This is a genomic window from Rhizobium sp. 01L419 (assembly GCF_056400025.1).
Genome location: NZ_JBFTSM010000006.1, coordinates 229,144 through 336,561 on the forward strand (window position 1 = coordinate 229,144; position 107,418 = coordinate 336,561).

The 107,418-nt window shown below is 58.8% G+C and carries 106 protein-coding genes and 2 pseudogenes (1 of these 108 only partly in view); 59 read left to right on the top strand and 49 right to left on the bottom strand.

What is annotated here, in order from left to right; translation table 11 throughout:
* From rhaM to AC1DUP_RS14470, 6 genes are all read right to left on the bottom strand, one after another.
* Positions 1–81: the beginning of an L-rhamnose mutarotase gene (rhaM, locus tag AC1DUP_RS14445; protein WP_113307856.1), read on the bottom strand. 240 nt of this gene lie to the left of the window's left edge; the window shows 81 of its 321 coding nt (coding positions 1–81); it begins with the start codon at positions 79–81; its stop codon lies off the left edge, out of view.
* Entirely contained in the window at positions 78–1,088 is a 1,011-nt protein-coding gene (locus tag AC1DUP_RS14450; RefSeq protein ID WP_113508258.1) for an ABC transporter permease, read from the bottom strand. The genes rhaM and AC1DUP_RS14450 overlap by 4 nt, the downstream gene beginning before the upstream one ends.
* Positions 1,085–2,074 (bottom strand): ABC transporter permease, encoded by a 990-nt coding sequence (locus AC1DUP_RS14455; protein WP_113301811.1) that lies wholly within the window; start codon positions 2,072–2,074, stop codon positions 1,085–1,087. The genes AC1DUP_RS14450 and AC1DUP_RS14455 overlap by 4 nt, the downstream gene beginning before the upstream one ends.
* Before the next feature lie 10 nt (positions 2,075–2,084).
* Positions 2,085–3,620 carry a sugar ABC transporter ATP-binding protein gene (locus AC1DUP_RS14460; protein WP_477832965.1) on the bottom strand — a complete coding sequence of 512 codons (1,536 nt, stop codon included), beginning with the start codon at positions 3,618–3,620 and terminating at the stop codon, positions 2,085–2,087.
* A gap of 72 nt (positions 3,621–3,692) precedes the next feature.
* Positions 3,693–4,688 carry a rhamnose ABC transporter substrate-binding protein gene (gene rhaS / locus AC1DUP_RS14465; RefSeq protein ID WP_477832966.1) on the bottom strand — a complete coding sequence of 332 codons (996 nt, stop codon included), beginning with the start codon at positions 4,686–4,688 and terminating at the stop codon, positions 3,693–3,695.
* Between the two features lie 47 nt (positions 4,689–4,735).
* Positions 4,736–5,548: a DeoR/GlpR family DNA-binding transcription regulator gene (locus AC1DUP_RS14470; RefSeq protein ID WP_477832967.1), complete on the bottom strand. Its 813-nt coding sequence runs from the start codon at positions 5,546–5,548 to the stop codon at positions 4,736–4,738.
* Between the two features lie 195 nt (positions 5,549–5,743).
* On the opposite strand from AC1DUP_RS14470, the gene AC1DUP_RS14475 reads away from it, so the two are divergent.
* On the top strand, positions 5,744–7,840 hold the full coding sequence (locus AC1DUP_RS14475; protein ID WP_113508259.1) for a bifunctional rhamnulose-1-phosphate aldolase/short-chain dehydrogenase: 2,097 nt from the start codon (positions 5,744–5,746) through the stop codon (positions 7,838–7,840).
* A gap of 63 nt (positions 7,841–7,903) precedes the next feature.
* Complete coding sequence (rhaI, locus tag AC1DUP_RS14480; RefSeq protein ID WP_477832968.1) at positions 7,904–9,196, top strand: L-rhamnose catabolism isomerase; 1,293 nt, start codon at positions 7,904–7,906, stop codon at positions 9,194–9,196.
* A 24-nt stretch (positions 9,197–9,220) separates the two neighbouring features.
* Here rhaI and AC1DUP_RS14485 read toward each other — a convergent pair whose 3' ends face one another.
* From AC1DUP_RS14485 to AC1DUP_RS14500, 4 genes are read right to left on the bottom strand one after another with little or no spacing between them, the layout of a single operon-like run.
* Positions 9,221–9,679, bottom strand: a complete 459-nt coding sequence (locus AC1DUP_RS14485; protein WP_113301670.1) for a carboxymuconolactone decarboxylase family protein — start codon at positions 9,677–9,679, stop codon at positions 9,221–9,223.
* 2 nt (positions 9,680–9,681) lie between these two features.
* Positions 9,682–9,987, bottom strand: a complete 306-nt coding sequence (locus AC1DUP_RS14490; protein WP_477832969.1) for a hypothetical protein — start codon at positions 9,985–9,987, stop codon at positions 9,682–9,684.
* Between the two features lie 46 nt (positions 9,988–10,033).
* Entirely contained in the window at positions 10,034–10,723 is a 690-nt protein-coding gene (locus AC1DUP_RS14495; protein WP_115036979.1) for a RibD family protein, read from the bottom strand.
* A 35-nt stretch (positions 10,724–10,758) separates the two neighbouring features.
* Positions 10,759–11,421, bottom strand: coding sequence for an HAD family hydrolase (locus AC1DUP_RS14500; RefSeq protein ID WP_477832970.1), 663 nt, complete (start codon positions 11,419–11,421; stop codon positions 10,759–10,761).
* A gap of 164 nt (positions 11,422–11,585) precedes the next feature.
* Between AC1DUP_RS14500 and AC1DUP_RS14505 the strand changes: the two genes are divergently transcribed.
* Positions 11,586–12,455: a sigma-70 family RNA polymerase sigma factor gene (locus AC1DUP_RS14505; RefSeq protein ID WP_477832971.1), complete on the top strand. Its 870-nt coding sequence runs from the start codon at positions 11,586–11,588 to the stop codon at positions 12,453–12,455.
* A gap of 176 nt (positions 12,456–12,631) precedes the next feature.
* Here the strand turns inward: AC1DUP_RS14505 and AC1DUP_RS14510 are convergent, their stop codons facing one another.
* Complete coding sequence (locus AC1DUP_RS14510) at positions 12,632–12,829, bottom strand: hypothetical protein (protein ID WP_477832972.1); 198 nt, start codon at positions 12,827–12,829, stop codon at positions 12,632–12,634.
* Positions 12,830–12,946: 117 nt separating this feature from the next.
* Here AC1DUP_RS14510 and AC1DUP_RS14515 point away from each other — a divergent pair, with 117 nt between their 5' ends.
* Genes AC1DUP_RS14515 through AC1DUP_RS14540 form a run of 6 tightly spaced genes read left to right on the top strand, consistent with a single transcriptional unit; the run spans position 12,947 to position 17,988 of the window.
* Positions 12,947–13,570 (top strand): c-type cytochrome, encoded by a 624-nt coding sequence (locus AC1DUP_RS14515; protein ID WP_477833034.1) that lies wholly within the window; start codon positions 12,947–12,949, stop codon positions 13,568–13,570.
* A gap of 8 nt (positions 13,571–13,578) precedes the next feature.
* Positions 13,579–14,832 carry a c-type cytochrome gene (locus AC1DUP_RS14520; protein WP_477832973.1) on the top strand — a complete coding sequence of 418 codons (1,254 nt, stop codon included), beginning with the start codon at positions 13,579–13,581 and terminating at the stop codon, positions 14,830–14,832.
* A 7-nt stretch (positions 14,833–14,839) separates the two neighbouring features.
* Complete coding sequence (locus tag AC1DUP_RS14525) at positions 14,840–15,007, top strand: hypothetical protein (RefSeq protein ID WP_477832974.1); 168 nt, start codon at positions 14,840–14,842, stop codon at positions 15,005–15,007.
* On the top strand, positions 15,007–15,564 hold the full coding sequence (locus AC1DUP_RS14530; RefSeq protein ID WP_113301674.1) for a cupredoxin domain-containing protein: 558 nt from the start codon (positions 15,007–15,009) through the stop codon (positions 15,562–15,564). The genes AC1DUP_RS14525 and AC1DUP_RS14530 overlap by 1 nt, the downstream gene beginning before the upstream one ends.
* Positions 15,554–17,176: a b(o/a)3-type cytochrome-c oxidase subunit 1 gene (locus AC1DUP_RS14535; RefSeq protein WP_477832975.1), complete on the top strand. Its 1,623-nt coding sequence runs from the start codon at positions 15,554–15,556 to the stop codon at positions 17,174–17,176. Before AC1DUP_RS14530 ends, AC1DUP_RS14535 begins: the two co-directional genes overlap by 11 nt.
* On the top strand, positions 17,176–17,988 hold the full coding sequence (locus AC1DUP_RS14540) for a c-type cytochrome (RefSeq protein ID WP_477832976.1): 813 nt from the start codon (positions 17,176–17,178) through the stop codon (positions 17,986–17,988). The genes AC1DUP_RS14535 and AC1DUP_RS14540 overlap by 1 nt, the downstream gene beginning before the upstream one ends.
* 68 nt (positions 17,989–18,056) lie before the next feature.
* On the opposite strand, the gene AC1DUP_RS14545 is transcribed toward AC1DUP_RS14540, so the two are convergent.
* Positions 18,057–18,905 (bottom strand): IclR family transcriptional regulator, encoded by an 849-nt coding sequence (locus tag AC1DUP_RS14545; protein WP_113307846.1) that lies wholly within the window; start codon positions 18,903–18,905, stop codon positions 18,057–18,059.
* A gap of 608 nt (positions 18,906–19,513) precedes the next feature.
* Positions 19,514–19,729: a hypothetical protein gene (locus AC1DUP_RS14550; RefSeq protein WP_113307845.1), complete on the bottom strand. Its 216-nt coding sequence runs from the start codon at positions 19,727–19,729 to the stop codon at positions 19,514–19,516.
* Between the two features lie 129 nt (positions 19,730–19,858).
* On the opposite strand from AC1DUP_RS14550, the gene AC1DUP_RS14555 reads away from it, so the two are divergent.
* Positions 19,859–20,482, top strand: a complete 624-nt coding sequence (locus AC1DUP_RS14555; protein ID WP_477832977.1) for a TetR/AcrR family transcriptional regulator — start codon at positions 19,859–19,861, stop codon at positions 20,480–20,482.
* Between the two features lie 86 nt (positions 20,483–20,568).
* A complete protein-coding gene (locus AC1DUP_RS14560; RefSeq protein ID WP_113301680.1) occupies positions 20,569–20,754 on the top strand; it encodes a hypothetical protein in 186 nt (61 codons plus the stop codon).
* Between the two features lie 96 nt (positions 20,755–20,850).
* Here the strand turns inward: AC1DUP_RS14560 and AC1DUP_RS14565 are convergent, their stop codons facing one another.
* Both AC1DUP_RS14565 and AC1DUP_RS14570 read right to left on the bottom strand, forming a co-directional pair.
* Complete coding sequence (locus AC1DUP_RS14565) at positions 20,851–21,291, bottom strand: DUF1810 domain-containing protein (RefSeq protein WP_113301681.1); 441 nt, start codon at positions 21,289–21,291, stop codon at positions 20,851–20,853.
* Between the two features lie 74 nt (positions 21,292–21,365).
* Entirely contained in the window at positions 21,366–21,659 is a 294-nt protein-coding gene (locus tag AC1DUP_RS14570) for a hypothetical protein (protein WP_113301763.1), read from the bottom strand.
* Positions 21,660–21,932: 273 nt separating this feature from the next.
* Here AC1DUP_RS14570 and AC1DUP_RS14575 point away from each other — a divergent pair, with 273 nt between their 5' ends.
* Positions 21,933–23,303 carry an amidase gene (locus AC1DUP_RS14575; protein WP_477832978.1) on the top strand — a complete coding sequence of 457 codons (1,371 nt, stop codon included), beginning with the start codon at positions 21,933–21,935 and terminating at the stop codon, positions 23,301–23,303.
* 70 nt (positions 23,304–23,373) lie between these two features.
* A complete protein-coding gene (locus AC1DUP_RS14580) occupies positions 23,374–24,234 on the top strand; it encodes a TIM barrel protein (RefSeq protein WP_113307843.1) in 861 nt (286 codons plus the stop codon).
* Here AC1DUP_RS14580 and AC1DUP_RS14585 read toward each other — a convergent pair.
* Entirely contained in the window at positions 24,231–25,121 is an 891-nt protein-coding gene (locus tag AC1DUP_RS14585; RefSeq protein WP_115036983.1) for a helix-turn-helix domain-containing protein, read from the bottom strand. The genes AC1DUP_RS14580 and AC1DUP_RS14585 overlap by 4 nt on opposite strands.
* A gap of 116 nt (positions 25,122–25,237) precedes the next feature.
* Here AC1DUP_RS14585 and pobA point away from each other — a divergent pair, with 116 nt between their 5' ends.
* From pobA to AC1DUP_RS14615, 6 genes and pseudogenes are all read left to right on the top strand, one after another.
* Positions 25,238–26,410 (top strand): 4-hydroxybenzoate 3-monooxygenase, encoded by a 1,173-nt coding sequence (gene pobA, locus AC1DUP_RS14590; protein ID WP_477832979.1) that lies wholly within the window; start codon positions 25,238–25,240, stop codon positions 26,408–26,410.
* A 69-nt stretch (positions 26,411–26,479) separates the two neighbouring features.
* Positions 26,480–27,652, top strand: a complete 1,173-nt coding sequence (locus AC1DUP_RS14595; RefSeq protein WP_477832980.1) for an ABC transporter substrate-binding protein — start codon at positions 26,480–26,482, stop codon at positions 27,650–27,652.
* A gap of 94 nt (positions 27,653–27,746) precedes the next feature.
* Positions 27,747–28,610 carry a branched-chain amino acid ABC transporter permease gene (locus AC1DUP_RS14600; RefSeq protein WP_113301686.1) on the top strand — a complete coding sequence of 288 codons (864 nt, stop codon included), beginning with the start codon at positions 27,747–27,749 and terminating at the stop codon, positions 28,608–28,610.
* Positions 28,607–29,611 (top strand): branched-chain amino acid ABC transporter permease, encoded by a 1,005-nt coding sequence (locus AC1DUP_RS14605; protein WP_477832981.1) that lies wholly within the window; start codon positions 28,607–28,609, stop codon positions 29,609–29,611. Before AC1DUP_RS14600 ends, AC1DUP_RS14605 begins: the two co-directional genes overlap by 4 nt.
* Positions 29,608–30,372: an ABC transporter ATP-binding protein gene (locus AC1DUP_RS14610; protein ID WP_477832982.1), complete on the top strand. Its 765-nt coding sequence runs from the start codon at positions 29,608–29,610 to the stop codon at positions 30,370–30,372. Before AC1DUP_RS14605 ends, AC1DUP_RS14610 begins: the two co-directional genes overlap by 4 nt.
* Positions 30,353–31,066 (top strand): annotated as a pseudogene (locus AC1DUP_RS14615) (ABC transporter ATP-binding protein); the annotation flags it as partial. The gene AC1DUP_RS14610 and the pseudogene AC1DUP_RS14615, both read left to right, overlap by 20 nt.
* Before the next feature lie 10 nt (positions 31,067–31,076).
* Here AC1DUP_RS14615 and AC1DUP_RS14620 read toward each other — a convergent pair.
* On the bottom strand, positions 31,077–31,766 hold the full coding sequence (locus AC1DUP_RS14620) for a GntR family transcriptional regulator (protein ID WP_477832983.1): 690 nt from the start codon (positions 31,764–31,766) through the stop codon (positions 31,077–31,079).
* 280 nt (positions 31,767–32,046) lie between these two features.
* Between AC1DUP_RS14620 and AC1DUP_RS14625 the strand changes: the two genes are divergently transcribed.
* Genes AC1DUP_RS14625 through AC1DUP_RS14635 form a run of 3 tightly spaced genes read left to right on the top strand, consistent with a single transcriptional unit; the run spans position 32,047 to position 35,494 of the window.
* Positions 32,047–33,174, top strand: coding sequence for a tartrate dehydrogenase (locus tag AC1DUP_RS14625; RefSeq protein ID WP_113301690.1), 1,128 nt, complete (start codon positions 32,047–32,049; stop codon positions 33,172–33,174).
* A gap of 36 nt (positions 33,175–33,210) precedes the next feature.
* Entirely contained in the window at positions 33,211–34,689 is a 1,479-nt protein-coding gene (locus AC1DUP_RS14630) for an NAD-dependent succinate-semialdehyde dehydrogenase (RefSeq protein WP_477832984.1), read from the top strand.
* 10 nt (positions 34,690–34,699) lie between these two features.
* Positions 34,700–35,494, top strand: coding sequence for an HpcH/HpaI aldolase family protein (locus AC1DUP_RS14635; RefSeq protein ID WP_477832985.1), 795 nt, complete (start codon positions 34,700–34,702; stop codon positions 35,492–35,494).
* 93 nt (positions 35,495–35,587) lie between these two features.
* Here AC1DUP_RS14635 and AC1DUP_RS14640 read toward each other — a convergent pair whose 3' ends face one another.
* From AC1DUP_RS14640 to AC1DUP_RS14665, 6 genes are all read right to left on the bottom strand, one after another.
* Positions 35,588–36,313: an SDR family oxidoreductase gene (locus AC1DUP_RS14640; protein ID WP_113301693.1), complete on the bottom strand. Its 726-nt coding sequence runs from the start codon at positions 36,311–36,313 to the stop codon at positions 35,588–35,590.
* 12 nt (positions 36,314–36,325) lie between these two features.
* The gene (locus AC1DUP_RS14645) at positions 36,326–37,387 is read right to left on the bottom strand and encodes an ABC transporter ATP-binding protein (protein ID WP_477832986.1); all 1,062 of its coding nucleotides are present in this window, start codon (positions 37,385–37,387) and stop codon (positions 36,326–36,328) included.
* Positions 37,388–37,448: 61 nt separating this feature from the next.
* Positions 37,449–37,655, bottom strand: coding sequence for a DUF2160 family membrane protein (locus AC1DUP_RS14650; protein WP_113307832.1), 207 nt, complete (start codon positions 37,653–37,655; stop codon positions 37,449–37,451).
* Positions 37,656–37,659: 4 nt separating this feature from the next.
* Complete coding sequence (locus tag AC1DUP_RS14655; protein WP_113301696.1) at positions 37,660–38,496, bottom strand: carbohydrate ABC transporter permease; 837 nt, start codon at positions 38,494–38,496, stop codon at positions 37,660–37,662.
* A 4-nt stretch (positions 38,497–38,500) separates the two neighbouring features.
* On the bottom strand, positions 38,501–39,376 hold the full coding sequence (locus AC1DUP_RS14660; RefSeq protein WP_113307831.1) for a carbohydrate ABC transporter permease: 876 nt from the start codon (positions 39,374–39,376) through the stop codon (positions 38,501–38,503).
* A 94-nt stretch (positions 39,377–39,470) separates the two neighbouring features.
* The gene (locus AC1DUP_RS14665; protein ID WP_113301697.1) at positions 39,471–40,904 is read right to left on the bottom strand and encodes an extracellular solute-binding protein; all 1,434 of its coding nucleotides are present in this window, start codon (positions 40,902–40,904) and stop codon (positions 39,471–39,473) included.
* Positions 40,905–41,199: 295 nt separating this feature from the next.
* Here AC1DUP_RS14665 and AC1DUP_RS14670 point away from each other — a divergent pair, with 295 nt between their 5' ends.
* From AC1DUP_RS14670 to AC1DUP_RS14695, 6 genes are all read left to right on the top strand, one after another.
* Positions 41,200–42,084 carry a sugar phosphate isomerase/epimerase family protein gene (locus AC1DUP_RS14670; protein ID WP_477832987.1) on the top strand — a complete coding sequence of 295 codons (885 nt, stop codon included), beginning with the start codon at positions 41,200–41,202 and terminating at the stop codon, positions 42,082–42,084.
* A 64-nt stretch (positions 42,085–42,148) separates the two neighbouring features.
* The gene (locus AC1DUP_RS14675; protein WP_115037008.1) at positions 42,149–43,363 is read left to right on the top strand and encodes an ROK family protein; all 1,215 of its coding nucleotides are present in this window, start codon (positions 42,149–42,151) and stop codon (positions 43,361–43,363) included.
* A 26-nt stretch (positions 43,364–43,389) separates the two neighbouring features.
* Positions 43,390–44,367 (top strand): tagatose kinase, encoded by a 978-nt coding sequence (locus AC1DUP_RS14680; RefSeq protein ID WP_477832988.1) that lies wholly within the window; start codon positions 43,390–43,392, stop codon positions 44,365–44,367.
* Positions 44,367–45,641: a D-tagatose-bisphosphate aldolase, class II, non-catalytic subunit gene (locus AC1DUP_RS14685; protein WP_477832989.1), complete on the top strand. Its 1,275-nt coding sequence runs from the start codon at positions 44,367–44,369 to the stop codon at positions 45,639–45,641. Before AC1DUP_RS14680 ends, AC1DUP_RS14685 begins: the two co-directional genes overlap by 1 nt.
* Positions 45,642–45,665: 24 nt before the next feature.
* Entirely contained in the window at positions 45,666–46,391 is a 726-nt protein-coding gene (locus AC1DUP_RS14690; protein ID WP_477832990.1) for an SDR family oxidoreductase, read from the top strand.
* Between the two features lie 11 nt (positions 46,392–46,402).
* A complete protein-coding gene (locus tag AC1DUP_RS14695; RefSeq protein WP_113301703.1) occupies positions 46,403–47,176 on the top strand; it encodes an SDR family oxidoreductase in 774 nt (257 codons plus the stop codon).
* Positions 47,177–47,265: 89 nt separating this feature from the next.
* Here AC1DUP_RS14695 and AC1DUP_RS14700 read toward each other — a convergent pair whose 3' ends face one another.
* On the bottom strand, positions 47,266–47,751 hold the full coding sequence (locus AC1DUP_RS14700; RefSeq protein ID WP_113301704.1) for a MarR family winged helix-turn-helix transcriptional regulator: 486 nt from the start codon (positions 47,749–47,751) through the stop codon (positions 47,266–47,268).
* Positions 47,752–47,801: 50 nt separating this feature from the next.
* On the opposite strand from AC1DUP_RS14700, the gene AC1DUP_RS14705 reads away from it, so the two are divergent.
* The 6 genes from AC1DUP_RS14705 to AC1DUP_RS14730 all read left to right on the top strand — a co-directional run bounded on the left by AC1DUP_RS14705 (position 47,802) and on the right by AC1DUP_RS14730 (position 55,328).
* Complete coding sequence (locus AC1DUP_RS14705; protein ID WP_477832991.1) at positions 47,802–49,316, top strand: FAD-dependent oxidoreductase; 1,515 nt, start codon at positions 47,802–47,804, stop codon at positions 49,314–49,316.
* A 191-nt stretch (positions 49,317–49,507) separates the two neighbouring features.
* Entirely contained in the window at positions 49,508–51,061 is a 1,554-nt protein-coding gene (locus tag AC1DUP_RS14710) for an ABC transporter substrate-binding protein (protein ID WP_477832992.1), read from the top strand.
* A 67-nt stretch (positions 51,062–51,128) separates the two neighbouring features.
* Positions 51,129–52,901 carry an ABC transporter ATP-binding protein gene (locus tag AC1DUP_RS14715; protein ID WP_477832993.1) on the top strand — a complete coding sequence of 591 codons (1,773 nt, stop codon included), beginning with the start codon at positions 51,129–51,131 and terminating at the stop codon, positions 52,899–52,901.
* On the top strand, positions 52,898–53,752 hold the full coding sequence (locus AC1DUP_RS14720) for an ABC transporter permease (protein WP_477832994.1): 855 nt from the start codon (positions 52,898–52,900) through the stop codon (positions 53,750–53,752). The genes AC1DUP_RS14715 and AC1DUP_RS14720 overlap by 4 nt, the downstream gene beginning before the upstream one ends.
* Positions 53,753–53,755: 3 nt before the next feature.
* Positions 53,756–54,745 carry an ABC transporter permease gene (locus tag AC1DUP_RS14725; protein ID WP_113301708.1) on the top strand — a complete coding sequence of 330 codons (990 nt, stop codon included), beginning with the start codon at positions 53,756–53,758 and terminating at the stop codon, positions 54,743–54,745.
* A 115-nt stretch (positions 54,746–54,860) separates the two neighbouring features.
* Positions 54,861–55,328 (top strand): helix-turn-helix domain-containing protein, encoded by a 468-nt coding sequence (locus tag AC1DUP_RS14730; protein ID WP_113301709.1) that lies wholly within the window; start codon positions 54,861–54,863, stop codon positions 55,326–55,328.
* Positions 55,329–55,409: 81 nt separating this feature from the next.
* On the opposite strand, the gene AC1DUP_RS14735 is transcribed toward AC1DUP_RS14730, so the two are convergent.
* From AC1DUP_RS14735 to AC1DUP_RS14745, 3 genes are all read right to left on the bottom strand, one after another.
* A complete protein-coding gene (locus AC1DUP_RS14735) occupies positions 55,410–57,689 on the bottom strand; it encodes a PAS domain-containing protein (RefSeq protein ID WP_477832995.1) in 2,280 nt (759 codons plus the stop codon).
* A gap of 53 nt (positions 57,690–57,742) precedes the next feature.
* A complete protein-coding gene (locus tag AC1DUP_RS14740; protein ID WP_477832996.1) occupies positions 57,743–58,393 on the bottom strand; it encodes a response regulator transcription factor in 651 nt (216 codons plus the stop codon).
* 202 nt (positions 58,394–58,595) lie between these two features.
* A complete protein-coding gene (locus AC1DUP_RS14745) occupies positions 58,596–58,808 on the bottom strand; it encodes a hypothetical protein (RefSeq protein WP_113508290.1) in 213 nt (70 codons plus the stop codon).
* A gap of 483 nt (positions 58,809–59,291) precedes the next feature.
* On the opposite strand from AC1DUP_RS14745, the gene AC1DUP_RS14750 reads away from it, so the two are divergent.
* Both AC1DUP_RS14750 and AC1DUP_RS14755 read left to right on the top strand, forming a co-directional pair.
* Positions 59,292–59,939, top strand: coding sequence for a response regulator transcription factor (locus AC1DUP_RS14750; protein ID WP_113301767.1), 648 nt, complete (start codon positions 59,292–59,294; stop codon positions 59,937–59,939).
* A gap of 51 nt (positions 59,940–59,990) precedes the next feature.
* Positions 59,991–60,377 carry a response regulator gene (locus AC1DUP_RS14755; RefSeq protein WP_115037023.1) on the top strand — a complete coding sequence of 129 codons (387 nt, stop codon included), beginning with the start codon at positions 59,991–59,993 and terminating at the stop codon, positions 60,375–60,377.
* A 108-nt stretch (positions 60,378–60,485) separates the two neighbouring features.
* On the opposite strand, the gene AC1DUP_RS14760 is transcribed toward AC1DUP_RS14755, so the two are convergent.
* Both AC1DUP_RS14760 and AC1DUP_RS14765 read right to left on the bottom strand, forming a co-directional pair.
* Positions 60,486–62,021 (bottom strand): PAS domain-containing sensor histidine kinase, encoded by a 1,536-nt coding sequence (locus AC1DUP_RS14760; RefSeq protein WP_477832997.1) that lies wholly within the window; start codon positions 62,019–62,021, stop codon positions 60,486–60,488.
* A 136-nt stretch (positions 62,022–62,157) separates the two neighbouring features.
* Positions 62,158–62,304 carry a hypothetical protein gene (locus AC1DUP_RS14765; RefSeq protein ID WP_477832998.1) on the bottom strand — a complete coding sequence of 49 codons (147 nt, stop codon included), beginning with the start codon at positions 62,302–62,304 and terminating at the stop codon, positions 62,158–62,160.
* A gap of 94 nt (positions 62,305–62,398) precedes the next feature.
* Here AC1DUP_RS14765 and AC1DUP_RS14770 point away from each other — a divergent pair, with 94 nt between their 5' ends.
* The 5 genes from AC1DUP_RS14770 to AC1DUP_RS14790 all read left to right on the top strand — a co-directional run bounded on the left by AC1DUP_RS14770 (position 62,399) and on the right by AC1DUP_RS14790 (position 66,179).
* Positions 62,399–63,145 (top strand): SDR family NAD(P)-dependent oxidoreductase, encoded by a 747-nt coding sequence (locus tag AC1DUP_RS14770; RefSeq protein ID WP_477832999.1) that lies wholly within the window; start codon positions 62,399–62,401, stop codon positions 63,143–63,145.
* 386 nt (positions 63,146–63,531) lie between these two features.
* The gene (locus AC1DUP_RS14775) at positions 63,532–64,311 is read left to right on the top strand and encodes an alpha/beta fold hydrolase (RefSeq protein ID WP_115037029.1); all 780 of its coding nucleotides are present in this window, start codon (positions 63,532–63,534) and stop codon (positions 64,309–64,311) included.
* A gap of 156 nt (positions 64,312–64,467) precedes the next feature.
* On the top strand, positions 64,468–65,154 hold the full coding sequence (locus AC1DUP_RS14780) for a response regulator transcription factor (protein ID WP_477833000.1): 687 nt from the start codon (positions 64,468–64,470) through the stop codon (positions 65,152–65,154).
* Between the two features lie 59 nt (positions 65,155–65,213).
* The gene (locus AC1DUP_RS14785; protein WP_477833001.1) at positions 65,214–65,459 is read left to right on the top strand and encodes a hypothetical protein; all 246 of its coding nucleotides are present in this window, start codon (positions 65,214–65,216) and stop codon (positions 65,457–65,459) included.
* A gap of 279 nt (positions 65,460–65,738) precedes the next feature.
* Complete coding sequence (locus tag AC1DUP_RS14790) at positions 65,739–66,179, top strand: hypothetical protein (protein ID WP_113301718.1); 441 nt, start codon at positions 65,739–65,741, stop codon at positions 66,177–66,179.
* 108 nt (positions 66,180–66,287) lie between these two features.
* On the opposite strand, the gene AC1DUP_RS14795 is transcribed toward AC1DUP_RS14790, so the two are convergent.
* Positions 66,288–67,043: an SDR family oxidoreductase gene (locus AC1DUP_RS14795; RefSeq protein ID WP_477833002.1), complete on the bottom strand. Its 756-nt coding sequence runs from the start codon at positions 67,041–67,043 to the stop codon at positions 66,288–66,290.
* 739 nt (positions 67,044–67,782) lie between these two features.
* Between AC1DUP_RS14795 and AC1DUP_RS14800 the strand changes: the two genes are divergently transcribed.
* Entirely contained in the window at positions 67,783–68,421 is a 639-nt protein-coding gene (locus AC1DUP_RS14800; RefSeq protein ID WP_477833003.1) for a response regulator transcription factor, read from the top strand.
* Between the two features lie 360 nt (positions 68,422–68,781).
* Complete coding sequence (locus tag AC1DUP_RS14805; protein WP_113307095.1) at positions 68,782–69,543, top strand: SDR family oxidoreductase; 762 nt, start codon at positions 68,782–68,784, stop codon at positions 69,541–69,543.
* A gap of 133 nt (positions 69,544–69,676) precedes the next feature.
* Here the strand turns inward: AC1DUP_RS14805 and AC1DUP_RS14810 are convergent, their stop codons facing one another.
* On the bottom strand, positions 69,677–70,513 hold the full coding sequence (locus AC1DUP_RS14810; RefSeq protein ID WP_477833004.1) for an alpha/beta fold hydrolase: 837 nt from the start codon (positions 70,511–70,513) through the stop codon (positions 69,677–69,679).
* A gap of 506 nt (positions 70,514–71,019) precedes the next feature.
* Here AC1DUP_RS14810 and AC1DUP_RS14815 point away from each other — a divergent pair.
* Positions 71,020–71,748 (top strand): winged helix-turn-helix domain-containing protein, encoded by a 729-nt coding sequence (locus tag AC1DUP_RS14815; protein WP_477833005.1) that lies wholly within the window; start codon positions 71,020–71,022, stop codon positions 71,746–71,748.
* Positions 71,749–71,770: 22 nt separating this feature from the next.
* Here AC1DUP_RS14815 and AC1DUP_RS14820 read toward each other — a convergent pair whose 3' ends face one another.
* Positions 71,771–72,952: an adenylate/guanylate cyclase domain-containing protein gene (locus AC1DUP_RS14820; RefSeq protein ID WP_477833006.1), complete on the bottom strand. Its 1,182-nt coding sequence runs from the start codon at positions 72,950–72,952 to the stop codon at positions 71,771–71,773.
* 142 nt (positions 72,953–73,094) lie between these two features.
* A complete protein-coding gene (locus AC1DUP_RS14825) occupies positions 73,095–73,664 on the bottom strand; it encodes a response regulator transcription factor (protein WP_477833007.1) in 570 nt (189 codons plus the stop codon).
* A gap of 558 nt (positions 73,665–74,222) precedes the next feature.
* Here AC1DUP_RS14825 and AC1DUP_RS14830 point away from each other — a divergent pair.
* The 9 genes from AC1DUP_RS14830 to AC1DUP_RS14870 all read left to right on the top strand — a co-directional run bounded on the left by AC1DUP_RS14830 (position 74,223) and on the right by AC1DUP_RS14870 (position 80,791).
* The gene (locus tag AC1DUP_RS14830; protein WP_113508300.1) at positions 74,223–75,707 is read left to right on the top strand and encodes a mechanosensitive ion channel family protein; all 1,485 of its coding nucleotides are present in this window, start codon (positions 74,223–74,225) and stop codon (positions 75,705–75,707) included.
* Between the two features lie 69 nt (positions 75,708–75,776).
* Positions 75,777–76,673: a LysR family transcriptional regulator gene (locus AC1DUP_RS14835; RefSeq protein ID WP_113508301.1), complete on the top strand. Its 897-nt coding sequence runs from the start codon at positions 75,777–75,779 to the stop codon at positions 76,671–76,673.
* Between the two features lie 256 nt (positions 76,674–76,929).
* A complete protein-coding gene (locus tag AC1DUP_RS14840; protein WP_113301726.1) occupies positions 76,930–77,409 on the top strand; it encodes a carboxymuconolactone decarboxylase family protein in 480 nt (159 codons plus the stop codon).
* 138 nt (positions 77,410–77,547) lie between these two features.
* Positions 77,548–77,838 carry a dehydrogenase gene (locus tag AC1DUP_RS14845; RefSeq protein ID WP_477833008.1) on the top strand — a complete coding sequence of 97 codons (291 nt, stop codon included), beginning with the start codon at positions 77,548–77,550 and terminating at the stop codon, positions 77,836–77,838.
* Positions 77,835–78,143, top strand: a complete 309-nt coding sequence (locus AC1DUP_RS14850) for a hypothetical protein (RefSeq protein ID WP_477833009.1) — start codon at positions 77,835–77,837, stop codon at positions 78,141–78,143. Before AC1DUP_RS14845 ends, AC1DUP_RS14850 begins: the two co-directional genes overlap by 4 nt.
* A 37-nt stretch (positions 78,144–78,180) precedes the next feature.
* On the top strand, positions 78,181–78,495 hold the full coding sequence (locus AC1DUP_RS14855; protein ID WP_477833010.1) for a hypothetical protein: 315 nt from the start codon (positions 78,181–78,183) through the stop codon (positions 78,493–78,495).
* Between the two features lie 104 nt (positions 78,496–78,599).
* Positions 78,600–79,253, top strand: coding sequence for a putative Ig domain-containing protein (locus tag AC1DUP_RS14860; protein WP_477833011.1), 654 nt, complete (start codon positions 78,600–78,602; stop codon positions 79,251–79,253).
* A 243-nt stretch (positions 79,254–79,496) separates the two neighbouring features.
* Positions 79,497–80,276, top strand: a complete 780-nt coding sequence (locus AC1DUP_RS14865; protein ID WP_477833012.1) for a hypothetical protein — start codon at positions 79,497–79,499, stop codon at positions 80,274–80,276.
* Positions 80,277–80,386: 110 nt separating this feature from the next.
* Positions 80,387–80,791: a hypothetical protein gene (locus AC1DUP_RS14870; protein WP_477833013.1), complete on the top strand. Its 405-nt coding sequence runs from the start codon at positions 80,387–80,389 to the stop codon at positions 80,789–80,791.
* A gap of 426 nt (positions 80,792–81,217) precedes the next feature.
* Here AC1DUP_RS14870 and AC1DUP_RS14875 read toward each other — a convergent pair whose 3' ends face one another.
* Positions 81,218–82,312 carry an acyltransferase family protein gene (locus AC1DUP_RS14875; protein ID WP_477833014.1) on the bottom strand — a complete coding sequence of 365 codons (1,095 nt, stop codon included), beginning with the start codon at positions 82,310–82,312 and terminating at the stop codon, positions 81,218–81,220.
* Positions 82,313–82,493: 181 nt separating this feature from the next.
* Entirely contained in the window at positions 82,494–82,757 is a 264-nt protein-coding gene (locus tag AC1DUP_RS14880) for a hypothetical protein (RefSeq protein ID WP_477833015.1), read from the bottom strand.
* A gap of 137 nt (positions 82,758–82,894) precedes the next feature.
* Between AC1DUP_RS14880 and AC1DUP_RS14885 the strand changes: the two genes are divergently transcribed.
* Both AC1DUP_RS14885 and AC1DUP_RS14890 read left to right on the top strand, forming a co-directional pair.
* Positions 82,895–83,137: a hypothetical protein gene (locus AC1DUP_RS14885; protein ID WP_477833016.1), complete on the top strand. Its 243-nt coding sequence runs from the start codon at positions 82,895–82,897 to the stop codon at positions 83,135–83,137.
* A 152-nt stretch (positions 83,138–83,289) separates the two neighbouring features.
* The gene (locus tag AC1DUP_RS14890) at positions 83,290–83,643 is read left to right on the top strand and encodes a hypothetical protein (protein WP_477833017.1); all 354 of its coding nucleotides are present in this window, start codon (positions 83,290–83,292) and stop codon (positions 83,641–83,643) included.
* Positions 83,644–83,991: 348 nt separating this feature from the next.
* Here the strand turns inward: AC1DUP_RS14890 and AC1DUP_RS14895 are convergent, their stop codons facing one another.
* The 13 genes from AC1DUP_RS14895 to AC1DUP_RS14955 form a co-directional block, all read right to left on the bottom strand.
* Positions 83,992–85,017, bottom strand: coding sequence for an IS110 family RNA-guided transposase (locus AC1DUP_RS14895; protein ID WP_115038689.1), 1,026 nt, complete (start codon positions 85,015–85,017; stop codon positions 83,992–83,994).
* A gap of 450 nt (positions 85,018–85,467) precedes the next feature.
* Positions 85,468–85,767 (bottom strand): hypothetical protein, encoded by a 300-nt coding sequence (locus tag AC1DUP_RS14900; protein WP_477833018.1) that lies wholly within the window; start codon positions 85,765–85,767, stop codon positions 85,468–85,470.
* Positions 85,764–86,270 carry a hypothetical protein gene (locus tag AC1DUP_RS14905; protein ID WP_477833019.1) on the bottom strand — a complete coding sequence of 169 codons (507 nt, stop codon included), beginning with the start codon at positions 86,268–86,270 and terminating at the stop codon, positions 85,764–85,766. Before AC1DUP_RS14905 ends, AC1DUP_RS14900 begins: the two co-directional genes overlap by 4 nt.
* A gap of 104 nt (positions 86,271–86,374) precedes the next feature.
* Positions 86,375–87,850 (bottom strand): HlyD family type I secretion periplasmic adaptor subunit, encoded by a 1,476-nt coding sequence (locus AC1DUP_RS14910; RefSeq protein WP_477833020.1) that lies wholly within the window; start codon positions 87,848–87,850, stop codon positions 86,375–86,377.
* Positions 87,847–89,970 (bottom strand): type I secretion system permease/ATPase, encoded by a 2,124-nt coding sequence (locus tag AC1DUP_RS14915; protein ID WP_477833035.1) that lies wholly within the window; start codon positions 89,968–89,970, stop codon positions 87,847–87,849. The genes AC1DUP_RS14910 and AC1DUP_RS14915 overlap by 4 nt, the downstream gene beginning before the upstream one ends.
* Before the next feature lie 153 nt (positions 89,971–90,123).
* A complete protein-coding gene (locus tag AC1DUP_RS14920; protein WP_477833021.1) occupies positions 90,124–96,384 on the bottom strand; it encodes a beta strand repeat-containing protein in 6,261 nt (2,086 codons plus the stop codon).
* Between the two features lie 1,263 nt (positions 96,385–97,647).
* Complete coding sequence (locus AC1DUP_RS14925; protein WP_477833022.1) at positions 97,648–98,316, bottom strand: hypothetical protein; 669 nt, start codon at positions 98,314–98,316, stop codon at positions 97,648–97,650.
* A 245-nt stretch (positions 98,317–98,561) separates the two neighbouring features.
* A complete protein-coding gene (locus AC1DUP_RS14930) occupies positions 98,562–99,647 on the bottom strand; it encodes a tyrosine-type recombinase/integrase (RefSeq protein WP_477833023.1) in 1,086 nt (361 codons plus the stop codon).
* Positions 99,644–100,189 (bottom strand): hypothetical protein, encoded by a 546-nt coding sequence (locus AC1DUP_RS14935; RefSeq protein ID WP_477833024.1) that lies wholly within the window; start codon positions 100,187–100,189, stop codon positions 99,644–99,646. Before AC1DUP_RS14935 ends, AC1DUP_RS14930 begins: the two co-directional genes overlap by 4 nt.
* Positions 100,186–100,476, bottom strand: coding sequence for a hypothetical protein (locus AC1DUP_RS14940; RefSeq protein WP_477833025.1), 291 nt, complete (start codon positions 100,474–100,476; stop codon positions 100,186–100,188). Before AC1DUP_RS14940 ends, AC1DUP_RS14935 begins: the two co-directional genes overlap by 4 nt.
* Positions 100,477–100,911: 435 nt before the next feature.
* Positions 100,912–101,202, bottom strand: coding sequence for a CopG family transcriptional regulator (locus tag AC1DUP_RS14945; protein WP_477833026.1), 291 nt, complete (start codon positions 101,200–101,202; stop codon positions 100,912–100,914).
* A gap of 5 nt (positions 101,203–101,207) precedes the next feature.
* Positions 101,208–101,447 carry a hypothetical protein gene (locus AC1DUP_RS14950; RefSeq protein ID WP_477833027.1) on the bottom strand — a complete coding sequence of 80 codons (240 nt, stop codon included), beginning with the start codon at positions 101,445–101,447 and terminating at the stop codon, positions 101,208–101,210.
* Positions 101,448–101,457: 10 nt separating this feature from the next.
* Positions 101,458–101,691, bottom strand: coding sequence for a helix-turn-helix domain-containing protein (locus AC1DUP_RS14955; RefSeq protein WP_477833028.1), 234 nt, complete (start codon positions 101,689–101,691; stop codon positions 101,458–101,460).
* A 418-nt stretch (positions 101,692–102,109) separates the two neighbouring features.
* Here AC1DUP_RS14955 and AC1DUP_RS14960 point away from each other — a divergent pair, with 418 nt between their 5' ends.
* The 4 genes and pseudogenes from AC1DUP_RS14960 (at position 102,110) to AC1DUP_RS14975 (ending at position 107,242) form a co-directional block, all read left to right on the top strand.
* Positions 102,110–102,418 carry an HNH endonuclease gene (locus AC1DUP_RS14960; RefSeq protein WP_477833029.1) on the top strand — a complete coding sequence of 103 codons (309 nt, stop codon included), beginning with the start codon at positions 102,110–102,112 and terminating at the stop codon, positions 102,416–102,418.
* A gap of 400 nt (positions 102,419–102,818) precedes the next feature.
* Positions 102,819–103,600: pseudogene (locus AC1DUP_RS14965) on the top strand (IS5 family transposase).
* Positions 103,601–104,991: 1,391 nt separating this feature from the next.
* Positions 104,992–105,189 carry a hypothetical protein gene (locus AC1DUP_RS14970; RefSeq protein ID WP_041936667.1) on the top strand — a complete coding sequence of 66 codons (198 nt, stop codon included), beginning with the start codon at positions 104,992–104,994 and terminating at the stop codon, positions 105,187–105,189.
* Entirely contained in the window at positions 105,179–107,242 is a 2,064-nt protein-coding gene (locus AC1DUP_RS14975) for a recombinase family protein (protein ID WP_477833030.1), read from the top strand. Before AC1DUP_RS14970 ends, AC1DUP_RS14975 begins: the two co-directional genes overlap by 11 nt.
* Positions 107,243–107,253: 11 nt before the next feature.
* Here AC1DUP_RS14975 and AC1DUP_RS14980 read toward each other — a convergent pair.
* A partial coding sequence (locus AC1DUP_RS14980; protein WP_477833036.1) for an integrase core domain-containing protein occupies positions 107,254–107,418 on the bottom strand: 165 nt, incomplete at its 5' end.

Here is a 107,418-nt window from a genome sequence, read left to right on the forward strand (position 1 = left end):
GATCTCGTCATGCCGCTTCCTATATTCGGCCTCCATGCCGGGATTGAGCTTCATCTTGAAGGCGTGTTTTTCCAGGGTCATTTGGCGCTCATGGCTTTGATGCGGCGGGCGATGATCGGGATCGCGATGGTGATGATCAGAAGCAGGCCAATGAAAATCGACATGACGATGCCGGGCACGTTCAACAGGCCGAGGCCGAAGGTAACTAGGCCCATGACAAAGGCTGCAATGACAACGCCGCCGATCGTGCCGGAACCGCCGAGGATCGAGATGCCGCCGAGCACGACCATGGTAACGACTTCGAGTTCCCAGCCCTGCGCGATCGACGGGCGGGTTGAGCCGAGGCGCGAGGTCAGGCAGACGGCAGCGATGCCGCTCATCACGCCGGTCAGCAGGAAGAGGATGAATTTCACGCGCTCGACCGGAATGCCGGAGAAGCGGGCGGCGAAATCATTGTTGCCGATCGTATAGACCTGCCGGCCGAAATTCGTCGCATGCAGCAGGATGGCGAAAAGGATCGCCAGAACGATGAACAGCACAAATTCGAAGGAGAAGACCCAGACGACGTAACCCTGGCCGAAATAGGCGAAATCCGCCGGATATTTTCCGTAAGCCTGGTCGCCGAGCACGATGTAGGAGATGCCGCGGAACAGGCTCATCGTGCCGATAGTGACGACGATCGACGGCAACTTCAGCACCGAGACGAGGAAGCCGTTGAACATGCCGCAGAGAAGCCCGGTGCCGATGCCGATCAGCACGAGGCCCGGTGTGCCAACACCGGCCTGCGCCGCCGCACCCATCGCCGTCGAGGCAAGCGCGATGATGGCGGCAACCGACAGGTCGATCTCGCCGGCGATAACGAGCAGCGCCATCGCAAAGGCGATCATCGCCTTTTCAGTGAAGTTGAAGGTCGCGTCCGAGAGGTTCCAGGCATCAAGGAAATAAGGCGAGGCCAGAGAATTGAAAATGAAAATAAGGACGGCGACTCCAAAGAGCAGCACTTCCCAGCTCGACATGATGCGTTTGAAGGGTGTGCCGAGCCGATCGGGAATGACGCGCTTTTCTGGATTGGCGGAAACCATGCTCATGCTGCGACCTCCGCTGCGGCGCGGTCACGCAGGATGATGCGGCCGCGATTGCGCTCGCGCCGTGCGTTGAAGACGACGGCAAGAATGATGACGGTTCCGGAAATCGCCATCTGCGTGAACGGAGAGATGCCGATGACAGGCAGTGCATTCTTGATGACGCCGAGGAAGAGTGCGCCGAGTACCGTTCCGGCGACCGAGCCGACGCCGCCGGCAATCGAGATGCCGCCGATGACGCAGGCTGCGACGCTGTCGAGCTCGAAGCCATTGGCGATATCGACATAGGCGACCGCATAGCGAGAGACCCAGAGATAGCTTGAGAGGCCGGCGAGCGCGCCTGAGAGAACAAAGGCAAGGAATTTCGTCTTGCCCGTATCGATGCCGGCGTAGACAGCAGCGGTCGAGTTGCCGCCTGTTGCATAGGCCGAACGGCCGAACTGGCTGTAACGCAGCAGCATGTACATCAGCGCAACGATGATGATCGCCACCCAGCTCAGCACCGGCAGGCCGAGGATCGGCGTGCGGGGAACGGAAAGGAAGGTCGGCGTCATCTGGTGCGCATTCACCCAGGCACCGCCCGACAGCACGAATGCCATGCCGCGATAGATGGTGAGCGTGCCGAGCGTCACGACGATCGGCGGGATTTCGAGGCGCCAGACCAGGAAGCCGTTGATCGAACCGAGTGCTGCGCCAATCACGACCGCCGCAAGGATGAGCACGATGAGCGGCAGGCCCGGAAAGGCAGCATTCATCATTGCGATCGCCATGCCGGTAAAGGCGAGATTGGCGGCAACTGAAAGGTCGATCGATTTCGTCAGAATGACTGTCATCTGCGCAAGCGCCAGGATGATAAGGATCGCCGTGTCGTTGAAGATGCCGGCGAGATTGTCCGGCGTTGCGAAATCGGCAGCACGCGTCGAGAAGACGGCGATCATCACCACGATGATGGCGAAGAGCAGGGTTTCGCGTTTTCTGATCAGTCTCATCATGCTCGTCACCTCATGCATTTCCGGTCGCCGCGCGCACCAGCGCTTCCGGCGAAAGCTGATCGCGCTCGTAGAGCCCCGCCGACAGGCCTTCCTTCATGACAAGCACGCGGTCCGACATGCCGATGATTTCGGGCAGTTCGGAGGAGATCATGATGATGGAAAGACCCTCGGCCGCAAGTTCGCTGATGAAGCCGTGGACCGCGGCCTTTGAGCCGATATCGATGCCTTTGGTCGGCTCATCGAGGATGATGACCTTTGGCATGGTGGCAAGCCATTTGCCGATGACGACTTTCTGCTGGTTGCCGCCCGACAGAGTACCGACAGGCACGGAGAGGGCAGCGGCGCGCAGATCGAGCCGCTCTGCATATTTGCGGGCGAGCGCGAATTCGTCTGCCGCCTGCAGGAAGCCCTTGCGCGAGGTGCGCGTCAAAGAGGGCAGCGTCATGTTCTGATAGATCGGCATCGGCAGCGCCAGGCCGTGGCGGCCGCGCTCTTCCGGCACGTAGACGATACCGGCGCGGATGGCGTCCTGTGGTGAATTGATCGAAATCTCCCGGCCTTCGAGAACAAGCCTGCCGGAAAGCGGCTTGGTGATACCGAAGAGAGATTGCGCAAGCTCCGAGCGTCCGGCGCCGATCAGTCCATAAATGCCGAGGATCTCACCCTTGCGGAGCGTCAGCGAAATATCGCGGAATTCGGTGCGATGACAGTATTTCTCGACCTCGAGAACCGGGCCGCCAATCGCCACATCGATCTTCGGGAAGGCGTTTTCGACATCACGGCCGACCATCATACGGACGATTTCGTCCTGTGGCGTTTCCTTCAGCTTTCCGTGGCCGACATCGCGGCCGTCGCGGAAGACGACGTAATTGTCGGCGATCTCATAGAGCTCGTCGAATTTGTGGCTGATGAAGAGAATGGCCTTGCCGCTTGCCTTGAGGCCTTCGACGATGCGGAAGAGATCGTCGATTTCCTTGCGCGAGAGCGCGGCGGTCGGTTCGTCCATGATGACGATGCGGGCCTCGATCGACAAGGCGCGGGCGATCGCCACGAGATGGCGCTGCGCAATCGAGAGGTCCTTCAGGCGGATCGTCGGATCGATATTGCTTTCAAGCGAGGTCAGCAGCGTCCTGGCGCGGCTGTTCATCTCGCTCCAGTCGATGGTGCGCCAGCGGGTGCGTGGCGCGTGACCAAGGAAGATATTTTCGGCGACCGAAAGCTCGTCGAAGAGCACGGTCTCCTGATGAATGGCGGTCACGCCGGCATCGATGGCGGCCTGCGCCGTCGCAAAGTACACCGGTTTGCCATCGACGACAATCTCGCCCTCGTTCGGGCGATAGATGCCAGTCAGGATCTTGACGAGCGTCGACTTGCCGGCGCCGTTTTCGCCGATCAGTGCCGTCACCTTGCCGGGATAGAGCGCGATGCTGACATTATCGAGCGCCTTCACGCCCGGAAAGATCTGCGAGATACCGCGCATTTCCAGAATGGCGGCAGCGTCATCGGCTTTTTGGTCCGCGACGGGATGTTGAAGGGCAGGGGTCATCAGCAAGCTTACCACCATCGAAAGAGAAGCCCGGCGGCAAAGCCGCCGGGTGTCTGTTCTGAATGCCTGAAATCAGAAGACCTTAGAGAACTGGTCGATGTTCGAGGCATTGTAGACGAAGGGGTCGGCCATAGCGGCTTCGCCATTGTCGCCGATCTTGATCTTGCCCATACGGCCGGCTTCGATTTCGCTGCCCGGCTTGCCATCGGTATCACCCTTTGCCAGGTGATAGGCGATCTGCGTTGCGGAATAGCCGAGGTCGATCGGGTTCCAGATGGCGAATTCCTTCGTCGCACCAGACTTGATCGCGCCAGCCATTTCGGAAGGCAGGCCGAGACCGGTGACGTAAACCTTGCCCACCAGACCCTTGTCTTCAACGACCTTGGAAGCAGCCAGAACGCCGACCGTCGTCGGAGCGACGATGACCTTGACGTTCGGGTTGGACTTCAGAAGACCTTCGGCTTCACGATAGGACTTGTCCGAGAGGTCGTCGCCGTAAACCGTGGTCACGAGGTTGAGGCCCGCGAAGTCCTTGAGCTGCTTCTTCATCTGGTCGATCCAGATGTTCTGGTTCGTCGAGGTCGTCGTTGCCGACAGGATGGCGAAGTCGCCCTTGCCGCCGTCAAGATGATCCTTGACGAGCGTCAGGCACATCTTGCCGATCAGCTCGTTGGACGACGGGTTGAGCTGCAGGATGCGGCCTTCCGGAGCAACGCCGGAATCCCAGGAGATGACCTTGATGCCGCGCTGGGCAGCCTTTTTCAGAGCCGGAACGACAGCGTCCGGATCGTTTGCCGAGATGGCGATGGCATCGACGCCCTGAGCGATCAGCGAGTTGATGACTTCGATCTGGCCTTCGGCCGTCGTGCTCGTCGGGCCGGTGTAGATCACTTCTACGCCGCCGAGTTCCTTGGCCGCTTCCTGAGCGCCCTTGTTGGCGGCGTCGAAGAAGCCGTTGCCGAGCGACTTTACGACGAGGCCGATCTTGATGTCCTTGGCGCTTGCGGCGCCGGCCATCATGGCGACGGCAAACGCCACGCCGATCGCAAGTGTCTTTGCAAGTTTCATGTCATGTCCTCCCACTGAGTTTTAGACTTCCACACCTCGCCGACGCCTCATGCGACCGACGAGGAATCCTCCTTCACTGCCTGCGCCATCGAGCTCGCAACAACGAGCCGGACGCCTGCATTCTCGACCATACGGGCCGCCTCATCGGCGATGCCGTCATCGGTTATGATTGTTGAAACACGGTCGAGCGCGCACAGAATGAGGCTCGACCGGCGATTGAACTTGCTGGAATCGGCCATGACGACCAGTTCGTCGGCCTGATGCATCAGCTTCTGTTCGCTCTGGATGATCAGCGCATCCGCCTCCATGATGCCGAGCGGTCCGACGCCCTGTGCGCCGATGAACATGCGCCGTGCATAGAAATTGCGGATCGCATCGTTGTCGAAAGGCGACAGGATCAGGCTCTGCTCGCGATAGATCGCGCCACCCGGAACTGTCACAGTGTTTTTCGAATGCTTCACCAGATGCTCGGCAATGGCGAAGGAATTGGTCATGACCTGCATGCGATGACCGGCCATATAGTGAACCATCTGGAAGGTCGTTGTGCCGCCGTTGATGATAATCGCGTCGCCGGCCTCGCACAGATCCACCGCTGCGCGCGCAATTGCGCGCTTTTTATCGATGTTGACTGATTCTGACACTCTGAACGGGCGGCCGGCAAGATTGCCGAGCTGCGGCGGGTGCACTGCTTCTGCACCACCGCGAACGCGCCGTATCTTGCCCTGCACATGAAGAGCCGCGATGTCACGCCTGATTGTCGCCTCGGAAGCGTCCGTCAGTTCAGAAATATCCTGAATCGTGACGACGGACTTCTCCTGAACAGCGCTCATAATGATGCGATGGCGTTCGCGTTCGTGCATTGGGCTCCTCCCGTGTCATATTTATTTCTTATCCGTTAAAAGCTGTCAATCAGAAACGATCATAATTTTTCATACTGCGATGCAACATAATCGAATTTGATCGTTTTCGATTGACAAGCTGCATTTCGATGCGCGATACCGAGACCGAAACGAGCGCTCACCGGAGTGCTCTGGAAGCCTTAATGGGAGGATGATATGGCGGCAAAGGTTCGACTTCTCGACAACCGGTGGGATGATGCTTACGCGGCGGGACTCGATGAACCCGGCAAGCTTCTTTATCGCTCGAATCTGCTCGGCGCCGACAAGCGCATCACCAATTATGGTGGCGGCAATACATCTGCCAAGGTCATGGAAACCGATCCCCTGACCGGCGACAAGGTCCAGGTTCTCTGGGTCAAGGGTTCGGGCGGCGATGTAGGCACGATCAAGCTTGATGGTTTTGCCACGCTTTATCAGGACAAGCTAGAAGCGCTGAAGGGCATCTACAAGGGCGTCGAGGATGAAGACCGCATGGTTGGCTTCCTGCCCCATTGCACCTTCAACCTGAATGCCCGCGCGGCTTCCATTGACACGCCGCTGCATGGTTTCGTGCCTTATACGCATGTCGACCACATGCATCCGGACGCAATCATCGCGATTGCCGCTTCCAAGAATTCGAAGGAATTGACCAAGCAGGTCTTCGGTAACGACATCGGCTGGCTGCCCTGGCGCCGTCCGGGCTTCCAGCTCGGTCTCGATCTTGAAGCCTTCGTCAAGGCGAACCCTGGCGCCAAGGGTGTCGTGCTGGAAAGCCATGGCCTGTTTACATGGGCGAATGATGCCAAGGCTTGCTACGAGCTGACGCTCGATATCATCAACAAGGCAATCGAGTGGTTTGCCGGCCAGACCGAAGGCAAGACGATCTTCGATGGCGCAGTCGTCGAAAGCCTGCCGGTCGCCGAGCGTCGCGCCATCGCCGCCCGCCTGATGCCGGAAATCCGCGGCCGCATCGGCAAGCAGGAGCGCAAGCTCGGTCATTTCGACGATCAGGATGCCGTGCTCGAATTCGTCAATTCCAAGAGCCTGCGCCCTCTCGGTGCGCTCGGCACCAGCTGCCCCGACCACTTCCTGCGCACCAAGATCCGCCCGCTGATTGTCGATTTCGATCCGGCCAAGCCCGATGTCGATGCGATCGTCGCCGGTCTCGACAAGTCGCTCGAAGACTACCGCGCCGACTATGCCCGCTATTACAACAGCTGCAAGCACAACAATTCGCCGGCTATGCGCGACGCCAATCCGGTGATCTTCCTGGTGCCTGGTGTCGGCATGTTGTCCTTTGCCCGTGACAAGGCGACGGCTCGCATCGCCAGCGAATTCTACGTCAACGCCATCAACGTGATGCGCGGTTCCTCGACCGTATCCGAATATCAGGGCCTGCCGGAGCAGGAAGCCTTCGATATCGAATACTGGCTGCTGGAAGAGGCCAAACTGCAGCGCATGCCGAAGCCGAAGAGCCTTGCCGGCAAGGTTGCCTTCGTCACCGGCGGCGCCGGCGGCATCGGCCGGGCGACGGCTGCCCGTCTCGTCGGCGAGGGTGCCTGCGTGGTGCTTGCCGATATCGATCAGGCAGCACTTGAAGCGACGGAAGCAGAATTCGTCAAGAAATATGGTGCCGACGCGGTTCGCGCCGTCAAGCTCGACGTGACCAAGGAAGATGCCGTTATCGCTTCCTTCGCCGAATCCTGCACCGAATTCGGCGGCATCGATATCCTCGTTTCGAATGCGGGCATCGCTTCTTCGGCACCGATCGAATTGACCGAGCTTTCGACGTGGAACCGCAATATCGACATTCTGGCGACCGGCTATTTCCTCGTCTCTCGTGAAGCCTTCCGGCTGTTCCGCCGCCAGGCCCTCGGCGGCAACGTCGTCTTCATCGCGTCGAAGAACGGCCTTGCCGCTTCGCCGAATGCTGCCGCCTATTGCACGGCGAAGGCTGCCGAAATTCATCTTGCCCGTTGCCTGGCGCTGGAAGGTGCGGACGCAGGCATCCGCGTCAACACCGTCAATCCCGACGCCGTCCTGCGCGGCTCGAAGATCTGGAGCGGCGAATGGCGCGAGCAGCGTGCGGCTTCTTCCAAGATTGAAGTGGATGATCTCGAAGAACATTACCGCAAGCGTTCGATGCTCAAGCTCAACGTGTTCCCGGAAGACATCGCCGAAGCCGTCTATTTCCTGGCGTCCGATCTTTCTGCCAAGTCGACCGGCAATATCATCAATGTCGATGCGGGCAACGTTCAGAGCTTCCCGCGCTAAGCCCAACTTTTGCGGCGGGTGTCATACCCGCCGCTTCTCACGCTAAAGTACCGGGAGGAACTCATGGCCGAGTTTAAGATCGCGCAGGATCTGATTGCGCAGGAAAACGACAAGCGCGCATCTGCGCTCAAATCCGATTATGAAGCGCTCGGCGCCAATCTTGCTCGCCGTGGCATCGATATTGATGCGGTGACCAGAAGGGTGTCGGAATTCTTCGTGGCCGTGCCGTCCTGGGGTGTCGGCACGGGCGGTACACGCTTTGCCCGTTTTCCCGGCACCGGCGAACCGCGCGGCATCTTCGACAAGCTCGATGATTGCTCGGTTATCAACGAGTTGACGCGCGCGACCCCGAATGTTTCGCTGCACATTCCATGGGACAAGACGGACGCCAAGGAATTGAAGGCCAAGGGCGAAGCGCTCGGGCTCGGCTTCGATGCAATGAATTCCAATACGTTTTCCGACGCACCGGGACAGGCGCAGTCCTATAAGTACGGTTCGCTCAGCCACACCGATGCGGCAACACGCGCCCAGGCGGTCGAGCACAATCTCGAATGTATCGAGATCGGCAAGGCAATCGGCTCCAAGGCGCTGACGGTCTGGATTGGCGATGGTTCGAACTTCCCCGGCCAGAGCAATTTCACCAAGGCATTCGAGCGTTATCTCGCCTCCATGGCGGATATCTACAAGGCGCTGCCGGACGACTGGAAGCTGTTTTCCGAACACAAGATGTACGAGCCGGCCTTCTATTCGACGATCGTCCAGGACTGGGGCACCAACTATCTGATTGCCCAGACGCTCGGCCCCAAGGCCCAGTGCCTGGTCGACCTCGGTCATCATGCGCCGAATACGAATATCGAGATGATCGTCGCCCGCCTGATTCAGTTCGGCAAGCTTGGCGGTTTCCATTTCAACGATTCCAAATATGGCGATGATGATCTCGATGCCGGTTCCATCGAGCCTTACCGTTTGTTCCTCGTCTTCAACGAGCTTGTCGATGCCGAGCAGCGCGGCGTCAACGACTTCAATCCCGCTCATATGATCGACCAGTCGCACAACGTGACCGACCCGATCGAAAGCCTGATCAACAGCGCCAACGAAATCCGCCGCGCTTACGCGCAGGCCCTGCTCGTCGACCGCAAGGCGCTCGCCGGCTTCCAGGACGATAACGACGCGCTGATGGCGACGGAGACGCTGAAGCGTGCCTACCGTGCCGATGTCGAGCCGATCCTTGCCGAAGCCCGCCGGCGCAAGGGCGGTGCGATCGATCCGATCGCTACCTACCGCGCCAGCGGCTACCGCAGGCAAGTCGCCGCCGAGCGTCCCGCCTCGGTTGCCGGCGGCGGTGGTATTATCTGATCTGAACGAAATGGAAGCCGTGGATCACGGCTTCCATCTCCCCGCAATCTGCCGGGTGGCGACGTTCAGGCGGTTCCAGACATTGATATTGGCGATTGCGATGACGAGCGCCGCAAGGCTCTTGCCATCGTAATGGCGCGTGCATTCGTCCCAGATCTCATCCGATACCGGGTCGGCGCGGTCGCTGAGACGGGTGAGGGCCTCTGTCAACGCGAGGGCGGCGCGTTCGGCATCGCTGTAATAAGGCGCCTCGCGCCAGCCAGCGACGGCAAAGAGCCGTTCGTCGGTCTCCCCGTGTTTGCGGGCAATGCGCCAATGCCCGTCGATGCAAACGCTGCAGCCGTTGATCTGGCTGGCGCGCAGATAGACGATTTCCAGGAATCCCGGCGCAAGTCCGGCCGCAACAGGCATTTTGCCGAGGGCATTCAGGGCCTGCATGGCTTCCGGGATGACGAGGGCTGGATTTCCCATTCTCTCTTGCATGTTCAATCTCCTGATAACGTATTCCGTTTGACGCAGAGCCGGCCGGTTGCCGGCTTTCGGTCGTCATGGAGTTGACGCATCAGGATAAGGCAATGTGACTGAGGCAGGAAAAAATGGACGTCTCCGGATTCCGGGAACGACCGCACCATCTGGTCGATATCCTGTGGCTTGCCCCACGCTTCGACGGCAAGCGGGTTATCAGGCACGTTGCCGGTTCCACGACGCAGCCGACCGCTGAAACGACACGAAATCCCGGTCCCGGCGGCTCCTGCACCGGCGATGATGATATCCGGATCGGCGGTGCTCATGGGGCAGGACATAGCGCTTCGCAGCCGCGGCCATCCGTCATGCGCGTCAGGCGTGGACTTTATAGCGCAGGGCGACGGCGCCGTTGTCTTTCGTTTCTGCCGATATCAGCGATAGCCGGGTCTTGCCCGCCAATCCGCCGTCGAAAGTAACGACGGGTTGGCCGCCACTGCCATCCAGGGCCGGAGCGACGAGCAGATAAAACTCATCGATGAGCCCGGCGGCAAAGAAGGCGCCGTTGATCGCGGCTCCGCCTTCGAGCAGCAGCTTGCGAATGCCGAGTTCCTGCTCCAGTACACCGAGTGCTGCAGACAGGTCGATCTCGGGGGATGGCGAGACGATGTAGGAGATGCCGTCGGCTGCGAGCTCGGCAAGATGCGTGTCCGGCACGTCGCTGCCGAGAATGACAACGACATGGTCGCCATCGATGTCAGGCCGCGTGAAATGCAGTTTGCCAGAGGTGTCGAGGGCGATCGCGTAGTTGGTTGCCTCGCGATCGGCAAAATGGTTTGGCCGTTCTGCTGAACCCGCTGCTTGCGGCGGATGCGGCTCTCCCTTCGCCATTTCGGCCATAGTGACGCGGCCAACGATCCAGGCATCACCCTGCAGATCTTCATGGGCTTTCTGATAGAGCGCCGTCCATTCCCTGCGGCCGCCATCGGGGCTTTCTGTCCATTTGCTCGGATGCAGGCCGCCATCGAGCGACGACATCATCAGACAGACGATTTCCGGTTTCATGGGCGAGTCCTTTCCGGCGGTGTGCGGCAGGCCGATCAGAACTTGATCGAAAGGTGACCGCTGTCAGAAATGAGAACGGAAGCGTCGCCATAATGTTCGATTTCCGGATAGCCCTGCAGCGAATGCTTGTGGCCGGCCGCGGTGATGACCATGATATCGGCGCCCGCCGCCGTTCCTGCCTTCACGCCAGCTTCGACGTCTTCGAAGACCAGGCATTCATGCGTTGCAAAACCGAGCTTTTCGGCGCCGAGTATATAGCATTGCGGGTCGGGCTTGCCGATGGTCACATCTTCGGCAGTCACAATAGCCTGGGGCATGGGGAGCCCGGCTGCCTCAAGCCGACGCTCCGCAAGGCGACGCGGGGAGGAAGTGACGATCGTCCACCGGTTCGGCGGCAGGGACGCCAGGAAATCGGCAGCACCCGGAAGTGCGACGACGCCTTCGACATCGCGGATTTCGTCCTCGGTAATCTGTGCCGCTTCCGCCTCTGCATCGACACCCGGAAGGTTCAGCCGCCTGATCGTGTCGATGCCGCGCGATCCATGCATGATTGGCAGGAATTTTTCCACATCCAGCCCGTGCCGTTCGGCCCAGCGTCCCCATACGCGCTCTGCCGACGCAATCGAGCTCAGGATCGTGCCGTCCATGTCGAAGAGGAAGGCGGCATATTGTTTGGAACTGTTAAATCGGGGGGACATGGAAAACACCATAGGGAGGGATCAGCCTACCATCAGCCAATGAAAAACGCGGCAGGTCAAGTCATGAGCCAAACTTCGCGGGGACTTGATACGATGGCGCACCTGTCACATCGTCCGGTTTCCGTTCGTCATGGCCTTTGATGCAACAGGATTGGAGTGGATTGATGGACGAGAATAAATGGCTGGCCGGTGAGTTCGAGGCGAACCGCGGGCAGCTGCGGGCCGTCGCTTTCCGCATGCTCGGCTCCCGCGCAGAAGCTGAGGATGCGGTGCAGGAGGCGTGGCTGCGCCTGACAAGGTCGGATAGGGGCAGCGTCGATAATCTTGGCGGCTGGCTGACGACGGTCGTGGCACGCATCTGCCTGGATATGCTCCGTTCGCGCAAGACGCGACGCGAAGAGCCGCTCGACCTGCCGGCGCATGGTGCGATCGCGGATATCGCCAGCAATCCGGAGCACGAAGCAGCCTTTGCCGATTCGGTCGGCATCGCCCTGCTCGTCGTGCTGCAAACTCTCTCGCCTGCCGAACGCGTCGCCTTCGTTCTGCATGACATGTTCGAACTGCCCTTCGAGGAGATCGCTGCGGTGATCGGGCGAAGCGCTGCCGCTGCCCGGCAGCTTGCCAGCCGCGCTCGGCGCAGGGTGCAGGGGCAGCCGGAAACGCCTGATATCGATCTCGCGCATAAGCGCAGCATAGCCGAAGCCTTCCTCATCGCCTCCCGCAATGGCGATCTGGAGGGGCTGATTGCGGTCCTCGCGCCGGATGCCGTCTTCCGACCGGATACGGCTGCGACCCGTCTGGGTAATGTGGTGCCGCTTCGCGGCGCTGGTGTCATCGCCGAAAGCTTCAAGGGGCGGGCGACATCGGCGAAAGTCGCCCTTGTCGATGAGGAAGTCCGCCTCGTCGTCTTCATCGAGGGCGAGTTGCGCGTCGTGCTGGCGCTGAGCTTTGACGGCGACAGGATCTCGGCGATCGATGCTATCGCCGACCAGAATCATCTGCGTGATATCGGTTATTCGGTTTTCGAAGGCTGAGCGATCATAAGCGGTGAGTTTCTTCAGACAGGTGGCTTCCGATCAGGTCGCCTGCCGGCACCCTGCAGCGACGCACGAAGATCCAGTGCCCACAACCAAGGACTATAAAAGCCTTGTCTGGCAACACTGCCATGAGGCGGCCCTAACTCAAAAAGGAGGATTGCTAGGCCGCAAAACTAGGTCAGCACTTCGACCGCACTAGCATCCATCAAAATCGCTAATATCAAGCGCTTCGCCGCACTTTCTTGACTTTTGTCAAGGCGGGAGCCTTCGAATGCAGCTACTGATTCAACGCGGATCGGGCGCAGTTTCACGCCTCTCACCGATGTAATTTCTTTCGGGGTACGATCCCCATCAAGATTTTTCACTGTCACGTGATTGTGCTTCGGAGAAACGTAGTGCGCATACGAGAAATCTTCCTGGCATTCTGTCTTTTCTTCCTGGGCGCAAGCCTGGCGTCTGCCCAGGAAGCCAAAGCCTACCCAGCCGATATGTCGGAGCGCGTTCAAGCCTGCACGCCGTGCCATGGCGTGGAAGGGAAAGGCACGAACGACCCCTATTTCCCCCGGCTCGCCGGCAAGCCGGCCGGGTATCTCTTCAATCAGTTGGAAGCCTTCAAGTCGGGCAGGCGCAAATACCCGCCGATGAACTATTTGCTCGCATATCTGACGGACGATTATCTGCGGCAGTTCGCAGAATATTTCGCCGATCAGCGGCCGGCGCTGCCCGAACAATCGCCCCCCGATGTCAGCCAGGCGGTGCTCGATCACGGCCATGCGCTCGTCACGCAGGGCGACGTCGACCGATCGATCCCGGCTTGCGTGAGCTGTCATGGCGGCGCTCTGACGGGGCAGTCGCCTGGCATTCCAGGCCTTCTCGGACTACGGGCGAGTTACATCAGCGCTCAGCTCGGTGGATGGCGTTATGGAACGCGCACGGCAATCGCGCCTGATTGCATGCAGATTGTCGCGGGACATCTCACGGAAGATGACGTGCGTGCCGTCGCAGCCTATCTCGCCAATCAGCCGCAGCCCGCCGATCCCGCACCGTCTTCTGCCGGATCCTATTCCTTGCCCTTCGCATGTGGCAGCCAGCCGGAGGGCAACAAGCCATGAGCGCGCATATGAGAATTCTGCCAGCCCTTGTTCTGTCGTCGATGGTGGCGCTTGTGGCAGCCCTTTCGCCCGTCGCAGCACAGTCTCCACAGCCGAACAACTCCTCCGATGTCGTCAAAAAGGGCGAATATCTCGCCCGCGCCGGGGACTGTGTCGCCTGCCATACGGCACCGGAGGGAAAGCTCTTCTCGGGCGGACGCGCCATGCCGACGCCGTTTGGCACCATCTATACGTCGAACATCACGCCGGACGGGACGGGTATTGGCGCGTGGTCCGCTGACGACTTCTACAACACGATGCACCACGGCCGTTTCCCCGACGGGGGGCTGCTCTATCCAGCCATGCCGTTCGGGTCCTATACCAAGGTGACCCGCGAAGACAGTGATGCGATCTTCGCCTATCTCAAGTCAATCCCGCCTGTCCATCAACCAAACCGTCCGCACGAGCTCGACTTTCCCTACAATAATCGCTCCCTCATTCTCGGATGGAGAACGCTCTTTTTCAAGGAAGGCGAATTCACGCAGGACCCTAAGCAGTCCGAGGAATGGAACCGGGGCGCCTACCTGGTGGAAGGCCTTGGACATTGCGGCATGTGCCATAGCCCGATCAATGCGCTCGGAGGAAGTCGCGAGTCGGAAGCTTTTCAGGGCGGGCTGATACCGATGCAGGACTGGTATGCGCCGTCGCTGACGTCCAACAAGGAGGCGGGGCTGGGCGACTGGTCGATCGAAGAGATTTCCGACCTCCTGCAGAAAGGCGTCTCGACGCGTGGCGCCGTCTATGGCCCGATGGCGGAGGTGGTCTTCAACAGTCTCCAGTATATGACGGATGAGGACATCCGGGCGATGGCCGTTTATCTGAAGAGCATCGCGCAGGATGAGCCTGCGCCGCCTCGGACATCCGTCAGAACGCAGGAGGCAAGTCTTCTCATCAGTCTCGGGAAGGCGGTTTACGACAAGCAATGTGCGAGCTGTCATGGCGCGGGCGGCGAAGGCAGACCGCCGCACTATCCGCCACTGGCCGGCAATCAGTCGATCCAGATGGAATCGGCAGTGAACGGGATACGTATGGTGCTCAACGGCGGCTATCCGCCTGCGACCGAAAAGAACCCCATGCCGCACGGAATGCCGCCATTTGCCGTGACGCTGTCGGACGACGAGGTTGCCGCCGTGGTGTCCTACATCAGGACCGCTTGGGGCAATCGCGGCACGCCGGTCAGCGCGTCCGAGGCGAACAAACTTCGTTCCGCTCCACTCCAATGAGGACGTCATGATCAATTCGGAAGATCCTTCAGATGCTCCCGACGACGCCCTCGTCGAGAGGATCGTTGCCGAGGGACCGCATGGTGCCGTCGTCGTCGCGGGGATAGCGACTGCGATCGTCGTTCTTATGTGGTTGCTTTTCTATCTGCTCGTATTCGTGCCCAGGAGCGGCTGATGACCGATATGCATAATCAGGCAGCGGCGGTCTCAGAGCGCGTCGAGCGACGCTGGGCAACCGTTGCGGTCCTTATCATCGTCTTTCTGGCGGGGATGGCAGCTTTCGCAGGCATCCACAACGCCACGATGCCGCAGACGACCGTCGAGACAATCGATCCCACCACGATCCACCTGGCGGGCGAATTCATCGAATCCAATCTCGGCAGCGCCGTCGAATCCGACGGCTCCGTGACGGTGCGCGCGATCGGGCAGCAATATTCCTTCTCGCCGCCCTGCATCGTGGTGCCGGCTGAGACACCGCTCACGTTTCGGGCCACCAGCGCCGACGTCGTGCACGGTTTCCTCATTCAGGGCACCAATATCAATACGATGCTCGTGCCGGGCTACGTGTCGATCCAGAAGGCGAGCTTTGCAGCGCCCGGCGACCATCTGATGCCCTGCCAGGAGTTTTGCAGCGTCGGCCACGAAGGCATGTGGGCAAGGGTGAAGGTCGTGGACAAACAGCAGTTCCTTTCGGAAATGGCAGACAAGAGGAGGCTTTCCTGTGCTCCATAATCGCAGGCTGATTATCGCGCACTTCTGGCTCGCCTTTGCCGTCTTCGGCGTGGCTCTGCTGCTCGGTGCCTGGCAGATGTATGTCCGCAGCCCGCTTTCTCCCTGGGTCAACAATCCGGAATGGTATTACCGCTCGCTGACGGCGCACGGCACCGTCATGGGCTACGTGTTCCCGACCCTGTTGGCGATGGCCTTCGGATATGCGATCAGCGAGTCTTCCCTGAAGCAAAATCTCATCGGCGTGCGCTGGGCGTGGGCGGGATTCTGGCTGATCGCCGTCGGCTCTGTGGTCGCGATGATCCCGGTTGCGCTCGGGATGGCGTCCGTTCTCTACACCTTTTACCCGCCACTGATCGGTAGCCCCTTCTACTACCTCGGTGTCGTGATGGTCGTCGTCGGATCCTGGATTTGGGTGGCGCTGATGTCCGTCAATCTGGGGATCTGGAAGAAGGCCAATCCCGGCGCCCCGGTGCCGCTGCCGATGTTTGCCAATGTTGCCGGATCGTATCTTTGGGGCTGGACCGCCGTCGGGGCGGCGCTCGAACTTCTGTTGCAGATCCTTCCGGTAGCGCTCGGCTTCAGGTCGACGATCGATGCTGGCCTTGCCCGCGTGTTCTTCTCATGGACATTGCATGCGATCGTCTACTTCTGGCTGATGCCCACCTATATCGCCTATTACACGATCGTTCCGCGGTCGATCGGCGGGCGGATCTACAGCGATACGATGGCTCGGATTTCATTCATCCTGTTCCTGGTTGTGGCTATGCCGATCGGCATCCACCACGCTTTTGCCGATCCGCAGGTTGGAGCTGGCTTCAAATTCATCCACTCCGCCTTCACCGCTCTTGTCGCACTTCCGACACTACTTACCGTATTTACCATCTGCGCTTCGGTGGAGATTGCAGCCCGCGCACGAGGCGGCAAGGGCATATTCGGCTGGCTGAAGGTGCTGCCGTGGCGCAATCCGATGATGCTGGCGGTGACATTCTCTTTCATCATGCTCGGCTTCGGCGGTGCGGGCGGCCTCATCAACATGAGTTACCAGCTGGATGCCTCGATCCACAACACGCAGTGGATTACCGGGCATTTCCATCTCATCTTCGGCGGCGCGATCGTTATCATGTACTTTGCCATCGCCTATGATCTCTGGCCCCATCTGACCGGCCGCCCGCTCGTCAGCCTCGGGCTTGTCAGGCTGCAGCTCTGGCTCTGGTTCGTCGGAATGATCGTGACGACATTTCCCTGGCACTATGTCGGCATCCTTGGCATGCCGCGGCGAATGTCGTTCTTCGACTACACGGACCCGGCGCTTGCCAACGAGGCGTTGTCAGTCGTGTTCTCTGCCTTCGGCGGCTTCATTCTCGTTGCTTCCGGCCTCCTGTTCATCGCCATTCTGGTCCGGACGCAGTTTGCAGTACCGCGGCAACCCGAGGAATATCGCTTCGCAATCGCCGTTCATCCGCCCACCAGGGTGCCAGCGGCGCTCAACAGCTACCGTCTCTGGATCGCCCTGATGGTCGGGCTGACCATCACGAACTACGGCTATCCAATCCTGCAGCTTGCCGTGCGGGACGATACGTCCGTACCGGCGGTCTATGTCGGAGAACGATGATGGCAGGTGACAAGCTGATCAGGTTCCGCAACAGGTGGACGGTCATGAGCGTGACCCTTACGGTCGTCATTTTCGTTATCGCAGCGGGTCTTGGTTTCGTGCTTCTGCCGCGTCTTGAGGCAAGAGAGCAGGTGGCCAGCATCTGGGATTCGATCTGCCGGGCCGCCGGATTACCTCAGCCAGGAGCGCCTTCCGAGACGGTCAAGCCAGACTACAAGACGTCGCTGGTCAAGGTCGCGACGGCGGTGCCGAGAAAGCGGGACAACGAGGCAATCGGGCGCGGAGCAACGCTGGCTCAACAGTGTGCGATCTGTCACGGCCCGACAGGTATCAGCCGTGCGGATTCTCCCAACCTCGCGGGGCAGTATGCGAGCGTCATCTACAAGCAGCTTCGCGACTTCAAGGACGGCGTGCGTGTCAACGCCGTCATGAGCCCGTTTGCCGTAAAGTTGACCGAGCAGGACATGCAGGATCTGGCTGCCTACTATTCCTACCTGCCGCGGCTTCCGGGCTTCCATCCATCGGGCAGCAATCCGGTGCCGAGGATCGTCGCCAGCGGCGCGCCGACACGCGGCGTTGCGCCTTGCGGTTCGTGTCACGGCGGTATCGAGAACAAGCTCGGCAGTCCCTGGCTCGAAGGCCAGTCGGAATTGTACTTGAAGACGCAGCTCATGGCCTTTGTATCCGGGTCGCGGCAGAACGACATCAGCAGCCAAATGCGCAATGTCGCCCGCGCGATGACGCCGGAAGAGATCGATGAGGCAGCGAAGTACTATGCGAACAAGGAGCCGCCCTTCGCCGCGGCGGAATGACGTCGTTCGCTTCGCCGCCGCCTGCCAGGGTCAGGAAGCAGGGGCGCACGTCCGTTTGAGGCAACCGCTCAGTGACCGCGCCAGCCCATCAGCTTTTCGATGCGTTCGGCGGAGCTGCGCACATGCGCGGTGTAGTGGCTTTCGTCCGAAAATGCCTTCTGCTCCGGCAGAACGATGGAAATGGTGGCAATGCACTGGCCCTCACGATCGCAGATCGGTGAGGCGATGCAGGCGACCGCATAATCGGATTCACCCGCCTGGATCGACAGGCGCGATTCGAAGGCCTTGCCCGCCGATTCGGACAAAGTCGCTGCGTCGATTTCGGCGCGCCCTGTCGGCGAAGAGCGGGCGCAGCGCTTGAAGAGCTCGATGCGCTCGTCTTCCTGTAGATGGCCGACCAGAAGGCGACCGGACGCCGTCCAGTTGAGGGGCACGCGGGTACCGACACGCGAGGCGACCTGGAAATGGCTGGGGCCATCGGCCATGGCGAGAACCAGCATGAAATCACCGTCACGACCGCAAACCTGAACGGTTTCGCCAGCCTGACGGCAAAGGTCGTGCATTTCGTGCGTAGCCACACTCATGAAGTCCAGCGAGCGGGCATAGGCAAGGCCGTAATGGTAGAGCCGCGAGCCGAGCCAGATGGAGCCGTCGGACTGGCGCGTCAGCATGTTCTTTTCGACCAGATCGTCGACGATGACATAGACGGTCGAAAGCGGCGCCTTCACAGCCTTGGCGATGGCATAGACACCGGCCGGCGATCCCGTCTCGTAAAGGTGGTCGATCACCTGCAGCGCGCGGTCGATACCGCTGACGCGGGCGCGGCGGGCGCCCTTGGTGCCAGCCTCTTCAGCGGGACCTTCATCTTCGGAGTGGATTGCGGGCGATGTCTTTCCGTCCAATTCAACGTACCTCATATTACCATGCCAACCTGTTACATTACTATGGCATAGCTGCTTGCGAAGCAAATCCCAAAATCTTCGGAGATAAAATCTCCGGCCGGTCATCGCGATGCCGTTTGCCAACGCAGCCAGCCGCACGTGGCCGAGCGTTGAAATTGCTGGATCGGGAAGGGACTGAAGGATTTTCTGTCGAGTGTTGAAGGCGCCGCGGGGGTCTGCGAGCCTCTTGCCATCCCCCGACGTGGAGCAGTTCTCAGCGCGGGACCGGAACAACAAGCCGCAGCCCGAGTTCTTGTCCCATCAGAGCAGATACCGGCTGATCGGATGCGGGCTATGTCTCCGGCCGGGCATTGCGGTCAGCGGTGGCAAGCCGGTGCTTTTTGCGGCTTGCCGAAGCCACCGCCGGTGGCGCCGTTATGAGGACGGCGTCCCCGGCGGCGAGCGTCGCATCGTCTTGGGAGAGATTTCAGAATTGATTGTTCCAGAACACTACAGGAGCACTGGCGACATGGAACGCAACGATTGCACGTCGCAAGGGCTGCCGCCTGTTTATAGCGGCAGCCCGTCTGGGAACAGGGCTTATCCCCAGTGCCGATCGGGGCCTTATGGTGCCAGCGGTCAGATCAGCCGAAGCAGGGCATCGCCGGCAGATTGGCGCGGCTGGCAAAGGACCCGATCATATCGCTCGCCGTGGAGGGACGCGGCTCGCGTTTACGGGCAGCCACCTCAAGGAGTTGCTTGAAATCTTCAAGCTTTACGCCGTCGGCGCGGAGCACCATGGCGATCAGCGGGTCGCGAAGGGCTTCTGAAATGGTCAAATCTTCTCTGGTCTTTCTCATGGTACGGTCCTCCTTTCGTGGGCGGTCGCCCGTGTTCCACTCCTGCTGCCAAACGCTCCGGCGTTGACTTCTGCGGAGAGTGGTGTTACCGGTAAGTAACAATGCATTTGTTACCGATCGGTCACATCGATGTCAAGGACTCTGTCCGCGAAAAAATCAGAAAAATTGAACGAAACCTCCGCAGCCGCTTCAGACGATCGAATCCCTCCGAGGGAGCGTATAGTTTCGACCGCTTCGGAGCTTTTCCGTGAACGCGGCATTCGCGGCATCGGCGTCGATGCCATCGCGGATGCGGCTGCTACCAACAAGATGACGCTCTACCGCCATTTCGGCTCCAAGGATGAGCTGGTCTGCGAGACGTTGCGCCGCGCCTCCGATAAGGCCGAGAAGATCTGGCGCGATCTCGAAGCCGCCCATCCCGGCGATGCTCGCGGTCAGCTGCTTGCCTGGGTCGAAGATCGGGCTCACTGTTTGAACGGCGAGCCCGCAGGTTGCGATCTCGCCAATGCGGCCATCGAACTCAAGGGCGAGGGCCATCCGGCGCACGAACTGATCGAGCGCCACAAGGCCATGCAACGCAACCGGCTTGCGGCCCTGTGCCTGGCGGCCGGCGCACGTGAGCCGGAGCTTCTTGCCGACACGCTGACACTGCTGCTTGAAGGCGCGCGGGTTACCCGCCAAGCCATGGCGGATGGCGGCTGTTCCTGCCATTTCGAAAAAGCTTGCAACGTGGCGATTTCAGCCTTCGGCTGACTTGCGGCTGCCAAGGAACCCAGGCTGGGGAACCTTGGGGTTCCGCGGCCGTTTTCTGCTGATCTGCGAGCAATCTGGAGGCAGAGATGAATCACGCTTATCTCCGGCGTCTATATGCCAGACGTGCCGAGCTCGAAGCCAAGCTCGAATTATATGATGCACGCTACTGCTTCGGCGAAGAGGAAGTGGACGACGGCACGGAAAACGAATTGAAACAGCGCATCGAGGAAATCTCCGACGAGATTACGGCGCTGGAGCATTCGCGGGGCTAGAGCAAGTCGCCTAAAGTGTGCAGCGGTTTTGCGATGCCGACATGCTGAAAACAGGGACTTAAAGCGTCGGGAGCGAGACAGAAAGATCGCGGCGCTTTAGGTGTTGCCGGCGCTAAGTATGGAAATTGTCCGTTCGTCGAATTTTCCATCGTAGAAATGGTCGATCGCTTTGTGAAACGGCGAGCCGTGATCGCTGACCGCAGCAAACAGGGTCATAGACGAGCGCAGCTTCAAATCATCAGGGGAGCCCATGATATCATGGGCGCTGCGGGCATCGATGGAAAGGATTGCCTCGACGCAACGCAACAGGCGGCTGCCGAGGATTGGATCGGCGAGATAGGATGACGCTTCCTCGGCAGAGCGGATGGCATATTTCTCCGCCATGGAAGATGTCCCGAGACCGGCGATCTGGGGGAAAATGAACCACATCCAGTGGGACCGCTTGCGACCGGCTTTCAGCTCTGCAAGAGCCTGTTCGTATATGCCGTTCTGTGCTTCGATGAAGCGGTGGAGGTCGTAATCTACGTCACCGGCCATGGCTCTTTTCCGTTCCTATGCTTCTCATGCACGTCAGACGAAAGATTTCCATGCCCGGCGAAAATCGCTGGCTCTTAGCAGACCTTGTCTGCGTAGGGGCTCGTTTCACGGCAGTGGCCGTAGCGCTGATGGTGCGACACCAGACTATCACCCGGAGGAGTAACCTCTTCAATGGCTGAAGTGGTCATCGGATCGGTCGCTGTCGTTTGTGCCGATGGTGCCGTGAAGCCTACAAAGCTCAGCAGTACCAGGGCGCCGACGACCACGATCCGCTCCAGGACCGACAGCTTCTGTGCGCTGACGTGGTCGGCGTAGTCGCGTTCAGCTTCGCCGTAGCTCACGTCCTCCTTCACATGCTGGTGCACCATATCCTGGTGACCGGAGGTCCAAGTTTCAGATTGTATCATTTCAAGTCTCCTGCAATGCACCGGGATACGGCTTGGGAAGGCAAGCTAATGGCGCGCCTATCCGCTTCCCGCGTGCAGCACCGCATGTGTGTCTTAATTGCGGTAAATTGAAGAGGGCTAAATCAAACTCAGTGTTCACAAAATCGTACCAATCATCGTGAAAAGCTGTGCAAGGGCTGGTCGCGCGAAATGATAGGCGGTAAATCCTATTTGTTTTCCACAGGACTCTCCTTCATGGCCCTTTCTTTCGGTGCGATGTCGATCGCTCAGCTTTCTCTTCTCATCCAGGGCGGCAAAGCCGATCCTGTGGCTATTGCCGAGGCGCTTTTCGACCGGATCGATCAATACGCCGACAGGGCTGTCTTCACGGTCCTGTTGCGTGAGCGGGCGATGCAGGAAGCACACGCGTCTTCGAAGCGCGTTCGCGACGGACGTTCCCTCGGCGTCCTCGACGGCATTCCAATCGCCTGGAAGGATCTCTTCGACATTGAGGGCATGGCAACCACGGCGGGTTCGGTTGTTCTGGCGGGTAATGCGCCTGCCAAACAGGATGCCGCCATCGTCACGACCTTGAAGAATGCCGGGATGGTGGCCATCGGCCGCACCAATATGAGCGAATTCGCCTTTTCCGGCCTCGGCATCAATCCGCATTACGGCACGCCGGAAAATCCCTCCAGCAAGGATGAGCCACGTATCCCCGGCGGTTCGTCCTCCGGCGCCGGCGTGGCTGTTGCCGCAGGCCTGGTGCCGGTTGCAATGGGCACGGATACCGGCGGCTCGGTGCGTATTCCGGCCGCCCTGAACGGTATTGTCGGCTACAAGGCCACCCGCGGGCGCTATGCCATGGAAGGCGTCTACCCGCTTTCGACGAGCCTCGACTCGCTTGGCCCCCTCTGCCGGTCCGTGCAGGACGCCGTCTGGATCGACGCTGCCATGCGTGGACTGACGGCGTCCGCCATCACTCGGCAGCCCCTGCGGGGCGTGGAGATCGTCATCCCCGGGAATGTCGTGTTCGACGGCCTGGGTTCCGGCGTGGCCGAAGCCTTTGAAGGTGGTGTCGCGCGCCTGCGTGCCGCAGGTGCCCATATCAGTCCGATCGAAATCCCGGCTTTCGATGAGATCCTGGCACTGATGGCAAAATATGGTTCTCTCGTCACTGCGGAAGCTTTCGCTCTCCATCGCGAACGGCTGGCGGGACAGGAGGCCGCACGCATGGACCATCGCGTCGTCATGCGCACGCGCCTGGGCGAGAAAACCAGCATGCCTGACTATATCGCCATTCTTGCTGCGCGTGCCCGGATGATCGCCGATGTCGAACGGTTGGTCGGTAACCGCTTGATCGCCTTTCCTTCGGTCGCCCATGTGGCGCCGCCGATCGCAGCGCTGGAGCGCGACGATGAGCTTTTCATTGCGACGAACGGCAAGACGCTACGCAATACTGCGCTCGGTAATTTCCTGGACTGGTGCGGCGTCTCCATTCCCTGCGGCCGCGGCGAGGCGGATATGCCGGTCGGTTTCCTGTTGTCGGCACCGGCAAACCGTGACGAAGCGCTGCTTGCCGTTTCGCTTTCGGCCGAAGCGGTCATCCGCGATGACCGGATCTAGGTGATTGCGGGCTTGATGCCGCCCGCCATTCTTGCCAATGTCCTCCCGAGGAAATGGGAGGAGATGAAAGATGCAGGCTTTGCAGAACGGCCGGTTTGCGGTGTCCACGTGGTCGCTTCACCGGATGCTGGGTGCAACCTACCCCTATAGCCCCGATCCGCAGAAAAGCGCGGCGCGCCAGGAGCCTTACGGGCCGGGCACGGTCAGCCTGCTCGAAGTGCCGCGCATGCTCGCCGAGCGTGGGCTTGGCCGGCTGGAGGTCTGCTCCTTCCATTTGCCGAGCCTTGACGCCTCCTACCTTGGTGAAATGCGCGATGCGCTGAAGGCGTCCGAAATTCTTTTCCAGACGCTGCTTGTCGAAGACGGCGATCCCAGCAACGCCGAGACGGCAGAACGCGACATAGACTGGATTGCCGGCTGGATCGGTATCGCAAAGGCTCTCGGTGCCGAGCGCATCCGCGTTATCGCCGGCAAGCAGGCGCCTGTTGAGGAAAACCTTGCGCGCTCCGCGCAGCATCTGAAATGGCTGGCGGGACAGGCGGAGGGAAGCGGCGTGCGCGTCGTTACCGAAAACTGGTTTGCCCTTTTGCCGTCGCCGAAGGAAATGAACTGGCTGCTGGACGAGATCGGCGGCAAGGTGGGTCTGAATGGTGACCTCGGAAATTGGGCGGCACCCGGAAAATACGAAGGCCTTGCGGATATCATGCGGCGTGCGGAAATCTGCCATGCCAAAGCCAACTATGATGCTTCCGGCATCGATGCTGCAGATTATCGCCATTGCCTGGAGATGTGCGAGAAGGCCGGTTATGCAGGACCCTACACGCTGATCTATGACTCGCCGTTCTTTGCGGACGAGTGGGATGGCATTCTCCTGCAGAAGCGCTTCATCGAGGAATTCCTGCAGGACGCGCCGGCGCGCCGCACGGCTTAGGCTCGTTCAAGCCTGTTCTTTTCCCGCTTGCGCCAATCCTTGGGCGTCTCGCCCGCATGTTTGAGGAAAAAGCGGGAGAAATAGGCCGGGTCGGCAAAGCCCAGCCGATAGCTGACCTCCTGCATGCTCGCGAGTGTGAATACGAGTTCACGTTTGGCCTCGTCGATGAGCTTGCTGGCGATCAGCTCGTGGACCGTCCTTCCCGTCATCAAGCGGACGATGCGGTTGAGGTGCGTCGGTGAAACGCCGACTTCCCTGGCGTAGAAGGAAGCCGGCTTGTGGGAGCGGAAGTGCTGCTGGATGAGGCCATTCAATTGCTCCATCCGCCGCTCGTTTTCATCGGCCGGGAACTGGCTGGCAACCTCCTGGTAGGAAATCCTCACCGTCAGTCTGAGCGCGATATCGACATAGGAGGCGAGAAGCTCACTGCGGCCGCTGCGATTGTTGCGATATTCTTCGCCCAGCCGCTTGAGGCTCTGCATGAGATAGGCGGCGTCGGGATCTTCCGGATCGAGCGGGGTGAGGTGCGGCACAGCAAGCCACTCGCCGAGCCTGCTGCGGTCGCCCGGAAGATGGCTGAGATTGGCGCTCAGCATTGTGATGACGAGGCCGTCGATATCCCGCGAGAAACGAAAGCCGTGGTCTAGGCCCGGAGGAACTGTGACGACTGCCGGTGGCTGGATCGCGTGGCTCCGCTCTCCGAAGACTGCATCGCCGGCGCCGGCATCGATGTACAATATCTGAAAGAAACTTGCATGCCGGTGCGGCTTGATCTCCCAATGGTGCAGGCTGCTGCGTGAGGGAATCGTTTCGCAATGCAGCCAAAAATCAGGTTCATTGCCTGATGTTTCCCCATAGAGCTCATAGGTCGGCACATGCGTCATCATGAGTTTCCTTCCATTCTAATGTTCGATTTGTGCAATTTTTAGGTGGGAAAGTCCATTGTTGCTTCGGGCGCGACGCGGCAGAATTGTCAAAACGCAAAATTGCAGGGAGGAAGCAATTGCGCACCCAGATCGCCATCATCGGCTCGGGACCTTCGGGTCTGCTGCTCGGCCAGCTTCTGACGGAAGCCGGCATCGATAATGTCATTCTCGATCGGGTGGGCAAGGACTACATTCTCGGCCGCGTTCGCGCCGGTGTGCTGGAAGAGGGCACTGTCGGCCTCCTGGATGAGGCGCGATCGGCTTCCCGTCTGCATGCCGAAGGCCTGCCGCACGACGGCTTTTCATTGGCATTTGACGGGCGCGATCACCGCATCGACCTTTACGAACTCACCGGCGGCAAGCGCGTCACCGTCTACGGCCAGACCGAGGTAACGCGCGACCTGATGGTTACGCGCGAGGCAAGCGGCGCCCTGACGGTCTATGACGCTGCCAATGCAACGCCGCACGACTTCGACAGCAGCTCGCCTTACGTGACCTATGAGAAGGATGGCGTCACCCATCGTATCGACTGCGATTTCATCGCCGGCTGCGACGGTTTTCACGGGGCGAGCCGCAAGGCGGTTCCGGAAAAGGCGATCAGGACCTTCGAAAAAGTCTATCCCTTTGGCTGGCTTGGCCTGCTTGCCGATGTCGCCCCTGTCAATCACGAGCTCATCTATGCCAATCACCCGCGCGGCTTTGCGCTCTGTTCCATGCGGTCAGCGACCCGCAGCCGCTATTACATCCAGTGTTCCCTCGATGAGAAGGTCGATGACTGGAGCGACGACCGCTTCTGGGATGAATTGCGCCGCCGCCTGCCGACGCATCACGCCCAAGCGCTGAAGACTGCGCCGTCCTTCGAAAAGTCGATCGCGCCGCTGCGCTCCTTCGTGGCCGAACCCATGCGCTTCGACCGACTGTTCCTTGTCGGCGATGCTGCCCATATCGTGCCGCCGACCGGTGCCAAGGGGCTGAATCTTGCCGTGAGCGACGTGCATTATCTGTTCGAAGGCTTGAGGGAATTCTATGACGCTCGCTCGAGCGCCGGCATCGACGCCTACTCGCAGAAAGCGCTCGCACGGGTCTGGAAGGCGGTGCGTTTTTCCTGGTGGATGACGACGATGATGCATCGTTTCCCGGATACCGGCGATTTCGACCAGAAGATCCAGGAGGCCGAACTCGACTATCTCACCGATTCCCGCGCCGCTTCGACGGCACTTGCGGAAAACTACGTCGGATTGCCGTTCTGACGGGATGATTTAAGACCGGTGCCGATACCATGGAGGGCGGCACCTTTGACAAAGGGAGGAACTGCAACAATGAAGAAGCTGGTTATCGCCGCCGTCGCGGCTATGGTCCTTGGCGGGACCGCGTATGCCGACACGATCAAGGTCGGCGTGATCGGGCCGTTTTCCGGTCCGTTTGCCCTCCAGGGCAAGAATTTCAAAGCCGGTATCGATGCCTATATGGCGCTGAACGGCAACAAGGTCGGCAATGACACGGTCGAAATCGTCTACCGGGACGTGCCGCAGGCCGATCCGGCCCAGTCCAAGGCGCTGGCGCAGGAGCTGATCGTCAAGGAAAAGGTCCAGTATCTCGCTGGCTTCTACTTCACGCCAGATGCGATGGCGGTGACGCCGATCCTGAAGCAAGGCAACGTGCCGATGGTCATCATGAACGCCGCCACCTCGGTGATCGTCACTAAAAGCCCGCTTGTCGTGCGCACATCCTTCACCACCTGGCAGACCTCGACGCCGATCGCCAAGGTCGCCTTTGATGCCGGCGTCAAGAAGGTGATCTCCGTCGTCAGCGATTATGGTCCGGGGATCGATGCCGAAAACGCCTTCAAGGCGGGCTTTGAGAAGGCTGGCGGGCAGGTGGTTGAGGCGATCCGCATGCCGCTCGCGACCAATGACTTCAGCCCGATCATGCAGCGCATCAAGGATTCAGGCGCACAGGGCGTTTTCGCCTTCCTGCCGTCGGGTCCGACGACGCTTGGATTCGTCAAGGCTTACAATGAAAACGGCCTCAAAGCTGCCGGCGTCAAGTTCTTTGCGCCCGGCGACCTGACGCAGGAGTCCGACCTGCCAGCGCTCGGCGATGCGGCCCTCGGCATCCAGACGACCTTTCACTACGCGGTGTCGCATGACTCTCCGGAAAACAAGACGTTCGTCGAAGCGGCCTCCAAGGCGATCGGCAACAAGGCGGAGCTCTCCTTCCCGGCCGTCAGTGCTTATGACGGCATGTATGTCATCTACAAGATGATCGAGGCGACAGGCGGCAAGCAGGATGCGCAGAAGGCCGTCGATGCGGTGAAGGGCCTTTCCTGGGTAAGCCCGCGCGGCCCGGTTTCCATCGATCCGGAAAGCCGCCACATCACGCAGAACATCTATCTGCGCGAAGTCGCCAAGGGCGATGACGGGACCTACATCAACAAGGAAGTCCAGACCTTCGAAAAACAGGGTGATCCGGGCCTTGCGGCCGCAAAGTAAAGGTCACTCTTGTCGAAAGAGACATGCGACGGACCCGGCGGAGATCTTCCGCCGGCTTCCGGCAGGGTCCGCCGCATTAACGCAGGGTCGTTCCATGCAGACAGTCTTCAGCATAGCCGTGGATGCATTTGCCTATGGCATGGTGCTTTTCGTCATATCGATCGGCCTTTCGGTGACGATGGGGCTGATGCGCGTCGTCAACCTGGCGCATGGCGCCTTCGCGATGATCGGTGGCTATGTGGCCTCCTATGTCGCCCGCGATCTGGGCCTCGGTTATGCGGTCGCAATCATCACTGCAGTTGCCATGACCATTCTCATCGCCATTCCGATCGAGCGTTTCCTCTATCGGCGCATCTATGGTGCGCCGGAACTGACGCAGGTGCTGATGACGATCGGCATCACCTTCTGTGTCATCGGTATTGCCAACTATCTCATGGGGCCGACGCTGAAGACCATTCCGCTTGCCGAGGCTTTGCAGGGATCAGCCGATCTGGGCTTCCGCACCATTCCCGTTCACCGGCTCTTTGCCATCGTCTGTGGTCTGGCTGTCGCCCTCGGCCTCTGGTTCGTGATCGACCGGACAAGCTTCGGTGTGAAGCTGCGCGCCTCGGTCGATAATGCGCCCATGGCGGCCGCCCTCGGCGTGCGCACCGAGATCATCTATGCCGTCAGCTTCGGCGTTGCGGTTGGCCTCGCTGCGCTCGGCGGTGTCGTCGGCGCCGAGCTTCTGCCGGTCGAGCCCTATTATGCGTTGCGCTACATGGTGACGTTCCTCGTCGTCGTCTCGGTCGGCGGTGCGGGCTCTATCCCCGGGGCGCTGATCGCCTGCCTGCTGCTCGGGGCGATCGATACGACAGGACGTTATCTCATGCCGGAATTCGGCGAATTCTTCTTTTATCTCGCTGTCATCGCCATCATCTGCATCTTTCCCCGCGGCCTTGCCGGGAGGGCGAAATGACGCTCGCCATGCACGACAAGGAAATCCTGATCCAGCGCCGGCGCAGTGCGCTCAACCGTGATCTTGCCGGTCTTGCTGTTATCGTTGTTGCCGCTGTCATCGGATACTTCGCCTTTCCGGACAATCTGGCGCTGCTGACGCGCATTATCGGCATCGCCCTCCTGGTGCTGTCGCTCGATCTCGTCACCGGCTATGCCGGCATTGCGACCCTCGGCCATGCTGCGCTCTTCGGCTCTGGTGCCTATGCGGCCGGCATTCTTTCGGCCCATTACGGCATCAACGATCCGCTGTTGATGACGGTCGCCGGCATTTTGGGCGGAGCGATCGCAGGCCTCATCTGCGGCGCCGTCATCCTTCGCGCTCACGGCTTGCCGCAACTCGTCCTGTCGATTGCGCTCATCAACCTCTTCCACGAATTCGCCAACAAGGCGTCGTCCTGGACCGGTGGCAGCGACGGCCTATCCGGCATTTCGCCCGATCCGATCTTCGGCATGTTCGAATTCGATCTCTATGGCCGTACTGCCTACGGCTTCGGTGTCGCTCTGCTCTTGATCGTCTTCATGCTGCTGCGGCTTCTCGTGCGCTCGCCCTTCGGCATGCTTTGCCGCGGCATCAAGGAGGATCCGTTGCGCATCCGTGCCATCGGCGCATCGCCGAAGGCGGCCCTTGCAAAGATGTATGTGCTCTCGGGTGCGGTCGCCGGTGTCGGCGGTGCCTTGAACGCGATCTCCACCCAGGTCGTCGGCCTCGACAGCCTGTCCTTTACCCAATCGGCTGAAGCGCTGGTCATGCTGGTGCTGGGCGGCACGGGGTCGCTCTTCGGCGCGCTTTCAGGCACTGTCATTTTCATGCTGTTCGAAGACTATGTTTCCGCGGCCAATCCCTTTCACTGGTTGACGATGATCGGCGCCCTGTTGATAGCGGTCGTGCTTTTCGCACCCAAGGGCCTTTATGGCACGGCTGCAACCTTGATTGCCCGCGGCAAGGAGCCACGCCCATGAGCGCAGTTTTCGAAGTCGCCCATCTGAAGAAAGCCTTCGGCGGCCTGGCTGTGACCAATGACGTGTCGCTTTCCATGTCATCAGGCGATCGCATCGCCCTGATCGGCCCGAACGGCGCCGGCAAGACGACCTTCGTCAATCTGGTTACCGGCAATCTGCCGCCCGACTCCGGCGAGGTGCGGCTAGCAGGTGAGGCGGTGACGAGAGTGGACGCCATCGGTCGCGTGAGGCGTGGGCTCGTTCGCTCGTTCCAGGTCACGCGCTTGTTCCAGGATATGACTCCATCCGAACATGTCGCGCTTGCCGTCCTGCGCCGGAAAGGACGAACCGGTCGCCTCATTGGCAATTTTTTGGCCATGCCTGATGTCATGGCAGAGGTCGATGAGCTGCTGGACAAGCTCGGCCTCGGACCGCTGATGCATCGCAAGGTCGCCGAGATCGCCTATGGCCAGCAGCGGCTGTTGGAAATCGCGCTGGCGCTTGCGCTCAAGCCGAAGGTGTTGCTGCTCGATGAGCCGGCAGCCGGCGTGCCGCAAAGCGATACCGGCCGTATCGAACAGGCGCTTGCCGATCTTCCAGCCGATCTCGCCGTGCTGATGATCGAGCACGACATGGACCTCGTCTTCCGTTTCGCCAAGCGGGTCATCGTGCTGGCGGCCGGCGCGATCATTTTTGACGGCTCACCGTCCGAGGTGACGAAGGACGCCCGTGTCCGTGAGGCCTATTTGGGGAGCTATGCCAATGCCGGCCATGTCGCTTGATGTTGAAAACCTGTCCGCCGGCTACGGTCCGACCAAGGTGCTGGAAGGCGTGTCCTTCTCGGCGCCATCAGGCTGCCGTCTCGCCATTCTTGGCCGAAATGGCATGGGCAAGACGACGCTGCTTGCAACGCTGGCCGGCCAGACGAAACGATATGGCGGGCGCATCAGGCTCGGCGAAACCGATCTCACAGATGCGCCGACTGCCACACGCGCCCATCGCGGCCTCGGCTATGTGCCCCAGGCACGCTGCGTCTTCCCGACGCTGACTGTAGAGGAAAACCTGTTCGTCGGTCTGAAGGGGCGCCCGAAGACGGCGCTGGAAGAGGCCTATGCGATGTTCCCGAGGCTGAAGGAAAGGCGCAGGAACCTCGGCAATCAGCTCTCCGGCGGGGAGCAGCAGATGCTCTCGACGGCTCGCACTATTCTCGGTCGCCCGTCCGTACTTTTGCTTGATGAACCGTTGGAGGGGCTGGCGCCTGTCATCTGCGAGGAACTGATGGCGGCTTTTGGCGAACTCGCCAAGGCTGGCGATGTAACCATCCTGCTTGTCGAGCAACGTATCCAGAGCGCACTTGATTTTGCCGATCGCGTTATCATTCTTGAACGCGGCCGGCTCGCCTGGACCGGCACGCCGTCGGAACTAACGGCGGATCACGATGCCGTGGAACGGCTGCTCGGCGTCGCCGGGCTGCATGGAGTGAGGTTTAGCGGAACGGATGCGCCCATTGCGTGCTCGCCAGCCGTAGGTAGGCTTCCTTCGACGGTAGGATATGATGGCCAACGATCTCGATGAGCTTTTCTCGATCGCCTTTTTCCATATAGTCGATCATCAGACCGTGCTCCTCGCGGGCGCTGTTGACCAGGCTTTCATCGACGATCGCGTGAAAGCGGATCGCATGGGCGCGTGAGGCCAGCGCATCGATCTGCTCGGCGAGATAGGGATTGCCGCAGGCGCCGAAGAGCACCCGGTGAAATTCCAGATTGGCGCGAAAAACCACGCGCGGCTCGTGGTCGTCAACGGCCTTGCTGTGGCGGGCTTGGATCACACGAAGTTTTTCCAGCACCTCAGGGGCGGCCGGCAGCGGCATGATCAAGGCGGCGTGGCCTTCGAGCAGCAGCCGAACGTCGTAGATCTGTTCGACCTCGAGCGGGGAGAAGTCGCGCACTGCCGCGCCCTTGTTCGGCTGGCGCACGATGATGCCCATCGTCTCCAGTTCGGAGAGTGCGGCACGGATCACATGGCGCTTGGCATCGAAATGCTTGGCCAGTTCCTCCTCGAGCAGACGCTCGCGCGGCCTCAGCCGCCCGAGCACGATTTCTTCCTCAAGGCTGCGCACGATCCGCTCGATGCGGGCTAAGGATGAGGTGTCATCCCGGGTCTCGATTTGATCCACGCTGTCTCCTGTCGCATGTTTCCACCATATCTTTGCGCCCTATACGCGGGCAGCGGATATCGCAACAATATTGTTGGGAATCTTGGCGGCCTGTGCAAGAACTCAACGGCCATGAAAGCAGGATCGCCGACGGAGTGAAGCTTCAATGCATTCCCGAGGAGATCAAGGTCTAGGATTTGGCCAATGCCTGCCTGTTTCTTGCCTGCGACGACAGCCGTATGATTAGCAGGCAGATACTGCTGCTCAATGGCGGCCTCATCTGACGATTAGTGGGGATATCATGAACGCCAATACCAATACCCCGCTCCGCCGCTACCGCATCGCTTCCGTTCCGGGCGACGGCATCGGCCCCGAAGTCATCGCCGCCGGCCTCGAAGCGCTCGACGTGCTGGCCGCCCGTAGTGGCACCTTCGCGCTCGACATCGAGCCCTATGACTGGGGCAGCGAGCGCTATCGCAAGACCGGTGCCTTCATGCCGGACAACGCCCTGTCTCTGCTCAAGCAAGCCGATGCCATCTATTTCGGCGCTGTCGGGGCGCCTGACGTGCCCGATCATGTGACGCTCTGGGGCCTTCGCCTGCCGATCTGCCAGCGTCTCGACCAGTACGCCAATATCCGCCCGACCCGCATCTTCCCCGGCGTGAAGAGCCCGCTGAGGGGTGTCGAGGAAGGCGATCTCGACTGGCTGATCGTGCGCGAAAATTCCGAGGGTGAATATTCCGGCCATGGCGGCCGCGCCCATGTCGGCCTGCCCGAGGAAGTGGCGACCGAGACCTCGATCTTCACGCGCCGCGGGGTCGAGCGCATCATGCGCTTTGCCTTCCGCGAGGCGCAGAAGCGGCCGCGCAAGCTCTTGACCGTCGTCACCAAGTCCAATGCCCAGCGTTATGGTCTCGTGCTGTGGGACGAGATTGCAGCTGAGGTCGGCAAGGATTTCCCAGATGTGACCTGGGACAAGGAACTGGTCGACGCGATGACCTTCCGCATGGTCGCAAAACCGAAGAGTATCGACACGGTCGTTGCAACCAACCTGCATGCCGATATCCTGTCTGATCTCGCGGCCGCACTCGCCGGCTCGCTCGGCATCGCGCCAACTGGCAATGTCGATCCGGAGCGCCGGTTCCCCTCGATGTTCGAGCCGATCCATGGTTCGGCTTTCGATATTACCGGCAAAGGTATCGCCAACCCGGTCGGAAGTTTTTGGACAGCATCGCTGATGCTGGAACACCTTGGCGAGGTGACTGCGGCAAAGATACTGATTTCGGCAGTGGAACAGGTCTGTGCAGCCGGCATTCTCACACCAGATCTTGGTGGCAAGGCAACCACGGCGGATGTGACCCGCGCCGTTTGCGAAGCGTTGCGGGGATCGAACTTCGCCCCTGATGACGAAAATATTCCGGCCGCCTGATCCCTGGCGGCGGCGTTTCATGGAAGGTATCCAGTCATGAGCAATAGACTTTCGGGCTACAAGCTCCGCCGCTCGGAGCTTTTTCGCGAAGCGAATTATATTGACGGCCAATGGGTGCATGCCGATAGCGGCCGCACTTACGATGTCACCAATCCCGCGACCGGCGAGGTGATCGGCGCCGTACCGGCCATGAGCGCCGTCGAGACGAACCGCGCGATCGACGCTGCCTATAAGGCGCAGAAAGCATGGGCGGCGCTGACCGCTGAGCAGCGCGCCAATTATCTCTGGAAGCTCGCCGAGTTGATGCACGAGAATATCGAGGATCTCGCGGCGATCATGACGATCGAGCAGGGCAAGCCGCTTTCAGAAAGCCGTGGCGAGGTCGTCTATTCCGCAAGCTTCATCGAGTGGTTCGCCGAGGAGGCGAGGCGCATCTATGGCGACACGATCCCATCGCCGGTTGCCGGCCGACGCCTGATCGTGCAGAAGCAGCCGATCGGCGTCTTTGCGGCGATCACCCCCTGGAATTTCCCCTCGGCAATGATCACCCGCAAGGCCGGGCCCGGCTGGGCGGCAGGCTGCACCGGCGTCATCCGTCCGGCGAGCCAGACGCCCTATTCGGCGCTGGCGCTGGCCGTCATGGCGGAAGAAGCCGGCTTTCCGGCCGGCGTCTGCAACGTCATCACCGGCCCCTCGTCTGAAACCGGCCCTGCGATTACCGGCAGTCCGAAGGTGCGCAAGCTCACCTTCACCGGCAGCACGGCGGTCGGCGCCAAGCTGCTTGCCGAATGTGCGCCGACCATCAAGAAGACCAGTATGGAGCTTGGCGGCAACGCGCCCTTCATCGTCTTTGACGACGCCGATCTCGATGAAGCGGTCAAGGGTGCCATGGGCTCCAAGTTCCGCAATACGGGGCAGACCTGCGTCTGCGCCAACCGCATTCTCGTACAGGACACGGTACATGATGCCTTTGCCGAAAAGCTTGCAGCCGCCGTTGCCAAACTGAAGCTCGGCGACGGCATGGAGGAGGGCGTTACGCTCGGCCCGTTGATCGATGAAGCTGCGGTCAAAAAGGTCGAGACGCATGTTGAGGATGCCGTCAAGCGCGGCGCCAAAATCGTTTCCGGCGGCAAGCGTGATGAGCGCGGCGGTAACTTCTATCTGCCCACCATTCTCTCGGATGTCTCCCGCGAGGCGGAAATCTTCTCGGACGAGACGTTCGGTCCGGTTGCCCCGCTTTTCCGCTTCAAGACAGAGGAGGAGGCAATCGAAATGGCGAACGATACGCCCTTCGGTCTCGCGGCTTATTTCTATGCCCGTGACGTCGGCCGCATCTTCCGGGTTGCCGAGGCTCTCGAATTCGGCATTGTCGGTATCAACGAGGGACTCATTTCGACGGCGGTCGCTCCTTTCGGCGGCGTGAAGCAATCCGGCATCGGCCGCGAAGGTTCGAAATACGGCATCGAAGAGTTTCTCGAGGTCAAATACATGGCCATTGGTGGCTTGTTGAACTGAGGAGAATGCCATGAGTGTAGCTGACATCGACGGCTTTTCAGCCCGGATCCGGAACCCTGAAAGCGCGATGATCTCCGCTTGGGTGGGCATTCCAGATCCGCTGCTGGTCAATCATCTGGCCCAGGAAGCCTTTGATGCTGTTGTACTCGATATGCAGCACGGCATGTGGGACCTGCCGTCTGCAGCTGCCGCTGTCGGCCATGTGCGTGTGACCGGCAAGCCGGCGCTTGCCCGCATTCCGGTCGGCGATTTCGCCTCTGCCTCGCGTCTGCTCGACGCCGGAGCTTCAGGTGTCATCGCGCCGATGATCAATTCGGCCGAGGATGCGAGGGCCTTCGTCAGGTCTACCAAATACCCGCCGGTCGGCGAGCGCAGCTGGGGTCCTTCGCTGGCCCTCAACCATACCGGCCTTTCGGGTGACGACTATCTCAGGAACGCCAATGATCTGACGGTGGCAATCGCCATGATCGAGACACGCGCAGCGCTCGAAGCTATCGATGATATCCTTGGCGTGCCTGGCATCGATGGCATCTTTGTCGGCCCGTCGGATCTCTCCATTGCTCTATCGAACGGGGATCAGGTGGCGCCGAATGCCGCCGAGATCGACAGCGCCATGCAACATGCCGTTGCCCGTTGCCGTGCACATGGCAAGTTTGCTTGTGCTTTTGCCAATGATGGTGAGCGTGCCGGTGAACTTCTGAAATTCGGCTTTGCCTTCGTCATCGCTGGAGCGGAAACCGCGCACTTACGATCCGGTGCCCGCAAACAGATCAACGCCGCCAGGAAGATTGCTTCCGGCGGCTGATCCGTCCCGGCCCCAACGGGGTTCGCATATGCGTATCGTCGGAAGTCCCGCGCTTTTCATCGCACAGTTCGCGTTCGGCCGGGCAATACGGTCTCACGCGATCATGTAGCCGCCATCGATAGGCATGGAGATGCCGTTGACCATCGCGGCTTCGTCGGAGAGCAGGAAGAGGATCACCTCTGCCACGTCCTCGGGTTCTGCGAACCGGCCGACCGGGATGCGCTTTTGCATTCCGGCGGCCTTCTCCGGATCGCCCCAGGCCTTGATCGCCATCGGCGTCAGCGTCACCGTCGGATGCACGCCGTTTACCCGGATGCCCTGCGGTGCCAGTTCCTTCGCCATGACGCGCGTCAGGCCGTCCAGGCCGCCCTTCGAAGCGCAATAGGCTGCATGATCCGGGATGCCGACGAAAGCGGCAACGGAGGATACATTGACGATGGCGCCGTGGCGGCCGTCTTCGATCAGGGACCGTGCATATTCCTGCGCAACGATCATCGGGGCGCGCGTGTTGACGGCAATCAGGTGGTCAAAGGCTTCGACCGTGGTTTCGAGAAAGGGCTGCAGTTCGGTCGTTCCAGCGCAGTTGATAAGGAAATCTGCCGGAAGTGCGGCGCGCGCGGCTTCTCGCGTCGCCTTTGCGTCGGCAAGGTCAACCTGAAGGGCCTCGCAACCAAGGTCCTTACGTAGGGAAACGACATCGTCAGCACTTCTGGTGAGTGCCGTAACCTTGGCCCCACGCTTGACCAGTATCTCTGCGACAACGCGACCGATGCCCTTGCCGGCACCGGTGACGATCACTTTTTTGCCTTCGAAATTCATTTGTTCCTCGCCTTACAATCGCTGTCCTGTTGCCTGATCAAAGATGTGAACCCGTCGCGGATCAATATGAAAATACAGCGTCCGGCCGGGTTCGACCTCGATGCGCTCACGGATCAGCGCATCGATCGGCACTCCGCCGACACGGCCGAAGATCAGTGTTTCGGAACCGGTCGGCTCATACACCGACACTTCCACCGGAATACCGTCATCGCCAATGGTTATGTGTTCCGGGCGAATACCGTAGGTCACGGCCTTGCCTTCCTCTGCATTCACGCGGTCTACGGGGAGGGTAACGCCCTGATCGGTGACGACAACCTGCTTTCCGTCCCGGGTTGCGATCTTGCCCTGGAGAAAGTTCATCGACGGGCTGCCGATGAAGCCTGCGACGAAGAGGTTTGCAGGGAAGTCGTAGAGATCGAGCGGTTTGCCGACCTGCTCCACCCTTCCGTCGCGCATGACGACGATCTTGTTGGCCATCGTCATCGCCTCGATCTGGTCATGCGTAACATAGACAGTGGTGGTCTTCAGCCGCTGGTGCAGCTCCTTGATTTCGACGCGCATGGTAACGCGAAGCTTGGCATCGAGGTTCGACAGCGGCTCGTCGAACAGGAAGACCTGCGGGTCGCGGACGATGGCTCGACCCATGGCGACGCGTTGCCGCTGTCCGCCTGACAATTGCTTCGGATAGCGGTCGAGATAGCGCGTCAGATCGAGGATTGCGGCTGCCTTGCCGACCTTCTCGTCGATCTCCGATTTCGGGCGTTTCGCCATTTTTAGCGGAAAGCCCATGTTCTCTGCGACCGTCTTGTGAGGGTAGAGCGCGTAGCTCTGGAAGACCATGGCAATGTCACGCTCCTTCGGTGGAGCATTGGTGACCACGCGGCCGCCGATGCGGATATCGCCGCTGCTGACAGTCTCCAGACCCGCGATCATGCGCAGCAGCGTGGACTTGCCGCAGCCGGAGGGGCCGACCAGCACGACGAACTCGCCGTCTTCTATGTCGACGCTGACGCCGTGCATGACCTGAAGAGCGCCATACCTCTTGGTGACGTCGCTGACCTGTACGTTTGCCAATGTCTTTTCTCCCTAATCCAGCACGGCTTGCGTCTTGATGTTGTTGACAAAGCTCACCGGCTCACCCCTTCCAGACGATGTAGGCGCCGAGCACGGCGGAGATAGCCGCCGCAAACCACACCGAGAGCCCGAACGGTTCGATGAACCGCATCCAGAGCAGGGAGAGCGCGACCCAGATCACGACCGAGATGAACAGCCGGTCGAACCAGTTCGTCTCGATCGGCAGGAAGCCCGGCTGTTTTTCGTTGTTTCGAGTATCCGAAGCCATCTTGCTATCCTTTCACTGCGCCGAAGGTCAGGCCGGCAACGATGTGACGCTGCACCACCGAGAAGACGATGAGCGCCGGGATCAATGTCAGCATGGAGATCGCAGCCATGATGCCCCAGGCCGTCCCTGTCGTCGTCACGTATTCCGACAGGCCGGTTGTCAGCGTGCGGGCGTTGAAGTTGGTGAGTGTGGCGGCAAGCAGATATTCGTTCCACGCGAAGACCCAGGTGAGAATGAGTGTCACTGCAAGTCCCGGTCGCGCCAAGGGAAAGACGATGTCGTAGAGGACCATCCAGGGACTTGCGCCGTCCATATAGGCAGCCTCATCCAGTTCCTTCGGAATGCTCTCCACCGTCGGACGCAGAGTCCAGATGGCGAAGGGAAGGTTGAAGGAGCAGTAGACAAGGATCATACCCAGCCGGGAATCCGCCAGCGTGAAGTCGCCGATCCTGTAGACCTGCGTTAGAAGCAGGAAGAGCGGCAGCAGGAAGACTGCCGGTGGCGCCATGCGGTTGGTGATCGTCCAGAAGAAGATGCTCTCCTTGCCCGCAAGATCGAAGCGCGTCAGCGCGTAGCAGGCAAGAAAGCCGAGGGTCGTCACCAGGATCGCGTTGCCTGACGAGATGATCAGCGAGTTGAGCATGTATCGCCGCAAGGTCTCGTTCGTCAGCACGTCCTGATAGTTTTTCCAGAAGAAGCTCCGAAGCACGACATCGGGCGTCGAGAACAGGTCGAAGGGCTGCTTTACCGATATGACGAAGAGCCAGTAGATCGGAAAAAGGGTTGCGAAGCTTATCAGCGTCCACATGAGAACCGAAAGCCAGGGATTATGTCGGTTCATCGCCTCAACCTCTCTTCGCGCGGGGAGCAATCAGGCCGACATAGAGCAGCCAGCAGACGACGATGGTGAGGTAGAGCACGACGACGGAGATCGCCGAACCGTAGCCGTAGTTGGTCTTGGGGAAGACTTCCTTGAAGATGTGGACACCGAGGTAGCGCGTCGCCGACCCCGGACCGCCGCCGGTCAGCATCAGGACTTCGTCGACTGTGCGCAGCGCGTCCATGAGCCTGATGAACACCGTGGCCAGGAGGGCAGGGCGGATCAGCGGGAGCGTGATGTGCCAGAAGATCTGGCTCTTGCCGGCGCCATCGATCTGCGCCTGTTCGAAGGGGTCAGGCGGAAGCGAGACCAGTGCGGCGATCAGAGAGAGGGTGACCAGCGGGGTCCAGTGCCAGACGTCCATGATGATGGTGATGACGAAGGCCGCGGTGGCGCTCTGGCCGATGTTCAGGTCGTATCCGAACCAGCTTCGCAGGAGATAGGGGATGATGCCGATCGACGGCGTCGTCATCAGCTTCCACACAGACCCGACGATGATGGGTGCCATGATCAGAGGAAGGGTATGGATGGTGCGGAAGAACGCTTTTCCCGGAAAGTCTTTCATCAGCGCCTGCGCGAGCACGTATCCGAGCACGAGTTCGGACACGACCGCGAAAAAGACGAATGCAATGGTGATGCCAAGAGAGGCCAGGAATTGTGGGTCGAAGACGAGGGTTCGATAATTCGATGCCCAGTTGAAGACCATCAGTGGATTAGCGGCGAAAGGGTTCCACTGGTGAAACGAGACCCAGACGACGTAGATGAAAGGAAAGATGCCGAAGAGCCCGAGGATCAGGATCGTCGGTGACAGCAACAGCCATCCAAGCTTTTGTGAATGCATTGCCTCATCCTCTTTGGCACCCCTGGGGGCCTATCGAGCCGGGAAAGAGGCGAGCCGCCGTGCGAAGACGACCCGCCAAGGTGGGGAGGATGATTTATTTGCGATAGCCGAGCGACGTAAGCTCTTCTTCCGTCTTGGCGGCCATCTGGTCGAGCCCTTCGTCGGGCGCAATCTTTCCGGTCAGGATGTCGAAGAAGATCGGCGTGGTCGCTTCACGCACCTGAGCGTGGAACGGGTACGGGGGAGCGCCGGCGAACAGCTTGCCCTCGTCCTTCAGCATCGTGTAGAAGCCGCCGAGCTTGACGTCCATCGCCTTGACCTTCGGATCGTCGAACGTCGCCTTGTTGGTGATGCGCGGCGCGGCGATGGCCCAGTCGGGCTGCACGTCGTTCTGACCCATGAATTCGAGGAACAGCAGAGCTGCTTCCTTGTTCTTGGATGTAATGGGCAGGCCGAAGGCGCCGCCGTCATAATAGCCGATATAACCCTTTCCCGACGTTGCGTCCTCCATGACGCCCGGCTCGAGCGGCGGCAGGGCAAAGCCAACCTTGTCGACCACCTTCGACTGCGCAGGATCACTTGCGATCCATGCCGCGTTCTCGCCGTAGATCAGCCCCTGAGCGACACGGCCCGCGGCAAATGTCGTCGCGGTTTCCGTCCAGGTCGACTGGGTCGATTCAGGCGGAGCGATGTCGCGCAGGTGCAGCCAGTATTTCAGCGCGGCCTTCGCCTTGTCGCTGTTCATCGCACCACCATGCTCGACCGTCGCTGCGTAGTTGTTGCTGGCGTCGATGCCCCAGTTGTAGACGCCAAAGGTCGGCGCGATGGATTCGAAATATTCGTACCAGGACGCGGCGTGACCCGTATGGGCCTGGGCGGTGGTGCCCCAAAGCTCAATGCCGTTATCCTTGCCGTATTTGGTGAAGAATTCGGCGATCTGAGTGTAGTCTTCATGCGTGGTCGCCGGCTTGAGGTCCTTGCCGGTTTCCTTCTTGAAGGCCTCCTTGATCTTCGGATCGTCGAAAAGATCCTTGCGATAGAGGTAGGTCTTCAGGAAGGCTTCCATTGGTACGCCAAAGAGATCGCCCTTCTTGTCCTTGAAGTAGTCGGCAAAGCTGGTGAAGTTCGCGTCGTCGTAGGTCGGCGCCTTCAGATCCGCCTGATCTTTGAGCGTCTGGGTAATGTTGACGAGGAAATTCCGGGACAGATATGAATAGATGATGTCCTGCTCGATATAGACCATGTCGTAGATGCCGGTCTTGGCCTCCATGTCCTTGATGGCCTTGTCGTACATCTGATCCCAGGACGTCGTCTCGATTTCGACCTTGATGCCGGTCTTCTTCTCGAATTCCGGCGCGAGCACGTTCTTGATGTAGTTGGATGGCGGCGTGCTTTCGGTCACGCCGTGCAAGGTCACGCCTTTGAACTTGGCGCCGGCGTCGGACCAGAAGTCTGCCCATGCCGGCGAAGCGGCGGTGGCGAGACTGAGCGTCAGCGCAAGCGCGCTGGCTTTCAGAGCGTAATTCATTTCAATCCTCCCAGATAGCAGCGAGATCATTTCGCCGAGCCATTGTGTAGACGAAAAAGGTCGGCCACGCAATATTTGTTGTCTAAACCTGCAAATATGTCGGCTATGTCGTTGATTTTTGTGGGAACTAATTCTTCCTGAAGTAACAGATGCAAAGTGCCTAAAATAAAATGCTGCAACGCAACGTATTTTCTCGCAAAGGCAAACTTATAAATAGCAAATTTATTTGTTGCTTTACCATACTAAATGACATAGCTGTGGCGCAACAGAAGGCTTCCAGCGGAGGAAAAAAGCCATGCGCCGATTGGGTATCCATTCATTTGTATGGACAGGCGGCCAAACGCAGGAGGGGCTCGAAATGGCCCTTAACAAAACGGCCGAGCACGGATATCGCACAATCGAATTCGCTTATCTCCGCCCCGAGAAGTTCAATCTCGACCGTCTGGCGAAGCTCGCGCAATCGCTCGATGTCGAGATCGGCGTGACGATGGGCTTGCCGATCGACAAGGATATTTCGAGCGAGGATGCCGCTGCGGTATCCGCCGGCAGGCAGACGCTGGCCGATGCCGTGCGTGCGGTCCGTGACATCGGCGGAAACAAGCTCGGTGGGATCCTTTATTCTGCGCACACCAAGTACAACCGCCAGCCGACGAGGAAGGGCTGGGGCAACAGTGTCGCCGCTATCGCCGCGACTGCCGATATCGCGAGGGATGCGAAGGTCGATCTCGTCCTGGAGATCGTGAACCGCTTCGAGACGAACCTTTTGAATACGGCCGCGCAGGGCTTGAAGTTCATTTCAGAGACCGGATCGGACCATGTCCGACTGCATCTCGACACGTTTCACATGAATATCGAGGAGGCAAATCCGGCTGCTGCGATCCGGCTCGCCGGTGACAAGATCGGTTACTTCCATATCGGCGAAAGCAACCGCGGCTATCTTGGTGACGGCGTCATCAACTTCGATCTCATCTTCGACGCGTTGCTGGATATCGACTACAAGCGTGACATCGTGTTTGAAAGCTTTTCAACTGCTGTTGTCGATGAAGGCCTTTCGCTCGCCTGCGCAATCTGGCGCGATACGTGGACCGACAATGATCCGCTGGCGGCACATGCCAAGCGCTATATCGAACTGAAATACGAAGAAGCCAAACGACGCCGCGTCACGAACGCGCGCCCCTGATAATCCTTCTGCCGATCTGCTTGGTAAGTATAGGCTGGAGCAGTCGATTTGAAGGGAAGTGGACATGAACGACACCGTCTCAATCGGAAGCTCACCGCGCAGGATCAGGCAAAACAACATTGTCGCGGCCCTGCAGACGATCTACAGCCATCGCCGCCTGAGCCGGGCCGATCTGGCGCGGAAGCTCGGCATGAACCGCTCGTCGTCCGGAGAAATCGTTGCCGAACTGACGGATAGCGGCTTTGTTCAGGAGTCGGAGGAGAGCAGCAAGCAGCGATTGGAGCAATCCCGTGCCGGCAGGCCGGGCATCATGCTCGAACTGGTTCCGGATGCGGCATTCTTCGTCGGCATCGAAATCGGCGTCGAGCATATATCTGCTGTTGTTGTGGACCTTTCCGCCGATGTCCGGGCCTGTCGCAGGCTGGCCTTCCACGCGCAGTCCTCGACGGTGGAGGAGGCCGTGGCAAGCGGCGTCGAGCTTATCGTCAGTGCCATGGCGAAAGACATGATCAAGCGCTGCAAGGGGCTTGGCATATCCGCGCCGGCGCATATCCGGCCCGACGGAATTGTCACGCTTGCGCCGATCATCGGCTGGCGGGAGGTGCCATTGAAGGAGATCGGCCGGAGCGCCTTTCCGGCCGACGTGCCGATCTCGGTGGAAAACGACGCCAACGCTTTCGCGATCGGTGACAGCTATCGTCACGGCGTTGCCGGCGTGACGCTCTTCCTGCTCATGGAGACCGGGGTCGGCGGCGGCATCATGATCGACGGAAAGCTGTTTCGTGGCGGTCACGGCCTTGCGGGTGAAATCGGCCATACCCTTGTGCCGGGAAGCGCCGGGCAGAAATTCGAGCAGTTGATTGGCCGCGAGGTATTGATCAGGCAGTACCGGGAAGCGACCGGTCGCGCCGACGTCGATTTGCAGGAGTTCCTCACTGACGTTCGCGATCGTGTTCCTGATGCCGTGAACATAGCGGAAAACTGGTCGCGGCATCTTGCCTATGCGCTGCTGCAGGCCTGTCGTCTGCTTGATCCGGATCGGATCGTGCTCGGGGGTTCCGTAGCGTCGCTCTATCCGATGGTGGCGGCCCGCGTGGCGGTCCACATGTCGGAGGGGCAGAACATTCCTTTTCCGACACCCGAGATCGTCGTCGATGGCGACGCGGAGTTTGGTTCCGCCTTCGGGGCGGCATGCATGCTGCACCAGCGTTTCCTCTCCCTCGAAAACGAGGAATTCAGTGGCGAAGACGCTGCGATACAACGAACAACGACGATTTAGCGAGACCTTTTGAAAGCGGGATTGCAATGGCTTCAGTGCTGGCTCCGGACCATCTCGGTCCCACGGTTTGCGTCGGCGAGATTCTGGTGGAGATCGTTGCTACGACGGTCGGAAACGGGTTCCTTGAAGCCCAGCCGCTCGTCGGGCCGTTTGCCAGCGGAGCGCCGGCGATCTTCATCTCGCAATGCGGCCGGCTGGGCGGAGCGGCGGCCATGGTCGGAGCGGTCGGAAACGACGATTTCGGCCGCCTCAACATCCACCGCCTCAAACGTGACGGCGTCGATGTCTCGACCATTTCCGTCGACCCTGACTATCCGACCGGAAGCGCCTTCGTCCGCTACCGCAAGGACGGTTCGCGCGACTTCGTCTATAATATCGCGAGATCTGCGGCCGCGCGCTTCGGTTGGTCTCAAGGCGTCAGCGATCTCATCAACCGCACCGGCCACCTTCATGTGATGGGATCGGCTTTGTCTGTTCCGAGCGCGCGCGAGGTGATCGACAAGGCGGTCGACATCGTGAAGGCACGGGGCGGCACGCTTTCGGTCGATCCCAACATCCGCAAGGAACTGCAACTCGACGAGGATACCGAGCGGCGATTTGCCAGGCTCGTTGCTGCCGCCGATCTTCTTCTGCCTTCAGGGGAAGAGCTTGAGCGGGCTGCCGGCGTCGCAGGCGAAGCCGAGGCGATCCGCCGCCTGTTTCAAATCGGTGTGAGGGAGATCGTGCTGAAGCGTGGAGCGGGAGGCGCCACCTATTTCGGCGGGAACGGGGACCGCATCGACGCTGCCGCGTTTCTCGTGGAGGAGGTTGATCCCACCGGCGCCGGCGACTGCTTTGGCGGGGCGTACCTCACCTGCCGGCGTCTTGGAATGTCTCCAGGGGATGCGCTCACTTACGGTTCGGCGGCAGGCGCGCGCAATGTGACGATCCGTGGACCGATGGAGGGCGCTGGCACCCGTCAGGAACTCGATGCGTTCATCGCTGCAACGGAAAGGCGTTCCTGATGCAGGTGGAACTGAGTAAACTGGCTGCCCTTAGGGCTCAGGGCCGTCCCACAGGCATCACCTCGGTCTGCTCAGCCCATCCGATCGTGCTGCGCGCGGCTCTGCGCCATGGGCGTGATCATTCGAGCACGGTCCTGATTGAAGCCACCTGTAATCAGGTCAATCATCTGGGCGGCTATACCGGGATGACGCCCGTGGACTTTGCCACGCTCGTGCGCCGCATCGCCAATGAAGAGGGATGCCCGGAAAACCTCATCATGCTTGGCGGTGACCATCTCGGACCGAATCCCTGGCGGGACCGGGCGGCAGAAGAGGCCATGGCGGAAGCCGAGAGGATGGTGGCTGCCTATGTCGATGCCGGATTCCGCAAAATCCATCTGGATGCGTCGATGGGTTGCCTGGGCGAGCCCGCTGCATTGGACGATGAGACGACGGCCCACCGCGCCTCGCGGTTGGCCGCTGTCGCAGAGGCTTCGGCAAGGCAGGCAGGGGGCGCTATGCCGGTCTACGTGATCGGCACGGAGGTTCCTCCCCCCGGCGGGGAAGATCATGCTCTCACCACGATCGAGCCGACCGCGGCTTCGGCGGCCAGGCAAACCATAGAGGTACATCGCCGTGTCTTCGCCGAGGCTGGCCTTGCGGGCGCCTTTGAGCGCGCTATCGGCCTGGTGGTGCAGCCCGGCGTCGAGTTCGGCAACCACAATGTCATCCGGTACGACCGCAGCAAGATCGACGCGTTGAAAAAGGTGCTCGAGGACGAGCCGCAATTCGTGTTCGAAGCGCATTCCACCGACTATCAGGGCACCGGTCCGCTGACGGCCCTGGTCGAAGACGGGTTTCCCATTCTCAAGGTCGGGCCGGAGCTGACCTTCGTGCTGCGCGAGGCGCTTTACGGGCTGGACCTGATTGCCTCTGATCTCGTGCCTGATTATGGCGAGCGTCCGCTCTACGCGGCGATGGAGGCTTTGATGCTGGCACATCGGGAGAACTGGAGCCGTCACTATCACGGCACGGTGGAAGAGCAGCGCTGGCTTCGGCATTATTCGCTGTCCGATCGCATCCGATACTACTGGGCGTCTAAAGAAGCTCAATCCGCCGTCGCACGCCTTTGCGACGCGCTTGCCGGAAAATCCGTGCCGCTTCCGTTGATCTGGCAGCACATGCCGGCTGCCCACCAGTTTTCCGACACGCCGCTGAATCCGGAAGAGGTTCTGATCTGGCGGGTGACGAAGAGCCTTGCCGAATATCATGCAGCATGCGGCGCAGGCAGATAGCGCCGCTCAATCGAGGAGGAAAGAATGAACGAGTTGAAAGGGAAGGTCGCTGCAATCACCGGCGCGGCGTCCGGTATCGGAATGGCGTCGACGGAGGCGATGATCGCAACGGGCGCCACGGTCGTTCTCGTTGACCGAGACGAGAAGGCGCTGCAGTCGGCCTGCGAACGCCTTGGGGAAAGGGCCATACCTCTCGCTTTGGACCTGCTGGATCCTCAAGCATGCGCTAAGCTTCTTGACCGCGTGTTGTCGAAGGTTGGGCAGCTCGACATTCTGCATGCCAATGCCGGCACCTATATCGGCGGGGATCTTGCAGATGCCGATCTGGACGCCATCGACAGGATGCTGAACCTGAATGTCAATGTCGTCATCAAGAATGTCCGGACCATCATTCCGCACATGATCGAACGTGGGACCGGCGACATCATCGTTACGAGCTCGGTCGCCGGCCACGCGCCCGTTCCCTGGGAGCCCGTCTATTCGCCGTCGAAATGGGCGATGCATTGCTTCGTCCAGACGATGCGCCGGCAGCTTCTGAAGAGCGGCATTCGTGTCGGTTCTGTTTCGCCGGGACCAGTCATCAGCGCATTGCTTGCCGACTGGCCGGAGGAGAACCTGCGCAAGGCGAAGGAGGCCGGTGCCCTGATCGAACCCAAGGAGGTTGCGGACGCCATCATGTTCATGCTGACGCGACCCCGCAACGTGACGATCCGCGACATCGTCGTTCTTCCAAGCGCATTCGACATCTGAGGAGCCGAACCATGAGCTATCAGGAAAAATTCCGCCTTGACGGTGAGCGCGCCGTCGTCACCGGTGGCGGACGGGCCATCGGACTTTGCTGCGCCCACGCGCTCGCCGAAGCTGGCGCCGCCGTCGTCGTCATCGAGCGCAATGAATCCGACGCCGAGCAGGCTCTGGCGCTTAAGGACAAGGGATATGACGTCGAGCTGCGTCTTGGTGACGTGACCGATTCCGCCCGGATGGAGGCGATCGCCAATGAACTCGCCGCCAGCGGCCTCCCAGCGACGATCCTAGTGAACAATGCGGGCATCGGCCAGAACGGGATTGCGGCAGAGGACGTCACGGACGCCGATTGGCTGCGGATGATGAATGTCAACGTCAATGGCGTATTCTGGTGCTCACGCTCCTTCGGCCGCCATATGGTGGCGATGAAACGCGGTGCAATCGTCAATCTCGGCTCAATGTCCGGCATCATCTGCAACCGGCCACAGCCGCAGACGGCTTATAACGTCTCGAAAGCTGCCGTTCACCACCTTACCCGTTCCATGGCCGCTGAATGGGCTCAGCACGGTGTGAGGATCAATGCGGTTGCCCCGACCTATATCGAGACGCCGATGGTCGCGGCCGTCGAAGCCAATCGCGAGCGGATTCCAATCTGGCTTGCCGATACGCCCATGGGGCGAATGGGCACGCCGGAAGAGGTCGCAAGCGCGGTTCTCTTCCTTGCATCCGGTGCAGCAAGCTTGATGACGGGAGCAATCGTCAACGTTGATGCAGGATTCACCTGCTGGTAATCCGGCTTCGAATGAGAGTCTCAAGGCGCCGGCGATCCTGCTGACGCCTCACTTCCTTCCGCCAGCCTGCCCATCTGCACGGTGGCTCGTCAGCTTTTGGCCGGATCATCCTTCACGGCATCAGCAAATTTCCGCATCAGGCGAACCAGATTGTCCAGATCCTCGGGATCCCAGCTCTTGAATATCTCGATCCCGATCCTCTCGCGTGCAGCATCGACACGATCCGTCATCGATTTGCCCTTCGCGGTGACGACCGCTTCGCTGACGCGCCGGTCCGTTGCGCTCGGCCGACGCTGAATGAGGCCGAGGCTCTCGAGCTTGGCGACCTGGCGGCTGACCGTCGTGTAGTCCCGACCAGCGCGGTCAGCCAGATCGACCACGCCGATCGGCCCCAATCTTTCAATGCCCACCAGCAAGGGGAAGAGGGCGCGGTCGAGCGAAATTCCTGCCTCTCTGACCATGGCCTCATCCCGTTGGGGCCGGTTCATGACACTGACGATCTCGAGCAGCGATCCATGAAGCTCATGGATACGGGCTGAGATATGTGTATTCTGCACATTTTTCATTGACGGCATTCCTGATCTCCTGTTATGTGCATAATACACACAAACGAGGAGCAACAGCAATGACGGAAGATGACGCAATCGATGTATTGATTTGTGGCGCCGGCGCAGCCGGCCTGACGCTGGCGATCGATCTCGCCCGGCGGGGTGTATCCTTCCGGCTGATCGAGAAGATGAATGATCCTTTCGGCGGTTCGCGCGGTAAGGGCATCCAGCCGCGAACCATGGAAGTCTTTGAGGACCTCGGTATTGTCGACAGGATTGCCGCCTCGGGCGCCTTCTATCCACGCCAGCGCGAATATCATGGCGACGGTAGCGTAAAGGACGGCGCGCTTTTCGAGGCCGGTGAGCCAATCCCGTCGGAACCCTATGGCGCGCCTCTGCTCGTGCCTCAATTCCTGACGGAGGAAGCGATGCGGGAGCGCCTTGCCGAACTCGGCCACGCTCCGGAATTCGGCTGCGCGTTGATCGCCTTCAAACAGGATGGGCAGGGTGTAACCGCAAGGCTTGCCAATGGCAGTGAAGAGCAGACTATCCGTGCACGCTATCTCGTCGGCACCGATGGCGGCCGGAGCTTTGTGCGCCAGGCGCTCGCCGTCGGTTTTCCCGGAAAGACGCTCGGCGTTCGCGCCATTGTTGCCGACGTGACCCTGACAGGCCTCAGCCGCGATGTCTGGCATCGCTTCAACGAGGGGTCGATGGAGATGCAGATATCCTTTTGTCCCTTGGCCGAAACAGGATTTTTCCAGCTGCAGGGACCGGTGCCTCTAGAAGGCGACATAGACCTGTCGGCTGAAGGACTTTCTGCGCTCACTGCCGAACGCACCGGCTGCACGGATATCGTCATCCAGTCTGTCTCCTGGGCATCGGCATTCAACATGAATGCCCGGCTTGCCGACAGCTATCGTGTCGGCCGCGTCTTTCTCGCCGGGGACGCCGCCCATACCCATCCGCCGACGGGCGGTCAGGGTCTGAACACCAGCGTTCAGGACGCCTACAACCTCGGCTGGAAGCTGGCGGCCGTCTTGTCAGGTGCTCCGGAGGCGCTTCTCGATAGCTATGAGGAAGAGCGCCGCCCGATCGCGGCAAGCATGCTGGGACTTGCTGTCAGACTGCTCGAAGACATGAAGCGTGGCGAAATTCGGCGTGGCCGCGAGGTTCGGCAACTGGACATCGCCTATCTCGGCTCGAGCTTGTCGCTCGAAGAACCCAAGCGACAGGCTCACGTCCTTGCCGGCAGCCGCGCTCCCGATGCGCTGTTAAAGGGCGCCGCAGGGCAACCCGCGCGGCTGTTCGATCTCTTTAAAGGTCCCCATTGGACGCTGCTGGGATTTGATATGGAAACGGCTGGCGTCCAGCCGCGCAAGGGATTGCATATTCATAACATCGGGCAAGGCGGCAACCTCATCGACAGCGACAACCAATTCCGCGAGACCTACGAGCCGGCGCCTGGCGACTGGATCCTCGTCCGCCCGGATGGTTATGTCGGTGCGGTGGTCTCGCAGGGCAAACTGCCAGCATTGGAAACTTATCTTCATGATGTCGGACTGCGAGCAGGGGCGGTAGCCAGGCGATGAAAATGCTTCCGCGGCATCGCTTGCTCAACGGAAGCAGAAATATTTATGGCGCGGAATCTTCAAAGCTTTTCAGTAGCGCGGCGCTATGATTGTGATGACGATGGGCGTTCGACGACGGTTGAGCACCAGAGCAATGACAGCCTCACGCTTCCGCCGTCCGCGGCCGGTATGACGCAATCACGGATCACCTAATGCCGAAATTCCTGTTCACTTCGATATTCTCACGTTTCAACTGCGTTATCAGCCTTCGCCTGCTCGCACTTTCGCTCGGATTTCTGATCGCCGTTGCCTCGGGTCATGCCGAGGATGTACTGCGCATTCCCTATTCGTCGGATATAGGCACTCTGGATCCCGACAACGGTTTTGAGGTTGCCGGATTGACTGCGCTGGATAGCGTCTATGAGGGGCTGGTCAAATATGAGACCGGCTCGACGAAGATCGTGGGGTCGCTGGCCAAGAACTGGGAGATATCGGGAGACGGGCTGGTCTATACGTTCAACCTCGTAGACGGTGTCAGGTTTCATGACGACACAGCCCTGAATGCAGATGCGGTGGTCACCTCGTTCAAGCGGCGCCGCGACGGCGGATTTGTGCAGAATTACACGCTCGCCAACATGGCGGATATCGCAGCACCGGATGGTTCCACCGTCGTCATCACGCTGCGCCATGCGCAACCCTCCTTTATGGACAGTCTTGCAAGCCCGTGGGGGCCGAAGATCATCAGCCCGACGGCACTTTCCGACCACGCCGGTGGCGACCGTGCGACGGCATGGCTTACCGATCATGCGGTTGGAACTGGGCCGTTCAAGCTCGCCGAATTCAAGCGCGGCGAACGTTATGTGCTCGAACGTAATGAAGATTATTGGGGCGCCAAACCGTCTTTCGGCAAGGTAGAGCTTCCTGTCATCCCCGATATCGGCCAACAAATTCTGAAATTGAAGGCCGGCGAAATCGATGGCGTTCCGGCCAATTTCCCGTTTGCGCAGCTCGGCAATCTGCCGGCCGATCTGGAAATAACTTCGGCTCCCAGCATGACACAATACGAGGCCTTCATTAGGCCGGGGTCGCCGCTTGATGATGCGGAAGTTCGCAAGGCGGTTCTAACCGCCATCAACCCGATTTTATGGGCGAGCGACGCCTTCGGACAATATGCCCATGTCTCGAAATCGCTCTATCCAAACGTCATGCTGGATCCAGGCCAACCAGTGCAGTTTCCGACGGATTTGGAGGCGGCAAAATCTGCAATCGCCAAGCGCGGACCGATCACCATCAGTATCGGGCTCTACAGCGCCAATCCCAGCTATGGACGTATCGCAGACCTGATGATCGCTGAGCTATCGCTGATCGGCGTGCAGGCGACGTCACACATCATGCCGCCGGGCGCGGCCTACGCCATGAAGGGCGATCCCGCCGCCCCCGACATGCTGCTGATCATTGCTTCTCCAGATGCGGCTCATCCCGACAATCAGGCAAAGGCCTTTTTCACCAAAGATGCGCCGCTGAACCTCTACGGAAGCGCTCTTCCGGAAGCTGATGCCGTCGTCGCCGAAGGTGCTTCCACCGCGGGCATCGCTACGCGAAACGCGCTTTATGAGAAGGCCGGGAAAATGTATTTCGATGCGGGCTATTTCATCCCGCTGGTCGATGTCGACGACGTGGTCGTCCATCGCAGAGGGCTGAAGGATCTGGGGCTTCGTCCGGTTTTCCCGAGGGGCAGCATCGACTTTTCCAGTGTGAGGCGCTGATGGCTGAGCAGGCGGCTTCCGGCAGGGTTTATGGCTGTAACTCGACCTTTGAGGAGTTGCAAAGGCTGTGACCAAAGCTGCGCTCTCCATCGCCGGTCTCAATGTCTTCCTGCGGCGAAACGGTAGCGATCATCTTGTGCTCGACGACATCGGTTTCGAGGCGATGCCGGGTGAAATCATCGCCATCGTCGGAGAAAGCGGCTCCGGCAAATCCACCCTCGGAGCGGCAATTCAGGGCCTGTTGCCGGCTTCCAATGAGCCCAAGGTCAGCGGCTCCATTCGTCTTGCAGGCACCGAGATCGTAGGAGCAAAGCCATCGGTGCTGCGCGTGGCTCGTCATTCACTCGTGCGTGCCATCCCTCAGGATCCGATGGGTGCACTCAACCCGACGATGACGATCCGCCGTCAGCTCAGGGAATCGGCCAGTGGAAACGACGGCTTCGTCAGGGATTGGCTGAGCCGGGTCGGACTCGCGGATGCCGATGTCATACTCGATGCATTTCCGAATCGCCTGTCTGGTGGGCAGCGCCAGCGCATCCTTATCGCAATGGCGTTGATGGCACAGCCAAAGGTGCTGATTGCCGATGAATCGATCACCGCGCTCCACTTCGCTTTGCGCGGCCAGGTCATCGAACTCCTGCGCAGGATCGCGCGCGAGCAGCAGACTGCAATTCTTTTCATCACCCACGACCTTACAGCTGCCGCATCGCTCGCGGACCGCGTGCTTGTGCTCTACGGCGGACGTATTCTGGAAGTGGGAAGAACCGATGATGCTTTGAAAAATCCCGGCCACCCCTATCTGGCGGGCCTGCTGGCGACTCAGTTCGATTTTGACACGGATCGCCAGCACTCTCTGCCCACTCTACCGGTCGAGCGGATGCGCCTTGCCGATCGGGGAAACGCTTGCTGCTATGCCTCCCGTTGCCTCATCGTCGGGGACCAGTGCATAAACAGACGGCCCGAACTCGCGCCACTTTCGGCCACCGGTCATGTTGCCGCCTGCTTCTTCCCCGACTTGGTGCAATCCAGCGTCGCTCAATATCGCTCCACGGAACTCTGGCCAACCACGACAACCCTGAAGCCTGTTGACGTGCTGCTATTGTCCGATGTCAGCAAGAGCTTTACGTCCACCGGCCGATTTGGGCGTCGCCGGTCGCGGCAGGTGCTGGAATCGGTCAATCTTTCGGTCGCTCTTGGTGAGTGTGTTGCCCTGCTTGGGGACAGCGGCGCCGGCAAATCGACGATTGTCAGGCTCGCGGCCGGGCTTCTGAAGCCTGATAGTGGAGAGATTTCCTGTATCGATGATGCGCCGCAGGTTGTTTTTCAGGACGCAGTTGCATCCCTGACGCCCTGGCTTTCGATAGGCGAGCAGATCGGCGATCGGTTGCGGCCTCTGCCTCTCGGCAAGGCAGAGCGTCTTCACAAGGTTGTCAAAGCGCTAGAAATGGTGGGCCTCGATGAGAGCCTTATGTCTTCGCTGCCCGCCAGCCTGTCCGTTGGTCAATGCCAGCGCGCAGTGATTGCCCGAGCGATCATTGTGCCGCCGAAACTTCTGCTCTGCGATGAGCCGATCAGCGCTCTTGATGTGTCGCTGGCTGCTGCGACGCTGAACCTTCTCGGTGAGATCAGGCGGCGTCTTGGCATGGCGGTGCTGTTCGTCACCCATGATCTGGCGGCCGCGAGGATAATCGCCGACCGCATTGCAGTGCTGGAAGACGGCCGGGTGGTGCAGCAGGGAGATCCCGACGCGATCACCGCCGGTTTTAATCGCCTGTCGATGGGCACCATTCTCACGGCAATACCGAAAACCCATGCGAGCACAGGCGGACGGGACGCATGAACGTTCCCGAGTTTCTTCCCGAAGAGCGCTTCGTGCGCTGGTCCGTCGTTCTCGGCCGAACAGGCTGGATCGACCGAATTGGCTTGTTCGGCGTCATCGCTACAACGATCGTTGCCTTGTTCGCCACATGGCTCACACCGTTCAATCCGCAGCTCCGCGTGGCGGCCGCCTATCTGCCACCTTCCACTGAGCATTGGTTCGGGACAGACGAGATCGGGCGCGATCTTTTTTCGCGTATCGTCCTCGGTATCCAATATACATGGCTGCCCGCACTTGCCCTTGTCATCATCAGCCTCGTCGTCGGCACATGCATCGGCATGATACCTGGGCTTATCAGCCGCAGGCTCGACATGTTGGCGCAATGGGTCGCCGAATTCTTCCTGATCCTGCCTTCGACACTCGTGGCGCTGGCGGTGATCGCGACGCTAGGCGGGGGACTTGCCAATACGATGATTGCGATGGGTATCGCATGGTGGCCCTGGTATGCGCGCATTTCCCGCGATGAGCTTCGCCGGCTGAGTGTTCGCCCGCATGTCGAGGCTGCCAGAATTGCTGGCATCAGCGGCCCACGCCTGCTGTTGCGCTACCTTCTTCCCGGTGCCCTTCCGGCCCTGCTTGTGGCGGCGACACTGGATGTGGCAACCGCCATCATGACGATGTCGCTCATGTCCTTCATCGGTCTCGGCCAACCAGCTCCGGCGCCCGAACTTGGGGCGATGACATCAAGGGCACTTGATAGCCTGTCCGTTTATTGGTGGCTTCCAATGCTGCCTGCGGCTGTCATTTTTCTCGTCTGCCTCCTTGCCAATCTCGCGGGAGACGGTCTTCGTGCGGCGTTGCGAGGAGCCTAGGATATGCTGGCCTATCTCTTTAGACGCATAGCGGGTCTCGTCGTCGTTCTCCTGGCGATGAGCTTTGCAGTGTTCTGCCTGCAAAGCATCATTCCCGCTGACCCCGCGCGCGCCATCGCCGGGCCGTTGACGCCGCTTTCGAATGTGAACGCTCTTCGCCAGCAGCTTGGCCTCGATGATCCCATTATCGTTCAGTATGGCCGGTTTTTGTCGCGAATCGCGCAAGGCGATCTCGGGACGTCGACCAGGACCCGTCAGCCGGTGGCCGTCGATATAAGGCAATATCTGCCCGCATCGCTCGAACTGTCACTGGCAGCTCTCTGCCTTGGGCTTTCGCTGGCAGGTGTCATTGCGGTGATGCCCCGTATCGCAGGCGGCTCCGGAGGGTTGAGGCTTCTCTTCATTGCGGCTGGCTCGGTTCCAACTTTTATGTCGGCCTTGCTTCTGGTCTATTTCTTCTGGTTTCGCCTTGGCTGGTTGCCCGGTTCGGGCAGGATGAGCGAAGATGATATCGGCGGCCCGACCGGCTTCAATTTGATCGACGCGCTTGTCGGCGGCAGGGGCGACCTCAGCCTGGATGCGACCAGGCATCTGCTCCTGCCGGCCTTCGCTCTGGCACTGCCGATCGCGGTTGCGGTGGGGCGAAGTCTCGACAGCGCGTTGCGCGAGGTGATGCAGCAGACCTATATCGGAACTGCGCGGGGAAAGGGTCTTCGGGAAACTGCGGTCGTCTTGCGGCACGGCCTTCGCAACGCCGCCTCGCCGGCTCTGGCGATGATCGGTCTGCAGATCCGGCTTTTGTTTGGCAATCTGCTGATCGTCGAGCTTGTGTTCGGGTGGCCTGGCCTTGGTCTCTACATGGTCCAATCTCTGACCAGCGCCGACCTCCCGGCTGTTCTCGGCGTCACCATCGTCCTTGGGACCTTCTACATCCTCGTGAACATCATTATCGAAATCCTGCAGACATTGGCCGATCCCCGGATCGAGCTTTAGCCCGCCTGAAACCTATCCTTTCGGCCTAGTTCGCTAGACACCTACCTTATGGATTTCCCCTACATTCAGCGTTCATCTGAGACTGGCGATCCCGGCCATTGTCTAGGGCGGTCTGATGAATCAAGAGATCATGTTAAAAAGAGGTAATTCGGCACCATCCCCGGACCGCGTTCTGTCCGATCCTCTTGATTGCTTGCAGGACGCCAGGTCAGACGGTGCGGACAAAGGCCGCCGCAGGACGGGCCTCAGCAATTGGCAGGTCAAACGCGTCACCGAATATGTCGATGAAAGGCTGGAGGGGCCGCTTCGCGTCGATGACCTGGCGGCCGCAGCAAAGCTCAGCCCCGCCCATTTCCGCCGCGCCTTTTCAATCAGCTTCGGCATGTCTCCCTATGCGTTCGTGATGCAGCAGCGCATCGAGCGCGCCCAGACATTGCTGCTCGCCGCCGAGCATGAAATGGGCGATATTGCCTTTGCCTGCGGCCTGTCGGACCAAGCACATTTCAGCCGTTTATTCCGGCGCTTCGTCGGCACGACACCCAGCCAATGGCGGCATGAACTCGGCGCGCAAAGCGCCTCTTAAACGGCTTGCGCCAGGTGGATCACGCTCTCACCATGATCCACCGGCGACGGGGAGCAGCCGCGATGCCGGCATCTCGTCCGGTTATGCCGACAAAGCTTCGAGCTCCCGGACTGTGGGTCTGGCATGGTTTTCCCGCGGTGCGAATTTCGCCTGAACGTCCCGGACCGGCAGACTGAATGTGATGGACGCACCGCTGCGCGCACCGTTTTCCGCCCAGAGGCGTCCTCCGTGGGATTCAATGATGGAACGGCAGATCGCAAGGCCCATGCCCATACCATCCTGCTTTGTTGTATAAAAGGCCTCGAAAATCCTCTCGGGGTCGCTGATGCCGCTCCCGAGGTCGCTCACTTCCACCTCAACCGTATCATCGTCCCGCAACCGCGACTCGATCTTCAGCATGCGGGCTCCAGGCTCGATGTCGTGCATCGCTTCGATGCCGTTGCGGATGAGATTAAGCATCACCTGCTCTAGCTGCACATGGTCTGCGCTGGTCGCCGGCAGATAGGGGTCGAGCTCGATGTCGAGCCTCACCTTGTTAGAGGCGAGCTTGTCGGCGAGCAGTTCGCAGGCATCACCGATCAGATTGTTCAGATCGACTGCCGTTCGGGGGTAGGCTGTCTTGCCGAAGAGCGCCCTGATGCGGCTGACGACATCGGCGGCTGCATCGGCATCACGCACGATCCAGTCGGCAGAACGCAGTGCGCGCTCTAGGTTCGGCGGATCGGCACTCAGCCAGCGGCGGAATGCATTCGCATTAGCGACGACTGCCTGTAGCGGTTGATTGAGTTCATGCGCAATCGAGACGGAAAGCTCGGACATACTGGCAGCGCGCAGTGCCCTCGCCAGTCGTTCGTCGGACTGACGCAACGCCTCCTGCGCGCGAACCTCATCATCGATGTCGAGGTTGACGCCATACCAGCGGATGATTTTGCCGTTTTCGTCGCGTAAGGGTTCGACGCGTGAATCCATCCAGCGATATTGACCGTCCCTGTGGCGAAGTCGGCCCTTGTGGTTGATAGGCTGACCTGTCGCAATGGCGTTCCTGAACGCCTCCGTTACCGCCGCGCGATCATCCGGATGGACAAGTTCTGCCTGAGTGGCGACCTGTTCCGGCGTCTTCGAGTGAATATCGCCTTCATCGAGCCCTGCCCATTCGGAGAAACGCTTGTTGAAATAGCAGGGAAGCCCCTCGGGCGTCATCAGCCAGATCAGCGACGGCACCGTATCAACGATCAGGCGCAGCTCTGCTTCGCGCTCACGCGCCGCTTCATGGGCTTCCATCTCGTCGTGGATGTCGAGGCAAACGCCGTACCACTGAATGATCTGACCATCAGCGTCGCGTAGCGGCTCAGCCTTGCCGTCGATCCAGCGATAGACGCCGTCGAAACGCCGTTGCCGATATTTCAATACGAAGCGCTCGCCAGTTTCAAAGGCCTGCGACAGGCTCTTCTGGAATAGTGCGCGGTCTTCTGGGTGAATGGCTTCGATAATCGCCGTCGCGAATCTTTTTGTGTCCGCGGGATCGTTGCTCGCAAGCGAAATCCCGGTCCAGCGCATAAGCGGCCCGTTGATGTAAGAAGTTTCGCCGGCTGCGTTTGCGCACCAGATGAGGGCCGGCACCGTATCGATCATCTGTTGCAATTGCTGCTGGCTTTCCCGAAGGGCAGCTTCCGCCTTGCGTTGGTCATCGATGTCGACGGAGGTCGCGAACCAGGCCGTGATTCGGCCCTGTTCGTCACGCGAGGCGATGGCGGAATCGCGAAGCCATCGATAGGTCCCGTCGGCGCGCCGGACCCGCTGCTCTTCGAAGATCGGCACACCCGTTTTGAGGCTGTGCTCCCATCTTGCCTTGCATCCTTCGACCTCATCGGGATGGACGAAAAGACTCCACCACGAATGATTGTCAAGCTGGGCGATCCTGCTCATTTCTTCGGCGGTCACGCCGACAAAATCGAGCGCTTTCGGATTGAGGAAGCGCAGGCGACCGTCAGGATAGGCCGACCATCCGAATCCTGGAATATCTTCGATATTGGGCTGAATATTCTTGTACACACGGTCGAATAGGCTCTGCGGTTTGAAGACGTTGATGAAAAACCAGAGAGCCGCAGCGGAACAGGCAAACATGACGACTCGCATCGGTTCGTCATTCCCGAAATTGACAGGCGAAAGAACGACGGTTGCGGTCAACAAACAGCCGATGAGCAAAACGGCCAGGCCCGTGCGCCAGCTCGTATAGAGCCAGATGGCCACCATTGCGACGAGAATGCCGGAGGGATCTGCGAAAAGCCCTGCCATCAGGATGCCGCTGCCACCAACAGCCATGGCTGTGACGATCCGTTTTTTAGACGATGTCAACTGCATGGAAAACCCCTTTGCCTTTTCTATGTCTGACTTTCCATGACCTGGCGCTCATTTCAGCCATCGCTCATTCGAACATGGGAAGGCAGCGCCTGCCAGACATTGAAAAGCTGCGCCACCGAACTGACCTGCATTTTCTTCATCATATTGCTGCGGTGAAGCTTCACCGTAAATTCGCTAATCCCAAGGGAGAAGGCTATCTGTTTGTTGATTTCGCCGGAGACGACCAGTTTCAGAACTTGGCGCTCGCGTACCGTGAGGGTTTCAAACAGAGAAACGTATCTATCGGCTGCAGACAATGCGTTCCTGCGGCTGACATCGGTGGCAATGGCATTGGAAACGGCATCGAGAAAGGTCTGGTCCCGCACGGGTTTGGTCAGGAAATCCTGCGCCCCGGCCTTCATCGCCTGCACGCTCATTGCAATATCGCCATGCCCCGTCAGAAACAGGACGGGTGTCGTGACGCCGTTGCGGGTCAGATGATGCTGCAGGTCCAGGCCACTGATGCCGGGCATACGGACATCCAGCACGACACAGCTCGGGCGGTCGGGCAGTTTTGTATCGAGAAATTCCCGGCCCGACAAAAATGTCATTGCGTCAATGCCGACCGAATTCAGCAGGTTCTCCAGAGCCGCGCAAACCGTCGCATCATCGTCAACCAAGATCGCGACCGGACTTTTCGACCCCTTGGAGGTGGTCACCCCCATGCATCATCCTCCAACTGCCAGCAGACATGCTGCTTCCCGGAACTGCAGGAGAATACAGTCACTGACGAGGAAATTGAAGGAGGGGGTGACTAAACCAAATATATATGGCGCGGCGCATTTTTTTATGTCTGATTTTTTTTGCAGCATCTGCTTCTGCTTTCAAAAAGGAAGGAAGCCCTGCTGAAATACGCCTCGATTTCGGCTAACGAGACGCAACCTTGAATGCCGTCGGCCGATGCTCGAGTGATACCGCGAGCGTTTCGCCATTCGCGACAAAATAGGCGACCGTCGGGTCTGCCTGCGATGACGGGGAGGCGGCGAGCGGCACATAGATTTTTGTGGACGCCTTGGGTGCAAATGTCGCGCCGTAGCCGAGATACGCCAGTATTCCCGTGATCAGGCAGCCGATGACCAAGAGCGGAAACCTCGGTATCTCGAGAGGTCTGTACTGAGAGCTTGGGTCATGCCGCATGATCATCGCCTTCGACCGATTTTCGACATCATCAGCTTACAGACGGTTTGCTGCCTGAGGAGCTATACGAAGGTGTGCGCGGGGGCAACGAAGGTGTGCCTTGCGGTGGCTGTGTGTGGAGTGCATCCAGCCTGGAGCACCTGTCGCAGCTGGTGGAACTACCTGGTTGCAATTACGAGAGAATTTGATGGAATTCTGGGCCGGTCCCGCCGCCCAACCTACACCCTTGGCGTATTTTTGTGAGGGGGTCCACGTGTTAGAGTGGTGAAGAGGCCGCCATGCCGCCAAATGCAATTCCGGCGTGGACTTGGCTGATGGGGATCCCTTCATGAACGCCGCGGAACGAGGCAGTGTTGAACTCAGGCTTGGCCGTGGCGTGGCAGTAAGGAAGATGCGCAAAACCGTCGTTTGGAGGCGCAGAAAGCCATGACGTTCGATCAAGTCAGCACGAGGGACGAGCCGGTTGTCTGTATCGTCGATGACGAAGGCCCCGTCAGGGCGTCGTTGGTGGACCTTTTCGAGTCGGTGGCGATGAAAGCTATCGCATTCGAGAGCGCTTCGGATTTTCTGGAGCGCTGCGATATGGGGCAGGCAGGTTGCATTCTTCTGGATGTGCGGATGCCCGGCATCAGCGGCCTGGATTTCCAGGATCAGCTCGCTGCGGCCGGAAACACCATGCCGATCATCTTCATGTCGGGTCACGGAAGTGTTCCCTTGACCGTCAAGGCCATGAAAGCGGGAGCAACGGATTTTCTGATCAAGCCGTTTGCCGGCAGCGCCGTGATCGCCGCAGTCGGAGAGGCGATCAGGCGGGATACTGAGAACCGGAAAGAGGCCGCTGCACGCAACCAGCTGGAAAATTGTGAAGCCAAGCTTACCCCGCGCGAGCGGGAGGTTCTGGGCTATGTGGCTGCCGGGTTGATGAACAAGCAGATCGCGCATGAGATGCAGATCAGTGAAATCATGGTGAAACTGCATCGCGGCCGAATGATGAGAAAGATGCAGGCGGGTTCCCTTGCGGAACTCGTCCGCAAATTTGACATGTTGAAACCGGATCTGAAACTGTATCAGTAACCTGCGTGGCGCCTAGCTCATTGCCCGAAAAAGAAGAATTGTGCTGACGCAATGGCAAGTTTCCCCAATAAGACCGTCGCTGTCATCGATGATCATCGCTATCTCAGAGAATCCCTTAAGGATTTGCTCGAGGCGGCTGGTTATGAAAGTGAGCTTTACGACTCCGCCGAAACATTCATGAACGAAAAAGGTTATTCGCTCGTCGATTGCATTCTTGCCGACGTCAGAATGCCGGGAATGTCGGGCGTCGAGATGCTCCAGGCATTGAGCAGGATGCCATCGCACCCGCCGGTCATCATCATGACCGCTCATGGGGACAAGGACGTCGAGGCAGCCGTTTTTCAGGCAGGCGCAATCGCCTTTCTGAGAAAGCCCGTCAATGCCGATTTGCTCATGTCGTGGCTGGAGCGGGCGATCAGCGATTATCGCGGCGACTAGGGCGATTCAGCAAAACCGTGCAGCGGCCTTGCGTCCGGAATTGCGTGAAACAAAGCGATAGAGCATTTCGTAAAAACGGAACTGCTCCAACCGCCGCGGCCGCCGCCGTCACGCGTGAGCGATCTGTTCCATTTCAACCGGCAGTGTGAAGATGAACCTCGCTCCGTGTGGATCGGCCTGCTCCACGCTTAACCGTCCGCCATGGGATTCGACGATGGAGCGGCTGATCGCCAGCCCCATTCCCATCCCCTGGCCCTTCGTCGTGAAGAAGGGCTCGAATATTCTGTCGGGAAATTCGACGCCCGGCCCGCGATCGCTGATCTCGATCTGCACGGCATCTGTCGCACGGCGGGCACGAATGTGCAGAATGCGGTCATCGCCAGCAGAATCCATGGCCTCAAGGCCATTGCGAATGAGATTGATCAGGACCTGCTGAACCTGAACCCGATCGAAGGCAATCGGTGGAAGATCACGCTCAAGCTCGATATCCATGCGCACGCGCCGCCGCATCGCCTCCTCGGCCATGAGGTCTCGCGCTTCCCTGACCACGTTGTCGAGTGCGGTATAATTCCTCGACGTTTCGGAGCGTTTGAACAAAGCGCGGATGCGGCCGATGACTTCGACGGCGGAATGGGCGCTTGCCGAGATGCGCTCGACTGCTTTCTGCGCCCGTTCAATATTGGGCGGTTCCGCCGAAAGCCAGCGCTGGCTGACATCCGAGCTTGATATGACGGCTGCGAGCGGCTGACTGATCTCATGGGCGATCGAGGCGGAAAGCTCGGCGAGGCTCGCCGCCTGGCTTGCGCGCGCAAGATTCTGCTGGGCGAGGCTCAAAGCCTCCTGCACGCGCACCTGATCGTCGACATCGATGGAAAGGCCGTACCATTCCACGATGGAGCCGTTTTGATCGCGAAGAGGCTCGAACCGGCCCTCCGTCCAGTGGAACATACCGTCCGCTCCGCGCCGTCTGTACCGCATGACGAAAGGTTCGCCAGCCCGGATGCAATGCGCGGCCCTGCGCTGCACCTCCGGACTATCCTCGGGATGGACAAGTTCTTGCGCCGCCCGCGCAAATTCCGCGAAATTCGCTTTGGAAAGGCCCAATTCCTGCATGTAGCGCCTGCTGACGTAGGAAAGCTCGCCCACAGGAGTCCAGCTGCAGATATGGACCGGCAAAGCGTCGATGAGCCGTTGAAGGTGTCGTTCACTGCGCTGCAGCGCCTCTTCGGCATGAACCTGATCGTCAATATCGTGGCAGAGGCCATGCCATTGAATAATCCGTCCATGCCTGTCTTTTACCGAGTCCGCACGGCTCGACATCCAGTAATAGACACCGTCATGGCGGCGCAGGCGATATCGCGTGGAAAAGCTGTCGCCGGTGGCGAAACAATGATCCAGCGCGTCCCTGAACCCTTCGGCGTCATCGGGATGGATCGCCATTTCGATCATCGCATCAAGCCGGCTCATGCCTGGTTGCTGGATATCGGCGATATCCCGGCCGAGGTAATCGACCATCTGTTTGTTGAAGAAGATCGGTTCCCCGTCTGCCGTCAGTCGCCAGATGTGAGACGGCACCCTGTCGACGAGTTCGGAAAGGGCCCGTTCCCGCTTACGCAGTGCCCTGACGGCCCGACTGACGATCATCCGCTGCTCCTGACGACAAATTTGCGCCTCATCAGGCAGAAATGCCTGCAGCAGGATTTATCCTACGATACAGCGGAAAACGAAAGCAATTCATGCGGGAACGATGCGTCATGGCTGTTGACCGCTGCCGCCCTGCCTAGAGGTCGTCGCGCCGGATGACGAACTGGACGCGTGCGCCGGCTAAGCGGATCTCGTGATAGACGATCGGCCGCGCTTCCGTATCGAGATGACGCTTTCGACTGCCTGGGATTCTCGATGTCGTCGGGCGACGGCGGCGGCTCATTTGCCTGTTTCAGGCAAAGTTCCTTGTCCTGAGGACCAGCTAATTGCGGCCGATGCAACTGTTTATCTCCTTCGCATCAACAAGGAGAATTCAGATGCCAAGTCTAACGAATAAAGTGGCCGTCATAACAGGTGGCAATAGCGGAATAGGGAAAGCGACAGCGCGACTTTTCGCAGAAGAGGGGGCGAAGGTTGTCATCACCGGACGCCGTCAGGATGTCGTCGACGAAGCGGTCCAAGAGATTGGCCACGGGGTAATCGGAATTTGCGGCGATGTCGCCAGCATCGATTATCACCGCCGGCTCGCGGCTGAGGTAACGGAGCGCTTTGGTGCGATTGATGTCTATATGGCCAATGCCGGTATCATCAATCTTGCCGCTTCGGAGGCCGTTAGCGAAGCCGAATACGACCAGCATTTTGCGGTCAATACGCGCGGTGTCTTCTTCGGTGTTCAGGCCATCGCCCCGCATATCCGCGATGGTGGGAATATCATCGTCACGAGTTCTCTGGCCGGCACGAAGGTCTTGCCGAACCACACGGTTTATGCTGGCACCAAGGCTGCACTCGCCGCATTTGCCCGCAATTGGGCGATCGAATTCAGGTCGCGCCGGATCCGCGTCAACATTCTCAGCCCCGGTCCCGTTGAGACTGAGATCCTGGGGAAACTTGGCGTCAGCGAAAGCAACCGCCCGCAATTCGAGCAGCAGATGGCGGAGCTGATTCCGGCAGGACGTCTCGGACGTCCCGAAGAACTGGCTCAGGCCGCACTCTTTCTTGCTTCGGCGGGTACTTTCGTCAACGGGATCGAGCTTCATGTCGACGGCGGCATGTGCGTCGCCTAACCCTTGAGGGCCGTTGGAGTTTTGCGTGGCCGGTTTGCAATGCCCGCCACGCGACCATTTGCTCAGATCAACCCGTCGATCGATCGCCAGCGCGGTCCGCCCGGAGGCCGTGTTTCAGCCGCTGAGGCGGAGTTTCCCGGCGCCGGCCGGCTTCCACGGTATGGTTTCTCCCGGGTCAGAATTGTTCGGAAGACATTAGAACTGAGGTTTGGGTTGCCGTAGCGCAGTTGGCCAGTACAAGAATCCTACTTGTTTATTGACCGGCCCCGGGCCCGGCCTGTTGAAACGCCTTCCGTCAGCTGCTCGCGCTCGTTGAACAAAAAGTGAGTGGACATATGAATCGTGCCATATTAAATTGTGCACAATTCAACAAAGGAGACCGACCCATGAATGGAATTCTGAAATCCGTATTCGCGCTCGGCGCACTGGCAGCTCTTGCCGCTCCTGCTGCCGCTGAATCTGCAAAGCCGACGGTGGTGCTTGTGCACGGCGCCTTTGCCGATGCATCGAGCTGGAACGATGTGATCGCTCGTCTGGAAAAGGATGGTTATCCGGTTGTCGCGGTGGCTAATCCGCTGCGCAGCGTAAAGTCGGATGGCGATTATGTCGGCCGCGTCGTGGCCGGCATCAAGACGCCGGTCGTTCTCGTCGGCCATTCCTACGGCGGCTCGGTCATCAGCGAGGCCGCTGCGGAGACGAAGAATGTCGAGGCGCTGGTCTATGTGGCTGCATTTGCCCCTGAAAAGGGTGAGTCCGCAGCCGACCTCTCGGGCAAGTTCCCCGGCAGCACTCTGGCGCCGACACTTGCCGCGCCGGTGGGATTGGAAAATGGTGGGAAGGATCTGTATATCCAGCAGGACAAGTTTCATGAGCAGTTTGCTGCCGATGTCCCGGCGAAGACGGCAAAACTGATGGCAGCAACCCAGCGCCCGATTACCGAGGCGGCCTTGACCGAAGGTGCGCCTGGTGCGGCATGGCAGAACATTCCGTCCTGGTTCATCTACGGCGACGCCGACAAGAACATCCCCGCCAAGGCTCTCGGCTGGATGGCAGAGCGTGCCCATTCCAAGGAGACCGTCGTGGTCAAGGGGGCCTCCCATGTCGTGATGGTTTCTCATCCCGACAAGGTTGTGAAGATCATCGAAGACGCAGCCTCTGCCAAGTAAGCCAAATCGTGGCGGCATGATCTTTCTGCCGCCACGTTCTCCCCGTGGTCTTCTGGAATGAGCTCCATCCCGGAAAGGCGGCCCAATTGCCATGATGGCACGGCTGACGTTGTAAACAATCTGAAATTGTGTAGCTTGATCCGGCCGAGGCGTTTAATGTTCGCCTTCGCAAGCTGGGGTTCTGGAAGCTACATACCGATGCCCGATGAGCAGCTGGAGCAAGATATCCCGACGGTCTGCATCGTTGACGATGAGGCGTCCATACGCGCAACTCTTGTCGATCTCTTTGAATCGGCGGGCATGCGGGCAGTCGCGTACCAAAGTGCCGATGATTTCCTTGATCGCGCCGATCTTTCTCAGGCTGGATGTATTCTGCTCGACGTTCATATGCCCGGCCTCAACGGGCTCGATCTTCAGTCTAGACTGGCAGCGGCGGGGTGTTTCATGCCCATCGTGTTCATGACGGGTCGCGGTACGGTTTCCATGAGCGTCCAGGCCATGAAGGCCGGTGCCAGCGACTTTTTGCTGAAGCCGTTCGAAAACGCCGAACTGATGGAGGCTACACGCGAGGCTATCACCAGGAATATCGAAAGACGCGAAGCTGCTGCAACTTATGATGCCATCTGCGCGACTGCCAAGACCTTAACGCCGCCCGAGCGGGCAGTCATGAAATATGTGGGCGAGGGGCTTATGAACAAGCAGATCGCCCATCAGATGCAGATTGGCGAAACGATGGTGAAGCTCCATCGCCGGCAAATGATGAAGAAGATGCAGGTCGGCTCGCTGGCCGAGCTGGTGAAAAAACTCGACATGGTTGCGGGCAGGTTCGACATCTATCAGTAGAACAAGTCCGATTCCGGCCGTTACGGCAGAAATCTCCTCTGGAGAGATCGCAGAGGCCCATGGCCGCATTGAATACAAAAAACACCGCCATTGTCGATGACAACAGGCGTCTGCGAGCGCCGATCAAAGATCCTCTTGAAAAAGAGGGTTTTGCCAGCGAGTGCTACAGTCGCGCCGAAGACTTCCTGCTGCAAGAGGGCTATCTCCCTCCCGATTGTATCCTGCCCGATGTCAGAATGACGGCGTATCTGGCATCGAAATGTTGCGTATCCTCAAGCATAGGGACGTTTACCCGCCAATCCTGATCACGACGTCCTGCTCGGACGCGCAGATCGAGTCCGCCGTGTTACAGAGCGGAGCCGCGGCCTTTGTCGGTAAGTTGATCGATAGCGGGCGGCTTCTCTCATGCCGCGAGCTGATCGTGTTTCAGCTTCCAACGACGATATCCCATTGAAATAGCTTTTTTCTTCGGCCGACGGCGGTGTTTCGACCGCTATCGAGACCTGCTCCCCAACCTTGGTTTGGGAAGTAAGCGTTAGCCTTGGATGTTAATTTTGAGGCCCGCTTATCCTAAGGAGGTTACGATGCAGGTCACGAAGTTCATTGTCTACGGCATGGTCGGTTTTAACGTACTGCTTGCCGGCTGGTTGGCCCTTTACATGCTCTACGATCCAGAGAGCTGGTATTATTTTGTCCCCGGCGTGACCGATACCGGAATGTTCAACCAGCATTTCATTCGCGATATCGGCATCATCCAGGGTTTCATTGCTCTTGCTTTTGCTTTTGGCGCCTGGAAGCCGAGCCGGCGGGTCGAGCTATGGGCCGGGGCAACACTCTGGCTCATTGCCCATGCTGCGTTCCATCTGTGGGAAGTCGCCGTCGGCATTTGCTCGTCGTCGGTAATCATGCGCGACTTTCCGGCGGTAAGCCTGCCCGCGATTTTTGGGATCCTTGCGACGCTTTGGGCCATTCAACAGGCCTTGGCCTCATCGAGCCGGCAGGGGGTTGTAGGAATCCGCGCCTAAGACAGAGGCTTCAGTCAATAGAAAAGGAGGCGCTTCGGCACCTCCTTTTCTGTCTTAGTTACACATGTCGAATTGTCGCCAAGGCGACATGGTATCTGTGCCGTCTGCTTAGGCGGCCATCATCGACCGTGAAAGCCAGTCGTGAAACGTCAAACTTCCGGCAAGAGCATTCGCTCCCGGCAGAAGTGTTGTCCTGGCAAGCTCGACGCCGAAGTATGGCGCTTCGGGATCGATTGCGATCGACCGAGGATCTTCCGTCACGGTCAGTATCTCGCGCGCCAATTGGTCAAGCTGGACGGATTCCGGGCCGGCGATTTCTACGATGTCATTGTGGGGCGACCCGACTATGATCCGGGATATCAGGGTCGACGCCTCGTCCGCTGCGATCGGTCTCATCAGGGCAGGCGACAGCCGAAATCCATTGGTCTCGGCTGCCGAGTTGATGATCCCGTCGAAGAACTCGAAGAACTGCGCGGATCGAACGATGGTGTAAGGGAGGCCGGATGCCCTTATGAGATTTTCTTGCACCATTTTTGCTCGAAAGTAGTCGTTTTCGACCAGGCGATCCGCCGCGACGACCGACAGAGCAAGGTAATGGCTGACGCCCGCTTCCTTTGCTGCCGCCAGCAGGTTCTTTCCCGCCTGCTTGAAGAAGCCGAGCGCGTTGGAATCTCCGAACGAGCCGGAATTCGTAACGTCGATCACCACGTCCGTATCGGCTAACGCAGCCTTCAACCCGTCGCCGGTATAGGCATCGACGCCCGTACTCGCCGAAGCGCCACTCACGGACTGGCCGGCCCGTTCCAGTTCGCGAACGATCTTGGATCCCATCATCCCGCTCGCACCAACCACCGTAATTTTCATCTCAAGTCTCCGGGATATGACTGACATGTTCGAGAGGATAGCCGTTTCCGGGATTGGATCGATAAAACGAAGTTTTGGGTTGACCCCGAAGCAGGGCGTGGAGCTGGGAGATCGCTGGCGCCTATGAACGAATGTCCGTGTGACGTCTCAAGCTGCCTTTGCAAACGACGGCATATTCCGCCCCGTCGCCTCTCCCTATCGGTTCATGTCGATTGTGAGGCTCGTTACGCAAGTTCTCTATTTACGAAAAACGTGCGCTTTCAGGAGGATAGGCTCAACGCAAACGAAGGTTTGGCAAACGAAAGGTAGGGATGTCAGGCGCTGGGTCGACCAGTATCTGAGCAATCGTGGGCCGTGTTAACCGGACACGATGGAGATGATGAACGCAGGGCTTTTTTCGGTTTCATCCTGCGGCCAACGAAATGGCAGCCGAGCGTCCAACCCATCCGGCCTATGTCGTCGAGCAGGCAAAACCGGCAGCGTTGCTGCCGGTTTTGTTTGGCTTTGGAGATCACGAACACAGCTTCCGGCGCACACTGGAGCGAGCGATGGTAAACCAAGGTGTATCGTCCGCCGGCGCGTCTTCTATGTTATCGGTTGGCGCCTTGTTGAGAAGGCTGGCACCATGCAGGCCGGCACTACGATCTTTTTCGGATTGGCGACCGAAAGCCGGCATAGGGCAGGCAGAGAGATAGGCGCGTTCAACCGCCGGAATCTCTGGTAGCAAAGAGGTAATTCGATGCAAAACGCTCAGGTAAAGACGGACAGGTGCGCCGAGCCGATCGTTTACGTCGTCGATGATGATGTAGAGATGCGCAGCGCTCTTCTGGACCTCTTCACGGTCACCAACAAACGCGCGTCAGCCTTTCCAAACGGCCTGGAATTTCTCAAATTGGCAGACGTCAACGCAGCCGGCTGCATTGTCGTGGATCTGCGGATGCCGGGCGGCACGGGCCTCGATCTTCAAAGCCAGCTTCTGGCCTTGGGCTGCAAGCTGCCGCTTATATTCCTCACGGCCCACGCCGACGTTCCCACAAGCGTTAAGGCGATGAAGGCCGGCGCGACCGATTTCATCACCAAGCCCTTCGTCAACCAGGTTCTCCTTGATGCTGTCGATCATGCGATCAGGTTGGATGACGAGCGCCGCAGGTTGCGAGAAGAATTGAAACGCGTTCAAACGCTTGCCGATAGCCTCACTCCGAGGGAGCAGGAGGTCATGCATGCGGTGGCGAGCGGTTTGATGAACAAGCAGGTCGCCTATCAGCTCGGCATCAGCGAAATGACGGTCAAGCTTCATCGCATGAGCCTCATGCGCAAGATGCAGTGCCGGTCGCTGGCGGATCTGGTGCGCAAGGTCGAGCAGCTTCAGCGGGGTTAAAACCTCCGTGCCCTGCGATCGAATCGAACGGCTATCCCAAGACGGGCCAGACAGGCTGCGACTGTATCAGCGGTTTTGCGGGCAGGTGGGTTTGTGGACGCCAAGTTCCGATAAGGCGCGCTTTGCTGCTGCTCGTTTAGTCGGGCATTTTCTGCTGGATCCTTACTCAATCGCGCGGGTCGCCAGCTGATCCCCAACATACGTTTGGGTATGCGTCCGACGATAATCGCTTAGGCTTACATTCTGGCTGCTGCTGCAGCTGGGTTTGGACGGAGCTGGCCTGAACTAACAAGCCGCGCCGACTTGCCCCCGCAGCGCGGCGTTCTTCGAACTCTCTAGTACAGCAAAAAGGAGCAGATCATGAAAATCGTCGTCATCGGGGGAACCGGCCTCATCGGTTCAAAGCTTGTCAAACGCCTCCAGGCAAAGGGCCACGAGACTATTGCCGCATCTCCCGCCTCCGGCGTTAATACGATCACCGGCGAAGGCCTTGCAGACGTTCTTAAGGGAGCGCAGGTCGTTGTGGACCTCTCCAATTCCCCGTCTTTCGAAGACAAGGCAGTGATGGACTTCTTCCAGACCGCGGGTCGCAACATCGCGTCTGCCGAAGCGGCCGCCGGTGTGAAGCACCATGTCGCTCTGTCCGTTGTCGGTACCGAGCGCCTTCCGGAGAGCGGCTACATGCGCGCCAAGCTTGCTCAGGAGACGATCATTAAGGAATCCAAGATTCCCTATTCCCTGGTTCACTCAACGCAGTTTTTCGAATTCATGTTCGGCATCGCTCAGTCCGGCGTGCAGGGTGACAAGGTTCACCTTTCGCCGGCGATGATGCAACCGATCTTCTCGGATGATGTTGCCGACGCGCTCGTTGATGTCGTTTTAGGCGAACCGCTGAATGCCACCGTCGAAATCGCCGGCCCGGAACCGATCAAGATTGCCGATGCCGTCACTCGCTATATGCGGCAGATTGGCGACAAGCGCGAGGTTGTCGCCGATGACCAGACCCGCTATTTCGGCGCTTTGTTGAAGTCTGAATCTCTTATGCCCGGCAGCCAAGTGCGGATCGGCAAGACGCGCTACTCCGAGTGGGTCAAGACGGCGACGCCGCCTCCGGGGCACTGATCGGACATCAAATTCCGCATAGAAATAGTCAAAGCCCCGAAAGGGGCTTTGATCGTTTTCGGCAAATGGATTGTGGGTCGAAGGCTCATTGCCACGCAGTCTCAAAGGGGCGCCTCAACGGCGCCCCTCGGCATCATGCCTTGAAGAAGCTCAGCAGATCCGCATTGACGACGTCGGCATGCGTTGTCGCCATGCCATGCGGCAGCCCCTTGTAGATCTTCAGCGTGGCATTCTTCAGCAGCTTTGCCGAAAGCGGTGCGGAATCGGCGATCGGGACAATCTGGTCGTCGTCGCCGTGCATGACGAGGGTCGGCACTTCGATCGACTTGAGATCTTCGGTGAAGTCCGTTTCCGAAAATGCCTTGATGCCGTCATAATGGGGCTTGGCGCCGCCGCCCATGCCCTGTCGCCACCAATTCTGGACGATCGCCTGCGATACCTGGGCGCCCGGGCGATTGAAGCTGTAGAACGGGCCGCTGGCGAGGTCTATGTAGAACTGCGACCTGTTTGCCGCCAGCGCTGCGCGCAGACCGTCAAAGACTTCGATCGGCAGGCCGCCTGGATTGGCTGGCGTCTTGACCATGATCGGCGGGACGGCGCCGATGAGGACGAGCTTGGCAACCCGGCCCGTGCCGTGACGCGCGACATAATGCGTCGCCTCGCCGCCGCCGGTCGAATGGCCGACATGGATCGCATTGCGAAGATCGAGGTGCTGGACGACGGCTGCGGCGTCAGCTGCATAGTGGTCCATGTCGTGACCGTCGCTGACCTGGCTCGAGCGACCGTGGCCACGGCGGTCATGCGCAATGACGCGATAGCCCTTTCCGAGGAAGAAAAGCATCTGGTTATCCCAGTCGTCGGCGCTGAGCGGCCAGCCATGGTGGAAGACGATCGGCTGAGCATCCTTCGGACCCCAATCCTTGTAGAAGATCTGGGTGCCGTCTTTCGTGGTGACGTATTCATTACTCATGGCATGTTCTTCCTTCGATTTCTTTGGCTCGTCGGCCATTGCGGGTGGGGAAAATTTCAATGTTGCGGCAGCGACTGCAAGTGTTATCGCTCCTGTCATCGTATCTCGGCGCGTCGGCCGAAATTGTTTCGGGTCCATATAAGTATCCTTATTTCGAGATGCTTCATAAGCGCCTTGAAAGGCTCGTTTCTGGAGAGGTATCGCCGCCGAGCCAAGCCTGAGAACGCTACCCTTTGTGTAGATTGTGGGAAGCTATACTTCCGTTTCATTGCGGCTGTTGCACGCATGAAGAACTGGCTTGCGCCCCAAAGGGATTTGAAGACCGTCGTTTCAGGGCCATCATAAACGTGCAAATTTTCCGGTTAAACCTAAACGGACGTTTGATCGTCCAATCGGCGCGTTTCGACTATCAACCGGAGAGGGGCATCGTTCACGACAGAAACATCGCAATTCATTGTTACATCTGACTGACCCGTGCCCCGTCGCGTTGCCAGACGGAGAAACCCATGCAGCATGTCCTCGTTGTCGATGACGATCACTCTGCACGCAGTCTCATCAGTGATTATCTCGTGCAGCAGGCGTTTCGCGTCACTGCGGTCAGCAGTGGTGACGAACTGCAGAGCGTGATCTCAATGGATATAGTCGATGCATTCGTCATTGATGTGAGCCTCGAGGGAGAGGACGCCCTTGAGATTGTGCGGCAACTTGTGAGCCTTTCGACAGCGCCGGTTATCATTACCAGCGCCGACCGCATCGAGGAGGCCGACAAGGTGCTGGGGTTCGAGCTTGGCGCCAGCGATTATATAACCAAGCCGTTTGGGCTGCGAGAATTCCTGGCGCGGCTCAAGGCAGCCATGCGGGTGAGGCCCGCGCCCGAGGCCGGCCGGGAGCGCCGGACCTATATGTTCGGCGACTGGACGCTCTCCATGCGTCAGCGAGCGCTTATCCGACCGGATGTCGGTGAGACGAAACTGACTGCTGCAGAATTCAATCTTCTCGTCGCATTCCTGAACGCACCAAAACAGGTCCTGTCCCGTGAGCGGTTGCTTGCGGCGAGCCGTGTTCACTCTGAGGAAGTCTTCGATCGAAGCATTGATGCGCTGATCCTGCGCCTGCGACGAAAGCTGGAAACCGAGCCGTCAAAACCGAGCCTGATCAAGACCGCACGCGGAAGCGGCTATATTCTGGATTGCAGCGTCACGGTGGACGAGCGGCCGAGGCTCAAACGATATTAAGCCCGCCCTTTGCCGCCTGATGTCAGCGCCTGGTCGGTGGAAGGCGCAGTGCGTGAACCTCGACAGGTTGTTCGAAACCCCTGAGGTTATAGGGACCAAGCCATTCCGTCTGGTCAGCACAGCCGGCCATTCTTACAAAATCCGCTGATATCAGGACGGGGTGCTGCAGTTCCTTCGTCAAAGCCTCCAGGCGGGAGGCGATGTTCACCGCCGGGCCGATCACGGTAAAATCCAGTCTCTTTTTGGAGCCGATATTGCCGTACATCACCTCTCCAAGGTGAATGCCCGTGCCGTAGCGGACCTCGTATCCGAGAGCTGTTTCCTGAAGTCGTTTGATCGCCTCCTGCGCCTCGAAGACGGCTTGCAGGAGATCGCTACAGGCGTCAGCCTGCTCCAGGGGAAAGACCGCCAGCAGGCCGTCCCCCATGAACTTGAGGATTTCGCCGCCATGCCTTTCGATCGGATCGGCGATGGCATCGAAATACTGGTTCAGGATGGAGATAACCTCGTCGCGGGGCCGGCGATCGGATAGCTTCGTAAAGTTTCTGAGATCACAGATCATGATTGCGGCATTTACCGACACGCCGCTTCCGCGCGTCGTTGCTCCATCCAGAATCTGTTCGCCGGCGTGCGGGCCGACATAGGTTTGCAGCAGCGTCAGGGCCAGTTGGTTCTTGAGGCGAATCTCGCTGACCAGCGAGAATAGCGGAAGGATCTCGCGGAAGAGCGCGATTTCCTCGTCCGTAAATCCGCCCGGCTCGCTCGTCGAAAACGTCGCAAGGTGTCTCTTGCCCTGGGTATGGTCGATCGGCCAGGCAATGTAGTCGGTGTGGCCTTCCGCCTTCAATTCTTCGAAGACAGAAAATTGATGCGGTCCGTAGATCTGAAGCCGCTGCCGGATTTCGACGCCGCTCTTGATGACGACACGAAACGGACTTCTGAGAAAAGCATCGGTCGCCTCGACATCGTAACCGATCGTGGTGATATCCGCTTGCCCGTGATCCTTGACCCATACGACTCGCGTGCCGAGCCATTGGGGATGGTGAACGCGAAGATGAAGACTGGCGCGGCTCAAAGCGACGCCGCACGAAACGAGACGATCACACAATTGCAGAAATATCGGCTCGATCTGCAGCTCGTCTCGAACGCCCGATATCAGCCAGCTCATGAGAGAATGGCGGTTGGCGCTGTCAAGATTATGCATTTTGCTCCTCGTTCACCCGCAGCGCTTTTGCTGGGCCGAAGCGCCCACCCGACATCGTGCTCAACACCTTGATTCTTTTCAGCCGCGTCAATGGTGAGCATAGTGATGAATGGTTCCTCAGTCCCGAGCGAAATGATCAGGATCAGCGCCGTGCGGCGGAGGCTATGAATTCCATCAGATCCTTGGAGTTCAATGGCTTTTCCAAAAAGGCGGCTGCGCCCGATAATCTCGCGGCCGTTTCGGTGCGGTTGTCGGCAGAGGAGGTCATGATGCAAACCGGCGGGCCACCGTTCCGGACCACGGCAGAAAGCAGGCCCAGTCCGCTGGTGCCGGGCATTCTCACATCAGCTAATACACAATGCACACGATGCATATCGCCGGAATTCAGGAAGGCGTCCGCGGACGTATAGGTCCGGCTTTCAATGCCGGTCGTTTCGAAGAGATCCTTGAGCGATTCCAAGAGAAACTGATCGTCGTCTATGATCGCGATTGTGGTTTTTTGCTCGGACTGCATCAGGCCTCTGACAATATAGAGCCGGTCATCCGGCATTTTGTGGACATTGGTACGCCTTATAAATCGCAGGCATCGGTGGAAATCAAAAACACATCTTTTTTCAAGATGTGGACGGGTCCATTCGTCAGGCTCCCGACATCGTTGATGCCAATGGAAGCCCGAGCGACGATCTATTTCCCATGAGACATCCCCTCCCAAGTCTGCATCCTATGGTAACAAACAATGGCCGCCTTTCAACTAAACCGAAGTTTGTCTCCCCTCAGAGAGTGATTTAAAATCCGCAACAAAGTCAGCCAGGTTTTCAATCGTCGTGGTGATGTTCATAAAAGTTGCTGGGACGGTTGGCGGCGGCAGCCCGATGGATTCGTACGTCAAGGCTGTCGAACAATGGATGGCAGGCTTCGTGTCAAGCCCACCCTTGATTTAGTAGTCACGCGGACTGGTGAGTGACTATGCTATGTGTCGTGCACTGCCCAAGGCCCGATCATGCTTCTCCTTTATAACGGTGGATTTTCCTGAGACTCGGCGAGAGTCAGTATCCTACTGAATCGGCTGGAACTACCAATCGAACTCTGAACTCTCGATCTCGATGCGGGCGAAACCAAGATGCGCCAGCCGACTTTCTGAGAACCCGGAGTCGGGCTGAGCCCGACAAGAGCGAGCTCGAAAGCTGTCTCTTTGCGACTATCCGGTCGCTGCGTACCAAGCGGACGCGTAGGTGCGGCTGCCTCTACCTTCTATCGATGAGAAAAGTGGATGCCGCAGGAAATCATTTCGTTTGTCGTCTTGCTGAACGCCCTGGGCATAGCGGGCGTCGTCGTATGGCATCTGCAAGGGCGCTCCCGGCCAAACGCGCGCCTGATCGTGCAGATCATCTTCTTTACCGCGATGACGATCGTTCTCCTGCTGAGCGGGATCGTTCCGTTTCGCTTTGACCCGCCGCATCTGGAAAGCGTAAGTGCGCTGTTTGTCTCCGCCAAGATCCTTTGGTGGGTTCATCTCTCCTGGGCCGTCATCGGCTTCCTGCGCATCTACATCGTGCTGGACGGCAGGCCGAGAGAAGCAAGGCTCATTCAGGACCTGTTGATCGCGGTCGTTTATCTCGGTGTCGCCCTGTCGGTCATGGCCTTCGTTTTCGGGGTTCCGATCGGCACGTTGCTGGCCACATCAGGCGTCATCGCCGTCATCCTCGGTCTCGCCTTGCAGAACACGCTGGGAGACGTGTTCTCCGGGATCGCTCTGACGCTGGGACGTCCCTATGTCATCGGTGATTGGATTTTGCTCAGCGACGGCACGGAAGGACGGATCGTCGCCAGCAACTGGCGCTCTACGCATCTGCTCACCGCTGCTCACAATATCGTCGTCCTGCCGAACAGCGTGCTTGCCAAGCTTGGGCTGACCAATATCAGCCAACCGGATGAAAACCATCTGATCACGCTGTCGATCCGGATTGTTCCGACACGCATGCCGCACGTCATCCTCGGCGTCATGCAGACGGTGCTCGATAGCTGCAATTCCATCATCAAGGATCCGCCGCCAGCCGTTTCGCTTGTCGGCATAGATGCCAGCGCAGTTAATGTCGAACTCTATTTTCAGGTGACCAGTCCGCTGCGGCGAGGCCTTGCCCGCAGCGAGGTGATCGATCTGGTATACCGCCACTGCAAGTCCAGTGGGCTTCAGCTTGCGATGCCGCTCAGCAAGGTGATCATGGCAAACGAGCCCCCAGCACAGAATGCGTTGGTCTCCAGCGCAGGCCCGGCTCAAAGTCTTATCGAAGCGATCCCCGTTTTCTCGGTGCTCACAGGCGACGAAATGACGACGCTTGCGGCATCTGCGACCAAGCGCACTTTTTCTCCCGGTGACGAGATCGCAAAAGAGGGAGACTCCCTCGCCAGCCTTATGATCATCCGGGCAGGCATCGTTTCGATGCGAAGAGATGACAGGGAGACGGCGCGCCTGGCACCGGGCGACTTTTTTGGCGAAGGGGGTTTTCTCGCCGGAATAGGAGAGAGCCACGCGCTTCAGGCGGTAACGCGGGTGACCGTCTATGAGATTGGCAAGGAGGCGTTTGCACCGCTCCTGCAAGAGCGCCCCGAACTCGCGGAAGACCTTGCGGCAAATCTCGCCCATCGCGAGGCGTTGAGCGAAAATGTCGGCAATCATGCCATGCAGCACGATCGCCGCCGATCCTACCTGGTGCAAGCCATTCGATCGGTATTCCGCAACCATGCACATGGATGACCATGCGGTAACCGCAGTGGACTATCGGGGCGTTGCCACCTATCCGCAGATCAAGTTCGTGGAGGCGAGATGCGTAATTTGCTGGGCGAAACCGCGGGTTTGGTGGCATTTGTCCGGACCGTGGAAACGGGGTCCTTCAGTGCCGCTGCGCGCAGCCTGCGGACAACGCCGTCGGGCGTATCGAAGAGCATTTCCCGGCTGGAAAGCCTGTTGGGGCTGAAGCTCTTTCGTCGTTCGACGCGTATCTTGACGTTGACGCCCGACGGCGAAACCTTCTTCGGAAGCATCGCGCCGCTTCTTCGGCAGATCGAGGAATCCTCGGATGTCTTTCAGGCGGATCGCGGAGCCACCGGCCATTTACACGTAAGCCTGCCAAGCGAGCTTGCGAGGCTGCTCATGGTGCCCATCTTCACGCGTTTCCTGCCGCAGCATCCCGGCATAACGCTCGATCTCGGTACGACGGATCGCCACGTGGACCTGATCCGCGAAAACTACGACATCGCCTTTCGCGTCGGCAAAGTCACGGGAAGCGACTTGATGATGCGAACGCTGATGCATCTGGACATGGCGCTGGTCGCATCTCCTGCCTTTGTCGATACATCGGGACCGGTCGGCACGGTGGAGAGGCTGCGCGAACTGCCCTTCGCGCGATATGCGATCGATGGCCACACATATCCCATTCACTTTGCCGATGGCGCGACGATGATACCGACGGGCCAGGTGGACCTCGACACGGCGACAGCGATCCGCATTGCCGCCTTGAGTGGAGTAGGCGTCGCTTATCTGATGAAATGCATCGTTCAGGAAGAGCTGGATAGAGGGGAACTGATCCAGATTCTGCCCGACCTTGAGCTGGAAACGATGCCGTTCCAAGCTGTCCACGCTTTCGGTCGAATGCCGACCTACCGCCTGCGGCTCTTTTCGGATTTCATCGAAACCGAAATGCAAAAGCACGCATCGCGATGAGCATGCTCATGGACCGCGACAGGTGCAGCAGTCCCGCCTGAAATCTTGGCGAGCCATTTTGCCGCCCGCTTGCCTGTGGCCGCTGCATTGCCGGCAGGCCACGTGAAGTAAATGGTGCCGTCACGCTCGGCCCATCCCCCAACCGATGTTTAGCTACCGCTTTTTTTGGTGCTTGGTACTCATTTCATGACCGTATGCAGGCGCTTGCCTTGGCGGTCGGCTCCCCAAATCAGCAATCTCGAAAGACGAGGATGACATGACGCAAAGACTGAACTACGCCCAACTTTCGCCGGAACTCGTAAAAAAGCTCACCGCCTTCACCATGGAGCTGAATGAGAGCTCCATCGAGAAGACGATCAGGGATTTGGTCGAAATCCGCGCGTCTCAGATCAATGGCTGCAGCTTCTGCGTGGACATGCATTCCAAGGCGGCAAAGATCCACGGTGAACGCGAACTCCGTCTCTATCACGTTGCCGCCTGGCGTGAATCGACGCTGTTCAGCCCGCGCGAGCGTGCGGCGCTTGCCTGGACGGAGGCGGTCACCAAGCTCTCCGACACCGGCGTTGCGGACGAACTCTACGAGAAGGTCCGCGGCCAACTTTCCGAGAAGGAAGTTTCCGACCTGACGTTCCAGATCATGGCCATCAATGCATGGAACCGGATCAGCGTTGCGGTCAAGGCCGTGCCGGGTTCGGCGGACAAGCTTTACGGCCTGGACAAGGCCGGACTGGAGTAGAAACCGGTCGACAGATATCGCGGCCGCATGAGAGTGCGGCCGCGGCAAAATTGATCCGCTGTGGCTGCTCCAGACGTCTTGTAGCGGCAAGAGGCGAAAATATCAGCCGGTGATCAGGTCGTTATAGCCAAGATCCTGATGCTGGCCGCGTTGTGCTTGGCGCTCCCAGCGTGCAGCGTATCAACAAAGTCCGCTAAACTAGTCGTGCCACCGCCGCCACTGCATCTCCGCAAGCCCGACAGCGTGCTGCTGGAGCGTTGCAAAGGTCCGGTTGATCTGGGCGCCGGGCAATTGGCCCAAGCGCAACTGGAAAAGCTCTGGATCACCGACCGCGAGCGGCTTATTTCCTGCCTGCGCAAGCATCTTGCGCTGCATGATTACTACGCCGACCGAGACGCAGGCCTTGAAGGCGAGGTGGTGCAGAAATGACCGGTGCGGAAATCACGGCTGTAGTCGGCTTTGGCCTTGCCGTGTTCCACACGCTGTTCGGTATCTGGAAATATCTCGACGGCAAGGTTGTGGCCCAGCGCCATGACACGGAGCGTGTAGTCAGCGGTCTTGCCGCACACAAGCTCCATGTCGCCGAGGCATACGTCTCGAAAGCTGGACTTCGCGAGACTACAGAGCAAATCATGGAGGCCATTAGCGGCGTCACAGCGGCTGTCGATAATATGACGTTGCGCATTGATCGCATCGTCGAAAACCAGCCCAGACGTACCACCACGCGCGGCTAACGACCGGCCAACCAGAACCCATCACATCTTAGGAGACATGGCTTTTGTGGGCCTTCACGTCGTCTGCGGCTATGCCGGCTCCCTTTTCGCTCGAGATAAGTCCCAGGACATCCTCGGCAAGATCGCATGGAGCGAGGCGCCGTCGACCGGCGTCACTTCCACCAACTTTGCGCCGGGTGAAAACTCCGGCTCCGGCCAGCCGCTTTTTCGCATTCGCGCGGCTGCGGACTCGTGGGTATCGGTAGGTCCGGCGCCCGACGCGACTCCCGGCAACCGCTTCCTCGTGCCGGCAGCGACCGACTATGACGTCTACGCCGAGCCGAACGAAAAATTCCAGTGGATTACCGCATAACATGGCGGGGCTTCGTCATTCTTCGAGAAGGGGGCCGGCGCTGGCGTCGTCCCTGACTTCTCTAGGCGCGCGCCCGTAGTCAGGGCGGTGGGGTGCCGCAACCCGTGACGCCGCTGACGCCGCTCGGCATCCTTGCCGTTCCTGGCTACGAGAATGTCAGCTCCAAGTTTAAGATGATCCCGCACGTCAAGGGCGGTTCCCGCGTCAAGCTTTTTACGGTCAACCGAACACTACCTGAAGGTTTGCTTTGGTCCACGGCAACAGGAGCGATTGTCGGCACTCCGACAACGCCAGGCACGTCCCCGGGTATTAGCATTACCCTCACAGACGACAGCGGCAGTGTGACCAGCGAGACGTTCTCTATCGCGGTTGGCGCCGCTGCTGTAGCTATCGCGCCATCTGGTGATACGACGGGCTCGACCGATCTTGCCGCCGTTAACGCAGCACTCGCAGCCGGCAATTCGGTAATCCTCACCGGCCACTACTACGCCAACGGCATCATCCTTCAGCCAAGCAATACCGCGATCTACTGCAACAGCGGCGAATGGACGCTCGTGGCCGGCGCGAACTACCGGATGTGGTGCAATACCAATCAAGGCAACCAGACCCGCACAGACAACAATCTTACGGTCGAAGGCGACGGCAATTTCTTCTTCAATGGCCAGCCGAGCCAGCAGGTCCGCCAGTTGACCAGCGTCTCAATCACGGCCTCGACGCTGTCAGCGCCAACAATGTCAAACCTTCGGGCTTTTCGCTGAATTCGAACGGTAGCTCGCATATTTCGCTCGGCAGTACGCGGGTTTCCTATCGTGATATCATTCTGATGAACGACGGCACGACAGCGAACCAAGAAGGCATCGATGTTGGCCCTGGCTGCTCAAAGGTCGGCATTGCGGGCTTGTGTGGTATAGCCTACGACGACATTTAATCGTTCTTTGCAAAGGCCGCTCAAAATGCCACGTCGATGTGGTACGGCACTCCTTGGCAGAGCGGCGCATAACGTGTCCGATATCTATGTCTCGGACACGTTATGCGGTTGCGGTCTTACGAACATGTTCCGTCTGCAGTGCGGGGACGGCTTCAGGCTCAATGGGGTGTACGCGGAGCGCTCGATCAACAATTTGTTCGACAACGACAAGCGTCTCATTCAGTTTGGTGAAAGCACCTACATCACCGTCCAGCCAGCCGCTGCAGACTATTCCAATATCGTTGTCGACGGCGCGGCAGGCTTTGGTATCTGGGTCGCAGCTGATGCCTCTTGCCCTGGCGTCCGCATCCGCAATATCAACGAGAACGTGGCGCTGACGAAGGGCATCGGCGTCTTCGACGGCAATAACCTCAATCGTATGGTGACGGATATCGTCATTGACGGCGTGACGGTAAGCTATACGGGCGGAACCACCCACAAAAACCTGATTGGTTTCGCCTCTGGAACGGGCATATCTACCAGCGCAATCACCTTCAAAAACATCGACTTCCCTTCGCTCACCAATATTGTTTCGACCGCGCTTGCGGTCACGAATCTGGCTCTGGAAAACATCGCGGTTGCCGCTGTGTCCGGCACTCAGTTCGTGTCCACGGCTGTCAATTCAGGCACCTTCAAGAACGTATCGGTGGCGAAGGCGCAGGCGGATGTCGGGACGTCAGGTTTAGCAGTGGCGGCCGGCATCATCGACATGAGTACCGTGGCCATCGCATCGCCCGCTGCCAGTTTTGTCCTTGAGAACCGCGACGCGATCATCAACCTTCGCGCCATCAGCAAGTTACGTTCTCGCTCCTGACGGGTGACGACACCTCGCTGTTTACTCTTGCGGGCGGAACGCTGCAGCTTAAGGCTTATGATTTCGAGGCCCCCCAGTATGCCAACGGTGACAACGTATATGTCTGTAATTTGCGAGCAGGTGATGGTCTTGGCAACACGGTTGATTTTCAGCATTCGGTGGCGGTGCGAAACGATCCCGTTGAAACATTCGAGTATCACCCGCTGGTGATGGCCGCGAACGCTTTGCGTTCCATCCCGATGACCACGGTCTTCAAGTTCATCGACCGTTGCGTGAAAGCGCTTAATTCGAGACAGGGCCTGTCCCTCCTCGGGCTCGCCTATGTCTTCGCCGATGATGGCAACGTCAACGATGGTCTTATCAATCTCGCGGCGCTCGGTTTGCTCACCGCGTCGCTTCCTGCCGGTGGATCGTTCACGGCTCATAGAGGCATCCAGCGCGACCGCGTTTCCCAATACATCGATCTTGGCGGGACATGGGATGCTGATGCAAATATTCGCTCAACAGTGCCTTGATCGGTGTGGGCCGCAATCTGCAGGGAAGCGGATCTGGGTCAAAAGCTCACCTTGGCACTGACGTCAGCGCCTTCACTCAGCTTAATGCCATCACCAATTCGGCGGAGATCTTCCGAATCAATGGCTCGGCTCAAGTAGCGGGCGCACCGGCACATCGCGGCCGGGAAGGCGAGCGGCCTCGCGTGTAAGTTCGATGCAATCTCGTCAATATTCCAACGGCTTACAAGCCTGTGCCGACAACGCCACAGCGTCAGCATAGATAGCGACAAGCCGCGCGGCGGTCGGCCGATCTGTCAGCAGCTATGCTAACGACCGCTTCTCATATGCATGGGGAGGCAAAGCGGCAAACAATGACAACCACACTAACCTCTTGCAAGCGAGGATCGATTCTTGCTTTGCAACATTGATGGGAGAACTCGGCGCAGCCTAAGCTTCCATCGCCTTCAACCGGCGATTTCGGGCTTCACGGCGCCATCTATTAAATTGCTTTTCGACCACCAAATGAAAAGCAACCCCGGCAATCACGGCAACCACCGCTGTGATTGCCACTGCCTCATCTATAAAGGTCACAACATGCCATCCGATCAGTTTCGGATAGATTCGCGACAGAATGTGGTAAATAACCACGATGTGGATGAGATAAATCGAATAGGAAGCATCACCAAGCTTGACGAATTTGTCGCCAATCCAGCCTTCAACCTTCAGCGGCAAAACCGCGGCCACGATGATCGCGGCAGGGACGCCCCAATAGACGACGCGCAAGACCTCAGGGAGCGTGTCGGCTTCGTGAAAGTACGACGCTACCGCCATCGTCGCTACGGCCGGCGCCAGAATGTAAAGCGGGAGCCCTGGCAGACGCTCATTCAAATAGAGATGAGCAATGCAGCAACCGAATAGGAATTCAAAGACAATCGGGCTGCTGAAGAAAACGCCAAGTGCAGACGGACTGGAGATGAGCGTCGCGATCAGCCAAACTGCGATGATCGCCGACATCAAAAAAGGAAGGTACCGTCGTTTACCGACCGCCAGCGCAAGCGCGAACATGAGGTAGAAATACATTTCATAGGAAAGTGTCCAGCCCACGCCGAGGATGGGTTGTACGGTCCCTGCTGCATCAAATGACGGAATAAGCGTGAAGGACGCGAAGATCCTCCAAGGAGAAAAATCAGCTGGTATCGAGCGGCTCCAGACGATCATCAGGCACATCAAAAGCAATGTTGCCACGATGTAGGGCGGATAGATCCTCTCAATGCGTTGGACGATAAAGTCAGTCGGCTTCTTTCTTCCTTCGGCATGATCCCTCGACACATAGACCATGATGAAGCCGCTGATGACGAAGAAGATGTCGACGCCAAGGGCCATCCCATCTCGAAACCATGGAGCGGACAGCCACGATTGGGGAAGCCCCTGCATGTAGCCCGGCGGATTGATCGTATAGGCTCTGATGGAGTGGGAGAGTACAACGATCAGGGCCGCGACGGCCCTGAGCACCTGAATGGAATTAAGCTTTCCGCGCTGCATGAGGTTTCCCCGGGCCGTTTGCAATTGCGTAACACATCCCGAGCGCGAGTAAAACAAAACTGCAACACCCCACCGTCCCCTCATCGGGAAATGGCCTGTAAACTACACGGCAGACGGCACGCATCCTAATAGCGCGATGGCGTCTGCGATTGCGGCGGGGTTTACCATTAATTGATGAGGCTTACCAAGCGCGGATGACGTCGAACTCGTCGCGCTCTTCTTCCGTCATTTGACGGTACGTCCATTTCCCGTCCGTGGCTTTCCGCATGACGTGGCCATTGATTGGCATCTTAGTATTGATGTCAATAACATCGGTGGAAACTCGAGCGAATGCCCATTCGTCTTCATATCCGCCATTGCGGTACGTCATCCAAAAGCGCTTGAGCGCAGCCGACATGGAATGGAAGATGTCCTTGGCGGAATCGCCAACGGTAGTTGCTCGCATATGAATATCCCCAGCAAACTTGGGATGATATAAATTGCGGCGAAAGACAATTGTGATTTTTGGGGGGCAGGCCGAAAACCTGCTGACTTTTATTGGGCTTTGTTAGCCACATTTGGCTCGCATCAGAAAGTTGACTGATGAAGGTTGTTCCTGAAAACATAAACAGGCGGGAGCTGACCCCAGGCTTCTATTGGGTTTTCGTATCCGGCGATCCTGATGCAGAACACCCTTGGGAAATGGCGATCAGCCTGCTCGATTTTCCCGCTACGACGACATTGGAAGCGAATGGTGGATTTACCTCAATGTCGGGGAGGAAGCCGATTGGGCGCCCGGTTCTGTCATGGCACGGCTCGAGCCCTAATACCCGCCACCCATCATGATCTGCCACCAGCCACCCCGCCTCTCCTTAACGGGGGAGGCGGTTTTTTTGTTTTCAGTCTGCCGTGTAACTGCCAAACCGAAGACGGCTGTGCATTTTCAGGGATTGTCGCAACCGTGGTATCGATCGAGAGCGACCGCGTGTGAGGGACATGTGATAAAAATTATCTTTGCAGCCCTGCTGATTGTAGCACCTTCGATCGCCGCCGCGGAACAGGCCCATGTCGGAGAGGGCGCCGTATATCTTCCCGACAAAATGATGCCTCAGCTGCAAGCCGCGATATCGCTGGTAGCCAAGACGCAGATAGGATGCGCCAACATCGACAACGCAAGCTTTTCGGAAACCTATGGGACAGAAAAATCGCCAGCATTTTTCGTGAGTTGCACCATGAAAAACAAGCCATTCGAATTTCAAAACGTGTTTAAGATGGCACAATTATTGGGACCGAGCCTTAGGCGCCACCGCTATAGATCGAAATTATTCACCGCACCCAGCCCGCGTCCCTGAATGAAGCCGGAAACTCTAGACTCAGCTGGTCCAGAAACCTGGGGCGGTTCAAAAACCGCCGAGGCTCTAATCGCAGCCGGATGAAAGTTCAGTGGCATGTATGGACGACCTCCGCGTGGCAAGGGGCAATATGGCATTTTTGTCGGGTTGGTCGGGTGCAGGCATGTATTCGGCCTTTTGAGGCGGCCGATTCATGCCGCTGGCCTTGATGAAGTCCGCAGATCGGATCCCAGACAGGTCAACGCGCTTTTTAGCGACACCCACTGAGCGGGTTTTTCCGACCCCGGCTCAACCGTCCGTCATCACACCATCAGCACCTCACCAATCTTTGTATCTTCCTCAACTTGGTCAGGCGGCAGTCGGAGGATCGAACTGTTTGCCGGTGATCATTAACGCCCAGACGATCCTCGCCATTTTGTTGGCGAGTGCTACGGCAACGACGTTGTACGGTTTCCTCGTCAGAAGCTCTGCAGCCCACTGGGTGGGCTTTGTTTTTCCCTTCCGACAGAACCGCAAAACAGCATGTGCCCCGACGACGAGTAGACGGCGAAGATAAGGATCGCCTTGCTTGCTGATTCGACCGAGACGATCCTTCCCACCTGATGAGTTTTGGCGCGGTACCAGACCCAACCAAGCCGCCAATTGCCGACCAGATTTGAACAGCGTTGGGTCTGTCACGGTTGTAGCGATCGCGCTGGCGGTAATTGGGCCAATTCCGGGGATTGTCTCCAATCGTCGGCTCAATTCATTGGATCTGTGCCAGGCTTGGATTTGCCGATCCATTTCGCTGATTTTTTGATGCGCCTCCCGTAGCTGTGCCACTAATGGCAAAATCGCGGTCCGCGCAGTTGGCGGGATGAGCTCGCAATTCTTGTCTTCGACCAGCTCAATGAGGGTGCCGACACCGGCCGTGCCCTGTCGCGTTACGATCCCGAATTCCGCCAGATGCCCTCGCAAGGCATTCACCAGCATCGTCCGCTGACGTATCAAAAGCTCGCGCACTCGATGGGCCATCAGAACGCTTTGCTGTTCCTCGCTTTTTACCGGAACGAACCGCATGGTCGGCCTCGTAACTGCCTCGCAGATTGCCTCCGCGTCGGTAGCGTCGTTCTTTTGCCGTTTTACATAAGGCTTTACGTAAGAGGCTGGCATTAGCCGAACCTCATGGCCTAGCGCCACAAGAACACGGCCCCAGTGATGACCTGTTGCGCATGCTTCGATGCCAATTAGGCACGGAGGCAAAGCGGTGAAAAATGCCATGACGTCATTCCGACGCAGCTTCCGGCGGAAGACGATTGCGCCATTCGTGTCGATGCCGTGAACCTGAAACACTTGCTTGGCGATATCCAGACCGATCGTGCTAACCTTTTCCATGGACGGCTCTCCGTGAGTGACTTTTGACGGCCACAGTATGGCACAGCGGTGCCGGGAGCGGAGGTCGTCCACCTCATCAGGTCACTAGACCGCGACAACTGCAATTCGCACATAGTGCCCTGTCTTCAAGCCGGCGTGCAGCCAAAGCTTCAGGCCGACCAACGCTCTTTCCTGCAGGTATTGAACGGCCGGGTGTTGATTTCCACGCAGTGCGTATCAGTTTTTCTGTGTCCCGTGGTCCAGTCCGAGGGGTTTACTCCAAAATCGGCTCAGTTCTGCGTGGAAATCAACACCCTCGTGTTACGCGTTCGTTGATCTTGGAGCCCCGCCCTGACCGGTGACTGACATTGGCACTAGCTTTACCCTTCCCACCTCGCCTCTAAGGCAATCTCGGCGACCGGCGAATAGGCTTGGGCGCTCGACGCGAGACAGCACTTACCCGAGATCGCATCACGTACGGCGGACCTCGCAGCCGACGAGCTTGTCATAGGACATCTTGCCTCTCCATCTGATAAGCGGCAGGACCCACCACACCAGCGTGAGCACGACAAAGCCTACGCCGACCAATATGTGAATTGTGGTCGTCCGGTCGCCATCGCGCATAGAGTGGATCATGGCGTCCAAGTTTTGGTGTGATGATGCAGCAACGATTGAGTCAACCACCACAAAGGCGATCCACGGCGAAAACTTCAGGAGCTCTCTTTTCAAAGCTCGGCTAAAATGCGGCGGGGTACCCTCGACGGTGATCACTCGTATCGCCAAAATCTTCTTGCCAGCGTTCTTCGACCGTTCGCACTCAAGAATGAGAAAGCGAGCGATACCAGGAACACGCCGACCAGCAGTCCTATAAGATCCCCTATCCCTTCGATCGGGTCGCCATTTCGATCCAGCGGTACCGACATCGATCGCCATGAAACGGAGCCGCCGTCGGAATTGCCTGTGACGACCGTTGTCTGGAACGACGGGCTCTCCGGACCCAAAAATTCGCTGATCAGGCAAATTTGGTTCACCCTCGTCTCTCCTGGGTTCAGCGGCCATTCGCGTTCGACGTTTTCCACCAATGGGTCAGAAGTTACTTCTTCACACTGCGTACTCTGAAAGAGGGGCATCCCGAAGTTCAAGGGAACGATGAGCATGACCGCCCCAAGCAAGACTTCAAAAATTGTCATGTCGATCCGATAGGCAAATGCGCGCCGCCAAAAAAGCCGCGGCTGCAACGTTCTCTGGGAAGCCTGTGTAATGTTGCCGTCCACGTTGCCTTTGCCTCCAATGAGATATGACTGAAGAAAACAGCCGCGCTCGCGACAGATCTTAAATATTTCTTCAACGACGGGCGAGCCAACAGTGCTCCGTCCGTTCACCGCTCTTTCATCGCCTCGGACGACACCTCGGCGACCGGCGAGAACACATATTCCAGAATACGCCGGCTTCCCGTCTTGACCTCGACCGACACGGCCATACCGGGAGAGAGCGCTACGGAAGTACCATCGGCATTGATCGCGGCGACATCAGGAACGACTGTGATCGGGAACACCAGGTTCTGAACTCTCTGGGCGTTGCCGATCGGCATTGAGCTCTGCAGCTGTTTGTCGGGCTGGCCCTCGAGCTGTTGTGCGTCCGGTTCGGGAATTGCATCCGTCGCAACCCGCGTGACCTTTCCCTCGATCACCCCGTAGCGAGTGAACGGGAAGGCCTGAACCTTGATCACGGCCAGCTGACCGGGCGCAACGAAGCCGATGTCCTGGTTGGGCAAGTAGGCCTCGATCTCCAGCACTGCATTTTCCGGCACGATCCGCATCAGCTCTGATCCGGCCATGACAACCTGGCCGACGGTGGTAATTGCAGAGGTCTGCACTGTCCCATTGATCGGGCTTTTGATCGTCATGGCGTCGAGCTTTTTCTGTGCTCGAATGAGCTGTTGCTCCTGTTCGTCTATCTGCCGCTCCGCCTCAGTCTGCTTTTCGACATTCTCGGCGATGAACGCCTTGATCGCCTTCTCGCCTTCACTGGTCGCAACAGCAAGGGAAGCCGCCGCCTCATCGGCCTGACCGATCTGCTCGGCGAGGTCCGCCTCGACGCGCTGCTTGGCTTCCATTGCATCGATCACGCCTGCACGTGGGCCAGCACTCGACTCCATAAGCTGAGATCGCATCGTCACACGATCATCCATCGTCGCAATCAAGTTTTTCTGGGCTGCGACCATCCGGTTGAACCGGCCAAGCGATGCGAGCTGCTGCTCTCTTTGCGAGGAGAGATTGGCAAGCGACGATGCCAATTGTTCCAGCGATGACTGGAACTGCGCTTCTTCGCGGCGTCTGATGGACGGAGGGATATCCTCGCCGAAAATGAGAGGCGTCGAGATCGTCGGCGAATTTGTCCAGAGGCCGGCACGATGCCAAGTCTCGACTTGCTCTCTCGCCGCGGTTCGCCTGATGACCTCGGCTCGCAGCGACCGAAGGCTCGCCAGCAGTGCATTGACTTCTGCTCTGGTCTCCGTTGGATCCAGTTCGATGACGACGTCACCGGCCTTGACCTTTGCTCCGTTGGTCACGGGAATAGCGGCAGTCTTGCCGGTTTCGAGCGACTGAATGACCTTCACCCGCCCCGTCGGCTGCAGCTTGCCTTGCGCCGTCGCGACGATGTCAAACCGGCCAAAGTAACTCCAGACGATCGCCAGGATCACGAAGACGGAGATGAACCAGATCAGGGCCGCCCGGATTGGCGAAGCCGGTGTTTCGAGTATCTCAAGTGCGGCCGGCAGGAATGCGGTATGATCGCGCGGCTTGCGCGGCGGCTTCTTCGGTACCTTCGGTGGACGAACGGTCTGGTTCATGGCTGGACCGGAGCGGTTTGCAACTGCCAAAGATGCGCATAGAGGCCGTTTTCACGGGTAAGCAACGTCTCATGCGTGCCTTCCTCGACAATGCGGCCATCCTTCATGCCGATGATGCGGTCGCAGTGGCGCACGGTTGCCAGCCGGTGGGCGATAATGATGACGGTGCGTCCGCGCACGATCTCGCGCATGTTGGCGAGGATGATGCGCTCGCTCTCATAGTCGAGCGCGCTGGTCGCCTCGTCGAGGATGAGGATCGGTGGGTTGGTGGCGAGGGCTCTGGCGATCGCCAATCGCTGCCGTTGACCACCGGAGAGGTTCGCGCCGCGTTCCTCGATGATCGTGTCATAGCCCCGGGGAAGCTTCGATATGAACTCGTCGGCGCCGGAAAGCCGCGCCATCTGAATGGCGGCGGCCCGCGACATCGCCGGATTGACCAGGCAGATATTGTCGTGGATCGTCCGATTGAACAGCATGTTCTCCTGAAGGACCACGCCGATATTGGAGCGGAGCCAGGCAGGATCGACCTGGGCGATGTCCTGGCCGCCGACGAAGACCTGGCCGCTGTTCGGGATATAGAAGCGCTGCACCAGCTTGGTGAGCGTCGACTTGCCTGAGCCGGACGGTCCGACGATGCCGATCACCTCGCCGGAACGGACGGCAAAATTGATGTTCTTCAGAACATCCTGGCCCTCGGGCGAATAGCGGAAGTTGACTCCCTTGAAGGCGATGGCGCCTTTCGGCTTCGGCAGGCTGATTGCGACCGCAGGGCGCGGTTCAGCCGGCGCATTGAGAATGTCGGACAGCCGGTCGATGGAAACCTGGACCTGCTGCACGTCCTGCCAGAGCTGCGACAATCTCAGGATCGGCTGGGAAACCTGGCCGGCGATCATGTTGAAGGCGACCAGCGCGCCAACCGTCAGTTCCCCGTCGATGACGGCCTGCGCGCCGAGGAAGAGAAGTGCTGCGGAGGTGATCTTGTTGACATACTGAATGGCGTTCTGACCCTTGGCGGCCAGCATGGTCGCAGCAAAGGAGGATTGCACGTAGGCAGCAAGCCGCTCCTCCCACTGGGCTGCCACAACCGGCTCGACCGCGGCTGCCTTCATCGTCTGGATACCGACGACGGTTTCGACCAGCATCTGCTGACTGTAGGCGCCACGCTCGAACTTCTCGTCGATGCGGTCCTTCAGGAGCGGGCGGATCAGCACGCCGATGGCGATGTAGACCGGGATCGAAGCCACCACGATCCAGGCGAGTTTCGAGGAATAGGAAAACAACACCGCGATGAAGACGATGGTGAATATGAGGTCGAGCCCGGAAAACAGGCCCTGGCCGGTCAGGAAGTTGCGGATCGTCTCAAGCTCCCGGACGCGGGCAATCGTTTGTCCGGTTGCCCTGGTCTCGAAGTAGCTCAGCGGCAGATTGAGCAGATGGCGAAACAGACGGCGACCAAGCTCGACGTCGATCCTGTTCGTCGTGTGCGACAAGGCATACGTTCGAAGGTACTGCAGCACGACGTCAAAGAGGCCGACGGCGGCCAGCCCCACGACAAGCACGATCAAAGTCGAATAGCTGCGATGGGCAAGCACCTTGTCGACGACCACCTGGAAGAACAGCGGGGTGATCAACGCAAAAATCTGCACAATCAGCGAGGCGATCAGCACGTGGCCGAAGGCTTGTCTGTAGCGCCAGATCGCCGGCAGGAACCAGCGCAGGCCGAAGCTCTTTGGAGATGCACCCGGGCCTGAGAAGCGGCGCTGAACGAGGATGAATCGACCCCCTGTTTCGGCAAGCAGTTCCTCTGGTGAGACGCTTCGCGCAGAAAAGGCAACCGGGTCGACGAGGCGGAACGTTCCGTCGCCCATGGGGCCGCCGAAGACAGCAAACGATCCGTTCGAAAGCACGGCGATGGACGGTGCGGGAAGCGTTGCGAGCTTGGCACCATCGCGGACCGGCACAACGCGGGCCTTGAGGCCGAGGCTCTTAGCGGCTCGCAGCAGATCGTTCGATCCACAAGAGCCCGTCACAGCCAAATCTCTGGCAAGCGTCGATGGCTGCGCCGCAATTCGAAAATAGCCGGCAATGGCGCAAAGCGCTGCAAGCCCGCTGTCGACGATCTCGACAGCGGGCGCATGCTCAACGGTTTTGTTTGCTTCGGGTAAGGCAGGATCAGCAGTGATGATCACGGACGCCGACCTGCACGACTAGCGGGAATACGACGCACATCAATCGAATGTGCGTCGCCATGGTGCGAGCAGTCATTGCAAGGCTCAAGCAGCGACTCCGTTGGTGTTCTTCTGCCAGGCAAGGCTCGCATCCGCCACGAGATGTGTCTGTCCGTTCGTCGTCTCGTAGGTGCTCGTGCCAGTAATCGCCGAACCGTCGTCGAATGCCTGGGCACCGCCGGGGTTGGGAATCAGGTTGACGAGCTTGATGCCGGCCTCGGACATGGTCAGCAGTTCGCCGGCATCGCTCACCCCGTTCTGGTTGCTGTCGCGCCAGATCCGGAATTCACTCCAGCGAGCGTCATTGGCATCAAGAACGTTGTCATGGTTGGTGTCGAAGACTAGACGCAGGYCGTCGAGATCGGACAAGCCCAAGCTGGCGTCCGGATCTGCCCAGCTTGCGAAGGCGATTTCACGCGCCTGATCGATCAAGCCGTCGGCTCCCGGCTCACCATCAGCACCAAGATCAATGGCAAGAAGCCCATCACTTGGGCCGACCCATGCGGTTTTATTTGCCAATCCATCTCCGTCCCAATCGAAGGACGGACTTACGCTACCAGCACCGAGATCAAGGGGGCGAAGATCGACATGTCCGTCGCCGTTCAGGTCCAAGAAGACCGGCCGTTGGGAATTATAGCTCGCGATGACATGTCCGTTCTTATCCCAACGCTTCCACCATTGCAGAGGTGAGTAGGGGGAGTTGGAGTCGTATTCATACTCGGTTCTGCCGCCGTCATCGTTGGCATCGTTCCGACTTGTGAGCCTTCCGTTCCTGTCGTAGTTCAAGCTCGCGGTCGTCCATATTTCTTGGTTATTATAGTCATTATAGATCTTGTGCCATTTACTTGTGTCATCCATCCACTGCCATGTCAGGGAAAGATTACCTGATGCCGTATAATAGTATTCCATACTGCTCCAGTTATACGAACCGGTATAGTCATAGACATAGGCAACGTATGTCCCGTCGTCGTAGTAATTATTCTGTTGGGTCGTGCGTCCCGCTCCGTCCTGAATGACAAGGTAATAAGACCAAGATGCCGCATTGGTCGCATCCCACGTATAGTAATAGGTATATCCATTATCGTAGCGGACATTGCGGTTCGTCTGCCTGCCGGCGGCATCATAGGAGTCTTCGATATACGACCAATCACTCGCGTTTGCCGCATCGTACTGGACGCGATAGCGCGTGCCACTGTCGTTGTTCTGGTCGATAACGGTCGTTCGGCCTGCGGCATCCCAATACTGGGCATATCTTGACCAGGTCGCTGTATTGGCTGGATCAAGACTGACACTGACCCTGGTGCCGTCATCCTGGTAGGATGTGGTGTTGGTCAGGCGATTGCTTGAATCGTAATATTCCTCGATCCGGCTCCACGTCTGGCTGTTGGTGGCGTCGTACTTCACTGCAACGCGTGAACCGTTGTCGTTGATCTGTTCGACAGTCACCTGATTGCCGCGACCATCGAAAGTCTGCTTGTAGGTGGCCCAGCTCTGCGTGTTTGCATTGTCGGTCGTCAGGCGAGACGACAGCACACCGAGCGCATTGACCTGGTCGACCACCGTCTGGGTCGTGGCACTAGTTGCATTCAGGTCGAGCTTCGTCAGCGTGATCGAGCCGTCGATATGCTTCACGGAGGTCTCGGTATGGTCCGTGGTGCCGTTGTTGTCGGCATCCTTGGTGAGCTTGGTGATAAGACCATCGGCACTCGTCGAAAGGGTACCCTTTCCGACGGTTGCGCCGGCCGCTGTGGTTTCGGTCACGACCGTCTCGACGGAACCTTCGATCTGCTGTGTCGACTGCATGACGACCTCGAAGACGCCATCGCCATCATAGTCATAGCGTGTCGTTTTCGTCTTGCCGTCGGCCGAGGTCGTCGTTTCCAGGCGTGCGGCAATCGCCTGCTTCCAGTAGACGCCACCGGACGACAGATAAGAGACGTCGCGCGCGGTGGCGTTGTTGGTCGTCACGCTCGTGGTGTTGCCGAACAGGTCCTTTGTCACAGTCTCCGTCAGGTCGACCGTGTTGTCACCATTGACGTCTCTCGTTGTGGTGGTCTTCTGGCGGTCCGCCGACCATTCGATCGTCGAGGTGGACGCCAGCTTGTTGGTCACGAGGTCGGTATCGGTGCTGGCCTGGGTGCGGCCGCCATCGGCGCGGATCGTATCGTTCACGACACGCTGGCGGTCATTGGTGCCATTGCCGTCGAAGTCCCAGAGGATCGTCGTTTGGCGCCCGTCGGCCGCGACCGTCGTCGTGGTCTTGTCGGCAACTGTGCCGTCGGCCTTGAGATCGGTAATGACGGAGGTCTGGACGCCGGTATTGGCGGTCGTGTTCTGCTGGCGCTGGTCGACGATGCCGTCACCGCTGATGTCGCGCTCGATGGTGACGCGTGCCTTGTCGGCACTCGTCAGCGTCACGGTCTTGTCGGTCAGGACGCTGTTGGCATCCGTCCCGGTTACCGTCACGCGTGTCGCGCCATCGGCAAGCAGCGTTGTTTCCGTCTTCGTGCCCTTGTCTCCAAAGCCTGGCCGGATTTCGGCAGTGCGAACGACGTTGCCGGACTTGTCGACGGTGGTCACCGACTTGGAGATGACCGAACCATCGGCCCTGAGGTTCGTCACCGTGCGTACCCTGGTGCCATCGGCATTGAGCGCCGTCACATCCGTGGAGGTTTGCGAGTAGGTGCCCGCCCCAGCCGGATCCCATTGCCGGCTGACCGACAGGCCGTTGGCGCTGATTGTCGTCACGTAGCGGCTGGTGAGTGTGGTGCCATTGAAGCTCTTCACATCCTGCGTGCGTGAGCCGTCAGCGTTCAAGGTCGTCGTATCGGTGCTCGACTGATCGACGGTGCCATCGCCGCCCTTGTCGAAGTCTGTCTGGATCAAAAGGCCCTTGCCGTCGACAGTCGTCGTCAGGCTATTGGCAAGCGCCAACCCGCTTGAGCCGGCCACGGATTCCTGGACTGTGGTCGTGCGTGCAGCCTTGGTCGTAATTGAGGTCGCAGAAGCGATCCGCTTGTCGACCGTGCCATCGCCGTTGGTGTCGTAGTCGGCGGTGGTGCTCAGGCCGGTGGCCGACGTCGTTACAGTGGTCGAACTCTTGACGGTGCCGGTCGAGATAAGATCCTCGAATTTCTGCTGCTTCGAGCCGTTATTGGCGACAGTTTCGGTGATCCGCTGATCGATGACGCCGTTGCCATCGACGTCCTTCGTGGTTGTCCTCAGGACACCATGGGCATCGGTGGTCGTGATCGTCCGGCTTTCCAGCGATCCGTCGGCTTTCAGGTACGACAGCGTTTCCGTCGTCGCGCCGTTCTGGGCGAGGACGATCGCATCGGTCATCGAGCGCTTTGTCGCGCCGCTCGCGTCCGCCCAGCTCGTCGACTTGGTCCTTCCATCCGCCGAGGTGACCGTCGTCGTCTTCTCGACGAGCGCGCTGTTGGCGTCGAAGCGGGAGGAAACCTGTGTCGTCGTGCCATTGGCGCCGACGGAGCGGGTGCTCGATGTCTGTTCCTCGAAGGTGCCGTTGCCATCGAGGTCGGATTTGGTGGTCTTGGCGAGCCCATTGGCCGACACCGTCAAGATCGCTCGGCTGGCGAGCGTTCCGTCCGCTTTGTAGGTTTCGACTGTACCGGTTGACAGGCCGTTTGCCGCGACAGACACCGTCTCCTTGCGATCGGTCGAGCCATCGCCATCGATATCTGACGTCGCTTGGCTGGACTTGCCATCGGCACTGACCGTTGTGGTCGAATTCGCGATCAGGCTCGCGTCGGCGGCGGTGACCGCATTGGTTTGCGTGATCGAGCCATCGCTGTTGAGTGTCTTGGCCGACAGCGCGCTGCGTTCGAATGTACCGTCGCCGTTTGCGTCAATGTCGGCCCGGATCTGAAGGCCATTGGCGCTGGTCACGGTCCGGGTCTGGGTGGAGAGCGTGTTGTTCGCGCTCTTCGTCGTTATCGTCTGCGTGCGTGAGCCATCGGATCCGAGCACGGTGGTATCCTGCACGGCTATATCGAAGGTATTATCGCCGTTTAGGTCCTGCCGGTTCAGAATCGAGAGACCGTTGCCACTCGTTTGCACGATCTGCCGACTCAACTGACTGCCATCGCCGGATTTGACATAACGGGAGTCCGTCCTGCCACCATCGGTACCAAACGACGTATAATCCTGGATTATGCCATCTCGTACGCCATCGCCATTCAGATCGGTATTGCTCTGTCTAACAAGACCGCTCGCATCAGCAGTCGTCGTCACCTTGCTAATCAGAGTACCATCGGCAGCCAGAAGACTGGTGGCGGAGTCGGTGTTTCCGCCGACAAATTTGTTGGCGCTTTCAATCTTGTCATAGAACCCGTCGCCATTGCTGTCCGTGTTCACGGTCGTATTCTGGCGGCTGGCATAGGTGACCGTATAGACTTGGCTGAGCAGCGTTCCGTCGCCGCTCATTGTCTTGACAGTCTCGGTTCGTTTACCGTCCGAGAGACGGCCGAGTGTGTCGGTGATCTTAAGGTCGGTGACGCCATCGCCGTTGCTGTCGATCGTGGCGGTCTGCGTGAGGCTGTCGGCCGAAGTGGTGGTCCTCGTCGAGTTCAACAGCGTCCCGTCGGCGCTTCTGGATTGAACCAGCTCGGTCTTGCTGCCGTCGGCATTGGCCGTGGTCACATCGGTGGTCACAAGCTCGAACGTGCCATCGCCGTCTGCGTCGATGCTCGTCGTCTTCGACAGGCCGTCGGAAGCCGTTAGGACCGTGACCTTGGAGACAAGCGATCCATCCGCGTTCTGAATGGCAACCGCGTTGTTCCGGTAGCCGTTGCTGAAGGTGCTGATTGCGGTTATGTGATCGGCGGCGCCATCTCCGTCGGTATCGGCCGATTCATTGATGGTCTTGCCGTCGGCGCTTCGTGTCGTCACCACCTTCGACAGCAGGCTGCCATTGGCAGCGGACTTCTGGACTGTCTGCGTCACCGAGCCGTCAGCTGCAACCACGCTGATGTCGCTTGCGACAAGGTCATAGACACCATCGCCCGTCAGGTCGGAAGAGGTTGTCTTCGATCGTCCGTCGGCCGACGTGGTCGCGAGCTCCTTGCCGCGGAGTGTGCCGTCACCGTTATAGACCGACGACGTCATAGAGATTACACCGCCGCTGCCATTTGTCGTCTGTGCCACGGTCTTGGTGTCGACGTAACCGTCGGCGTCTTCGTCGGATGACAGTGTGCTGGTCTTGTTGTCGGCGCTGGTGACCGTGACGTCGCGGCTGAGCAACTTGCCGCCCGAGCTCTTGTCATCGACGGTTTTGGTACGGATGCCATCGCTGCCAATGACTGTCGTCTCAGTGACGATGTCCTCGACCGTGCCGTTGGCATCCACATCGACAGACGTCGTCTTCGTCAGGCCGTTGGCGCTGCTCTCAACCGTTGTCCTGGTGAATACGGTGCCGTTGATGCTGAGCTGTTCGGTCGTCGTGGTGTTCGATCCGTCGGCATAGCGGATATAGGTCTGCCTTTGGTCGGCAACCGTATCGCCGTCCTGATCGACCGACGTCGTCACCGTATTGCGGTCGGCGCTGGTCACCGTCGTCGTCTTGTCGGCGAGCGTTCCGTCGGCATTGAAGTTCGATACCGTCTTGGTGGTGACACCGCTGGCGACTGTCTTGATATTCGTCTGTGAGCGATCGAAGGTGCCATTGCCGTCGTCGTCGAACTTGGTGGAGATGCTCGAGCCGTCGGCACTCGTGGCGATCTGGTTATGGAAGGCCAGGCTGCCGTCGACGTTGGAGCCGTAGATATCCTTGGTCGCCGAGCCGTCGGCATTGGCGACCGTCTCGGTGCGAATCTTGTACTGCGCGTCGTCTGTAGCCAGCACCGCATCGCCGACAGCGCCAGTCGTGCCGTCGGCACGCGTAAAGGTCGTCGTGCCTGTGATTGCAGAGCCGTCCGCAAAGGTCTGGCCGCTGCCCGTGGGTGTCAGGTCGATCGAAGTGATGCCGAGGCTCGCGAGCGTCACCAGTTGGCCGTTGACATCAACCCGGAACTCCGACCAGCGTGCGTCGCCTGCATCCAGCTTTCCGTTGCCATTGGTGTCGAAGACGTGCTTGAGCGCCTCGAGGTCGCCGTTCGCCGACGAATCCCACTCCGTGAACACAAACTCGCTTGAACGGCTAATCTTGCCGTCACCGTCCGCATCAAGAACAAGCACACCGTTGCCCTGACCAGCCCAGGCGGTCTGCTGCTGAAAACCGCTACCGTCGAGATCAATGAATTTCGATGACGAGGAAAGGGTTTCGATGTTGAAACCAATGTTTTGCAAATCCAAAACGACGGGAGTGTTGGCTTGCTGGCCCCAGTTATTTCCAGTCACGGGAGGGGGGCGAAGCGGACTCCTTGGGTTCGCCGGTTGCTGGTTTTTTGCTGGGCTCTTTGATGGACTCCTTGGCATCGGATCGGCAGCCCAGGTGAAGCTACCGTTACCCTTGCTACTGCTGCCGGGGTACGACGTATAAGAGCGCCCACCCCAGTCTCCATAGCCCGTCGTGTACTGATTGTCGCGTGGAGTGTCAGGCCGTGGCGTTGGTGTAACTGTATATGCACGAGGGGTCGGTGTCGGCGTGAAGTTATATCCAGAGGGCCTCGGTGTCGGGGCAACATTGTATCCGCCCCCCGGTGAAATGCCGCTGGAATTCTGTCCGCCGAAATAGCCGCTGCCAGGTCCGCCGCCGCCGAAATATGCGCCCCGGTTGCCAATCGAATCATAACTAAACGGTGATGAAAAGTCGAACGGGCTAACTGGGGAGAGGGGACTGACCGGTGCGATTGGGGCGGGAGCCCTTAGAGGGTTAATATTGGCGGGGGTGAAGTTGATCGGATCGATTGGGGCGGCCTGCAGAATGGCATTAGAGGATTGCCCGAATTCAAAGTTCATCGGCGATGGACGCGATCCAGCATTCAACTCAGCTGGAGTGTCGTATCCAGTATTTCGCCCTGTGTATCCGCTAAATATCCATCCGACGTTCGGGTCATATTTTGTGTAAGGCTGACTATCAAGCGCATAGTCAAGTGCAGTCGGCTGATCGACGGCCGCCCATGAATATTGAGGATACGAAAAGGGTGTTCGGGCAGAGTCAATAAGAGCCGCCTCAAGTGCTTCCAAACCTTTCTCTCCGTAAAATCCGCCTACCAACCCTCCGACAAAACCAAAGCCCGCGCCGACCAACGCACCGGGGCCGGTCCAACTGGTCACAGCCGCCCCTGTTCCCGCCCCTATCAATCCAGCCGCAAAGATCCCAACTCCGGTGCCGATAATACCTCCAACAACGTTTCCTCCGACGCCTGCCGTCTCGATCGCTACCTTGTCAGGGTTTCCCGATCTCACGGCACCTACTATGTCCACCGTCCCCAGAATGAGTTGCCCGGCAAGGCTGAAATGTCCAGTTTCAACTTTTGCTGCTGCTGTCACATACTCCATGACACTAGAGGCGGCACCGTAAGTCGCGCTGAATGCCAAATTAGCCCAAGCGGGCATATTTCTTGAAGGTCCTTTAGTATTGCTGTCCGAACCGGCCATCAGGCTCTCCTATTCGCGTATTTTTACACGTTTCAACAATAAAACCGTTGCGGAGATCGTGCCGGTTATTATTGTCGACCAGAATATATTTAAGGCGGTCATGGTGAATGCGTTACCTATAGCTATGGTCGAAGCGCCGTTGCCATAAATGGGAAGAGGAAACAGGAACAGGAACGTGGAAAACGAGAATATTAACGTCACCGACTTGACGGTGATATTTTTATAGCTAGAGACAGAAATACTTCTTTCCCCGATGCGCGCAGTAATAATGTAGAATGAAATTATCGCGGTTTTGATAATTGTAAAAAATACTATAGCAAACGATAGGCATGCGTATAGATCCACCTGATTTGGATAGTTGTCAGGCAGCCAGCGCAACTCAAAACGATACTTCGGGAGAAAATCCAACACGAATGTTAGTTTATAAGAGATATTTTCGACCAAGTCTGCTCTCACGAGCCAAATGACAACGATCAAAGCGGACAACGCGAACAGACCCAGCGGCGCTCGGCAAATATAAGTGTCGTACCTGTCGAGAAATTTCTCGTTTTCAAGGCCGTCCAAAAGCTCAACATTGAACAATCGTTTAAATAACATATTGCCCACACACCAAATATTCGAGCCTACGATTATTTCTTCTTCAATAACAAGCCAAAGCGGTCTCAAAGTGTATTTCATTGTCACGGAAATCTACGATTGCTAAACTCGGCGGCGATTGTCAAGAGTTTGCAAGCAAAAATTGAGATAAATTTGTTGGAAGTGATACTGTTTATATATTTGAGAGCAGAGGCTGTTATCAAGCGCAAGGATTACATATGTTGAGCTCAATCACCGGTAAACGCGCTGAAGACGTAAGGCTAGCCGTTCTGGGTCCTCCTAAAGTCCAACTAGCCTCGACCAACGTACTGAAATGATCCACGCCGCTAGTCCGGAATGCAGCTGCGTGCTGCGGTGTACAGCTGACTTTTATTGCTATTTGCCTCCAACTTCTCAATAGCGCGCCTCGCCAGTTGTTCCTTCCCGCCGAGGTAGTGAGCATCGAGGATCTGAGCCACATCTCTCATTGAATGTCCGGTGATCGCTCCAATTTCAGCTGCCGTGCAGCCTGCGATGGCCAACCGCGTCACCGCGGTCCCGCGCAAGTCATGGAACGTCAGCCCTTCGATGCCGGCCGCAATACGCGCCGCTCGCCAGCTGGTGTCGAATCCGGCGGACGTCCATGATGCACCTTTCGAATTCACGAGGATCGTTTCGGCAAGCCGCGGCCTTCCATCAAGCGCAGTGTGCAGTGCGGTCGTCACCGGTATGACAAGCCTCGCTCCTGTCTTGCTCTGCTTGAACCGGATGACGTCACCATCGTAGGCGCTCCACTTGACCGCCAGCAGATCCCCCTTTCGTTGGCCAGTGGCCAGCGCCATCGTGATGGCCAGACGAAGCGGCGGCGATGCGATAGCCTCGAACTTCTCGACATCGCTTTCGCTCCAGATCTTTTCTCGGCGATCGGCGCGGTAAAGCCTGCCGCCGCGTTCGGCGATGTTGGTCGACAGCAAGCCGCGGTCTTTGCCAAACGACAGCACGCGCGCAAGAGTAGTCCAAGCATAGTCCGCGGCCCGCTGATGCTCAGCGTAACCATCACGCCAAGATTTGAATTTGCCCCTCGTTGCCTTCGACTCGAGCTGCGCAAAAGTCAGCTCGCCGAATTTGGCACGGACATCGTCGAGATAGCGATCATATTCGCGCCGACTGCTGGCCGACTTCGATTTGAAGTCGGACGAGCCGCGGAAAGCCGTGATCAATCCTGCCATTGTCGTCGGCGTTGGGTTTCGCCGGGCCTCGCGGGCCGCGATATAAGCCGCCGGCAGAGCTGGGTCGTCTGGTTGGATGGGCGAGTCGTCCTTATGCTTCATGAGTGGACCGCCGCGCCATGGGTAGCAGTAATAGATGGTCTGGCCGTCGGCTAACGTCTTGCGGACCTTCGTGAGGCCTTTGAGGGTTCGGGTTGCTGTCATGGCGTCGTCTTTCCGTGGTGCCATAGATTGATACGCTTCGCCTCTTCCGTCCCCGCCTCGGTCACGATCCATACCGTATCGCCCTCTCGATCCTTTCCTTCGGCCGCAATCGCGCCTTTTTGGACGAGCCTCTCCATCGTGAACGAACCGGCGTTAGGGATTGCCACGTGCGTCTGAGCGTCAGGGTGGGCGACCATGTAGAGCAAGGTTGCCTGGCACCGGCCGTCGAGACCCAACTGAGGTTTACGGTCGTCGCGCCGTTCTCTTTTCGATCGGTCCCACACATCAGAATTTTCCGGTCCGTCAGGTGCTTGGATGTAGCTCTTGTCGATGCCGAGATACTGGTTGTACCATTTGCGTATTAGCGGCACCGGTCGGCCGCCGTGCAGCACATCAACCGGTGGAAAACCCTTGCCGTCGAGTAACCGCAGGGCGCCCCGTTTCCACGCTGATGCTCTGGATTTGCCTACTATGGCGATGGCGATCTCATCGTCAGTTGCGAAAAGCGGCAGACGATCGAATGGGCTTGGCGGAAAAGTCATTTGCTCTCCCTGTCTCGCGCGCGACGGGCTTGTCGAAGCGCGGCCAGAGCCTGTTCGCCTGTCCGAATTGCCGTTAGCCGATCGCGCCTGCCGGTCTTCGTTTCTTCCTTCAGCAGCCGCGGAATGTCATCGACCGACACCAGCATTGTGCGTCCGATTTTCTTGCCGATACCGACGCGTTTGGCCTTCTCCCACACGGTGCGAGCCGTGATGTGAACGCCGGTGGACGCAGAAATGCGCTCGGCGATCTGTTGCGGAGTGCGAAGGTTGTCCAGGAGGTCGGTCACTGCAATGATCCACTAAAACACATTGAAACACTTGCCGTCGGCACGAATGCCGAAAGCTTCTTAGGTGTCTCCTCAGTGTGGTGGACAGGCCGGATGGCCTTTGCGGATTGGTGGGCCGCGGTTAGAAGGTATTAAGCTGAATTGGAGCGGTCAAGTGCGGCGTCCCCTTGTATCCATACGGCAAGGCGACATCTTGTTCACAATCGTAGCGACGACGGAAATGACAGGATGACGAGGCTTCGACTTGCAATGGCGGGCATGCTGATCGGCCTGGCCGTGCTGGCTTCGGCGTGCGAAACGCATCGGGCTACAAATAGTCCTGACTTTCAGTATCAGCCAAGGAATTCGGTGAACCCTGCCTGCGCCCATGGCTTCAGGCCGACGAACGCGCTGTCGTGCAGCTATTAAAGCAAGATCTGTCAATACCGCGCAACGCTACGCGTTGCCGTCGACTTCGCCATCCTCATCCAGCAAGTGCACCGGCAGGTAGGCGCTCTTCTCCATCCATTCCCGAACGATAAATCTGATCGCGTCATTGCGCGTCAGGCCCAACTCGCCGGTAAGGTCTCGAAGCACTTCTTCCACGTCATCGTCCAGGGCAATCGACCCGGCATTGCGTAGCCGCAGAGCCGCGCGTCGCAGCATAATCTGAAGATCAGGGCGGGAAATGTCGGCAATTCGGTTGGCGGCGTCCTCAAGGAGCGTGGCGGTATCTGTGTTGGTCATCCGCGTCATTGTCCGAAGATCGCGGCGATGCGATCGAGATCACCAAGGATAATTTCGGCTGGCACTGGCTCGGTCTTGTGGATGCGAAACCAATCGGCGGCGGCCTTCACTCGTTCGCCGGCCGGACCATCGTAGGTGCCGAGTCTGCCGATCCATTCTCTCACGGTCTCGCGCTCCATGCGTCCGGCTTTGTAACGGTCGTGGACTGTTTTAGCGGAGGCCAATAAATCGGGGATGTTGTTCATGAGGTCGTGCCTATTCCATCCTGTCGCGCAAGCGAACGCCAGGACCATTCCCATTCTGCTCAATGAACAGAATTCCTGCCGTCGTCAGAGATGATTTGATCTTTGCGCTTGTCACCGAGTTTAAGCCGCCCCGCTCGTTCTCGAAACGCGTGATTGTTGCCGTCGTCACTCCCGCCAGATCAGCGAGATCGCGCACCCCAATTTTTAATGCGGCGCGAGCCATCCTCAATTGTGCCGGTGTCATGATTGTTACCCTGTGACAAATAATTATTACGGGGTGTTGACTTCGCATTTGTCACCCTGTATCAAATACCTATTACACCGTAACAAGTCAACGAGGATGCGCCCAATGACGATGCACACGAGGATCAACCCTGCCGACAGAACCTTGCTCCCGCGCGGACTCATCGAAAGACGAGGCTCCGCTGCACTTCCCATAGCACTGGCCGCTGCCCCTGTTCGCCGGCGATGCGTTTACCGCGCCAACCCCTGGCGGTTCGCAGTTGGTCAGATGGTCCGGCTGGGGATACTCCCCGGCATCATCCATGGAAGAAGAAGGACCGCCCTTGGCAGGGAGGTCTACACCGTCCGCGTCATCGGCGAAAATTATGGTCGTGAGTTTCGCGACATCCTTGGCTTCGCTCTAGCCCTCGAGGCTGACCATGGGCAAACGAATCAGCCGATCGGTCCTGCTTAAGCTGTTTGATCGGCAGGATGGCCGGTGCTGCTATTGCGGTCGCTTTGTTATCGTGAGCGCAGACTACGACACGCAACAATGGCCAGACGCGGCCACGATCGAGCATCTACGGCGCAGGGCAGACGGAGGGAGCAATGCCCCTCACAATCTCGCAATGGCCTGCAAACGATGCAACCAAGAGCGTGGCGCAATGGATTGGCTGACCTATGCCACCTTCCGCCGCGGCGAATTTACCGAATTCATGGCGGCTATCACGAGATCGCCTAACCAATAGCCTCTGGCGGGAGGCTGCTCTGCCCGTCGTCGAGCCGCATCGGCGGCGGGCATCCCAACACCGATGGCCGGCGCGATCACCACCTGCGCCTACACCAGCATTGCGGCCAGACCAAATTACCATGCCACCACAAGCGAGCCGTTGGCCTCACCAGCCGACGGCATTTCTGTTCCGTCTACGGTTAGCTGACTAGGCGTGCGTGCTTCATGCGCTCTTTGCACGTATCTGTGCGTATCCACTTAAAACCAATCCATCGCGCCGCAAATGAAGTAGAGTTGCGCATGATTCTACTTCAGAGGGTATGAACTGTTCGGTTCGTTCTTGGCTCTAGGTCGTGTTGACAAAGTGGATTCCCAAATCGGCTGAAGCGTGATTCAAGACTGCTTTTTAGGAGGCAGTATTGGCGCGAGGCGATTTGAGCGACGAGGAATGGCGTGTAATCGAGCCGTTCCTACCCAGGGAACGGGGACGCAAGTCGCGGCCCGCTCACGATAATCGGCGCTTTTTAAACGGGATGCTGCACGTCCTGCGCGTTGGCTGCCCGTGGCGCGACATGCACGAACGCTACGGCAAATGGAACTCTGTCTATGTCCGTTTCCGACGGTGGGCAGAACAAGGCGTCTGGGACGCTCTGCTTGAGACCCTTGTGGAGCTTGGCTTAACCGACGACTGGCAGCATATGATCGACAGCACGACCGTTCGGGGTCATTCGCAGGCTGCTGGCGCAAAAGGGGGACTGATAAGGAGGCTTTTGGTCGATCACGCGGCGGCTTTACGACAAAAATCCACGCCCGAGCAGACGGTCAGGGACGCCCTCTAGGCTTTGTCCTGACCGGCGGTGAGGCATCGGACTAGAAGGCCGTTCCCCAACTTCTTGCTATTCCCGTCAGCAGACCGCGCAAAATGCTGGCGGACAAGGGATATGATGCGGATGCAATCCGCGAGGAACTCCTGCTGCATGGCACCCGTCCTGTTATCCCATCGCGCTCGACGCGGAAGCGCCCGCTACCGTGCGATTACGTTGCATACAAAGACCGGAACCGCATCGAACGAATGTTTAACAGACTCAAACAGTTCAGGCGCATCGCTACGCGCTATGACAAGACGAGGATGTCGTTTGCTGGCTTCCTGGCGTTGGCCTCAGCCAAACTCTGGTTGCCCTTCATTTGCGCACAGGCTTAGGGCGCTCTTTCTCCGCTCCCCAGAAAGAAAGCCGCGCGTCTGGCGCTTCCTTGTGAACCGCAATCTGCATATGAGCCCGAAGCTCCTTGCGGAAACGTGAGGCGTTGCGTGCTCCCCAGACGCCGACGAAGCAATCCCCGGACGCATCGTTCTTGAAGACTGCCGCCCCACCAAAGGCAGAAGACAGGCCACCTTCGCCAACGACACCTCCGTTACCGTAAACTGCAACAACGCAATCCAACGGTGCAACGCTGACCACTGTATCGCCCGATGGGGCAAATCCTGCGCTTCTGAAAAGGTAGACGGGACAAGGAGAAGTCATCATTCCCCGAGCATATCTCCGTCATCGGAGACCACAAGCTCCTGATGTAACTTTGTCAACACGACCTAGTTTTTCGACTTATCGCGGTTTTCTATTGCACTCAACTTGTCAGCGGGCAATTTCGAATAAACTTCGTCGACGTGCTTAGGTTCTGAGATCATCTTCTCAACAATCAGATTGAAGAAGCGAAACAAGCTTATTGCGGTCTCAGGATCATCATTAAGATCAATTGTGCCGGGATGCACGGCCTCATTTCCGACTACTCGAAGAACATCCAAGGCTTTCTGAATGCGTGATCCAATCCTTTCCTCACGAGCGATGCGATGTCGTCGTTGATGTTCTTGCCAGGTTCTCCCAAGTGTTTGCATAGCTTCTGAATACCAAGACGAAGCAAAGCAGCAGATCCTCTGGGAGACGTAGCTAAGATTGACGCCGCTTCCTTATAGTCAACAGCTATGTGCGCCGGTGTGTCGGAATTCATATTGATAGTGAAATTGGCGTCCGGATAGACCAACCTGTCAGCTATCCACATACTCGATTTTCGGCAATTTGCGCAAACTGCGATGTAGGCATTTGCCACCAGTGTCTGTGAATGCTTGCTTCCTGGGTAAAGAACTGGCTGGAGTGCCCCCCATTTCGCCGGACAGATCAGCTATTGAGACAATGCTTTGATGAACTCCCTTGGGGAGGCCATTTTCAGCGCTGAGTGTGGGTGGATTTCATTATACAACACGACGACAGAACACCCACGGGACCGAGGTTCGCGAGCTTTTGTATCCGTGGCATCCCTGGTCCGGGCGGCTCGTTCACGTGCATGATTCGGTGTCCAAAGGGACGCATATTTTCCGCTGCAGCCTTTCTGGTTCTTCTTCTGGTCGACTTCTTGAGGTCCCGTTGTGGATGTTCGACCGATCAGTGAGTGGTTGTTGGCGCAGCCTGCCGGTTCCGCACGTCGATCTCGCAAGCCTGCATATTTTGGCAAGATTGCTGAAGGACGCTGATGCCTCATCGCAATCTTCGGTAATGGGCGCAGCATTGGTCTCTCACGAAACGAGTCGGAGAGATGTTCATGCCTCGCCAGCCCATGACATGCCAGTTCGATCTGTTCTCGGCCCCGCAGCGGGGGAAGACGGCAGGGACGCCGCAATGGCCGGAGTTGCCGGAGGAGACCCGCCAAGCGTTGACGGTGCTCATCGTGCGGCTGTTCGTCGATCACGCAAAGTGCGGACATGCCTCCCAACAGAAGGAGGCCGGTCATGATGCATGAGAAGATCGGGCCGCATCATCTGGAGCGGAAGGCCATCCTCTATGTTCGGCAGTCCTCGGCTCACCAGGTTCTGCACAATCGAGAGAGCAGCGCCCTCCAATACGCCATGCGCGACCGTCTGGCAGCGCTTGGATGGTCACATATAGAAACGGTGGACGACGACCTTGGTCGTTCGGCCGCCGGCGGCGTGACCCGCGCTGGATTTGATCGGATGGTGGCGGAAGTCTGCCTTGGCAAGGTCGGCGCCGTGGCCGCGCGTGAGGTATCGCGCTTCGCCCGGAACAGCCGCGATTGGCAGCAACTCATCGAGATGTGCCGCGTTGTCGATACCGTCCTGGTCGATCAGGAAGCAGTTTATGCGCCCCGCCAGGGCAACGACCGCCTGCTCTTGGGTTTGAAGGGCAGCCTCAACGAATATGAACTCGATCTCTTGCGTCAGCGTTCCCTTTCCGCCCGCTATGAGAAGGCTCGCCGCGGTGAGCTCGTCGTCACTGTTCCGGCCGGCTTCGTAAAGGCCGGTGATAGGATCGAGAAGGATCCCGACCGACGCATCCAGGAAGCCATCGCACTCGTCTTCAACAAGGTCACCGAACTCGGGAGTGCCCGGCAGGCCTTGCTATGGTTCCTTGAGCAGGGGTTGGACCTGCCCGTCAGGTGCGCCAACGGTGACGTCATCTGGCGCAGGCCAAATTATGCCACCATCCACCGGATGATTGCGAACCCGATCTACGGCGGCGCTTATGCTTATGGTAAGAGTCGTTCCGTACCGGGATACGATGGCCGATCTGGAATTCGCCGCAAGGCGCGTGATGAATGGCTTGCCCTGATCCCGGACGCGCACGAAGGTTACATCAGTTGGGAACGGGCGGAGGAGATCCGCAAGATGGTCAGCGACAATGTACCGGCCAGTCGCCATCATGGAGCGCCGAAGCATGGCGACGCTTTGCTTGCCGGTCTGTTCCGCTGCAAAAGGTGCGGCCGGAAGCTGACGGTTCGTTACACAGGCGCCAACCATAACATCCCGCGCTATTCCTGTTGGCGCGGTCTACTCGATAATGGCGAACCACGTCGCATCGCCTTCGGCGGTCTGCGGGTCGATGATGCGATCGAGGAGGCGCTGCTCGGCGTGGTCGAACCAGGAGCCATTGCCGCCGCCATCGAGGCGGAACGCAATATGGCCAGCCAACGCGATCAGGTTCAGGATGTCCTGCTTCGCGACCTCGAGGCAGCACGCTATGGAGCCGACCGGGCATTCCGGCAATATGACGCGGCCGATCCGGAGAACAGACTTGTAACGTCTGAGCTCGAAGCGCGCTGGAATAAGACACTCGCACGCGTCGGCGAGATCGAGGCCAGGATTGCCAAACATCGGACAGTTACGCCGCAGCCGTTCCCCATGTCCGCATCACAGGTAACCGCACTTGCGGGAAACCTTCGCACCGTCTGGACGGCGCCGACAACCGATGCAAGGCTGAAGAAGCGCATCGTGCGCACGCTCATCAATGAAGTGGTCGCCGATCTCGATGATGGAACCTCTGAGATCGTCCTCGTCATTCATTGGGTTGGAGGCGTCCACACCGAGCTGCGCCTGCCGAAGCGACGCCGTGGCCAAAGAAACGCGACCCCTGACGACATTGTCGACGCTGTCAGACAGCTCGTCTTGATCGCCAATGATGATGTGATTGCCGGTGTCCTCAATCGCAACGGACTGACGACCGGCAATGGCAATCGCTGGACACGGGAGCGGGTCACCGCGCTGAGGTCATATCGCAAGATTCCGGTCTTCCGTCCCCAGATCGACGGGGTCGAGCCGTGGCTTAATCTGGGCGGTGCGGCGAAGTTGCTCGGGATAACGCCAAAGACGCTGCGTCTGGCGGCCGAGGCGGGCGATATTGAGGGGGTTCATCCGCTACCCGATGGCCCATGGATCTTCAGCCGTTCCAAACTCGCGACCCCACAAGCACGTCAGATCCTCAATCGTGCCCGGAAGAACCCTCGCCACCCCGCGGGATCGCCTCCAGATCAGGAAAACCTATTCCCTTCAATGACATAGAAAGATGGGTGTCATGAAACAGGATTGTAGTCTTCGATCCATCCGTCGATCTTCCGGAGGGCTGTTGCGGCGTCCGGAATGGGTGAGATGCGTATGTAGTCCCGCTTCAGGGTTTTGACGAAAGCCTCCGACATGCCGTTGGACTGAGGGCTGGCCACGGGTGTGAAGCATGGGAT

What these genes read in the sequence shown, in the direction of transcription:
- AC1DUP_RS14450 (WP_113508258.1), bottom strand. Translation starts at nt 1,088, where the DNA reads ATGAGCATGGTTTCCGCCAATCCAGAAAAGCGCGTCATTCCCGATCGG.
- AC1DUP_RS14455 (WP_113301811.1), bottom strand. Translation starts at nt 2,074, where the DNA reads ATGATGAGACTGATCAGAAAACGCGAAACCCTGCTCTTCGCCATCATC.
- AC1DUP_RS14460 (WP_477832965.1), bottom strand. Translation starts at nt 3,620, where the DNA reads ATGACCCCTGCCCTTCAACATCCCGTCGCGGACCAAAAAGCCGATGAC.
- rhaS (WP_477832966.1), bottom strand. Translation starts at nt 4,688, where the DNA reads ATGAAACTTGCAAAGACACTTGCGATCGGCGTGGCGTTTGCCGTCGCC.
- AC1DUP_RS14470 (WP_477832967.1), bottom strand. Translation starts at nt 5,548, where the DNA reads ATGCACGAACGCGAACGCCATCGCATCATTATGAGCGCTGTTCAGGAG.
- AC1DUP_RS14475 (WP_113508259.1), top strand. Translation starts at nt 5,744, where the DNA reads ATGGCGGCAAAGGTTCGACTTCTCGACAACCGGTGGGATGATGCTTAC.
- rhaI (WP_477832968.1), top strand. Translation starts at nt 7,904, where the DNA reads ATGGCCGAGTTTAAGATCGCGCAGGATCTGATTGCGCAGGAAAACGAC.
- AC1DUP_RS14485 (WP_113301670.1), bottom strand. Translation starts at nt 9,679, where the DNA reads ATGCAAGAGAGAATGGGAAATCCAGCCCTCGTCATCCCGGAAGCCATG.
- AC1DUP_RS14490 (WP_477832969.1), bottom strand. Translation starts at nt 9,987, where the DNA reads ATGAGCACCGCCGATCCGGATATCATCATCGCCGGTGCAGGAGCCGCC.
- AC1DUP_RS14495 (WP_115036979.1), bottom strand. Translation starts at nt 10,723, where the DNA reads ATGAAACCGGAAATCGTCTGTCTGATGATGTCGTCGCTCGATGGCGGC.
- AC1DUP_RS14500 (WP_477832970.1), bottom strand. Translation starts at nt 11,421, where the DNA reads ATGTCCCCCCGATTTAACAGTTCCAAACAATATGCCGCCTTCCTCTTC.
- AC1DUP_RS14505 (WP_477832971.1), top strand. Translation starts at nt 11,586, where the DNA reads ATGGACGAGAATAAATGGCTGGCCGGTGAGTTCGAGGCGAACCGCGGG.
- AC1DUP_RS14515 (WP_477833034.1), top strand. Translation starts at nt 12,947, where the DNA reads ATGTCGGAGCGCGTTCAAGCCTGCACGCCGTGCCATGGCGTGGAAGGG.
- AC1DUP_RS14520 (WP_477832973.1), top strand. Translation starts at nt 13,579, where the DNA reads ATGAGAATTCTGCCAGCCCTTGTTCTGTCGTCGATGGTGGCGCTTGTG.
- AC1DUP_RS14525 (WP_477832974.1), top strand. Translation starts at nt 14,840, where the DNA reads ATGATCAATTCGGAAGATCCTTCAGATGCTCCCGACGACGCCCTCGTC.
- AC1DUP_RS14530 (WP_113301674.1), top strand. Translation starts at nt 15,007, where the DNA reads ATGACCGATATGCATAATCAGGCAGCGGCGGTCTCAGAGCGCGTCGAG.
- AC1DUP_RS14540 (WP_477832976.1), top strand. Translation starts at nt 17,176, where the DNA reads ATGGCAGGTGACAAGCTGATCAGGTTCCGCAACAGGTGGACGGTCATG.
- AC1DUP_RS14545 (WP_113307846.1), bottom strand. Translation starts at nt 18,905, where the DNA reads ATGAGGTACGTTGAATTGGACGGAAAGACATCGCCCGCAATCCACTCC.
- AC1DUP_RS14550 (WP_113307845.1), bottom strand. Translation starts at nt 19,729, where the DNA reads ATGAGAAAGACCAGAGAAGATTTGACCATTTCAGAAGCCCTTCGCGAC.
- AC1DUP_RS14555 (WP_477832977.1), top strand. Translation starts at nt 19,859, where the DNA reads ATGTCAAGGACTCTGTCCGCGAAAAAATCAGAAAAATTGAACGAAACC.
- AC1DUP_RS14560 (WP_113301680.1), top strand. Translation starts at nt 20,569, where the DNA reads ATGAATCACGCTTATCTCCGGCGTCTATATGCCAGACGTGCCGAGCTC.
- AC1DUP_RS14565 (WP_113301681.1), bottom strand. Translation starts at nt 21,291, where the DNA reads ATGGCCGGTGACGTAGATTACGACCTCCACCGCTTCATCGAAGCACAG.
- AC1DUP_RS14570 (WP_113301763.1), bottom strand. Translation starts at nt 21,659, where the DNA reads ATGGTGCACCAGCATGTGAAGGAGGACGTGAGCTACGGCGAAGCTGAA.
- AC1DUP_RS14575 (WP_477832978.1), top strand. Translation starts at nt 21,933, where the DNA reads ATGGCCCTTTCTTTCGGTGCGATGTCGATCGCTCAGCTTTCTCTTCTC.
- AC1DUP_RS14580 (WP_113307843.1), top strand. Translation starts at nt 23,374, where the DNA reads ATGCAGGCTTTGCAGAACGGCCGGTTTGCGGTGTCCACGTGGTCGCTT.
- AC1DUP_RS14585 (WP_115036983.1), bottom strand. Translation starts at nt 25,121, where the DNA reads ATGATGACGCATGTGCCGACCTATGAGCTCTATGGGGAAACATCAGGC.
- AC1DUP_RS14595 (WP_477832980.1), top strand. Translation starts at nt 26,480, where the DNA reads ATGAAGAAGCTGGTTATCGCCGCCGTCGCGGCTATGGTCCTTGGCGGG.
- AC1DUP_RS14600 (WP_113301686.1), top strand. Translation starts at nt 27,747, where the DNA reads ATGCAGACAGTCTTCAGCATAGCCGTGGATGCATTTGCCTATGGCATG.
- AC1DUP_RS14605 (WP_477832981.1), top strand. Translation starts at nt 28,607, where the DNA reads ATGACGCTCGCCATGCACGACAAGGAAATCCTGATCCAGCGCCGGCGC.
- AC1DUP_RS14610 (WP_477832982.1), top strand. Translation starts at nt 29,608, where the DNA reads ATGAGCGCAGTTTTCGAAGTCGCCCATCTGAAGAAAGCCTTCGGCGGC.
- AC1DUP_RS14625 (WP_113301690.1), top strand. Translation starts at nt 32,047, where the DNA reads ATGAACGCCAATACCAATACCCCGCTCCGCCGCTACCGCATCGCTTCC.
- AC1DUP_RS14630 (WP_477832984.1), top strand. Translation starts at nt 33,211, where the DNA reads ATGAGCAATAGACTTTCGGGCTACAAGCTCCGCCGCTCGGAGCTTTTT.
- AC1DUP_RS14635 (WP_477832985.1), top strand. Translation starts at nt 34,700, where the DNA reads ATGAGTGTAGCTGACATCGACGGCTTTTCAGCCCGGATCCGGAACCCT.
- AC1DUP_RS14640 (WP_113301693.1), bottom strand. Translation starts at nt 36,313, where the DNA reads ATGAATTTCGAAGGCAAAAAAGTGATCGTCACCGGTGCCGGCAAGGGC.
- AC1DUP_RS14650 (WP_113307832.1), bottom strand. Translation starts at nt 37,655, where the DNA reads ATGGCTTCGGATACTCGAAACAACGAAAAACAGCCGGGCTTCCTGCCG.
- AC1DUP_RS14655 (WP_113301696.1), bottom strand. Translation starts at nt 38,496, where the DNA reads ATGAACCGACATAATCCCTGGCTTTCGGTTCTCATGTGGACGCTGATA.
- AC1DUP_RS14660 (WP_113307831.1), bottom strand. Translation starts at nt 39,376, where the DNA reads ATGCATTCACAAAAGCTTGGATGGCTGTTGCTGTCACCGACGATCCTG.
- AC1DUP_RS14665 (WP_113301697.1), bottom strand. Translation starts at nt 40,904, where the DNA reads ATGAATTACGCTCTGAAAGCCAGCGCGCTTGCGCTGACGCTCAGTCTC.
- AC1DUP_RS14670 (WP_477832987.1), top strand. Translation starts at nt 41,200, where the DNA reads ATGCGCCGATTGGGTATCCATTCATTTGTATGGACAGGCGGCCAAACG.
- AC1DUP_RS14675 (WP_115037008.1), top strand. Translation starts at nt 42,149, where the DNA reads ATGAACGACACCGTCTCAATCGGAAGCTCACCGCGCAGGATCAGGCAA.
- AC1DUP_RS14680 (WP_477832988.1), top strand. Translation starts at nt 43,390, where the DNA reads ATGGCTTCAGTGCTGGCTCCGGACCATCTCGGTCCCACGGTTTGCGTC.
- AC1DUP_RS14685 (WP_477832989.1), top strand. Translation starts at nt 44,367, where the DNA reads ATGCAGGTGGAACTGAGTAAACTGGCTGCCCTTAGGGCTCAGGGCCGT.
- AC1DUP_RS14690 (WP_477832990.1), top strand. Translation starts at nt 45,666, where the DNA reads ATGAACGAGTTGAAAGGGAAGGTCGCTGCAATCACCGGCGCGGCGTCC.
- AC1DUP_RS14695 (WP_113301703.1), top strand. Translation starts at nt 46,403, where the DNA reads ATGAGCTATCAGGAAAAATTCCGCCTTGACGGTGAGCGCGCCGTCGTC.
- AC1DUP_RS14700 (WP_113301704.1), bottom strand. Translation starts at nt 47,751, where the DNA reads ATGCCGTCAATGAAAAATGTGCAGAATACACATATCTCAGCCCGTATC.
- AC1DUP_RS14705 (WP_477832991.1), top strand. Translation starts at nt 47,802, where the DNA reads ATGACGGAAGATGACGCAATCGATGTATTGATTTGTGGCGCCGGCGCA.
- AC1DUP_RS14710 (WP_477832992.1), top strand. Translation starts at nt 49,508, where the DNA reads ATGCCGAAATTCCTGTTCACTTCGATATTCTCACGTTTCAACTGCGTT.
- AC1DUP_RS14720 (WP_477832994.1), top strand. Translation starts at nt 52,898, where the DNA reads ATGAACGTTCCCGAGTTTCTTCCCGAAGAGCGCTTCGTGCGCTGGTCC.
- AC1DUP_RS14725 (WP_113301708.1), top strand. Translation starts at nt 53,756, where the DNA reads ATGCTGGCCTATCTCTTTAGACGCATAGCGGGTCTCGTCGTCGTTCTC.
- AC1DUP_RS14730 (WP_113301709.1), top strand. Translation starts at nt 54,861, where the DNA reads ATGAATCAAGAGATCATGTTAAAAAGAGGTAATTCGGCACCATCCCCG.
- AC1DUP_RS14735 (WP_477832995.1), bottom strand. Translation starts at nt 57,689, where the DNA reads ATGCAGTTGACATCGTCTAAAAAACGGATCGTCACAGCCATGGCTGTT.
- AC1DUP_RS14740 (WP_477832996.1), bottom strand. Translation starts at nt 58,393, where the DNA reads ATGGGGGTGACCACCTCCAAGGGGTCGAAAAGTCCGGTCGCGATCTTG.
- AC1DUP_RS14750 (WP_113301767.1), top strand. Translation starts at nt 59,292, where the DNA reads ATGACGTTCGATCAAGTCAGCACGAGGGACGAGCCGGTTGTCTGTATC.
- AC1DUP_RS14755 (WP_115037023.1), top strand. Translation starts at nt 59,991, where the DNA reads ATGGCAAGTTTCCCCAATAAGACCGTCGCTGTCATCGATGATCATCGC.
- AC1DUP_RS14760 (WP_477832997.1), bottom strand. Translation starts at nt 62,021, where the DNA reads ATGATCGTCAGTCGGGCCGTCAGGGCACTGCGTAAGCGGGAACGGGCC.
- AC1DUP_RS14765 (WP_477832998.1), bottom strand. Translation starts at nt 62,304, where the DNA reads ATGAGCCGCCGCCGTCGCCCGACGACATCGAGAATCCCAGGCAGTCGA.
- AC1DUP_RS14770 (WP_477832999.1), top strand. Translation starts at nt 62,399, where the DNA reads ATGCCAAGTCTAACGAATAAAGTGGCCGTCATAACAGGTGGCAATAGC.
- AC1DUP_RS14775 (WP_115037029.1), top strand. Translation starts at nt 63,532, where the DNA reads ATGAATGGAATTCTGAAATCCGTATTCGCGCTCGGCGCACTGGCAGCT.
- AC1DUP_RS14780 (WP_477833000.1), top strand. Translation starts at nt 64,468, where the DNA reads ATGTTCGCCTTCGCAAGCTGGGGTTCTGGAAGCTACATACCGATGCCC.
- AC1DUP_RS14785 (WP_477833001.1), top strand. Translation starts at nt 65,214, where the DNA reads ATGGCCGCATTGAATACAAAAAACACCGCCATTGTCGATGACAACAGG.
- AC1DUP_RS14790 (WP_113301718.1), top strand. Translation starts at nt 65,739, where the DNA reads ATGCAGGTCACGAAGTTCATTGTCTACGGCATGGTCGGTTTTAACGTA.
- AC1DUP_RS14795 (WP_477833002.1), bottom strand. Translation starts at nt 67,043, where the DNA reads ATGAAAATTACGGTGGTTGGTGCGAGCGGGATGATGGGATCCAAGATC.
- AC1DUP_RS14800 (WP_477833003.1), top strand. Translation starts at nt 67,783, where the DNA reads ATGCAAAACGCTCAGGTAAAGACGGACAGGTGCGCCGAGCCGATCGTT.
- AC1DUP_RS14805 (WP_113307095.1), top strand. Translation starts at nt 68,782, where the DNA reads ATGAAAATCGTCGTCATCGGGGGAACCGGCCTCATCGGTTCAAAGCTT.
- AC1DUP_RS14810 (WP_477833004.1), bottom strand. Translation starts at nt 70,513, where the DNA reads ATGAGTAATGAATACGTCACCACGAAAGACGGCACCCAGATCTTCTAC.
- AC1DUP_RS14815 (WP_477833005.1), top strand. Translation starts at nt 71,020, where the DNA reads ATGCAGCATGTCCTCGTTGTCGATGACGATCACTCTGCACGCAGTCTC.
- AC1DUP_RS14820 (WP_477833006.1), bottom strand. Translation starts at nt 72,952, where the DNA reads ATGCATAATCTTGACAGCGCCAACCGCCATTCTCTCATGAGCTGGCTG.
- AC1DUP_RS14830 (WP_113508300.1), top strand. Translation starts at nt 74,223, where the DNA reads ATGCCGCAGGAAATCATTTCGTTTGTCGTCTTGCTGAACGCCCTGGGC.
- AC1DUP_RS14835 (WP_113508301.1), top strand. Translation starts at nt 75,777, where the DNA reads ATGCGTAATTTGCTGGGCGAAACCGCGGGTTTGGTGGCATTTGTCCGG.
- AC1DUP_RS14840 (WP_113301726.1), top strand. Translation starts at nt 76,930, where the DNA reads ATGACGCAAAGACTGAACTACGCCCAACTTTCGCCGGAACTCGTAAAA.
- AC1DUP_RS14845 (WP_477833008.1), top strand. Translation starts at nt 77,548, where the DNA reads ATGCTGGCCGCGTTGTGCTTGGCGCTCCCAGCGTGCAGCGTATCAACA.
- AC1DUP_RS14850 (WP_477833009.1), top strand. Translation starts at nt 77,835, where the DNA reads ATGACCGGTGCGGAAATCACGGCTGTAGTCGGCTTTGGCCTTGCCGTG.
- AC1DUP_RS14855 (WP_477833010.1), top strand. Translation starts at nt 78,181, where the DNA reads ATGGCTTTTGTGGGCCTTCACGTCGTCTGCGGCTATGCCGGCTCCCTT.
- AC1DUP_RS14875 (WP_477833014.1), bottom strand. Translation starts at nt 82,312, where the DNA reads ATGCAGCGCGGAAAGCTTAATTCCATTCAGGTGCTCAGGGCCGTCGCG.
- AC1DUP_RS14880 (WP_477833015.1), bottom strand. Translation starts at nt 82,757, where the DNA reads ATGCGAGCAACTACCGTTGGCGATTCCGCCAAGGACATCTTCCATTCC.
- AC1DUP_RS14885 (WP_477833016.1), top strand. Translation starts at nt 82,895, where the DNA reads ATGAAGGTTGTTCCTGAAAACATAAACAGGCGGGAGCTGACCCCAGGC.
- AC1DUP_RS14895 (WP_115038689.1), bottom strand. Translation starts at nt 85,017, where the DNA reads ATGGAAAAGGTTAGCACGATCGGTCTGGATATCGCCAAGCAAGTGTTT.
- AC1DUP_RS14910 (WP_477833020.1), bottom strand. Translation starts at nt 87,850, where the DNA reads ATGAACCAGACCGTTCGTCCACCGAAGGTACCGAAGAAGCCGCCGCGC.
- AC1DUP_RS14925 (WP_477833022.1), bottom strand. Translation starts at nt 98,316, where the DNA reads ATGAAATACACTTTGAGACCGCTTTGGCTTGTTATTGAAGAAGAAATA.
- AC1DUP_RS14930 (WP_477833023.1), bottom strand. Translation starts at nt 99,647, where the DNA reads ATGACAGCAACCCGAACCCTCAAAGGCCTCACGAAGGTCCGCAAGACG.
- AC1DUP_RS14935 (WP_477833024.1), bottom strand. Translation starts at nt 100,189, where the DNA reads ATGACTTTTCCGCCAAGCCCATTCGATCGTCTGCCGCTTTTCGCAACT.
- AC1DUP_RS14945 (WP_477833026.1), bottom strand. Translation starts at nt 101,202, where the DNA reads ATGACCAACACAGATACCGCCACGCTCCTTGAGGACGCCGCCAACCGA.
- AC1DUP_RS14950 (WP_477833027.1), bottom strand. Translation starts at nt 101,447, where the DNA reads ATGAACAACATCCCCGATTTATTGGCCTCCGCTAAAACAGTCCACGAC.
- AC1DUP_RS14955 (WP_477833028.1), bottom strand. Translation starts at nt 101,691, where the DNA reads ATGACACCGGCACAATTGAGGATGGCTCGCGCCGCATTAAAAATTGGG.
- AC1DUP_RS14960 (WP_477833029.1), top strand. Translation starts at nt 102,110, where the DNA reads ATGGGCAAACGAATCAGCCGATCGGTCCTGCTTAAGCTGTTTGATCGG.
- AC1DUP_RS14970 (WP_041936667.1), top strand. Translation starts at nt 104,992, where the DNA reads ATGCCTCGCCAGCCCATGACATGCCAGTTCGATCTGTTCTCGGCCCCG.
- AC1DUP_RS14975 (WP_477833030.1), top strand. Translation starts at nt 105,179, where the DNA reads ATGATGCATGAGAAGATCGGGCCGCATCATCTGGAGCGGAAGGCCATC.